We start from the raw sequence: 95,407 nt of genomic DNA on the forward strand, positions 1-95,407 counted from the left end.
GGGTGAGCCGGCCCGCGCGCCGGGTGAGCCGGCCCGCGCGCCGGGTCAGCCGCCGGCGAGCTGGGTGAGGAACGCCTTCGCGACCGGCGCCGCGACGCTGCCGCCGCTCTTGCCTCGCTCGACCAGCACCGCGAACGCCACGTCTCCCTGGTAGCCCACGAACCAGGCGTGGGTCTCGGGCGGGTTCTTGGTGCCGAACTCGGCGGTCCCCGTCTTGCCGCGGACCTGACCACCCGGGGTCCCGCGCAGGACGGTCGCGGTGCCCTGGCTGACCACCTCGCCCATGAGCGTGCGCAGCTGGCCCACGACGGTGGCGTCCAGGGGTTTGGGGGAGCGGTCCGCCCCGTCGGGCGCCGGCTTGGTCACGATGGCGGGCGCGATGGCCGAGCCCCGGGCGACGTTGGCGGCGAGCACCGCCATGGCCAGGGGTGAGGCGACGTCGCGACCCTGCCCGATGCTGGCGGCGGCCCTGTCGGTCTTGCCGTTGTTGGTGGGGATGTCGGCATCGGCAGCGTTCGCCACACCCAGCGTCTTGGCCCACCCTGTCAGCCCGAGCTCGTCGGCGGCCTTGTTGAGGTCGTCATCGGCGAGCTTCGTCGACAGGGCCACGAAGGCGGTGTTGCACGAGTGCGCGAAGTCCGTGGTGAAGTCGGGGCTGCCGAGTGACTCCCCCTCGTAGTTCTTGTACGAGCGGCCGTCCACCACGAACGTCTTGGGGCAGTCGACCGAGGTCCCCGGGGTGACCTTGCCGCCGGTGAGCAGGGCGTACGTGGTGGCGATCTTGAACGACGACCCCGGCGGGTAGCGACCCGTGAGCGCGCGGTCGAAGCCGAGGGCCGGCGAGTTGGCGGAGGCCAGGACGTCGCCGGTCTTCACGTCGACCGCGACGAGCGCCGAGGGCACGTCCTTGGTGCCCTTCAGCGCCGCCTCAGCGGCGTCCTGCACCTGCTCGTCGAGGGTGGTCGAGACGTCGGCGCCGTCCACCGCGGCCTTCTCGAAAAGGACCGTGTCGGGAGCGGCGCTCGAGGTGACCTTGACCCCGGGCGTGCCGCCGAGGACCGCGTCGTACTGGCCCTGGAGCCCGCTGACCCCGGCAAGGTCGCCCGCGGCATACCGGCCCTTGCTCTTGTCGACGAGCTCGGCGCTCACGGCGCCGTACGAGCCCAGCAGCGGCTGGGCGAACGTGCGCGACTTGGCCAGCGGCTGTTCGCGCACCGGGTAGATGACCCCGGTCAGCGCGTCCAGTGCGGACTGGCGCTCGTCGAAGTCGGCCTGGCGGTACGTGATGACGGGGATGGGCGCCTTGCTGCCGGCCTTCGTGGCGGCCTCGAGCTTCTTCACGAGAGACCCGGCCGGCTCGTCTGTGAGCTTCTCGAGCTTCGTGACCGAGTCCTTGGTTGCCCGGGCAGGGTCGATCTGCACGGGGTAGACCTTGCCGATCGGTGCGAGCGGCTTGCCGTCGCCGTCGAGCAGCTCGCCACGGTCGCCCCACGTGCGGGACGCGACGAGGCGGTCGTTCGCGCCGATCGAAGGGCTCCACCACGTGCCCTTGGCGGGGGGCGAGATCGCCCACCCTTGCGCAGCCTTGGTGGCGGAGACCGTGACGTCGTAGCTCCAGGGGACACCGCCAGCGAGGTTCCACGTCACGTGGACGGTGCCGGTGGCGCGGTCCCCGGTGCGCCGTATGCCGTCGGCCTCGGCCGTGACCGGACCGGAGCCGAGGCCGGACGTGGCGGTCGTGAACGCCTTGCCGACGGCCTCGGGCGTGCTCCCGGCGAAGCGCAGCCCGGGTGTCGTGAACGTGCGCGTGGACCACGCCGTGGCGAACGAGGTGAGCTGCGCGCTGGCGGCCCTGTCGGCTTCGCGCTCGGCCGACGTGTGTCGCCACCACAGTCCGCCCCCGGCAGCCGCCGCCACCAGGACCCCGGCCGTCACCGCCCCCACCACCGCACGTCTCCGCATTGCTCCATCAAACCCCACGGCGCTCGCGCCCGGCTTGGGAGGTTTGTCATGGTGCCCAGCCGTTGCGAGCGGAACACGGTGCGTCCCGGGGACAACCGGATCGGTCCGTGGGGCGTCGGTGGAGGAGGAGCGCAACCCCCGGCCGTACAGGCTGCGCCCGTACACTCAGCCCGGCGACGTCGTCGCGACAGCCTTCGTGGCGCCCAGCCCAGCGGTGCCACGGACGCTCAGATCTGGATCAGTGAGGTGCATGTGAGCGAGCCCACCAACGGCTCCGCGGATGATGGTCGTGATGACCAGTCCGCGTCGGACTCCACTCGGGGTGACGCGCAGAGTCGCTCCGAGCGACGGGCAAACCGGCAGGGTGCTGGGACACACCGCCACCCGTGGGTGCGGCGGGCCGTCATCGGGGTCTGCGCCCTGCTGGTGGTGGCCCTGGTCCTCGGGATCGGCGCCTACCTCAAGCTGACCGGCAACATCAACCGGCTCGACATCTCCGGTGCGCTGGGCAACCGGCCGCAGCAGGCCGCGACCACCGACGCCCAGACCAACCTGACGCCGCTCAACATCATGGTGATGGGCTCGGACTCGCGCGAGGGCACCAAGCTCGGCCAGGGCCAGACCGAGTACGGCATGACCGGCAACCGGTCCGACACCAACCTGATCGTGCACCTGTCGGCGGACCGCAAGTCGGCGATCGTGGTCTCGATCCCGCGCGACTCGATGACGAAGGCGCCGCGGAACTGCCAGAACAAGGCCGACACGGTCGACAACGGCGTCATCCGCCAGTGGAACCAGAACTTCACGCTGGGCGGGCCCGCCTGCACCATCAAGGCGTTCGAGGGCCTGACCGACATCTACATCGACCACTTCGTCGTCATCGACTTCCGCGGCTTCCAGTCCATGGTCGACGCCCTGGGTGGCGTCACGGTCTGCACCCCCGTGGCGATCAACGACAAGGACAGCCACCTGGTCCTGAAGGCCGGTAAGACCAGGGTCAACGGCAGGCAGGCGCTGGGCTACGTCCGCGTCCGCAAGACCGTCGGTGACGGGTCGGACCTCGGCCGCATCGACCGGCAGCAGGCGTTCCTGTCGTCGGTCATCCAGGAGGCCACCAAGTCCTCCCTGCTGCTGCGGCCCGATCGGCTGTTCCGGTTCCTCAACGCCGCCACGTCCGCGATGACGACGGACAAGAACCTCGACGTCGGCGAGATGCGTGACATCGCCCAGAGCGTGGCGCGGATCGGCACCGACCAGATCCGGTTCGTCAAGCTGCCGACCGAGACCTACCCGGCCGACCCGAACCRCGTGCAGTGGACGCCGGCGGCCGAGACGATCTGGAAGGCCCTCCGCACGGACAAGCCGCTCCCGGGCACCAAGGTCCCCTCGGGGACCACCAGCTCCACGCCGTCGCCGTCGTCCACCACGGAGCCGCCGCTGACCGTCAGCCCCGGCGACATCCAGGTCCGCGTGTCGAACGACTCGGGAGTGCCGGGCCTGGCCAGGCAGGCGGCGACCGACCTCGAGGTCCAGGGCTTCCGGATCGCCTCCTACGTCACCGGCACCGGCAAGACGAGCGAGGGCGTCGTCGTGCGTTACGGACCCGGCATGGAGCAGGCGGCTCGCACCGTCGCGGCCGTGTTCCCCGGAGCCCAGGCGCGCGAGGACAAGCTGCTCGGGTCCGTGATCGAGCTCAGCATGGGCACCAACTCGCCGCAGGCGGTCGAGATCCCCAACCGCCTCGGCACGACCCCGCTGCCCAAGCCGTCCGTCACCGCGACCGCCCCGGCCAGCGGCTCGACGGCGACGGTCGAGGCCCGGGCGGCGTCCGAGGACATCTGCAGCTGATCGCCCCCGCGCCAGGTGGGTGCGGGGCGATTTTGCTCGGGCGTATGGGGTGCGGATACCCTGTGCGGGCTCGGTTCGCCGGGCGTGGAGGCGTCGCCTAGTCCGGTCTATGGCGCCGCACTGCTAATGCGGTTTGGGTTTATCGCCCATCGAGGGTTCAAATCCCTCCGCCTCCGCCACGCGAAGAAGGACCCGACAGCTTTTCGTCGGGTCCTTCTTCGCGTGGTCTCGGCGACGTGCGGGATGAGCCCAGCCCACCGGAGTACGCCTGACCCACGACGTTTCGTGGGCCAGGCGCACACAAGTCGGCCGGGCGCGGACCAGCCCTGGCGCGCGCAGCCGGCTCCCCGTCATACGAAATGGCCATAGGCGTCCCTTCCATGGGGCGCGTTCCCAGCACGGTGGCGATTTGCGATCCTGGAACCCAAGAAGCCGGGGGAGTCGTGGCGTCTAGGACAAGTGAGGGCGCGCTCTGGGTTCCCGGGGCGGTCGTGCCCCTGGAGCCGGTCAGCAGCCGGTGGGCCTGCACCACCACGATCCGATGGGTCGCGCACGCGAACGGCAAGGTGGGAGAGCCCGGCCACGACGTCGAGCTCGGGGCGATGCACGGGCCCGCGCGGGTACTGGTGGTCGCGGGGTCACGAGTGGCCTACCCGGCGCTCGGGGACCAGAGGCAGCGAGCCACGCAGCTGCTCACGTCCCTCCCAGGCCTGCAGCACCGGTCCCCTCGTGAACTGCGGAGCCTCCATGACGCGTGGCAGGACCCCTCTGCCTGGGATGCCCGTGAAATCGTGGTCGACGGGGACCTCGTCGAGGCCAGTCACTGGGCGTCGCCCAGCGGCGAATGGTGCGCTGTCGCCCGAACGGGGGAGCACCGGGTGCACCTCGCCGTGGCCGGCATCGCGCTGGAGGACCTCCAGGTGGGCGCGGTGCAGGAGTGGGCCCGTATGGCGTGAACCTTGGCCAGCCTCAGTTCGCCTCCACCATCGGCCGACTGGCTGCGAAGGTCCTCCCTGCGTGGGAGGCCTACGACATCGGCACCTGACTGCTGCGCAACCCACTCGAGTGCGCTGGTGACTCGGGGGAGCTCGTCCTCACCGAATGCTGAGCGTCGGGGCGGAACATCCAGGACCGCATCGCGACGAACCGGACCACGGTGGAGGCCGCGGTGGCCACGCCGACCACTGCGGTCGCGACGGCGGTGGCCGGGTCCGGCGAGACGAGGTGCAGCAGGCCGAGGGCCCCGGCCGTCATGAGCCAGGTGAGTCCGAACACCGCCAGCCCTTGGGCCTGGTGCCGGGCCGCACCGACGCCCTGGACGCCGAAGGTCCACCGGCGGTTGAGGGCGGTGTTGAAGAACGTCGCGAGCAGCAGCGCCGTCGCGTTGGCCAGCTGCGAGGACCCGGTGGCAGCGGTCAGCGTCGCGAAGAGCCCGAGGTGGACGGCAGTGCTGGCCACCCCGACGGCAGCGAACCGGCGCAGCTGTCGCCACGTCCCGGTGCCGGGTTCGGTGCGCCCGATGCGTGCCGCGAGTTCGGCCACCGGCAGCCGGCCGCTCGACAGCCCGCGCCGGAGCCGGTGGACGCCGCGCAGGTCGTCGAGGGCGGTGCTGACGACGTCGACCCGTGAGTCGGGGTCGTCGAACCAGTCGACGGGCACCTCGTGGATCCGCAGTCCGGAGCGCTCGGCCAGCACGAGCAGCTCGGTGTCGAAGAACCACGTCGGGTCCTCGACGAGCGGCAGGAGCTCGGCGGCGACGTCAGCCCGGATCGCCTTGAAGCCGCACTGCGCGTCGCTGAACCGGGCGCCGAGCGCTCCGCGCAGGATGAGGTTGTAGCCGCGCGAGATGACCTCGCGCCTGGCTCCCCGCACGACCCGCGACCCGTGCGCCAGCCGGGAGCCGATCGCGAGGTCGGAGTGACCCGACATCAGCGGTGCCACGAGCGGCCAGAGGGCGTCGAGGTCGGTGGACAGGTCCACGTCCATGTAGGCCAGGATCGGGGCGTCCGAGGCGAGCCAGACGGCCTTGAGCGCCCGACCTCGACCCTTCTGCGCGAGCTCCACCAGCTCCACGCCGGCGAGCTCGGCGACCAGCCCCGACGCGACCACGGTGGTCGCGTCGGTGCTGGCGTTGTCGGCCACGGTGATGCGGAACGGGTAGGGGAACGTCGCCACGAGGTGCTGGTGCAGCCGGCGGACGCAGGCGGCGACCGTGTGCTCCTCGTTGTGGACCGGGATGACGACGTCGAGCACCGGGCTGGTCATCACTGCCTCCTCAGGTGGTCTGGGTGGTGGCGTCGGTGGAGCTCTCTGCCGTTGCGCCGCTCAGGGGCTGCGTGAGGTCGTAGAACGTGGAACCGCCGATCGTCACCGAGGTGAAGTTGGCCGCGACCCACGTCGCGATCTCGGACCCGGTGCCGCTGCCGCCCATGCCACCTCCGGGGCCGCCTCGGCCGGAGCCGCCGCTGGCCGCGAAGTAGTGGATCTGGCCGTCGGCGACGTACTGCTGGAACTGCGCCAGCGTCGGGGACGGGTCGCTGCCGTTGAACCCGCCGATCGCCATGACCGGCAGTCCGGTGCCGAGCTGGAGCCCGGCTGCGTTCTGCGACCCGACGGCCGCCGCCACCCAGCGGTAGCTGTCGGCGTCGGACGAGAGCGCGCTGACGACCTCGGTGCTCGGCGTCGAGGCGTCGAGCAGGCCACCCATTCCGCCTGCGGCGCGGCCCGTGCCCTGGGTGCCACCCTGCACTCCCTGCGGCGGGGCGCCGAGGCCACCACCCGGCATACCGCCACCGCCGGGGGTGCCGCCGCCGGGGCCACCACCGGCGGTGCTCGGGCCGGCGGTCACGATCGAGCCCGTGTGCGCCGTGCGCACGGTGTCGACGCTGTAGGCCGCGGGGCCGGCCAGCGCCGCGACGAGGGCGCCTGCGATGACGAGCGGGACCGCGCGCCGGTGCAGCTGCGTGACGATGAGCAGCAGGAGGGCGCTCGCGAGGCCGACGACCAGGACGCCGATACGCAGCACGCTGGTCCAGTCGGTGCGCGTGAGGAGGACGAACGACCAGGTCGCAGCGACCGCCGTCGCGACCGCCAGGGTGGTGCTGCCGACCGTCCGGGCGCGGTGCTCCCACGCCTCCGCGGCTCCCATCCCCACGAGGGCGGCGATCGCAGGAGCCAGTGCGACGGTGTAGTACTCGTGGAAGATCCCCGCCATCAGGGAGAACGTCACCAGCGTGACGAGGAGCCACCCGCCCCAGACCACGTATGCCGCGCGGCGGGCGTCCGGGCGCGGCGCACGACCGCGCAGGAAGAGGCCGACAGCTAGGAGGACCAGCGCCGAGGGGATCAGCCACGAGATCTGGCCGCCGATGGAGGAGCTGAACATCCGGCCCAGGCCGGTGGCGCCCCACCCGTTGCCGCCGCCGACCGAGCCGGTCTCGTTGCCGCTGATCCGACCGAGCCCGTTGTAGCCGAACGTGACGGACAGGAACGAGTTGTCCTGCGAACCGCCGATGTAGGGACGCATGCTGGCCGGGACGAGCTCGACGATGGCGACCCACCACCCGGCCGACAGCACCATGGCGGCCGTGCCGAGGAGTGCGCCCGTGATGCGGCGTCGGAGCGCCGTGTCGGCGAAGAGCAGGTACGCCAAGCCGAAGGCCGGCACCACGAGCAGGACCTGCAGCGCCTTGGTGAGGAAGCCGAGCCCGATGAGGACGCCGACGGTGGCGAACCACCTGGCCGAGCCCTGCTCGATCGACTTCATGGTGGCCCAGGCGCCGAGCGCCATGAGCAGGACGAGGAGCGCGTCGGGGTTGTTGAACCGGAACATCAGCACGGCCACGGGGGTCAGGGCCATCACCAGCCCACCGACCAGCCCGGCGGCCGCCCCGAAGTGGCGCTTCACCGTCGCGTAGACGACCCCGACCGTTGCGACGCCCATCAGCACCTCGGGCAGAAGGATCGCGAACGAGCTGAGACCCAGGATGCGGACCGACAGTGCCATCGCCCAGAGCGAGGCCGGCGGCTTGTCGACGGTGATCGAGTTGCCAGCGTCCGAGGAGCCGAAGAAGAAGGCCTTCCAGCTCTCGCTGCCCGCCTGCACGGCGGCGGAGTAGAACGAGTTCGCGTAGCCGTTGGCGGTCAGGTTGTAGAGGTAGAACGCAGCAGTGGCAAGGAGCAGGCCGAGCAGGGCCGGTCGCGCCCAGGACGGGTCGCCCTCAGGTCCGCGCCACCAGCGCTGGACCAGGCCCGGAGAGGCGGTGCTGGCGGTCGCCGGGCTCGCCGGTGCGGTCGTCGTGTCGCGCGGCGCGGCAGCGGATCCCGAGGGGCCGGATGCGGAGTCGCGGTGCAGGGTCATGGTGTCCATGGGCTCCACCGTGGGGCCGGTCCCTGTGCAGTCCCTGTGGTGCCCCTGAGCCCCTGTGATGAGGGAGAACCGTCAGCGCAACGTGTGGAGGGCTGAACGCAGGTCGGTCTGCGACGTCGACAGCGGCGCGAAGCGCATGACCACCCCCTCGGTGCTGACCAGGGCGATCAGGCCGCCGTCGTCGAGGGCGGTCTCCACCTCCGCCACGTTGCTGGCCGCGTCGAAGAACCACACAGCGGACAGGGGGACCGAGGTGTAGCCGACGGGGGCTCCGAGGGAGGTCAGGCTCTGCGCCATCGTGGTGGGCGGCGGCGCGAACTTGTCTGCGCTCATGTCCCACGCGAGTCCCATGACACCGACCGGCTCCTTGCTGTCGGCGCCGCGACCTGCCGACGTCGCGGCCTGGACGAGACGTGGGAGCTCGCGCTCGACGACTTCGGGGTTGCCGACCACCAGGGCGAGCGGCTGGGGCTTTCTTGTCGACCATGTGAACTGGCCGCCGTCCACGAGCGTCACGGTGAAGTCGGGGACCAGGCGGTTGGGGTCGGAGGCGTCAGCCGGCGTCGAGGGTGTGTAGGGCTGCTCGGTGGGCTCGACCACGTCACCCGGCTTGGCGCCGCATGCGGTGTCCAGCCACGCCACGACGTCTGATGGCGGCGGCGTGAGGTCCGCGGGCTGCGTGGAGCCGAACCGGCGCACGGTGGCGAGGAGCGCGAGCTCCCGCTCCTGGTCGCGGTCGTCCGCGTAGTCCAGCACCGAGACCTGTTGTCTCCCGGTGAACAGCGACACGTCGCCGTCGAGGACGGCGGTGGGCACCCCGAGCACGGACTCGAGGCGGCCGCACCATCCCTCCCCGCCGCGTGGTTGCACCGACACCGTCCTCGTGGACACGACCACGGGGCTCGTGCAGGTGTCGTCGGACATCACGCACGGCCCGTAGTACACCTCGAACGGCGCCAGGTCCGGGCCGGCGGGGTCGGGGGGTGGGACCTCCCACAGGGGGTAGGCGCCCGCGGTGGGCCCGAGGTAGAACACGTCCTTGCCGTGGGCGGCGGCGTCCGCCAGGGCGCTGGTCGCGGCAGCGGGGCTACCCGACTGGGAGCCGCAGGCGGCGGCACCGAGCAGCACGCCGGCAGCTGTCGCTGCGGACGCGATCCGGGGTAGCCACCCAGGAGGGCGCATGGTCGCTCCTTCGACCCCCACATCGTCCGCCCCTGGGACGGGGCAGCGCCATGGCCAATCCGAGCCCCGGCGTGGCCTGCACCTCGGCCCGAGGTCGGACTAGGCAGGCAGGACGACGGTGAACCTGGTGTCTCCGGGCGCGCTCGAGAGCTCGACGCGGCCGCCGTGCGAAGCGGTGACGGCGTCGACGATCGACAGGCCCAGGCCGGTCGAGCCAGCTGCCCGGTTGCGCGCACCGTCGCCTCGGGTGAAGCGCTGGAAGACGTTGCGCTGCAAGGCCTCCGGGATGCCGGGGCCGTCGTCTCGGACCGACACGCGCACCCAGCCGCCATCGGGCTCGATGGACGTGACGACCCGCGTGCCGGCCGGTGTGTGGGTGCGGGCGTTCGCGAGCAGGTTGGCCACCACCTGGTGCAACCTGGCCTGGTCGCCGGTCACCTCGACCGGCTCGTCGGGCAGATCCAGCTCCCAGCGGTGGTCGGGCGCGGCGGCGTGCGCGTCGCTGACGGCATCCATCGCCAGCAGCGAGAGGTCGACAGGTTCGCGGTCCAGTGGACGCCCCGCGTCGATGCGGGCCAGGAGCAGGAGGTCCTCGACGAGCCCCTGCATCCGCAGCGCCTCCGACTCGACGCGCGTGAGCGCGTGGGTGACCGACGCGGGCACGGGATCGCGCTCGCGACGGGACAGCTCGGCATACCCCCGGATCGAGGCGAGCGGCGTGCGCAGCTCGTGCGAGGCGTCGGCGACGAACTGGCGCACCCGCTGTTCGCTCTCGTGGCGGGCCTGGAGTGCGCCCTCGACGTTGTCGAGCATGTTGTTGAGCGCCAGACCGACCTGACCCACCTCGGTGCGCGGGTCGGTGTCGGGCTCTGGGATGCGCTCGGCCAGCGCGACCGCGCCGGAGTCGAGCTTGAGGTTCGAGACCTTGGTGGCCATGTGGGCCACGCGTTGCAGCGGCGCCAGGTTGCGACGGACCAGCCACAGGCCACCCGCCGACACGATGACGAACCCGACGATGGTCCCGCCGGCCACGAGGGTCACCATCGTGGCGACGGTCTGGTTCATCCCCGCCACCGGCAGCCCGCTGATGACGGTGTCACCGTCGACGGACTGACCGGCCGCGACGCGGTAGTCGCCGAGCCCGGGCACCTCGACGGTCTTGGGGCTCGACCCGATGCTGGCCGCGTTCAGGGCCGCGATCTGCGCCGCAGTGAGGGTGTCGGTGGTGCGGTCGTGCTCCACCCGGCTCTGCGTCGCCACCCCGTTGCTGATCCGCAGGAAGAGGGACTCACCACCGGCGCCGGGTGGCCCACCCGGGCCGTCTCCGTCGCCGGGTCGGCCGCGGTCAGGTCCGCCGGCCCGAACGAGGCTGGCGGTGACGCCCTGGTCGAGCTGGCGCTGGAGGCTCTGGTGGAGCAGGAAGACGGTGAGGGCGCCGGATGCCAGCGTGACGGCGAGGAAGAGCCCGACCACGGTGGCGACGAGCTTGGTGCTCAGCGACCACGCGGCCGGGTGCAGCCGCGAGCGGGCTGCTCCGGCGACGGCGCTGGGGCTCATGCCGCGGGCTTGAGGACGTACCCGACGCCGCGCATCGTGTGGATCATCGGCTCGCGGCCGGCATCGATCTTCTTGCGCAGGTAGGAGATGTAGAGCTCGACGACGTTGGCCTGGCCACCGAAGTCGTAGTTCCACACCCGGTCGAGGATCTGGGCCTTAGACAGCACGCGCTTGGGGTTGCGCATGAGGTAGCGCAGCAGCTCGAACTCCGTTGCGGTCAGCTGGATCTGGTCGCCTGACCGGGTCACCTCGTGGGAGTCCTCGTCCATCGTGAGGTCGCCGACGACGATGACCGACGAGGACTCGTCGGCGACGACGGCGGTGCGCCGCATCAGCGCCCGCAGCCGCGCCACGACTTCCTCGAGGCTGAACGGCTTGGTCACGTAGTCGTCGCCACCAGCGGTCAGGCCAGCCACCCGGTCCTCGACGGCGTCCTTGGCCGTGAGGAACAGCACGGGCACGGTGGGGTTGTCGCCGCGCATCCGGCGCAGCACCTCCAGCCCGTCGAAGTCGGGGAGCATCATGTCGAGCGCCACCGCGTCCGGCTGGAACTCCCGGGCGGCGCGCACCGCGGCGACGCCGGTGGCGGCGGTCCGGACCTCCCAGCCCTCGTACCGCAGGGCCATGCTGAGCAGCTCGGTGAGGTTGCTCTCGTCGTCGACGACGAGGACGCGGACGGGGGAGCCGTCGAGCCGCTGGAGCCGGGCGGAGGCGGACTGCTGCGTGTTCATGTCCCCAAGGAAACCACCGGAACCTTGTGTGCCGCCCCCGCGCAGGCTGTGTGGATCCTGTGAGCCCTCTGTGCCCGATGCTCAGCGCCCCGACACGTCGCGCACAGGGCTCGCACAGCCACCGGGACCAGCGTGGTCGCCATGACCCACGAACACCCAGAGACGCCGGAGGACACCTCCACCCGCACCGACGACACCGCCCCCCTCGGGTGGGCGGTCACCCAGTCCATGCCGTATGCCGGGCCGGCACCGACCGCACCGACCGCACCGACCGAGGCGCCGGCTGCGCCCGTGGCGCCACCCGCCGCACCCGCCACGGGCGAGGGCGAGCCCGAAGGCTCGGGGAGCGCACCCCATACGGCCCCTGCGCTCGACCCGCCCACGTGGACCGGGCGCAAGACGGCCATCGCCGCGGCCCTCGCCATCGGCATCTCCTCCGTGGGCGCGGTCGGTGCCGCGGCCGCGCTGCCGGCAGGGACGGTGCTCGGTGACAGCGGCCAGGTACAGCGGGGCGGCCTCGGACCCGGCGGACAGGGCGGACCCGGCGGCCGAGGCGGTCAGGGTGGCCCGAGTGGGTTCGGCGGGCAGGCGCCCGCGGCACCCGGTGCGAGCACGACATGAGTGTGCTCGGGGCGCTGCCCCACCTCCCGCTGTTCGGCCGACGGCCGCGTGCCCGGCTCCAGCCGCGAAACCCGTTGCCGGGCAAGGACCTCAGCGCCTTCCCCGTCTGCGGGTCGGTGCGCCCCTCGGCCTCGCAACGCGCGCTCTCGGGATGACGGTCAGGGACGGATCTCGCCCGACCCCCGGATGACGAGCTCCGGCTGGAGCACGATGTGCTGGGGCACCGAGACGTCGCCGTCGATCCGCGCGAAGAGCCGGCGGGCCACCTCGAAGCCGATGGCCCGCACGTTCTGGCGGATCACGGTGAGCGGCGGGTCCACGATGTCCGCGAGCGGGAAGTCGTCGAAGCCGACGAGGGCGACCTTCCCGGCCACACCCCGGTGGTGCAGCGCCCGGATCGCTCCCGTTGCCAACGAGTTCCGTGCCGCGAAGACTGCGGTCGGCGGGTCGTCGGAGTCCAGGAGCGCGACCGTGGCACGGAGGGCGTCGTCCGGGGAGCGCACGTCCATGGACACCAGCTTCGGGTCCATCGGGATGCCCGCCTCGGCATGGGCGGCGTAGTACCCCTCGAGGCGCGTCGCGGCCGTGTGGATCGAGGTCAGGTCACCGAGGATCGCGATCCGCCTGTGGCCGTGGCCGATGAGGTGATCGACAGCGAGCCGCGCGCCGAGGACGTTGTCGACCGTGACCGAGTCGGCGTCGACCCCCTGCGGGGTGCGGTCGACGAACACGACGGGCAGCCCGTTGCGGATCTCCTCGGCGAGGTAGTCCTGGCGCTCGGTCGCCGGCATGAGCAGCAGGCCGTCGACACGTCGACGGACCAGTCCCTCGACGAGCAGGCGCTCGCGGTCGGGCTCCTCGTCGAGGCTGGAGGCGACGATGACGACGTCACGGGAGCGCGCCTCGTCCTCTAGGCTGCGCAGCAGGCTCGACGAGAAGCTGTTGCTCACGTCCTGGAGCAGCGCGCCGACCATCGCGGTGCGGCCGTGGGACCGCCGCAGGTTGCTGGCGGCGAGGTTGTGGCGGTAGCCGAGTTGACCCACGGCTTTCTCGACGCGGACCTTGACCTCGGGGGACACGCCCAGCTCGCGGTTCACGACGCGAGAGACCGTCTTCAGGCTCACGCCGGCGAGGGCGGCGACGTCGCGCATGGTGGCGCGGGGGCGGCGTCCGGTATCTGACATCGATGTCAAGATCGGGTCTTCCTTCGCTCTGAAGCATTGACTTTGGGCTCAAGGGCGACTACACACTGTCTTGACAACGTTGTCAAGAGCGGCACAGCCGCAAGAGAGGGGATCATTCCCATGACCCGTACGACCCTCAGCCCACTGGCTCGCCGCACGCTCGCCGTGACCCTGGCCGCCTCCACCGCCCTCGCGCTCGGCGCCTGCAACCGCGAGAGCCCGTCGGCCTCGAGCAGCGGCGGCGAGGCGCCCGTGGGAGTCACCCTCATCACGAAGGACTCGACCAACCCGTTCTTCGTCGCCATGCAGAAGGGCGCCAAGGCCGACGCCGCCAAGAACAACGTCAAGCTGACCGTCGCCTCCGGCAAGCAGGAGGGTGACGACCAGGGCCAGATCACGGCCATCGAGGACGCCATCGCACGCGGCGACAAGGGCATCCTCATCACGCCGATGAGCACCGGCGTCAACGCGGCCATCAAGAAGGCTCGCGACGCGAAGCTCTTCGTCATCGCGCTCGACACGCCGCCCGACCCGGCTGACACCGTCGACATCACGTTCGCCACGGACAACCGCAACGCCGGCAAGCTCGACGGCCAGTGGGCGGCAGCCCAGCTCGACGGCAAGCCGGCCGTCATCGCCCTGCTCGACCTGTTCACCGACAAGATCGTCTCGGTCGACTACAACCGCGACCAGGGCTTCCTCGAGGGCATGGGCATCGACGTCGCCGACGGCAAGAAGAACGCCGACGAGGCCAAGACCGGCAAGTACACCGCCGGCAAGGGCGGCGACTACACGATCGTCTGCAACGAGGCCAGCAACGGAGCCGAGGACGGTGGCCGCACGGCCATGGAGAAGTGCCTGGCGAAGAACCCCAACATCAACCTCGTCTACACGATCAACGAGCCCGCGGCCGTCGGCGCCAACGCTGCGCTCAAGGCAGCCAACAAGACCGCCACGATCGTCTCGGTCGACGGTGGCTGCGCCGGCGTCTCGAACGTCAAGAGCGGGGTCATCGGGGCCACGGCCCAGCAGTACCCGCTGAAGATGGCGACGCTCGGCATGGAGGCCATCGCCAAGATCGCCCGAGGCGGGGAGAAGCCCAAGGTCACCGAGGGCCTCGACTTCTTCGACACCGGCGTCGCGCTGGTGACCGACAAGAAGACCGACGGCATCGACAGCATCTCCTCCGACGAGGGTGCCAAGATCTGCTGGGGCAACTGACCATGAGCACCGAGGTCACCAGTGCGGCCGCCGAGTTCGCTCGGCGGCAGCACTCCCCCGTGCAGAGGATCCAGCACCAGCTCCACGGGAAGCCGTGGCTGAGCCCGCTGTTCCTGCTGCTGGTCGCGGTCGTCGCCTTCTTCATCGCGACACCGACGTTCCTCACCGCGAACTCGATGGGCATCCTGCTCCAGCAGACCGCGGTGGTGGCGGCCCTCGCGGTGGGTCAGACCCTGGTCATCCTCACGGCCGGCATCGACCTGTCGGTCGGCGCCGTCATGGTCCTGTCGATGATGGTGATGGCCTCGCTGGCCCGCGACGACGGCATGCCGGGCATCCTGGCGCTGCTCATCGGCGTCGCCCTGGCCACCGTTGCCGGCCTGCTCAACGGGCTGCTGGTCACGCGGATCAACCTCCCACCGTTCATCGTCACCCTGGGCACGCTCAGCATCTTCACCGCGATCGCGCTGCTCTACTCCGGCGGTGAGAGCATCCAAGCCGACCACCTGCCCCGGCTGCTGAACTTCCTCGGTGAGGGGTTCGGGATCGGAGGCGTCCGGCTGACGTGGGGCATCGTCGTGGTCATCCTGATCTACGTCGTGATGGGGTTCGTCCTGTCCCAGACCGCCTGGGGCCGCTACGTCTACGCGGTCGGTGACGACGCCGAGTCGGCCCGCCTGTCGGGTGTGCCGAGCAAGCGGATCCTGCTGGCCGTCTACACGGTGGCCGGCCTCATCTACGGCATCGCTGCCTGGATCCTCATCGGGCGAGCGGGAGCAGCCACGCCCAACGCGGCGCCGGACGCCAACCTCGCCAGCATCACCGCCGTCGTCATCGGCGGGACCAGCCTCTTCGGGGGCCGGGGTCGGCTCGTCGGCACCCTCATCGGGGCGCTCATCGTGCAGACCTTCGCGTTCGGGCTCTCCCAGCTCGGCGTCGACCAGCAGTGGCGCGTCCTCGCCACCGGCATCCTGGTCATCGTGGCCGTTGCCATCGACCAGTGGATCAGGAAGGTAAAGGCATGAACATCACCCCACGACGTTCTCCGCTCGTCCCTCGCTCCGATACCTCGAGGGGACCCCGATGAGCACCACGGACCTCGAAGTCGCCGTCGGCGGCGTCCCCACGGGCAAGGAGTCCATCTACGCCCAGGACCCCGTGATGTCGGCCCGCAAGCTCGTCATCACCTTCGGTCGCGTCGTCGGCCTCGACGGCGTCGACCTCGACCTCTATCCGGGTGAGGTGCTGGCGGTCATCGGTGACAACGGCGCCGGGAAGTCGACCCTCATCAAGTGCCTCACCGGGGCCTATGTCCCCGACTCGGGCGAGATCACGATGGGTGGTCAACCGGTCAGCTTCAAGAAGCCCCAGGACGCCCGCGATGCGGGGATCGAGACGGTCTACCAGCAGCTGGCGGTGATCCCGGCACTCGACATCGCGAGCAACCTCTACCTCGCTCGTGAGGAGCGTCGCAAGGGACCGCTCGGCTCCGTGCTGCGCATGCTCGACAAGAGCGGCATGGAGAAGCGGGCGGGCCAGTCGGTCCAGGACCTCGGCATCCAGACGATCCAGAACATGGGTCAGGCCGTCGAGACCCTGTCGGGTGGCCAGCGCCAGGCTGTCGCCGTGGCCCGTGCGGCTGCGTTCGGGAGCAAGGTCGTCGTCCTCGACGAGCCGACCGCCGCCTTGGGCGTCAAGGAGTCGGGCATGGTGCTCGACATGGTCAAGCAGCTGCGCGAAAAGGGGCTGTCGATCATCCTCATCAGCCACAACATGCCGCACGTGTGGGAGGTCGCGGACCGCATCCACATCCAGCGGCTCGGTGGCCGGGCCGGTGTCATCACGCCGCAGACCCATGACATGGGCGAGGGCGTGGCGATCATGACGGGAGCCAAGAAGCTGGAGTCCGCGGCATGAGCGGGACCATCGTCGTCGGTTACATCCCCACTCCCGAGGGGGTCGCGGCCTTCGAGCGAGCCAAGGCTGAGGCGCTCCTGGTCGGGGCCTCGTTGGTGGTGGTCAACACCGGACAGAGCGGGAACTTCGCCTCCACGTCCTTCGCGACGCCCCAGGACATCGACGCCATCGAGGCCGAGCTGACCGAGGCCGGCATCGAGCACGAGGTGACCCAGTCGACCGGTGCGCTGGCGCCGGCCGAGGAGATCCTGCGGGTCGCCGCGGAGAAGTCGGCGGACCTCATCGTCATCGGGGTCCGTAAGCGGACGCCGGTCGGCAAGCTCTTCCTGGGCAGCACCTCCCAGCAGGTCCTGCTCGATGCCAACTGTCCGGTGCTCGCGGTCAAGGCGACAACCTGACTCCGCAGGACGCGGTCCCATCCGACGGAGCACCCGGTCAGCAGGCCGGGTGCTCCGTCGATGCGGCCGCGGGATCCCCAGCCCCGGTCGCGCACTTCGCCCCGCAGCGCAACTGGCTCAACGACCCCAACGGATTGCTCTACGCCGACGGGGTCTTCCACCTGTTCTTCCAGCACAACCCCGAGGGCGACCGGTGGGGGAACATGAGCTGGGGCCATGCCACCAGCCCGGACCTGGTGACGTGGACCGAGCAGCCCGTCGCCATCCCCCACGATGCCCACGAGGGCGTCTACTCCGGCAGCGCCGTCCTCGACGACCACAACACATCGGGCTTCGGCACCGCAGACACCCCGCCCATGGTGGCTGTCTACACCAGCGCCTCCACGTCAGCCGCAGGTCGCGAGGGCGTCCAGGCGCAGTCGCTGGCCTACTCCACCGACCGCGGCCGGACCTGGTCCAAGTACGCGGGCAACCCCGTGCTGGATCGCGACGCGCGTGACTTCCGCGACCCCAAGGTCTTCTGGTTCGAGCCGGACCGGTCCTGGCGCATGGTGGTCGTCTGGCCGACCGAGCACCGGGTCAGCATCTACGGCTCGCCCAACCTGCGGGACTGGACCCACCTCAGCGACGTCGGCGGCCGTGGAGCCCGGTCGGGCGTCTGGGAGTGCCCGGACCTGTTCCCCCTCGCCGTCGACGGCGATCCCTCGCGGGTGCTCTGGGCGCTGCTGGTGAGCCTCACCCCGGGCACGCTCCCGGGTCCGTCCGGGACGCAGTACTTCGTCGGTCACTTCGACGGCACGACCTTCACCCCCGTCGGCGACGAAGAGGTCGCCTGGCTCGACCACGGCCGCGACAACTACGCGGGCGTCACCTACAACGGCCTGGCCGACGGGCGCCGGATCCTCCTCGGCTGGATGGGCAACTGGCAGTACGCCGAGGCGGTGCCGACCGTCGCGTGGCGGGGCCAGATGACGGCGCCCCGCGAGCTCACGCTCGTCTCGGGACCGCGTGGGCCGCGCCTGGCCCAGGCGCTCGTCGGGATCGCAAGACTCACCCGCGGCCAGCAGTCCCAGGTCGTGGGTGGCGGGAGGGTGGCCTCGCTGCCCGGCGGCGCGGCATACCTCGAGGTGGAGGTGGACGTGGGCCCGGCGGAGCAGGCGGGGCTCGAGCTGCGGGGCTCCGACGGAGCCCTCACCAGCATCGTCGTCGCGGCCGACCCGCCCCGGCTCGTGGTCGACCGGACCCGGTCCGGGGCGGCCGTGCACGAGCTCTTCCCCAGTGTCGAGAGCGCGCCGCTCGATCCCGGCGAGACCGTGCTGCGGGTCCTGGTCGATCGCTACTCGGTCGAGGTGCTGGCCCAGGACGGCACCGTGTCGATCACCGACCTGGTGTTCCCCGCCGGGGGCTACACCAGCGTGGCGCTGGTCAGCAGTGGCGGTGCGCCGCGCACGCTGCGGGCCACGGTCACCCCGATCTCACCGTGAGGTGCCGTCAGCGTGAGGTGCGTCATCCTCAGGTGCGGGCCGAACCGAGCCCGAGCACCACGGCGAGCCCGAGCGCGCTGCGGGGTTCGTATGCCGTGCGCCAGAGACCTCCGTGCACCGCGCCGGTCGCCTCCTCGCGCCACGGCGTGGTCGGCTGCGCCGCCGCCGTGCGCAGGTCGTGGACCAGGAGGGCCGCCATGAGCGTGTTGCTCGTCGCAGGCTCGAAGACCTCGATCCCGAACCGGTGGGCGCCCGCGTAGGCGCTGGCCAGCGCGCGGTTCTTGACGACCGAGCGGGTGCGGGTCGGCGGTGCCACGTTGAGCGACACGGCCACGCCGTCACGCCGGGCCACGGTCGCGCGCCAGCGCTGGAGGCGCTTGGCGAGGGCGTAGTTCGGTCCCTGTTGCGGCACGAGGCTGTCGTTGATGCCGGGGTCGGTCCCCGGCGCGTAGTTGCGCCGCAGCAGCCGTCCCCCGCTCAGGGTGCGCAGGGCCGGCCGGACGAGCCGCATCGGCCGGCTGGGCGACCGGTAGCTGCGGGTCGAGTGCTCGACGGCAGCTGCGGGGACCGCGAAGACGTCGGTCGGGGTGGCCAGGAAGGCCAGCGCCACGTCGCTGCGGCGACGCAGGAGCTCCAGGCTCAGCGCGTCGACCGCGGTGGAGACGCGGACGTTCGTGGCGCCGTCGGCATACACGTAGTTGCCCAGGACGAGCGGACCCTTCGTGGCACCCAGCCAGTCCGCGATCGCGGGGAGGCCGTGCAGCAGGTCGGCCCCGGCGTGGGCTGCCAGGTCGTGCGAGGACCATCGGGCACCCTGCTGAACCGGGACGTGCAGCGTGCCGGCCGAGCTCCCGGCGACCTCGAGGAGCCGGGTCCAGATCTCGGGCCGGGGCAGGTCGACGCCCACGACCTCGCCACCCCACGACAGGATCGAGCGCAGCGGGCCCATCTCGGCGCCGGCGCCCAGGACGACGACGCGCTGGTCGCTGAGGTCGAGCCAGTCGGGGTTGGCCAGGACGGCGCGCACCGCGTCGGCCGCCGACGGCTCGAGGATGCCTCGCGCCGACCAGTCGTCGAGCTGGCGGCGCAGCGCGTCACCACGCAACCGCTGGCCGTGCAGCGGGAGGCTGAGCTCCGTGGTCCGCTCACCCGTGCCGCGCACGGTGGCCGTGTCGAGCGCCGGCGACGTGGCCGCGAAGACCTCGTCCAGCGGCACCTCACCGGCCAGGGTCGTGGCGCGCATCCGATCGTGCAGCGAGGCCAGCCCCGCGCGGGCCACGTCGACCGCGGCCTCGCCGTCCCGGAGCAGGCCTGCCTCGACCATCCGCCGGAAGTGCGCGAGATATCCCTGACGCCAGTTGGTCTCGCGCTCGGCCGCTTGCGCTCCGACCTGGTCGACCGGGCGCAGCGCGTCGGCGACCACCGCTCGGCCGAGCGCCGAGGTGCTGCGCTTGCCGTTGACCTCGGGGAAGACCACTCCGGTGTGAGCCATGCTCGCGAGTATGCCGGGCCGAGCCCTCCACGGGTCTGTCGGGTGCGGGCCCGCTGGGCCCCTGTGCCCGATATCGTCCTTGGTGGGGACGGGCGAAGGGATCGCAGGGTGCTGGTCTTGTCGGCAGGTCAGGTGGAGCGGCTCGTGGCCGTCCTGCGCCTGTTCGGCCTGGTGGCCGGGCTGGTCCTGATCGAGCTGACCGACTTCCCCAACGCTGCGCTGGCAGCCTTCGCCTGGTCGACCATGGCGATGCTCACCCTGGCCTGCGTGCCGCTGTGGTTCTGGGGGCGCCGGACCGGGTGGTCGAGCAAGGCCCTGCTGCACGTCGGCTTCGTCGTCGACCTCCTGCTCATCGTCGGGTATGCCGTCGGGTTCGCCCACCTCCAGCCGAACGTCTCGTGGTGTGTGGCGTTCACGGTGGTCGCCGACGCGACGATGCGGTACGGCCAGCGCGGTGTCGCCCTGGGTTTCGCACTGTCGGTCGGGGTCGTCGCCCTGCAGGCGTGGGTCCATGAGCTGATCACCGGTGAGCAGACCGCCCTGGTCAACTACGCCTTCGTGGTCAGCACGCTGGTGGGGGTGGCGGGGGTGCTGTGGGTGTTCAGCCGCCTCTTCGTCCGGCGCTCGACCGAGCACCGCGACCAGTCTCTGGCGCTGGCCGACGCACTGGAGCTGCAGGAGCGCGGGATCGCCGCGGTCGCCCACGAGTTCCGTGGTGCGCTCGCCGTCATCGTCGGCTCGGCCCGCACCGCCCGCCAGAAGCGTGACCGGCTCGACGACGAGCACCTCGACACCCTGCTCGAGGACATCGAGAGCCAGGGTCAACGCGTCGAGGAGCTGGTCGACGGGTTGCTGTCGCACCACTCCGACCGGCCGGGCGCGCTCGCGGTGCGCCCGCGCCACGACGACGTGGCGCTCACCGTGGCGCGCGCCCTCGACGCGTCGTCCCGGCACCGCCGCAACCACGACCTGCAGCTGGACCTGCCGTCCACCGTCTGCACCCTCGACCACGAGCGCCTCCAGCAGGTCGTGCGCAACCTCGTCGACAACGCCTTCCAGCACACGCGTCACGGAGGGCTGGTGTCGGTCGCGATCCGCAGGCTCGGCGTCACCGTCGAGGTCCGGGTGGCCGACCACGGCGACGGGATCGAGCCCACCCGGCTGCAGCGGGCCCTGGCACCGTTCCGCCGCGGCGTCGGCACCGGCGACGACGAGGCCGTCGGCCTGGGGCTCTACCTCGTCCACCAGATCGTCGCGGCGATGGGCGGCACCGTCGAGATCCGCACCTCCGACGCGGGCACCGACGTCGCGGTGCGGGTGCCCGCGAGCCACTTCGCCCACGACCGGGAGCAGGCCGGCTGAACCCGCCACGTGCGCGAAAGGCCCGGAACCGCAAGCGGTTCCGGGCCTTTCGACGTATGCCGCGCGGGCGGCATACGGGCTAGCTCACCTCGGTCACTCGACGCCGAGGCGGGCCTTCAGGCCGTCGAGCTCGACCTGGAGCTGGGTGGGCAGGTTGTCACCGAACTTGGCGAACCACTCCTCGATCTGCGGGATCTCGGCCTTCCACTCCTCGGGGTCGACCGCGAGCGCCTGCTCGAGCTCGGCCGCGGTCATGTCGAGACCGTCTGTGTCGAGCGACTCGGGTGTCGGCACGTGGCCGATGGGGGTCTCGACCGCTGCGGCCTTGCCCTCAATGCGCTCGATGGCCCACTTGAGTACGCGGCTGTTCTCGCCGAAGCCCGGCCACAGGAAGCCGCCGTCCTCGTCACGCCGGAACCAGTTGACGTAGAAGATCTTCGGGAGCTTGGACGCGTCGGCGTCCTTGCCCAGGTTGATCCAGTGCTGGAAGTAGTCGCCGGCGTTGTAGCCGATGAACGGCAACATCGCCATCGGGTCGCGGCGGACCACGCCGACAGCCCCGGTCGCGGCCGCGGTCGTCTCGGACGAGAGCGTGGCCCCCATGAAGGTGCCATGGGTCCAGTCCCGCGACTCGGTCACGAGGGGCACCGTGGTCTTGCGGCGGCCCCCGAAGAAGATCGCCGAGATCGGCACACCCTTGGGGTCGTAGTACTCGTCGGCCAGGATGTCGCACTGCTCGATGGGGGTGCAGTAGCGGCTGTTGGCGTGGCTGGACAGCTCGTCGGAGTCAGGGGTCCAGTCCTCGCCCTTCCAGCTGGTGGCGTGCGCGGGGGTGTTCTCGAGGCCCTCCCACCAGATGTCGCCGTCGTCGGTGAGGGCGACGTTGGTGAAGACCGAGTTGCCCTTGTTGATGGTCTTCATCGCGTTCGGGTTGGTGTGCTCGTTGGTGCCGGGGGCGACGCCGAAGAAGCCGAACTCGGGGTTCACGGCATACAGCCGGCCGTCCTCACCGAAGCGCATCCAGGCGATGTCGTCGCCGAGGGTCTCGACCTTCCAGCCCTGGATGGTCGGGGCGAGCATCGCGAGGTTGGTCTTGCCACAGGCGCTCGGGAAGGCAGCGGCGATGTAGTAGACCTGCTGCTCGGGGGAGACGAGCTTGAGGATGAGCATGTGCTCGGCCAGCCAGCCCTCGTCGCGGGCCATCACCGAGGCGATGCGCAGCGAGTAGCACTTCTTGCCGAGCAGGGCGTTGCCGCCGTAGCCGGAGCCGAACGACCAGATCATCCGCTCCTCGGGGAACTGGACGATGTACTTCTCCGGGTTGCAGGGCCACTTGACGTCCTGCTGGCCGGGCTCGAGCGGGGCGCCGACGGAGTGCAGCGCGGGGACGTACTTGGCCTTGTCGCCGAGCTCCTCGATGCGGCGGAGCACGTTGACACCGCAGCGGGCCATGACGCGCATCGACACCACGACGTACTCGGAGTCGGTGATCTCGACGCCGAACATCGGGTTCTCGGCCTCGACGTGGCCCATGACGAACGGGATGACGTACATCGTGCGGCCCTTCATGCAGCCGGCGTAGAGCCCGCGCATGAGGTCCTTCATCTCGTTCGGGTCCATCCAGTTGTTGGTGGGCCCGGCGTCCTTCTCGTCCACGGAGCAGATGTAGGTGCGGTCCTCGACCCGGGCGACGTCGGTCGGGTCGGAGGCTGCATAGAAGCTGTTCGGCTTCTTCTCCTCGTCGAGCTGCACGAACGTGCCGGCCGCGACGAGCTTGTCGGTGAGGCGGGTCCACTCGGCGTCGGAGCCGGTGACCCACTCGATGTGGTCGGGGGTGGTCATGGCTGCCACCTCGTCGACCCAGGCCTGCAGGCGGGCGTGCGTGGTGCCCCCTGCGCGCTGGTCGGTCTTCGTCGCCTCGGTCGTCATCTGATCGGCCGTCCCTTTCGCCCGGGGAGAACTGGGGTCCCGGATGTGAGGTGGAGCGTCCACGCGACATCGATCTCGATGTCCACATGGTGAACGCTGCTGATCTGGCCACCGTACGCCGCGGCCCACAGTGGTCGGTACCACGGAGGGCGGAGATCGCTCGTGAATCCGCTCACAACCTGCCGGTAGGCCATCCGACGTTGCCGTCTTCTTGCAAGCCTTGCAAGAAGACGGCCGAATCTCGTTGAATTCCTTGCGGATTCGCTGTTCGGGGGTCGGGACGGAACTCGTCGCCTGAGGTCTGTCGCGCGGGTCGCGTCCTCGAGTGAGCGCGATGTGCGCAACCCCGGCCCGGGTGACGCACATCGTGCTCACTCGAGGTGCCGGCGTGCGATTTCGTGGACGTGGGGGTGACCCGGTAGTCTTTCCCGTCGTTGCTCCGGCAGTCCCACAAGGATCCTCCGGGGCGACATTCGCGCCCGTAGCTCAACGGATAGAGCATCTGACTACGGATCAGAAGGTTAGGGGTTCGAATCCCTTCGGGCGCACTCTGTGTTGAGACAGAATCCGCAACAGCCCCGCGCCGATCCACACGGCCGGGGCTGTTGCTCTGCCCGGGGCAGGTTCGGGGCCGCTGGCGCCCCGCCGTCGATCGCGCGCCAGGCTCGTCACAGGGTGGACTTGGGCCCGGCAATGTTGCTCGTGCCGGTGTTGCCCGAGAGGTCGACCTGCGTGGCGCGTGCGTAGAGCGCGAGGTTGATGCCGAGGTCTCCGGACGTGATGGTCCACGCCCCGGTGGCGGGGTTGACGCTGGCGGTGAGGGTGGCCTTGGTCAGCAGCGCCGTGCACGGGTACGCGTTGGTGGTGCACAGGACCACGGTGACCGATGCGGCGTCACCGGGGTTGGTGCCTCCCGTTCCGGTGATGGTGGCGATCCGTCCCGCGGTCGTGAAGGCGGTGATGCTCACGGTGGGCGCGGTCGTGTCGGTGTAGTCCACGATCCGGGTGGGGCCCCCACCGGTCGACATCATGCTGAGGTTGCCGGCCAGGTCCTGTGCCGCGTTGGCATTGACCCCGGCCATGACGGCGCCACTGTGGGTCATGCCGCTGACGGCGACGTTGTAGGTGGTTCCACTGCCGGTCACGGTGGCAGTGCTGGGATCTGCGCTCTGCCCACCACTGTTCAGGGTCACCCCGCTGCCGGTGAACCCGGTGACGGCCTCGCTGAAGACGGCTGTGAAGTTGATGGGCGAGGTGCTCGTCGGGTCCGCCTGGGTGGCGGCCTGGGTGATGTTGACGGTAGGTCGCGTGATGTCGACGACGACGGTCGTGGCCGCCGAGGCAGGTCCTTGGTTGCCGGCCTGGTCGGTGGCCTTCGCGGTGATGGTGTGGGTTCCGGCAACGAGCGCCAGGCTCGTGATCGAGTAGGTGCCGCCGGTGGCCGTCCCGGTGCCGATCGAGGTGGTGCCGTCGTACACGGTGACGGTGGCCCCGGCCTCGGCCGTGCCGGTGAGGGTGGGCGCGGTGACCTTGGTGATGCCGTCGGTCGACGAGGGCCCGGTGTCGCTCGCTGCGGTCAGGGTGGGGGCCGCGGGGGCGGCAGGTGCGGTCGCGTCGCGGGTGACGGTGTTGTCGGTGCTGGTGGAGGCCGTGTTGCCGTTGCCGGCATCGTCCTGCGCCCCGGCGGCGCCGATGGTGGCCCGCACCGTGCCGTCGCCGACCATGCCGCTGACCGCCACGGAATAGGTGGTCCCGCTGCCTGTCACCGTCGCCGTCGTGGCGGCTGCAGTGCCGGTCAGCGACACGTCCGAGCCCGCGAAACCGGTGACGGTCTCGCTGAAGACGACCGTGAAGGTGATCGGTGAGCTCGCCGTGGGGTCCGGCTGGGTCGTGGCCTGGTTGATGGTCACCGACGGGGCCGTGGTGTCGATCGTCACGGGCTGGGTCTGGGTCGGGCTGCTCACGCCGGCGAGGTTGGTGGCGTAGTAGGACACCGTGTGGGCGCCGTCGCCGGTCACGTGCGCGGCCGTGGTGACAGCGTTCACCGTGGTGTGAGCCTCTGCGTCGACCCAGGAGGTGATCGACACGACCGGGGAGCCCCCCGGGTTGGTGGCCACCAGGGTGACGGTGACGGGGCTGGAGTTGTTGAGCCCGTTGAGGTTGGGGGACGGTGAGATCGAGGTCACGGCGACGGTCGGCGGCGAGGTGTCGTGGGAGACGGTCGCGGTGTTGCTCGCACTGCTGACGGCGGTCCAGCTGTAGTGCACGGCCGTGACGACGTACCGGTAGGCCCCATCCGGGACGGCGCTGTCGGTGCAAGCCAGGGCCGTGGTCGGGGTCGTCGTCGAGGTGCCGCACGCGAGGGTGCTCGCCCCGTCCCCGTTGCGGACCCGGGTCACGTAGTAGCCCTGGGCCGGCTCCCCGGTGGACAGCTGCGCGGCGCTCCAGGCCACGTCGACCGTGTCGCTGCCCGGCGGTGAGGTGGCAGTCACCTGCGTCGCAGCGGTCAGGCTGGCCACGGCGGCGGTCCCGGCCCCGGCAGCCGACGTGGTCCAGAACGCCCAGGCGTGTCCACCCACCGCCAAGGCACCGGCGGTGGCCAGCGTGATGAGCCAGACGCGCAGCCTCATCAGGTTCACCTGGTCCTCGAGGGGTGTCCAGCGGGCCACCGGCCTCAAGTGCAGGAGCACACGGTTCGGTCGCGGTGGGGCCGCCGGTCAGGCAGGGGGAGCGGGCCCGGGAGGCGCGTTTGCCGCACCTCCCGGGAAAGCCCTAGCTCGTCGAGTAGCTGATGCTCACGGTGGCGCCCTTGCAGGCGTCCTGGTTCGCGGCCGGCTTGTTGTTGAACGCGATGGTCAGACCGGACCAGGAGCCCACGCCATTGCCAGCGGCAACCTGGGCGTTCACCGTCGCCGTGCCGGCGACGGTGTAGTCGGTGGCGTCGCAGCCGACCTTGTCCGTGCCGGTGACCAGGGCCGACACCGCGCCGATGTAGACGGGGCCGGAGTTCGGGTTGTCGAAGTTGCCGCTCAGGGCCTGGGCCGTTCCGCCCGGCCGCAGACCGGTGACGGTGCTGGTCTGGTTGACGGTGACCGCCACGGTGGTGCCGGTGGCGGCCTCACCTGTGCCATCGCCTGTGGTGGTCCAGTAGGCGAAGGCTGCGCCGCCGATGCCGACCATGGCGGCCGCCAGGACGACGACCTTCTTCTTCCTGCTGACTGCTCGCATGACTGCTCCAAGGCTTCGGGGTCCAGCGGACGTCAAGCAAAGGATTTGCGGGTATCCACCGGCTGATCACTGCTGTCATGAGGAAACTACGTCAATCACTTTGCGAACCAAACTAGTTGGCGCGTAAACGACCTGACAGGCCATGGGTCAGTAGTCCGTTCGGTCAGCCGGTACGCTCACGGATTTGGCGGGCAGGAGCGGTCGGCCATGATGCGCTTGGGGATCCACAGGTGACCTCCACACGACGATTCGGAGCAGGATGATGCAGGCGGACGAGGCGGCCCGGCTCCTGGGGGCCGAGCTACGCCATGTCGTCTTCGCGACCGACCGGATGCGCAGTGCGATCGCCTCGCGGCTTCACCTGGGGACGACCGAGCTGACTGCCCTGGCTCACCTGGTCGAGGCCGGTGAGCTGACCCCCAAGGAGCTGGCGGGCAGGCTCGGCATCACCCCGGGGTCGGTGACCGGCGTCGCGGACCGACTGGTCGAGGCGGGTCTCTTGGCGCGGGTGCCCCACCCCAGCGACCGGCGCAGCCTGCTCCTGCGTCCCACGCCGACGGGGATCCGCCAGCGCGAGTGGGCGAACGGCCAGTGGGAGGCTGTTCTCGGTCAGACGTTGGACGATCGCCTCGCAGCCCTTGCCCCCGAGATGTCGGGGTGGCTCGCGCAGGCGGCCGACCTGATCCTGGGCGCCGCCCTCGATGCGGACCACGTCGCGGCCGAGGAGTCGCCCGACGATGCGACCCGGCGCTGTCCCCCCAAGGAGTAGGCGCACCGCCGCTCGCCTGAGCTGGGGTCCGCGTCAGGGCTGGCGGCGGCCGCGGCCGGCGCTGATCGCGACGACCAGGCCGATGAGGGCGACGAAGGGGCCGATCGCGGCCCAGAGCTTGACGCCGCTCATCGAGCTGCCCTCCACGATCCCGAGGCCCTGCAGGGTCCAGAGGACTCCGACGGCGAACAGGATCCCCCCGATGGCAAGGGACAGGCGGCGGCTCATGTCCCCATCATGTCGGTTCGGGCATGGGTATGCCGGGTGGCCGGCCCCCTGCGGTGACCACCCGGCATACCTGCTTGTGGGGGTCGGTCAGAACTCGTCGTCGAACCCGACGGACCCACTCACCCCGACCTGGTACGCCGAGACGCGCCGCTCGAAGAAGTTCGACAGCTCCTGCACGTCCTGCAGCTCCATGAACGCCAGCGGGTTCTTCGAGCGGTACTCCGGCTCGAGCCCGAGCTGCTGCAGCCGCCGGTCGGCCACGTTCTCGAGGTACAGCCGCATGTCGCCGGTCGAGAGCCCGGCGACCCCGCCGCCCAGCAGGTCCTGGGCAAACTGCGCCTCGGCGTCGACCGCGTCGCGCAGCATCTGGCGGACGTCCGCCGCCATCTGGTCGTCGAACAGGTCGGGCTCCTCGGCGCGCACCGTCTCGACCACCTCGAACGCGAACGACATGTGCATCGACTCGTCGCGGAACACCCAGTTGGTGCCCGACGCGAGGCCGTTGAGCAGCCCGCGGGAACGCAGGAAGTACACGTACGCGAAGGCGCCGTAGAAGAAGAGCCCCTCGATGCAGGCGGCGAAGCAGATCAGGTTGAGCAGGAACGCCTTGCGGTGCTCCCGGGTCTCGAGCGCGTCGAGCTCGAAGACCGAGTCGATCCACCGGAAGCAGAAGTCGGCCTTGTGCTTGATCGACGGGATGTTGTCGACCGCGGCGAACGCCTCTGCGCGCTGCTGCTCGTCGGGCACGTACGTGTCGAGCAGGGTCAGGTAGAACTGCACGTGCACCGCCTCCTCGAACAGCTGACGGCTCAGGTACAGCCGGCCCTCCGGGGAGTTGATGTGCTGGTACAGGTTGAGCACGAGGTTGTTGGCCACGATGGTGTCGCCCGTGGCGAAGAAGGCCACGAGCCGGCTGACCAGGTGCCGCTCGGCCTCGGTCAGCTTCTTCAAGTCCGCCAGGTCGGAGTGCAGGTCGACCTCCTCGACGGTCCACGTGTTCTTGATGGCGTCGCGGTACTTCTCGTAGAAGTGCGGGTAGCGCATCGGCCGCAGCGTGAGGTTCATGCCGGGGTCGAGCAGCATCCGGGTCCTGGAAGGGGTGTCGGACTGGGTGGTGGCGTGTGTGGTGGTCATTCGCAGGCCTCGCAGGTCTCGGGGTTCTCGAGGGAGCACGCGATGGCTTCCTCGTCGGTGAAGGGGGTGGGCGTGGTGGGAGCGATGGCCGCCGCCGGAGCGGTCGGCGCGACGACCGCCGCGGCTGCGAGGGGTGCGGTGCCCACCGGCGCGGGCAAGGCGGGCGCAGTCCCCACCGGCACGGAGGCAGCCCTGGCGCCGACGGACACCGTCGCCTGCTGGATGCGGGTCGCCGGACGCGAGCGCAGGTAGTACGTCGTCTTGAGGCCGGCCTTCCACGCGAACAGGTACATCGAGCTGAGCTTGCCGATGGTGGGCGAGGCCAGGAACAGGTTGAGCGACTGGCTCTGGTCGATGTACGGCTGACGCGCGGCCGCGAGCTCGATCAGCGACTTCTGGGGCAGCTCCCAGGCGGTGCGGAACAGCAGCCGCACGTCCTCGGGCAGGTCGAGGATCCCCTGGACCGAACCCTCGCTGCGCTTGATCGCCTCGCGCACCTCGGGGGTCCACAGGCCGCGGGCCTTGAGCTCGCGCACCAACGCCGTGTTGACCTGGAGGAACTCACCGGAGAGCGTCTCTCGCTTGAACAGGTTGCTCACCTGCGGCTCGATGCACTCGTACGCGCCGGTGATCGACGCGATGGTCGCCGTGGGCGCGATCGCGACGAGCAGGCTGTTGCGCAGGCCGTGCTCGGCGATCGCCGCCCGCACCGCGCCCCAGCGCTCGGTCTGGGTCGGGGTCACCCCCCAGAGATCGGGCTGGAGGTCGCCCCGCGCAGCCCTCGTCTGGTCGTATGCCGGGTGCGCACCGTGCTCCGCCGCCAGCTCGGCGGACCGCTCCAGGGCGGAGAGGTAGACCTCCTCGGAGATCCGGGTCGACAGCTCCTTCGCCTCGGCGGAGTCGAACGGCAGCCGGAGCGCGAAGAAGACGTCCTGCAGCCCCATCATGCCGAGGCCGACCGGACGCCAGCGCGGGTTGGAGGCCGCGGACTCGGTGCTCGGGTAGTAGTTGATGTCGATGACCCGGTCGAGGTAGGTGACCGCGGTGCGGACGGTGGATCGCAGTGTCTCCCAGTCGATTCCGTCACGCTGCGCCGTCAGGTGCCGGGCGAGGTTGACCGAGCCGAGGTTGCAGACGGCCGTCTCGTCGTTGCTCGATACCTCGATGATCTCGGTGCACAGGTTGGACAGGTGCACGACGTTGCCGGGCTCGGCGGTCTGGTTGCACGTGCGGTTGGAGGCGTCCTTGAACGTCATCCAGCCGTTCCCCGTCTGCGCCAGGGTCCGCATCATCTTGCCGTAGAGCTCACGCGCACTCACGGTGCGCACGACGCGCCCGTCGCGCTCCGCGGCGGCATACGCGTCCTCGAAGTCCTTGCCCCACAGGTCGGGGAGCTCGGGCACGGCGTTCGGGTCGACGAGGCTCCACTGCTCGTCGGCCTCGACCCGCCGCATGAACTCGTCGGGGATCCAGTTGGCCAGGTTGAGGTTGTGTGCCCGACGGGCGTCCTCGCCGGTGTTGTCGCGCAGCTCGAGGAACTCCTCGATGTCGGGGTGCCACGGCTCGAGGTAGACGCAGGCGGCGCCCTTGCGACGCCCGCCCTGGTTGACCGCCGCGACCGACGAGTCGAGGGTGCGCAGCCACGGGACGATGCCGTTGGAGTGGCCGTTCGTGCCGCGGATCAGCGCGCCGCGCGAGCGAACCCGCGACCACGAGATCCCGATGCCACCGGCGAACTTCGACAGCTTGGCCACCTGGGAGTACCGGTCGTAGATCGAGTCGAGCGAGTCCTGCGGGCTGTCGACGAGGTAGCAGGACGACATCTGGGTGTGCTGCGTGCCGGAGTTGAACAGGGTCGGCGAACTCGGCAGGTACGACAGCGACGACATCAGGAGGTAGAAGTCGATCGCCTCCCTGGCGGTGCGGGCCAGGCCGCAGGCCACGCGCAGCAGCCAGTACTGGGGCGTCTCGATGACGTCGCGGGTCTGGGGGTGGCGCAGCAGGTAGCGGTCGTAGACGGTGCGCAGGCCGAAGTACTCGAACCGGCGGTCGGCGTCGAGGTCGATGGCGTGGTCGAGCTTGCGCGCGTTGCGCTCGACGAACTCCGCGGTCTCGTCGCCGATCAGGCCCTCGAGGTGCCCGAGTCGCACGGCCTGGCTGAACGAGGCGATCTGGTGGCCCCGCACCTCCTTGTCGATGTAGTTCGACAGGAGCCGGGCCGCGAGCCGCGAGTACTCCGGCTCCGCCGAGGTCATCTCGGCCGCGGTCTGGATCGAGAGCCGGTCCAGCTCGGCCGTGGTCGCCCCGTCGTACAACCCGCTGATCGTGCGGGTGGCGATCGCCATGGGGTCGACCTCGGCAAGGTCGTCGCACCAGCGCTCGACGGCCCGGACGATCTTCATGACGTCGACGGGTTCGGTGTCTCCGTTGCGCTTGCGCACCTGCATCTGGGTACGCCGGGTGGGGGCGACCGGGTCCTGCACCTCGTCGGGTGCAGCGGGGGTCAGGGTCATCTGCTCTCTCCTCGCGAGCGGTTCCGATGGGCCGGGACCGCGGAGGAGGCGACGACGCGAGGCGACCGCCCGGCGGTGCCGAGGTCGCTGCTGCGCTGTCGATGGACCCGCCCTCGAGGTCACGACCACACCGCGCACGGTGTGCGCGGTTGCTGGCAGGTCTTCGGACTCGTGGACGGCTGTCGGCAGGTGCCGACGGGGCCTACTGGCCGTCGCTTCCCAGACTCGCGTCCAGTGCTTGGTGACGGCGTTCGTTTCCACTTACCGCTGCGGGGCAGTCCCGGACTCGCACCGGGTTCCCTCTTGCCCCGAAGCCGTTGGATCACGGCTTCGGACCAGCTGTCGCCACCATATAGGGGGCCACCTCCCAAACCGTGGCACCAGATGTTGTGCCCGCGTGTCCCGGCGTGTCGGGTGGGCGACCCGGGCCTTTGGCTGTGTTGTACGTCGTTTGGTCGATGTCAGGTACGTCTTGCGAGGACAGGCTGAGCTTGCGCCTCATCGGCGTCAAGAACCTGCAGACGAGGGGCCATCACGATGCCTGAGCAGTTCTTCGAGGACATGGGCCGCAAGGCGGAGTGGTTCCGCCAGGTCCACGGCAGCAACGACCACGTCGAGCTCGACCGGGTGCGCGACGCCGCCGTGGCCCACGTCGAGGTGATGCGCGAGGCCAGGGTCGAGCGGCTCGACCCCGGCGGTGGCCCGATCGACGAGGCCATCGTGCTGCTGGGTCGCGGGGGACGGGCCAAGGCCGAGGCCACCGACCCGCCCGGCCATGCCGACCGCGAGGTCTTCCTCACCCGTGCGGTGTCCGTGACCGCCACCAGCGACGAACTGTCCCGGACGCTCAAGCTCCGCCCCCGTCGCGGTGTCGCAGCCCTCGACCCGCGCACCGCGAGGCTGATGCGCTACGACCCCGAGCGCGAGGCGTGGGCCCTCGTCGACGCCTCGGGCTGGAACCCGCAGGACCGTTATGTGTGGGGGCGCGTGGACCGCCCCGGCACTTATGCCGCCGTGGCGCTTCCCAAGGAGCCTGACACCCTGCGACGGGTCGGGCTCGAGATGTTCCTGCGCCGCACCGTCGCCGACGCCGTGGCCACGGGGCACATCGCGTCCGTGTCCGACGTCGCGGACCGCGCCGCGTTCCGCGACTACTTCGCCACTCGGCACCACACCGACCAGGCCGGCGAGGAGGGACGACGCCGGCTCGACCAGGCTGTCGCCGCGCACCGTGCCGCGGTGCGCGAGCTCGGTCGCTCGCTGCCGCCTGCGCCCCTCGGAGGCAACCCGCAGTGGTCGGTGCTCGACGACATCCTCGTGCGCCTCGGCGACCTGCGCGACGTCATCGGGGTCGACCGGCTCTGGCCGTACTGGCCCATCCTGGCCCGGGTGGCCAACCGGGTGGGACCGTGGTTCCCGTTGGGCCCCACCAACATCAACGGCCGCGTCAAGTCGATCGCCATGCACCGTTCGGACAGCAACGTCCTGCTCGCCGGCGCGGCGAACGGTGGGGTGTGGAAGTCGACCAACGGCGGCGACACCTGGCGGGCGACCTGGAAGTTCGAGGAGAGCCTCGCGATCGGTGGCGTGGCGATGGCCCCGAGCAACGGCAACGTCGCCTACGCAGGCACCGGTGAGGACACCCCCGGCTGGAGCCCGTCGTACGGCGGCGTGGGGGTCTTCAAGTCCTCGGACGCCGGGTCGACGTGGCGGCAGATCGGCACGGCCGCGCAGGTCGGCGCCCGCACCAACAAGGTCGTGGTGCACCCGACGACGAGCAGCATCGTCTACCTGGCCACGGATGCCGGCGTCTACCGAGGCAGGCCCGGTCTCGCAGTGACCCTGGGCGGGGTCCCTGCCTACACCTGGGACCAGCTGCTCCCGGGCCGCGCCACGGACCTCGTCATCAAGCACGACAACCCTCTGGTGATGCTGGCCGGCATCCACGACGACGCGGTCTACAAGACGCTGGACGGCGGAGCCCACTGGACCCGGCTCACGGGTCCGAGGGTCAAGGTGTTCGCGATCATCTTCGGCTTCACGGAGCAGATGCCCACCGGGTCGGACGTCGGGTGGATCAAGCTCGCGATCGGGCGCTCGGGTGAGGGCGGGTCCAACTTCGTCGTGGCCAAGCTCGGGAAGAACTCCGCGACGACCCTGATCAGTGGGGACCTCGGCGAGGAGTGGCTCAAGACGCCGGGCAGCGTGGGCACGAAGTACGACGAGTGGTGCAGCCTCGTCGCCGTGCACCCGCGTCAGCGACGGCACATCTACCTCGCGAGCGTGGACATGAAGCACTCGTTCGACGCGTGGACCTACGTCGCGTCGCCGGGCACCCACTCGGACCACCACCAGATGGTCTTCCACCGTTCGGACGACGACGTGGCCTACGTCTGCTGCGACGGAGGGGTCTATCGCACGACCGACAACGGCTCGAGCTGGTCGCTGCGCAGCTCGAACCTGGTCGCCACCCAGCTGATGAGCCTGGGCATCTCGGGCACCGGGTCCTTCCTCGTCGGCTCTGCGACCCAGGACCAGGGCATCATCCAGACGAACGGGTCGTCGGTGTGGGCCGACCACGGTGGCGGCAACGAGTGGGGCATGTTCGTCATCGATCCCAACGACTCCAACCACGTCTTCGTCTCGCCGGGTGACGGCCAGCTGCGCCGCAGCACCAACGGCGGGGTCGGGTGGAGCAACCCCACGGGCGGGCTGACCGACTGGTGGGCCTCGCAGAACCGGAACACCAAGGCGGCGTCCTTCGCGCATGTCGCGGTGAAGCCGGGTGACGGGTCCATCGTCGTCGGTGCCGCCACCGTGTCCGACGAGGTGAAGGACGCGAACGACGTGGTGACGGCCAGCTACGCCGCACGACACCGGATCTACCGCAGCACCAACGCCGGCGTCGACTGGACGTCGGTCTTCACCCTGCCGCACCGGGGTTCGAAGGTCGCCTTTGCCAGCACCGACGCCCGCCGGGTCTACGTCGTCACCTCCGAGGGGCGCGTCTACCGCAGCAGTGACTCGGGTGCCTCGTGGACCGAGCCTGCGACCGCGGCCAACCGGCTGCCGGCCGTCTACGCCACGGCGATCACGGTCGACCCGTTCGACAAGAACCGGGTGTACGTCACGTTCGGCGCCACCGACCCGCACATCTTCCGGTCCACCGACGGTGGCGCCACGTGGGCAGCGTGCAACGGCACGACCGCGGCCATGCGGCTGCCGAACATCGCGCTGCTCGACGTCGTGGTCGACACCGAGAACCCTGACGTGCTGTACGTCGGCTCGGACATCGGCGTCTTCCGCAGCAACGACCGGGGGTCCACCTGGTACTGGGCCAACGACAGCTTCGGGGAGTACGACCTGCCTCGAGTGCCGGTCACCGGGCTGGGCATCCACCCGGCGACGCACCGGCTCTATGCCTCGACCATGGGACGCGGGCTGTACTACACCCAGGCCACGGGGATCGTGTCGATGCGTGCGACCCATGTGCGGCTCGCGCACGAGTACCCCTACCCGTCCGGGATCCTCAAGCTGCGGCTCACGGACGGGGCGACGACCTACACGATGACCCGTCAGGAGGTGATCCGCCGGATCCAGGCGGGCACCGAGGTCTACACCGTCGGCCCCGATGGCACCAGGGCCCGGGTGCGCACGCTCGAGCCGGACCAGCAGCATCCCCTGGAGTACCTCTCGACGGCTGCTGACGCGACCACGACCAACAACCTGCTGTCGCTACCCCGCTTCTACGGATAGGAGAAGGCCGTGAGCCTGAGAACCCGCATGTGGACCGAGCTGGTCCTGGCCGCAGTGGCCCTCGTCCTGACGGTCGTGACGGCGATCTGGCCGACCTGGATCGAGTCGCTGTTCGAGGCCTCGCCGGACGGTGGCGACGGGTCGGCCGAGCGGCTGTTCGCGCTGGGGTGGCTCGCGGTGGCGGTGCTGTTCTCGGTGCTCGCGCGGCGTGACCGGAGGCGGCTCGTCTCAGCCGGCGAGGTGGGCGCGTAGGGCGACGTAGACCTTGCGCACACCGATGGCCCGCTGCAGGTCGTGCTCGATGCGGGAGAAGAACTCGCGCCGGTAGTTCTGGTCGATGACAGCCTGGACGGTGAAGTAGAGCCCGGCGAAGCCCGACAGGAAGATCGCGACGGAGAACAGCTCGTCGCTGACGAGGTGGAACGGTCCGGTGTAGCGCGGCGCCGTCCCCACCCACGCCTCGATGACGCTGGGGCGGATGGCGATCGAGCCGAACACGACGAAGAACGCGAACACGATCAGGGCCAGCGACAGCATCTGGATCGCCTGGGCGATGAAGAGCATGAGCATGAGGTTGCGTCGCTGCAGCGGGGGCAGCCGGATGCCGGCGACCTCGCTGGCCAGGTGGGGCTCGGCGAGGATCTCGCGCGCGGCCGACGCGACCGGCGTGCCCTCACAGGTGGCGGCGAGCTGCTCACCCTCGACCTCGGCGCCCACTCGCTCGATCTCGCTGCGGAACGAGGGTGCGAGGAACGCCACGGCCAGCAGCGCGAAGATGCCGACGCAGGACCACAACAGGTGCCGTGGCAGTGCCGACGACACCTGCCACACCTCGGTGTTGATGAACAGGAAGGTGATGAACAGCAACAGGAACGGCAGGGCGCGGGTCGCCAGTGGCCCGATCAGGGAGCGGTTCTCCCACGCGTGGGCCAGCGCCCAGCGACCGATCCGCCCGACCCGGAACACCCGCACCGCTCGGCCGAGCGCCACGACCGCCGCGGTCAGCAGCCCGAGCGCAACGGCCTCGCCGGCGCTCGCGCCCAGGTTCAGGGCGACGATGGTGACGGCCACCGCCGGCACCGCCGCGAACGCCGCCCACAGCCCGACGATGCGCGGGGCCAGCGCTCGCTGGATCGCCTCGTGGCCGGACTCCACGAAGTAGGGCAGGCCGTGGTCGACGAACCACTGCTCGCACTTCGCCACGTCGTTGGTCGTCAGCACGGCGACAGCCTCTCAGGTGTCGGCGCCGACCCCGTCACACCACGCAGAACTCGTTGCCCTCAGGGTCGCGCAGGGTCATCGCGAAGTAGTCGGCTCCCTCGGGGGCGTTGACGTAGGCCACGCTCGCGCCGAGAGCGACCAACCGCTCAGCCTCGGCCTCGACGGCGGCGCGCCGCTCGGCATACGGCATCGCCTCGCGACCGGGCGTGAACCGGAGGTCGAGGTGCAGGCGGTTCTTGACCGCCTTGGGCTCCGGCACCTCCTGGAACCAGATCCGCGGTCGGACGCCCTCGGGGTCGACGATCGCGCCACTGCCGGCCTCGGCGCCCTCGAGCTCGGACTGGGGTATGCCGCCGGCACGCCAGTAGTCGAGCCAGCTGGCCCAGCCGGGGGGCGCGGGCTCGGGGACGTAGTCGAGGGCCTCGCACCAGAACGTCACGAGCCGGGCGGTGTCGGTGCAGTCGACGGTCAGCTGCCAGGTGGTGGACATGGTCCCAGTGTCCCAGCGAGGTCAGACAGCGGCGGTGAACCGGGCCGACCAGTCCGCCAGGGCCGCCCGCAGCTCGGCGGTGCCCTCCTCGAGGGTGAACGGCGCACCGATCACGCCCAGGCCGAAGGCCGCCCAGCGCGGGTCCACGGCGTCCATCTCGATCCGGCAGGTGCGCTCGTCGACGACGCTCAGCCGCCCCCAGCGGCCCGTCCGAGGCTCGACCTCCTCGAGCGGGGCGTGCACCAGGGCCCGGACCACGAGGCCGGACTCGTTGCGGGACAGTCCCTTTCGCACGTATGCCGCCGCGTCGCCGCCGGGGATCTCGCGTGGCCGGAACCGGGCTCGGGTGCCTTGCGGCTCGCTGAGCCGGTCGAGCCGGAAGGACCGCCAGTCCTGCCGGTCGAGGTCGTACCCGAGCAGGTACCAGCGACGGCCGACGGTGACGAGGCGGTGGGGCTCGACGTGCCGGCGCACGTCCGTGCCCGCACCCTGGCCGCCGCGCGCGTGGTAGGTGAAGCGCACCCGCTCGGTGTCCCTGGTGGTCTGGGCGACCGCTGCGAGGACCTCGGCGCTCACGGCCGGGGCCTCGGCGAACGGCGAGTCCTCGGTGACCGCCCGCAGGGCCTCCGCCCGGCGCCGCAGCTTGGGCGGCAGGACCTGGACGACCTTCGACAGTGCCCGCACGGACGCCTCCGACAGCTCGCCGCTGGTCAGCTGCGCCGCGCCGTTGAGGGCGACGACCATCGCGATCGCCTCGTCCTCGTCGACGGTCAGCGGTGGCATCGTCGCCCCTGCGCCGAGCTGGTAGCCGCCGTCGACGCCCCGGACCGAGTCGACCGGGTAGCCGAGCTCGCGCAGCCGGTCGATGTCCCGCCGCAGGGTCCGGTCGGAGACCTCGAGCCGGTCCGCGAGCTCGCCACCGGGCCAGAACCGGTGGGTCTGCAGGAGCGACAGGAGTCGCAGGGTGCGCGAGCTGGTGTTGGCCATGGATCCAGAGTGCCTCACCAAGCGGTCAGAAAGTGACCGGAAGCCTCCCTAACGTCGGACGTGACAGCAGGACGACCGGACGAGAACGAGGAGAAGGACATGACCAGCACGATCCTGGCGGCTCACGGCGACGGCGAGCACTCGGCATCCGCGCAGCCGCAGACCCAGCCACCCCGTGAGGCGGTGGTCATGCGGGGTGCGCTGCCGCTCGGGCGGGCGCGGACCATCGCGCTGCTCAGCCTGTTCCTCGCCTCGACGATGGAGCTGCTCGACACGACGATCGTCAACGTCGCGCTGCCGACCATCGAGGCGGGGCTGCGGGCGAGTGCCGCACAGCTGCAGTGGATGGTCGCGGCCTACCCGCTGGCGTTCGCGGTCGGTCTGATCACCGGCTCGCGGCTCGGTGACCTGGTCGGGCGCAAGCGGGTGTTCGTCGGCGGTCTGGTCGGCTTCACCCTGATGTCGGCCGCGTGCGGGTTCGCGCCGAACGCCGAGCTGCTCGTGGCCTTCCGTGCCCTGCAGGGAGTAGCGGCCGCGGCGATGATCCCGCAGGTGCTCTCGAGCCTGCAGGTGATGTACGCGCCGCACGAGCGGGCCAGGGCGATGGGCATGTTCACCGGGCTCGCCGGCCTGTCCGCGGTGCTCGGGCCGGTCATCGGTGCGGTGCTGACCGAGGCGGACCTCGGTGGCCTCGGCTGGCGCTCGATCTTCCTCGTCAACGTGCCGTTCGGGTTGCTCGCCATCGCGGCCGCCCTGCGCTGGGTGCCGGAGTCGGTGGCGACGCGTCGTCCCCGGATCGACCTGCGCGGCGTCGCCACGCTCGCGACGGGCCTGCTCGCCGTGCTCTACCCGCTCACCCTCGGGCGCGAGCTCGGCTGGCCGCTGTGGGTGTATGCCGTCATGACCGCCGGGGTCGCCGTCCTCGTCGGGTTCGCGCGCAACCAGTGGCGGTCCGAGCGTGAGGGACGTGAGCCGCTGGTGGCGCTCAGCCTCTACTCAGGTCGTGGGTTCGCAGCCGGGTCCGGGCTGAATGCGTTGCTGTTCATGGCCATGAGCTCGTACTTCCTCTGCCAGACGATCTACTTCCAGGCCGGGCTGGGCTGGTCGGTGCTCAAGGCCGGGCTCACCGGGGTGCCGTTCTCGCTCATGACGACGGTGACGGCCGGGCTCGCGGTGGCAGTGCTCGCGCCACGGATCGGCCGGCGGGTCCTGCAGATCGGGGCGCTGACGTGGGCCCTCGGCGCGGTCGTCCTCGGCGTGACGGTCCACTCGGCTGATGCCGCGACGTCGGTGTGGGCGTTCATGCCGGGCCTGCTGGTCGCTGGTGCCGGGTTCGGGCTGATGGTGTCGCCGATCGGGGTGTTCACGCTCGCGGACGTGCCGGTCGACCAGGCAGGCTCGGCCTCGGGGCTGTTCGCCACGACAGGTCAGCTCTCCGGCGCCGCCGGGGTGGCCGTCGTCGGGTCGCTGTTCTTCTCGGTGGTGGATGCGCACGCGTCGGTGGTGCCTGCCGAGATGTTCCGGCCGGCCATCGAGGTGGCCCTCGCCGTGCTCGTCGGGCTGATGCTGTTGGCTGCCGTCGTGGCCCGTGCCCTGCCCGAGCACCTGCCGGCCGAGGCACTGGAGGGCGGCGCGGGCCACTGAGTGGTGCGCCGAGTGAGCGCGATGTGCTCGTCCCCGGCTGGGGAGACGCACCTCGCGCTCACTCGCCTGTCAGAGGGCGAAGCCGAGCCAGAGGGCCGGAAGTCCGAGCCCCAGCGAGAGCGCCAGGTTGCCGGCGAACGGCCGCCACGCCCGCTCCTCGAGGAACACCCACGTCTCGAAGGCCAGCGTCGAGAACGTCGTGAGCGCCCCGCAGAAACCGATGCCCACCAACGGCATCAGCCAGTCAGCCGGGTGGGAGACCCCCGCCACGACCCCCAGCACGAACGACCCGACCACGTTGACGATGAGCGTGCCGAGGATCGTGCCGGCACGGGTGTGTTCGCGGGCCCAGCGGTCGACGAGGAACCGCAAGGGTGCCCCGACTGCCGCGCCCGCCAGGACGATCAGCCACGTCACGGTCGCCGCCCGAACAACCGCTCGCCGAGCGTGACCCCGAGCCCCACCGCCACGAGCCCGGCCACCAGCGACCCCACGAGGTATGCCGCCGCGACCAGTCCGTGCCCCGCCTGCACCATCGCGTGGGTGTCCAGGGCGTACGACGAGAAGGTGGTCCACCCCCCGAGGACCCCGACCCCGAGGAAGGGTCGCAGCCACGGGTGCGGTCGGTCCATCGACAGGACCCAGACCACGAGGACACCCATGGCGAGCGACCCCGTGACGTTGACGAGGAACGTCGACCACGCGAAGGCCCCCGAGACGTGGGGGAGTGCCAGCCCCACGGCATACCGGGCGAGGGAGCCGACCACCCCACCCGCGGCGACCACCGCGAGCAGCCCGGCATCGCCCCGCCGCACGACAGCCATCAGGCGCGCTTGGTCTCCAGGAAGTCCGCGATCCGCCCGATCGCCTCGGTGAGCACGTCCACGTCGGGGAGCGTCACGAGGCGGAAGTGGTCGGGCTCGAACCAGTTGAACCCGGTGCCGTGGGTGACGAGGATCCGCTTGCTGCGCAACAGGTCGATGACGAAGGCCTGGTCGTCCTCGATCGCGTAGACCTCGGGGTCGAGCCGGGGGAAGCAGTAGAGCGCCCCGTGCGGCTCGACGCACGAGACCCCGGGGATCTCGTTGAGCAGGCGCCACGCCGTCTTGCTCTGCTCGTAGAACCTGCCGCCGGGGTGGATGTACTCCTCGATCGACTGGTAGCCACCGAGCGCGGTCTGGATCGCGTGCTGGCCGGGGACGTTGGCGCACATGCGCATGTTGGCCAGGAGGGTCAGGCCCTCGAGGAAGTCGGTCGCCAGCTCCTTGGGCCCGGACACCATGACCCAGCCCGCACGGTAGCCGCACACGCGGTAGGCCTTGGACAGCCCGCTGAAGGTCAGGCACAGCACGTCGTCGCCGGCGAAGGTCGCCGTGTGGTGGTGCACCGGCTGGCTGGCCTCGTCGGCGAACAGGATCTTCTCGTAGATCTCGTCGGACATCAGGACGAGGTTGTGCCGGCGTGCGATGTCGGCCATGCCGCGCACGATCTCGTCGCTGTAGACCGCACCCGTCGGGTTGTTGGGGTTGATGACGACGAGGGCGTGGGTGTTGTCGGTGATCTTGGACTCGATGTCGGCGAGGTCGGGGTTCCACCCGTTGGACTCGTCGCAGCGGTAGTGCACCGGGGTGCCGCCGGCCAGCGTCACGGCGCCGGTCCACAGTGGGTAGTCCGGCGCCGGGATGAGGATCTCATTGCCGTCGTCGACGAAGGCGGTCAGCACCATCGAGATCAGCTCGGAGACGCCGTTGCCGATGTAGATGTCGTCGACGTGGGTGTCGGTCAGCCCGCGCGACTGGTAGTAGTGCGCGACGGCGGTGCGGGCGGAGTAGATGCCGCGGGAGTCGCTGTAGCCCTGGGAGTTGGGCAGGTGGTGGACCATGTCCTGCAGGATCGCCTCGGGGGCCTCGAAGCCGAACGGCGCGGGGTTGCCGATGTTGAGCTTGAGGATCTTGTGTCCCTCGGCCTCGAGGCGCTGGGCCTCCTCGAGGATCGGCCCGCGGACGTCGTAGCGGACCTGGTGGAGCTTGCGGGACTGGGTGACTCTGCGCACGGGCTCAGTGTTCCAGCACTTCGACCGTCGTCACGACGGTGGTCACGCCCGGGCGAGTCGGCGTCGACGAGAACCCGAACCGGCACGGCGGCTCGACGGGCGCGAGGTCGCCCAGCGCGACACCCCGCCAGGTGCCCGACAGGGTCGACACGGCACGCAGGTCGGTGGCGCCGTACCACTCGCGTCGACCCTCGAGCGCGGTGCCGCGGGTGCGGACGCCGCGCAGCGCGACCCGGGCGAGCGGGTCGACGGCGGTGGCCCACCCCGTGCTGGTCGCCACGGGTGCCGGGACGGCGCGCAGCAGCCAGCCGAGCGGCTGGCGCCCCCCGAGCGTGAGGTATGCGGTGAGCTCGCCTCCGGCGCGCACGTCCCACCCGTGGCGGGTCGCCGCCACGTCGACCGGGCAGATGCTGACCTCGTCGAACGCGTAGGTCTCCTGGACGAAGTCGGCGACCGCGGCGCTCGGGGCCAGCAGGGTGCGGTGCCCGAGGGCGTCCTCGACCATCACGTCCGCGAAGGCGCCGAGAGGTGAGTCGTCCCACCGCCCGACGACGAGGCGGACACCGCTGCTCGAGCCCACCCCGGCGATGGCGCCCGTGAACCGAAGACGTCGCACGGGCGCCACCTTGTCAGTGGTGGGTCGGCTTGGTGAAGGCCAGGGCGGCGGCGAACCCGACGAGCAGGACGGCGGCCGGCAGCAGCAGGGTCTGCGACATCGCGGTGGCGAAGCCGTCGGCGACCTGCGGCGGCAGCTTGACCCCTGCGGTGCGCTGCGACATGTCCTGCGGCAACCCCGGCAGATTGGCGCTGAGGCGCGCCTCGATGAGGGCTGCGATCGCCGCGGAGCCGAGGACGGCGCCGACCTGGCGGGTCGTGTTGTAGATCCCCGAGCCGGCGCCGGCCGACGACAGGGGGAGGTTGCGGGTGGCCGTCGCCGCCAGTGGCGCCCACATGAAGGCGTTGGCGACGCCCATCAACGCCATGGGCAGCAGCAGCACCCACGTCGCGCTCCCGACCGTCGTGACCGAGCTCAGCCAGAACAGCGCCGCCGAGCACAGGGCGAGGCCGAACGCCGTGATGGTCCGGGGGTGCACGCGGTCGGTCAGCTTGCCCGCGACAGGGGCCAGGGCGCCGGACAGCACTGCCATCGGCACGAGCAGCAGCGCCGACTTCGTCGGGGTCATGCCGCGCACGACCTGGGCATAGAGCATGAAGGGAAACGCCATACCGGTGATCGAGAAGCCGACCGAGCTGATGGCGATGTTGGACAGAGAGAAGTTGCGGTCGCGGAACAGGCCGAGCGGCACGAGCGGCTCGGTGCGGATCCGGCTCTGCCAGAAGATGAACAGCCCGAAGACGACCAGCCCTGTCGCGATGAGCAGCGGCACCGACAGGAACCCGTTGATCTGGCCCCAGTCGTAGGTCTCACCCTCCTGGATGCCGAACACCAGCAGGAACATCCCGACGGCCGACAGTGCCACCCCCACCCAGTCGAAGCTGTGGCTGTGCGTCTCGAGCTTCGGCACCAGGCGCATCGCCAGGACGAAGGCGACGATCCCGACCGGCACGTTGATGAAGAAGATCCACTCCCACCCGGGGCCGTCGACGAGCAGCCCGCCGAGCAGCGGCCCCACGAGGATCGCGACGCCGGCGGTGGCGCCCCACAGCGACATCGCCTGGCCGCGGGAGGCGGCCGGGAAGGTGCGCGTGATGACGGCCATCGTCTGGGGCGTCATCATCGAGGCGCCGAGGCCCTGCGCGACGCGGGCGATGATGAGCATCTCGATCGTGCCCGTGAGGCCGCACCACAGGGACGCGACGGTGAACAGCGCGAGCCCGGTGAGGTAGACGTACTTCGGCCCGATCCGGTCGCCGAGCCGGCCCGTGATCAGCAACGGCACCGCATACGCGAGCAGGTAGGCGGAGGTGACCCAGATGACGGCGTTCACGTCGGCATCGAGGCCCTGCATGATGGCGGGCGTCGCGACCGACACGATGGTCGAGTCGACGAGGATCATGAAGAAGCCGATCACCATGGCCCACAAGGCCGGCCACGGCTTGTAGTCGGCGGGGAGGTCGGTCCTCAGGGTTGTGAGTGCGGCCATGGCAGGTCGCCTCTCTCGAGTCGGTCGATGAACCCGCGGATCCAGTCCTGCTGGGCGAGGTTCATGTGCTTGATGTAGTCGGCGGTGACCCAGTAGGCCTCCGCCACCTCCTGGGCCTTCGCCTTGTCGACGAGGCAGTCGATGTCGGTGAGCTCGGCGTCGATGACCCGGAGGTGGTCTCGCAGGTCCGAGCAGACGGCGCTGGCCGGGGCGTTGTGCGCCTCGGCGAGCGCGAGGGCAAAGCTGGGGAACTCGTTGATCGGCGCGCGCAGGATCTCGCGGATGCGGGTGACCAGGGCGGTGCGACCCTCGGGCGTGATCGCGTAGGTCGTGCGCTCGGGCCGGTTGCCCTCGCGCTGCGTGCCGGTGGCCTGGGCGAACCCGTCGGCCGTGAGCCGCTCGACCGTGCGGTAGAGCGACCCGGGTGTGACGCGGACGATCCGGTCCTCGTGCCGCTCCAGGAGCAGCTGGTACATCTCGTAGGGGTGCATGGCGCGCTCGTTGAGCAGCGCCAGCGCCGAGATGGCCAGGGGGGTGAGCGTGGTGGTCATGACCCAATCGTTCCGCGTGGAATAGTCCACGCGGAATATAGGCAGCGGGCGACCGGCTCGTCAAACCTTCCGGGGGAGGGCCGGTCTCCCCGCCCGTAGGCTCTGGTCATGTCCCCCCGCACCCCGCTCGGCGAGCTCGAGGTCGAGTTGACCCGGCTGCTGCGCCGGGCGCGCAGCGCCCAGCAGCGCACCGCCGCCCAGGTGCACCCCGACCTCGACTCGGCTGGGTATGCGGTGCTCGTGACGGTTCGCGAGCTGTCGCAGGCCAGTGGGGGCGCTCGCGGCGGCGAGGTCTCCGACGCCCTCGGTCTGCACAAGTCGACGACCAGCCGGAACCTCACGACCCTCGAGGCCCTGGGGCTCGTCGAGCGCATCGCCGACCCGCAGGATGCGCGGGCCCGGCAGGTCCGGCTGACCGCCGAGGGGGCCGAGGCGCTCGAGCGGTCCTTCGCGGGCCGGCGAGAACGGCTCAGGACGCGGCTGGAGTCGTGGGACCAGGCCGACATCGCCACCCTCGCCGGGCTCCTGCGCCGGCTCAACGACTCCGCGTCCTGAGGCGTCCGCGCTCTGACGCGAGCCGTGGGCTGAGGCGTCCGCGTTCTGACGCGAGCCGTGGCTGAGGCGAGCCGTGGCTGAGGCGAGCCGTGGGCTGACGCGAGCCGCGGAGCCGCCGGCTGAGGCTGTGCGGCGGCGGAGGCGCCATACCTCCCAACAAGTTGCCTTCAGCAACCAACTGGAGTTAAGGTTGTGTTCTGCAACCAAAGGAGCACCTCGTGACCGCCACGACCCAGACGCCCGTCCCGCCCGTCGGCGCCGTCGACCACGCCGTCGAGGTCCTGTCCGCGCTCTCCGGGCTCATCCGCACCAGCAGGGCCGCGGGGCGCCGGCTCCAGGACGACCTCGGCGCGTCCAGCACGCCTCTGGCCGTCCTCAAGGCCGTCGCACGCGAGGACGGCAACGACCGGCCGGGCGAGCTGGCGGTGGCCACGGGGGTCGCCCCCTCGGTCGTCAGCCGGGTGCTGGCCCGTCTCGAGGACGAGGGGCTGGTGACGCGGCGTCGCGACGAGGTCGACGCCCGGGCCTGCCACATCGTCCTCACCGGCGCGGGCGAGGCGCACCTGCGCAGGGTCCAGCGGGAGACCGCCGCCGTGCTGCACGACGCCCTCGTCGACCTCCCGGCCGACGACCTGGCCCGGCTGCCCCGGCTGCTCACCGAGCTCGAGCGGGCGCTGGCCCACGCGACCGAGCGTCTCTCGCACTCCCGACGCGCCGCCCTGACCGACCCCGAACCCGACGAAAGCCGCTGATGTCCGCCTCCGCTCCCACCTCCCTCGAGACCGGCTCGACCGCCCCCGCCCCCGCCCCGCAACCGTCGCCCCAGACGACCGAGCAGACGACCGAGCAGACGGGCGAGATGACGCACCGCCAGATCCTCGAGGCGATGACCGGCCTGCTGGCCGGCCTGTTCGTCGCACTGCTCAGCAGCACGATCGTGTCGACGGCGCTCCCGACGATCATCGGTGACCTGCACGGGACCCAGCGGCAGTACACCTGGGTCATCACCGCGTCCCTCCTCGCCACGACCGTCAGCACCCCGATCTGGGGCAAGCTGTCCGACCTGTTCAGCAAGAAGCTGCTCGTCCAGCTCTCGTTGCTGGTCTTCGTCCTCGGGTCGGTCGCGGCCGGTGCCGCGCACTCGGTGGGCTTCCTCATCGCCTGCCGTGTGGTCCAGGGTCTCGGCATGGGAGGGCTCACCGCCCTCACCCAGTCGATCATGGGCGCGATGATCGCGCCCCGACAGCGTGGTCGGTATGCCGGCTACATGGGTGCCGTGATGGCCGTGTCCACCGTCAGTGGCCCGCTGCTCGGCGGGTTCATCGTCGACAGCGGCCTCGGCTGGCGCTGGACGTTCTACGTCTGCGTGCCGATCGCCGTCGTCGCCATGTTCATGCTGCAGTCGACCCTGCACATCACCACGCCGAAGCGGACCCCGAAGATCGACTACCTCGGGGCGGTCCTGATCGCCGTCACGTCGTCCCTGCCACTGCTGTGGGTCACGTTCGCCGGGCACGACTTCGGCTGGTGGTCGGTGCAGACCGCGCTCTACCTCGGCGGCACCCTGCTCGGGTTGGTGCTGACGGTCGTCGTCGAGCTGCGCGCCGCCGAGCCCGTCATCCCGATCCGGCTGCTGCGCAGCGTCAGCACGAGCCTGGTGATCGTCGCGAGCATCGCCGTCGGCGTCGCCATGTTCGGCGGCACGACGTTCCTGGCGCAGTACTTCCAGATCTCCCGTGGCTACAGCCCGACGCACGCCGGGCTGCTGACCATCCCGCTGATGGGTGCCCTGCTGGTCTCCTCGACGCTGGGTGGCCGGCTCGTCACCAACACCGGCCGATGGAAGGGCCTCATCGTCGGTGGCGCGGTCTTCCTCACCGCCGGGCTCGTCTGGCTCGGCCGGCTCGACCACGTCACCCCGCTGTGGCAGATCGGCACCGCGATGGCGCTGATGGGCTTCGGGATCGGCGCCATGATGCAGAACCTCGTCCTGGCCGTCCAGAACACCGTGGACGTCCGCAACATCGGCGCAGCCTCCGCCAGCATCGCCTTCTTCCGCACCCTCGGTGGTGCCATGGGCGTCTCGGTGCTCGGCGCCATACTGGCCAACGGCGTGCGCGACAACATCGTGACGGGGCTGCGCGCACTCGGCCCCAAGGCAGTTGCGGCGGCCCAGGCCGGTGGGGGCACGGGCACGCTCGACCTCAAGGACATGCCACCGGCCGTCGCGCAGGTCGTTCGAGCCGCGTACGGCGACGCGACCGGCCACATCTTCATGGTCGCGGCCGCCTTCGGCCTGGTCGCGCTCCTCGCCGTGCTCTTCGTCAAGGAGGTGCCCCTGCGCACCACCGTGGGGACCAGTGACGAGGTCGCCGACTCAGAGGTCCTGGAGCCGGTCGCCGGCTGAGCGGTCCAGCGGGTCGCTCGGCCCGCCCGGGCCGAAGGCGACGACGGCCCGCACGCCTGGCGACGCATCGTCGAGCCACACGCGAGCACCGTTGCGCCGCAACAGCTCTCGCGTGATGGCGAGTCCGAGCCCGCTGCCCCCGCTGTCGCGGTCGCGGGCCTCGTCGAGCCGGGCGAACCGGTCGAAGACGCGTTCGCGGTCGGCCTCGGCGATGCCGTGACCGTCGTCGGTCACGACGAGCCACACGGCGTCGCCGTGACGTTCCCAGGACAGCGTGACGCGACTGGAGGCGTGGCGAACGGCGTTGTCGACCAGGTTGCCGACGGCCCGCGTGAGGTCGTCAGGTCGAGCCCTCACCATCACGTCCGCAGCACCGCCCGAAGGCCGGACCTGGACTGGCACGCGAGCGCTGGCATTGCGGTGCTGGGTGTCGGCCACCAGCTGGGCAACCGACACGTTCCGTGGCGTGGCCAGCGAGCCGTCGACGCCCGAACGGGCCAGCACCAGCAGGTCCTCGACGACGGATGACAAGCGGTCCACTTCGGGCAGCAGGTCGTCGGGCAGCGCGCCACCCTCGCCGACCCGGGCGGCCACCTCGAGCTGGGTGCGCATGCTCGCCAGCGGACTGCGCAGCTCGTGCGCCGCATCGGCGACGAAGCTGCGCTGCTGGGCGCCGGCCGAGGCGAGGCGGGCGAGCATGTCGTTGAGCGTCGTCGCCAGGGCGCTCACCTCGTCCCGCGTGTCGGGGACGGGGAGCCGCTCCGTCGGGTCTGCGGCCGCGCCGATCCGCTGGGCGCCCTGGCGCAGGGACTCCACCGGCCGGAGGGCCGACCCGATGACCCGCCAGGCGACGATGCCCAGCAGGGCGAGGAACAGGGGGAGGAGCACCAGCATGAGGGTGCGCAACACCCGGCGGCTGTTGTCGAGGTCGGCCGTCGGCACCGCTGCCACGACGAGCACCCGAGCAGTGGTGGGGCCGGCCTCGACACCCGCCACCTGGAGCTCACCCGACAGGCCGGCGCGAGAGCCCGGCACCCGCAGGCCCGAGCCCCGCGCCACGAGTCGGCGCTCGGCAGCGTCCACCAGGGGGGTCAGCCGGTCGGCGGCCACGGAGCCACCCACAACGCGGTTCTGTGCGTCGAGCACCTGCACCAGCTGGGCCCCGCTCGCGGGCACCGGCTCGGGCAGCCTCCCCTCGTCCACGAGGACGGCCACGTCGTTCGCACTGGCCCTGGCCTCAGCGGTCGTGGCACGGTCCAGGGCCGCGCCCATGGCGGCATACAGCACGATCCCGCCCACGAGCAGCGCCCCCGCGACGCCCGCCAGGCCAACCACCATGAGCCGCGAACGCAGGCTGCGCCGACCGAACCACCGGGTCATGGGCGCAACCGGTACCCGACGCCACGCACGGTCTCGATGCGCTCGCGGCCCAGCTTGCGCCGCAGGTAGCCGATGTAGACCTCGACCACGTTGGGGTCCACCCTCTCGGCCCCCCAGACGTTGTCGAGCAGGGACTCCTTCGTCGACACGGTGGGGTGGGCGCGCAGCAGGTGCTCGAGCACGAGGTACTCGCGTCGCGACAGGGCCACGACCTCACCAGCGAGCTCGACCCGGCGCGAGGCGGGGTCGAGGACGATCCCTGCGGCGCTGAGGGTGGTGGCGCGCGGCACCGGGTCACGGCGCACCATGGCCCGCAGCCGGGCGAGCAGCACGACGAACGAGAACGGCTTGGTGAGGTAGTCGTCGGCGCCGTAGTCGAGCCCGTCGGCCTGGTCGTACTCACCGTCCTTGGCTGACAGGAGCATGACCGGCACCCAGTTCTCCTCGGCCCGCAGCGTCCGGACCACCGTGTAGCCGGACATGCGCGGCAGCATGATGTCGAGCAGGACGGCGTCGTACGCGCCGTAGCGGGCGGCGTCCAGGCCGCTCGGTCCGTCCGTCGCGGTGTCGACCACGAACCCTTCTGCCGCAAGGCCCTTCGCCAGGGCAGCGGCCATCCGGGGCTCGTCCTCGACCACCAGCACCCGCATGCCGCCACTGTGGCACGGGTGCCGCGGTGGCGTCTGCCGACCACCGCGAAGGACCGCCCGGGGCGGTGGCGACCGCCGCGCAACGCCGACCGACCTGGCCGACCTCAGAAAAGTCACAGGTGCCGGGCGGCACCATGGACCCATGAGCCTGTTCACGGACCACCCGATCGCTCGCTGGGCCGCGCCGGCTGCCGCGTGCGCGGTCATCGGCGTCGTCGCCCTCACGGCCAACCACGTCGCCGGCGCCGACCCGGGCCTGCCGCCGAGGTCCGCCGCACAGCTGCTCGTCGATGTGCAGCAGGCCAACCTCAAGGGGCTGTCCGGCACGGTCGTGCAGACCTCCAACCTCGGCCTCCCGCAGATCAGCCTGGGCGGGTCGTCGGAGGGTGGTTCGTCCTCGCTGACCTCGCTGGTGTCGGGCACCCACACGTGGCGGGTCTGGCTCGCGGGTCCGCAGCAGCAGCGGCTCGCCCTCGTCGGGAGCCTCGGGGAGTCCGACGTGATCCGCAACGGCCGCGACCTGTGGGTGTGGTCCAGCAAGGACAAGACAGCCACCCACACGACGCTGCCGGCCGAGGCCGCCACGCCGCGCGAGAAGGCTCCCACCCCCGACCAGCTACCCAGGACACCGCAGGAAGCCGCCCAGCTGGCCCTCGCCGCCGTCGAACCCACCACGAGTGTCGCCACCTCGGGGGCGTCGGTCGTGGCGGGACGGCAGGCCTACGACCTCGTCCTCAGGCCGAAGGACTCCGCGAGCCTTGTCGCGTCCGTGCGGATCTCGCTCGACGCCGTCCACCACGTGCCCCTGCGCGTGCAGGTGTACTCGACCAAGACGGCCAGCCCGGCCTTCCAGGTCGGCTTCACGCAGGTGGACTTCGGCACGCCGGCCGCGCGACAGTTCGCCTTCAACCCGCCGCCCGGCACCAAGGTCTCGCAGTCGACGCTCGGCTCGGACCGGGCCGGCTCGGGCGCGGGTGCCGCGGGTGCTGCGGGTGCCAAGCCGGGAGCTGGTCCCGAGGGCTCCCAGCCGAAGGTCGTCGGCACCGGGTGGGCCGCCGTGGCGGTTGCGAGGTTGCCCAAGGCACCCGCGGACGCCACCACGCCAGGTGGCGCCGGGGGCACTGCAGCCGATCTCGCCGGCCAGCTGCAGCGGGTCCTGAGCCTGCTGCCGAAGGCGTCGGGGTCGTGGGGCTCGGGTCGCGTGCTCCAAGGCACCCTCTTCACGGTGGTGGTCACCGATGACGGCCGCGTCGCGGTCGGTGCCGTCGCCCCCGATCGGGTGTATGCCGCGCTGGCGGCGAAATGACCCAGCTCACCACGGCGGGTGAGCAGGTCGAGCCGTCGGGCCGGCGCGCCGACACCCTTGCGGCGGCCAGGTCCACGCACGGTCCGGCCGCGTCGCCCGAGACCGGGCTCGCGATCTCGACCCGAGGACTCACCAAGCGATTCGGGTCGCAGCTCGCCGTCGACGACGTCGACCTGCGCGTCCCCCGAGGCGCGGTCTACGGCTTCCTGGGCCCGAACGGGTCCGGCAAGACGACGACGATCCGGATGCTCCTCGGACTGGTCGAGCCGACGGCCGGCACCCGGAGCCTGCTCGGCATGGCCATCCCCCAACAGGCCACCGTCGCCCTGCACCGGGTCGGTTCGCTCGTCGAGGGCCCGGCGTTCCATCCCTACCTGTCGGGGTGGGCCAACCTCGCGAGGCTCGACGCCGCGGACGTCCTCGCCGATCCCCGCACGACCCGGGCTCGCATCGGCACCGCCCTCGAGCGGGTGGGCTTGAGCGCGGCCGCCGGCAAGCGGTACCGCGCCTACTCGCTCGGCATGCGCCAGCGGCTGTCGATCGCCGCCGCCCTCCTCGCACCTCGCGACCTCCTGGTGCTCGACGAGCCCACCAACGGACTCGACCCCCAGGGCACCCGCGAGGTGCGTTCGCTCATCGGGTCCCTCGCCTCCGACGGCACGACGGTCTTCGTCTCCAGCCACCTCCTGGCCGAGGTCGAGCAGATCTGCAGCCACCTGGGCGTCATGCGTGAGGGGCGGCTGGTCGCGCAGGGCACCGCGTCGGAGGTGCGCGCTGGAGGCACAGTGTCCCTGCACCTGGTGACCGCCCAGCCGGACGAGGCAGCGGCGGTGCTGACCGCCCTCGGGGTCCGGTCGGTCACGAGCCACGCGGGTGAGGTGCGCGGCATACCGGGCGAGCTCGAACCCGAGGCGATCGTCGCTGCGCTGGTCCGTGCCGGCGTCGGCGTCCGCTCGTTCACCGCGAGCTCGCCGAGCCTCGAGGACCTGTTCGTGTCGCTCACGGGGGAGGGCTTCGATGTCAGCGGCTGAGGTGGGGGTGTCGGGCGCCGGTTCGGCGCCGGGTGTCGTGAGCCGCCCGAGGGGCCGACGCCTGTCAACGCGGCTGCTTCGCTCGGAGCTGCGCATCATTGCCGGCCGCCGGCGCAACCAGGCCGGCCTCCTGGTCCTCGCCGCGGTGCCCATCGTGATGGCGATCGCCGTCAAGGTGTCGACGCCACGTGCCGGGGAGGGGCCCGACTTCCTGTCGTCGATCACCTCGAACGGCCTGTTCGTCCCCCTGGCGGCGCTCAGTGTCGAGATGGGGATGTTCCTGCCGCTGGCGATGTCGATGCTGGCCGGGGACGCGATCGCCGGCGAGGCCAACCTCGGCACCCTGCGCTACCTCCTCACCGTCCCGGTCAACCGCACCCGCCTGCTCCTGGTGAAGTACGCCTCGTTGTGCATCGGCGCGCTGTGGGGCATCGCCGCGGTGGCCCTGCCCGGGGCGGTCATCGGCATCGCGCTGTTCGGCACCGGTCCGCTGACCACCCTGTCGGGAACCCAGATCGGCTTCGGGGCAGCGGTGTGGCGCGTGGTGCTGGTCATGCTCTACCTCGCCGCGGGGCTCGCCGGCCTCGCCGCCGTGGGGTTGTTCATCTCCACCCTGACCGAGGTGCCGATCGCCGCGGCGATCGCGTTGATGGTGTTCACGATCGTGTCGTGGATCCTCGATGCGGTGCCACAGCTGGGCTGGCTGCACCCGTGGCTGCTCGTCGACCACTGGCTGGCATTCGGGGACTTGCTGCGCGACCCGATGGCCGGTGCCGAGATCGGGCGTGGCCTGTTCACCGCCGCCGGGTATGCCGTGGTGTTCTGGCTCGCGGCCTGGGCGCGGTTCGCGGGCAAGGACATCACGAGCTAGCGGTCCCCACAGCCCGGACGGCTGCGGGCGGGGTGACGAGGGCCACGGGCGCTCCGGGTTCCGCGGCTACCGGACGGTAACTAGGCTCGCTGACCATGACGACGCTGTCCGGCAAGACCATCATCATGTCCGGCGGGAGCCGTGGCATCGGCCTCGCGATCGCGGTCCGTGCCGCGCGGGACGGTGCCAACGTGGCGCTCATCGCCAAGACCGACCAGCCGGACCCCCGGCTCGCCGGAACGATCCACACCGCCGCCGCGGCGATCGAGGCGGCAGGTGGCCACGCACTGCCGATCGTGGGCGACGTCCGCGACGACGACCTCATCGCGGCCGCGGTCGACAAGACCGCGGCGCAGTTCGGCGGGATCGACATCGTCGTCAACAACGCGAGCGTCCTGAACCTCAGCCCCACCGCCCAGCTCGAGCCCAAGCGCTACGACCTCATGCAGGACATCAACGTCCGCGGAACCTTCATGCTGACCCGGGCGACGATCCCGCACCTGCTGGCCAGCCCTGACCCCAAGGTGCTCACCCTCTCGCCGCCCATCAACCTGGACCCGCGCTGGTTCGCCGGGCACCCGGCCTACACGATGGCGAAGTATGGGATGACGTTGGCAGCACTGGGGTTTGCGCACGAGCTCGGCCAGAAGGGCGTCTCGTCGACCTGCCTGTGGCCGGCGACCCTCGTCGCCACCGACGCGATCGGCAACCTGCCCGGCGGCGACCAGATGGTCAAGGTCAGCCGCAAGCCCGAGATCGTCGCGGACGCGGCCTACGAGGTGCTCACCACGGACGGGCAGTCGCTGAACGGACAGACCGTGATCGACGAGGACCTGCTTCGCTCGCGGGGCGTGGCCGACTTCGCGCCGTACTCGATGACGGGCAAGGACGAGGGCCTCGCGCCCGACATCTTCCTGTCCTGACCGACTGACGTCAGGACTCGGTCACGCGGCCGGCCTCGACGTGCCAGTGGCGGGTGGCGTGGACGTCGGCCAGCATCCGGCGGTCGTGGGTGACGAGCAGCACCGTGCCACCGAAGGAGTCGAGCGCCTGCTCGAGCTGCTCGATGGCCGGCAGGTCGAGGTGGTTGGTCGGCTCGTCGAGCACGAGCAGGTTGACCTCGCGGGCCTGGAGCAGCGCCAGCGCCGCACGGGTGCGCTCGCCCGGGGACAGGGACTCCGCCGGGCGGTGGACGTGCTCGGCGCCCAGGCCGAACTTGGCGAGCAGGGTCCGGACCTCGGCGTCGGGCCAGTCAGGGAGGGCCTCGCCGAAGGCCCGGGCGAGTGACTGTGGGCCGAGGAACAGCCCGCGGGCCTGGTCGACCTCGCCCAGGCGCACCGACGACCCCAGCCCTGCGCTCCCCTCGTCGGCGGTCAGGGTGCCGAGCAGCAGACCCAGCAGCGTCGTCTTGCCGGAGCCGTTGGCGCCGGTGATGACCACACGGTCGGCCCAGTCGACCTGGACGTCGACCGGACCCAGGGTGAAGTCGCCGCGCCGCACCACCGCTCGTGAGGCGCTCGCCACGACCGATCCCGAGCGCGGAGCGGCCGCGATGGTCATCCGCAGCTCCCACTCCTTGCGCGGCTCCTCGACCACCTCGAGGCGCTCGATCATCCGCTCGGTCTGGCGCGCCTTGGCGGCCTGCTTCTCGGCGGACTCCGCGCGGAACGCCGGGATGAACTTGTCGTTGTCGGTCTTCTTGCGCCGGGCGTTGCGCACCCCGACGGTCATCCAGTTGCGCTGCGTCACCGCGCGCTGCTCGAGGCGCTCCCGCGTGTCGGCGTAGTCCTCGTAGGCCTCGCGCGCGTGCCGCCGGGCCACCTCGCGCTCAGCGAGGTAGCTGTCGTAACCGCCCTCGTAGACGCCGACCTGCTGCTGGGCCAGGTCGAGCTCGACGACGCGTGTGACGGTGCGGGCCAGGAACTCCCTGTCGTGGCTGATGATGACCGCAGGGCTGCGCAGGCCGCCGACGAACTGCTCCAGCCGCTCGAGCCCGTCGAGGTCGAGGTCGTTGGTCGGCTCGTCCAGCAGCAGCACGTCGTAGCGGGACAGCAGCAGCGCCGCCAAACCGGCCCGCGCTGCCTGACCGCCGGAGAGGCTGGTCATCGGGGTGTCGAGGTCGACCCCCAGCCCGAGCGAGGCCACCGTGGCCGCGCTGCGCTCCTCGAGGTCTGCCCCGCCGAGGGCGAGCCACGTCTCCAGGGCCGCGGCATACCGGTCGTCTGCACCGGCCGCGGCGTCGGCCAGGGCGTGTGCGGCATCCTCCATGGCGACCTCGGCGGCCGCCACCCCGGTGCGTCGGGCGACGAAGCCGGCCACGGTCTCGCCGAGCCGCCGCTCGGGTTCCTGCGGCAGGTGGCCGACCGAGGCGGTCGCCGGGCTCAGCGTGACCGAGCCGGCCTCGGGTTCCTGCTCGCCCGCGAGGAGGCGCAGGAGGGTGGACTTGCCGGCGCCGTTCGCCCCGACGAGGCCGATGACGTCACCGGGTCCCACGACGAGGTCGAGGTCGGCGAACAGGGCCCGCGCACCGTGGCCGGCGGCGAGGCCGGAGGCCTTGAGGGTTGCGCTCATGTCGCGGCCGACGCTACCGGCCTCGCCCCGAGGGGCGACAGCGGATTCCCATCGCGGGCGCGGCGGCCCTGACGGGTGGCCCTCGGGCCCACCATCCGCCCTCCGCTTCGCTCCGGCCTCCCGCCAGGCCCGCCACGGCCCTGCGGGCCACCCGTCAGACCCGCCACGCGGGGTTGTGGGATGTCGGTGGGCGCGATGGGATGGCTGGCATGACACTGCTGTCGCACACCGTGGGTGAGACCGACGTCCCGCTGCTCGAGCAGACCATCCCCGACAACCTCGACGCGACGGTGGCCCGCTTCGGTGACCGCGAGGCGCTGGTCGACGTCCAGCAAGGCATCCGGTGGACGTATGCCGAGTTCGCCGGTGAGGTGGACCGGCTCGCCCGTGCGCTGCTCGCGGTGGGGGTCGAGACCGGCGAGCGCGTGGGGGTGTGGGCGCCGAACTGCGCCGAGTGGACCGTCGTGCAGTACGCGACCGCGAAGATCGGCGCGATCCTCGTCAACATCAACCCGAGCTACCGCACCCACGAGCTCGAGTACGTGCTGAAGCAGGCCGGGGTCTCGTGGCTGTTCCTCGCGGAGTCGTTCAAGACGAGTGACTACGTGGCGATGTTCGAGGAGGTGCGCGAGAGCTGTCCCGGCGTCAGGGGCGCGTACGTCCTCGGCCGGGACTCGTGGACCTCCTTGTTGGGGCGTGCGGACGAGGTCGGCCCGGAGCGGGTCGCCGCCGTGCAGGCCGGGCTCGACCCGCACGACCCCATCAACATCCAGTACACGTCCGGCACGACGGGGTTCCCGAAGGGCGCCACCCTCAGCCACCGCAACATCCTCAACAACGGCTACTTCGTCGGCGAGATCTGCGGCTACACCGAGGTCGACCGGGTCTGCATCCCGGTGCCCTTCTACCACTGCTTCGGGATGGTCATGGGAAACCTCGCCTGCACCACGCACGGCGCCGTGATGGTGATCCCCGCGCCGGGTTTCGACCCGGCCGCGACGCTGCGGGCCACGGCGGACGAGCAGTGCACGAGCCTCTACGGAGTCCCCACGATGTTCATTGCCGAGTGGGCGCTCGCCGACCACGCGGCATACGACCTCTCCTCGGTGCGGACCGGCATCATGGCCGGATCCCCTTGTCCTGCAACGATGATGCAGAAGCTGATCGACGCCGGGATCGGTGAGGTGACGATCTGCTACGGCATGACCGAGACGTCGCCCGTGTCGACCCAGACGCGCAGGGACGACTCGTTCGAGCAGAAGGTCGGCACGGTCGGGCGGGTCATGCCGCACCTCGAGATCAAGGTGGTCGACCCGCTGGGCGGCGAGACGCTGCCGAGGGGGGAGGCCGGCGAGTTCTGCACCAAGGGGTACTCCGTGATGCTCGGGTACTGGGAGCAGCAGGACAAGACCGACGAGGTGCTGGTCGACGGCTGGATGCACACCGGCGACATCGCCGTCATGGACGACGACGGGTACGTCCAGATCACCGGCCGGATCAAGGACATGGTCATCCGCGGCGGGGAGAACGTGTACCCCCGCGAGATCGAGGAGTTCCTCTACACGCACCCGGACATCCTCGACGCCCAGGTGGTCGGGGTGCCCGACGCGAAGTACGGCGAGGAGCTGTGCGCGTGGATCCGGATGAAGGAGGGCGCCGAGCCGCTCGACGCCGACGGGGTGCGCGCGTTCGCGACGGGAAAGCTGGCGCACTACAAGATCCCGCGCTACGTGATGGTCGTGGACGAGTTCCCGATGACGGTCACGGGCAAGGTCCGCAAGGTCGAGATGCGGGAGAAGTCAGTGGCCGACCTGGGCCTCGGCTGAGACCAGCTCGTCGTCGTGCGTCGTGACTCGCCCACGGGTCGGGTGGCTGGGCCACCAGAAGCGTTCGCCGAGGAGGCTCACGACGGCGGGCACCAGCACTGACCGGACGAGGAGCGTGTCGAGCAGCACGCCGAACCCGACGATGACCCCGATCTGCGCAAGCTGCACCAGGGGGAGCACGCCGAGGACCGCGAAGACCGCAGCCAGCAGGACTCCGGCGCTCGTGATCACCCCGCCGGTGACTGCCAGGGCAGAGACGATCGACTCGCGTGCGGGTACGCCGGCCGAGGCCTCCTCGCGGGCCCGCGTGGCCAGGAAGATGTTGTAGTCGACCCCGAGCGCCACGAGGAACAGGAACGCGAGCAGCGGTGTGCTCACGTCGAGGGGCGGAAAGCCGAGCACGTGCTGGAAGGCGAACCAGCTCGCCCCCATGCTCGCCACGTAGGTGGCCACCACGGTGGCGACGAGGACCACGGCCGCCACGACGGAGCGCAGCAGGGTCAGCAGGACGACGAGGACGATGCCGAGGATGAGCGGGAACAGGAGCAGCCGGTCGCCCGCTGTCGTCGTCCGGGCGTCGAGCGCCTCGGCGTCGGACCCGCCGACGAGGGCGTCGGCCCCGGGGACGCCGTGCACCGCCGTGCGCAGCGCTCGTACCTGCTCGAACGCCGCCGTGGTGCCCGGGTCGGCGGTCAGGACCACGTCGAGCTGGACCAGCCGGTCATCGCCGCCGGTCCTGCGGACGTCCTGGACCCCCGGGACCGCACGGGCGGCGGCGGTGACGGCCTCGGTCGCGGAGGCGGCAGCCACGACGGTGGCGGGTTCGCTCGTGCCGGCCGGGAAGGCCCGGGCCAGCTGCTCCTGGCCCACCACAGCCTCGGGCTTGGCGAGGAACTGCTCCTGCGGGGACTGCCCGACCAACAGGCCCAGGCCGCCGAGGGCCAACGTCGCGAGGACAACGAGGGACGCCAGGCCCACGACGAGCGGTCGACGGGTCACCGCCTCGCCGAGCCGTCGCCACACACCGGCGTGGCTGGGGTCGATCGACCCCACGGGCGGGATGAACGGCCAGAAGATCCGGCGTCCGAACAACACCATGGTCGCCGGGAGGGCGAGCAGCGCGTAGGCGAGGGCAACGGCGATGCCCACCCCACCGGCATACCCCAAGGACCTGGCGAACGGGTCGTCGGCGAGGCCGAGGCTGAGCAGGGCGAGGACCACCGTGCCTCCGCTGGCCAGGATCGCGGGCGCGGCGGACAGCAACGCGGCACGCATGGCCTCGTGCCGGTCCTCGGTGCGACGCAGCTCCTCGCGGTAGCGGGCGATCAGCAGCAGTGCGTAGTTGGTCCCGGCGCCGAAGACGAGCACGGAGGTGATCCCCGTGACGGCACCGTCGGCGCGCAGGTCGGTGGTCCGGCTGAGCAGGGCCAGGGCCTTGCCAGCCACCTGGTCGCCGGTGCCGACCACCGTCAGCGGCACGAGCCACAGCCAGGGGCTTCGGTACGTGAGCAGCAGCAGGAGGGCGACGACGCCAGCCGTCGCGCCCAGCAGGCGGATGTCCGCCCCGTCGAACACCGCGCCGATGTCGGCCGAGAAGGCGGGTCCCCCGGTGACCGTCGCGCGGAGCCCGTCGGGCAGGTTGCCCCTCACGGCTGACCGCAGCGTGGCGACAGCCTGCGAGACCTCGTCGTCGGCGAGGTCGGCCCGCAGGGGCACGACCGCCAGAGCGGTGGAACGGTCCTCCGACAGCTGCGGCGGGATCGGTGCGCTTGTCCCGGGAGCCCAGCGGCCGACGGCGGCGACGGCTCGGTCGCGGGACTGCTGCACCGCGCGGACGTCCGCGTCGCCGAGGCTGCCGCTGCTGCTCGTGTAGACGACGATGGCCGGTGAGACCCCGCTGTCCGGCAGGGTCTCGCGCAGGGCTGCGGCCCGAGCGGCCTCGACGCTGGCGGGCAAGGACGCCGCAGTGGTCGAGACCGGCGCCGGGTCTCCCGCGAACGCGAAGGCCGCCCCGGACACCAGCAGGGTGAGCACGACGACGACCCACTTGGACCGTGGTGTCGCCAAGGTCCCGAGCACGCGACCGAGGGCGGTGAACGGGCCGTGGTCCGCGGGTGGTCGTCCCTCTCGTCGACTGTGGAATAATTCCATGATGGAAACACTACACTGGCTCCATGACGACGGGCAATGCTGCGGACCACGACGCCCCTGAGCAGCGGGCTGGTGGCGCAGCGGCGGGGGCGGCTGCCGCGCGGGGTGGTGCCGGTGACCCGGTCTCGGCCGCCATCGTCGATGCCCTCCGGGCCTTCACGACGGCGATGGACCGCTACATCGACGTCCACGGGGGTGCCGTCGGGATGCACCGAACCGATCTGGTCGCCCTCGGGCACGTCATGGACGCGGGTCGGCAGGGCGACCACCTGACGCCCACGGAGCTGGCCTCCGCGCTCAACCTCAGTGCGCCTGCGACCTCGGCACTCCTCAGCCGCCTCGAGGCGGTCGGGCACGTCCAGCGGACCCACGCGAGCAGCGACCGCCGCCGCGTCTCGATCGAGATGACCGACGACGCGATGGCGGTCGGCCGACAGGTCTTCGGCCCGCTGGCCGTGGAGATGGCTGGGGCCATCGACGCGTATGGCCCAGAGGAGCGCGAGCTGGTCCTGCGTTTCCTCACGGACGTGCTCGCGGCCACCGCCCGGGCCACGGACGGAGCCGGCACGCGCCGCTGACCTGCGGCGATGCGCGGCGCCGGGCTGGTCGCAGCCCTCTTGCTGGTCTAGGTTCGAGATGTCCGGCACACCGGACGTCGACGACCCCAGGAGGGCGCATGGACGGCATGACCATCGTCTGGATCATCATCGCGATCATCGTGGTGCTTGCTCTGTTCGCACTGTTCGTCTCCCAGTCGCGCAAGCGGCAGGCCGAGGCCCACCGCGAGGAAGCCGCTGACCTGCGCGCCACCGCTGCAGAGCACGACCGCGAACACCGCGAGCGCGAGGCCGCGGCCGCCGAGGCGCAGGCCCAGGCGGACAAGGCGCGCGCGGAGGCCCAGGAGCAGCAGGCCAGGGCCCAGCGTCTCGAGGCGGAGGCGGAGCGCCGCGGCGAGGCGGCCGCGGAGGCGCGGGACACCCGGGACGAACACCTGCGCCAGGCGGACGTGACCGACCCCGACGTCGACGCCGACGAGCGGGACCCGTGGGACGGCACCGGCGAACGCCTCGCCGACGAGCGCGACGGGACCGACAGGGTCGACGCGACCGACCGGGTCGACGGGACCGACCGGGTCGACGCGACCGACCGGGGCGACGGGACCGACCGGGTCGACGAGGTCGACGACGCGACGGCACGCCGGGACGAGGGTCGCAACTCACCCGACCGGGCCTGACGCCCGGGAGCGCCAGCGAGACACCGACAGCCGGTGGGCCAAGTGGCCCACCGGCTGTCGTGTGCCCGGGAATGCCTTGACTGGCCGGCCGGTTCTAGGAGATAGTTGAATTTCGAACTAGATCGGAGAGCTCGATGCCTGCCGTGACCGTGAGTGACCTGACCGTCCTGCCCCGCGTGCCAGCCCCCGCTGCCACTGCGACGCCCCGGGCCGTGCGCTCCATCTCGACCGCGCCCAGCGGCATCGAGGGGGAGGGGTTCCCGGTCAAGCGCGCCTTCGCGGGGGTCGACCTGCGCGACCTCGACCCGTTCATCCACATGGACGAGATGGGCGCCGTCGAGTACGCGCCCGGTGAGCCCAAGGGCACGCCCTGGCACCCGCACCGCGGCTTCGAGACCGTGACCTACATCATCGACGGGATCTTCGACCACCAGGACTCGTTCGGAGGTGGCGGCACGATCACCAACGGCGACACCCAGTGGATGACGGCCGGCGCCGGGATCCTGCACATCGAGGCCCCGCCGGAGCACCTCGTCATGAGCGGCGGCCTGTTCCACGGGTTCCAGCTGTGGGTCAACCTGCCCAAGGTCGACAAGCTCAAGGCCCCTCACTACCAGGACCTGCGCTCCGGCGAGGTCGGCTTGGCCACGTCGGCGGACGGCGGGTCGCTGTTGCGCGTCATCGCCGGTGAGGTCGGCGGCGTGACCGGTCCCGGGTCCACCCACACCCCGATGGCGATGGTCCACGCGACCGTGTCGCCCGGTGGCGAGCTCGTCGTGCCGTGGCGCCGCGAGTTCAACGCCCTGGTCTACGTCATGAGCGGCGACGGGTTCGTCGGTCCCGACCAGACGCCGGTCGGGCCGGGCCAGCTCGCCGTGTTCGGCCCCGGGGACACCATCACCCTCTCCTCTGCACGCACCCAGCAGGAACGGTATGCCGCGGGGCTCGACGTCGTCATCCTCGGCGGCCTGCCCATCCGGGAGCCGGTCGCGTGGGCCGGGCCGTTCGTGATGAACACCCGGGCCGAGCTCGTGCAGGCCTTCCAGGACCACGAGGCCGGCCGGCTGGGCCAGCCCGTGCCCCACGGCGACGTGGGCGGCAGCACCGCCTGAGCCCCTCTGGCGGCGCGGGCGCGCGTCTTCGATGGGTTGACCACGCCAGGGTGTGGCCGATCCATCAAAGACTGCATTGGCGCCGCCTCAGGAGATACGATACGGTGCGTAGCGTATTGAAAGGAGCCGAGTTGATGACCACTCGCACCCGCGCCACCGTGCGCGCCACCCAGTACGACCGGCGGGCCCGCCACCGCGCGCAGGGCTACCCCCACGACTACCTGCACGAGAACCGCCCCTACGCGCAGACCCAGGCCGACATCGGCGGCGGCCTGCTCCTCGGCGGCATCACGCTCGTCGTGCTGATGGCCCTCCTCGTGCTCGGCCTGGTCTGACCGGACCGCCTGCCGACCGCACCGTCGCGCCCGTCGTCCACCCGCTGGACGGCGGGCGCGACTGTCCTCACATTGCGACGCCATTGCAGCGGCTCACCCCCTAGGTTGGGCGAGGTCACGGCCTTCCAGCGACGGGAGCAAGAGTGCGCATCGGTGTTCCAGCAGAGTCCAGGCCGGGGGAGACCCGGGTCGCCGCCACGCCCAAGACGGTGGGCCAGCTCATCGGCCTGGGCTACGAGGTGGCGGTCGAACGTGCCGCTGGCGCGCGTGCCTCCTTCTCCGACGAAGCGTATGCCGCGGCGGGCGCCGCCGTCGTCGACGGCACCGAGGCATGGGCGTCGGACGTCGTCCTCAAGATCAACGCACCGACCGAGGACGAGATCGCCCGACTGCGGCGGGGGACGGTCCTGGCCTCGCTGATCTCCCCAGCGCTCAACCCCGAGCTGGTCGACCGCCTGACCGCCGCCGGCGTCACGGCGCTGGCCATGGACGCGGTCCCGCGCATCTCGCGGGCGCAGTCCCTCGACGTGCTCTCCTCGATGGCCAACATCGGTGGTTACCGAGCCGTGATCGAGGCGGCCCACGAGTTCGGCTCGCTGTTCACGGGCCAGGTCACCGCCGCCGGCAAGGTCCCCCCGGCCAAGGTCCTCGTGGTCGGCGCCGGTGTGGCCGGGCTCGCCGCCATCGGCACCGCCAGCAGCCTGGGCGCGATCGTCCGGGCGTTCGACGCGCGGTCCGAGGTGGGCGAGCAGGTCGAGTCGATGGGCGCCGAGTTCCTGCGCATCGCGGTCGAGGACGAGGGTCCCTCGGCCACCGGCTACGCCAAGGAGATGGGCGAGGACTTCAACCGCAAGGCCGCCGAGCTGTATGCCGAGCAGGCCAAGGACGTCGACATCATCATCACGACGGCACTCATCCCGGGCCGCCCGGCGCCCCGGCTGATCACCGAGGAGATGGTGGCCTCGATGAAGCCGGGATCGGTCGTGGTCGACATGGCTGCGTCCAACGGCGGCAACGTCGCCGGGACGGTCGCCGACCAAGCCGTCACCTCGGCGAACGGCGTGAAGCTGTTGGGGTACACCGACCTGCCGGGCCGCCTGCCGACCCAGGCGAGCCAGCTGTTCGGCACCAACCTCGTCAACCTGCTCAAGCTGCTGACCCCGGGCAAGGACGGCCAGCTGGTGCTCGACCTCGACGACGTCGTGCAGCGCGGGATGACGGTGTGCCGCGACGGCGAGACCCTGTGGCCGCCACCGGCCGTGCAGGTCAGCGCCGCACCGGCTGCGACCGCGGCGCCGGCCGCACCTGAGCCCGCAGCGCCGAAGAAGCCGCGAGACCCCAAGCTCCGGTACCTCTGGATGGCGATCGCCGCTTTGGTGTTCGCCCTCGTGGCGTCGCAGTCGCCGGCGATCTTCCTGGGCCACTTCACCGTGTTCGCGCTCGCCGTCATCGTCGGGTTCTACGTCATCTCCAACGTGGCCCACGCGTTGCACACTCCCCTGATGTCAGAGACCAACGCGATCAGCGGCATCATCCTGGTCGGCGGTCTCCTGCAGATCGACAGCGACGACGCCGTGGTCAAGACGTTGGCGTTCCTCGCGATCATGGTGGCGACCATCAACATCTTCGGTGGTTTCGCCGTCACCGGTCGCATGCTCCAGATGTTCCGGAAGGACTGAGCCGGTATGAGCGGCAACGTGACCAACAACCTCGTCCAAGCGGCATACATCCTCGCGGCCGTCCTCTTCGTGCTGTCGCTCGCCGGGCTCTCGAAGCACGAGAAGGCCAAGGAGGGCAACGCCTTCGGCGTGCTGGGGATGACCATCGCCCTCGTCGCGACGGTCTGGGGGGTCCTTGCCAGCTCACCTCACGCGCTGAGCACGCTGCTGTTCATCGTCGTGGCTATGGCGATCGGTGCGTCGGTCGGCCTCTGGCGGGCGCGCGTCGTCGAGATGACCCAGATGCCCGAGCTGGTCGCGATGCTGCACAGCTTCGTCGGCCTCGCGGCGGTGCTGGTCGGGTTCAACTCGCACCTGACCGTGGGTGATGCCTCCGACACGATCCACAGCGTCGAGGTCTTCCTCGGGGTGTTCATCGGCGCGGTCACGTTCACCGGGTCGATCGTCGCGTTCCTCAAGCTCAGCGCGCGCATCAAGTCCTCGCCGCTGATGCTGCCCGCCCGGCACTGGCTGAACCTGCTGGCGCTGGTGGTGTCCGCCGGGCTGCTCGTGTGGTTCGTCCAGTCGCACTCGGTCGTCCCGCTGCTGGTGATGACCGCCATCGCCCTGGCGTTCGGGTGGCACCTCGTCGCTTCGATCGGCGGCGGCGACATGCCCGTCGTGGTGTCGATGCTCAACAGCTACTCGGGCTGGGCTGCGGCTGCTGCGGGCTTCATGCTCGGCAACGACCTGCTCATCGTCACCGGGGCGCTGGTCGGCTCCTCCGGTGCGATCCTGTCCTACATCATGTGCAAGGCCATGAACCGGTCCTTCTTCTCAGTCATCGCCGGTGGGTTCGGCCAGGAGGTCTCGGTCGGTGACGACAAGGACTACGGCGAGCACCGCGAGACCATCGCCGCCGACGTAGCCGAGCTGCTGCGCGACGCCTCGACCGTCGTCATCACGCCCGGCTACGGCATGGCCGTGGCGCAGGCGCAGTACCCCGTCGCCGAGCTGACCAGCCAGCTGCGCAAGAAGGGCGTCAACGTCCGGTTCGGCATCCACCCCGTCGCCGGTCGCCTGCCCGGCCACATGAACGTGCTGCTGGCCGAGGCGAAGGTGCCCTACGACATCGTGCTCGAGATGGACGAGATCAACGGCGACCTCTCCGACACCGACGTGGTGCTCGTCATCGGCGCCAACGACACCGTCAACCCCTCGGCCGCCGAGGACCCGACCAGCCCCATCGCGGGGATGCCGGTGCTCGAGGTCTGGAAGGCGCGCCACGTCGTGGTGTTCAAGCGATCCATGGCGACCGGCTATGCAGGTGTGCAGAACCCGTTGTTCTTCAAGGACAACAGCCAGATGCTCTTCGGCGACGCCAAGGAACGCGTCGAGGACATCATCAAGGCCCTCTGAGACCCAGCGCTCAGGACCTTGCAGGCGTCGGCCGGCGGCGGTACGTCACCCCCGAAGCGATTCCCCGGTGCCAAGCAACCGTCCTCTCATGCCGATGAGCGCGCACAAGGCGGCGACGTCCTGAGAGCATCTTCACGTGACCGACGACTCGACCCTGCCGGAGACCCTGACGCTCGATGAGGCGTATCGGGCTGCCTTCTTCATGACGGACTTGTATGTGGGCATGGAGACCAGCCCCGACAAAGGCTTGGTTCTGTTCCACCAATACCTGCAGACGGACCCGGCGCGCTGGGAGGACTGGAAAGAGTCGATCCGTGCTGCCCTTCGGTCCGACGCGAGCCCTGATCCGCTGGTCGAGAACCTCAGTCGCGACTGAACGGAAAACGCACTCTCTTGCCGTGGACAGTTCGATCGGACTACCGACGAGCGGTCGTCTGCTTCTGCCCTACCTCAAGGGCTCGTCGTGCCAGAACGAGCGTTCCAATCGTGCTCGGCCAGGTCATCCACAGTGGCAAGGCGTGATGGTCCGGTCAGCTGCCTTGCGGCGGGGGGTGGCCGGGGTCGGCGACGACGCAGAACTCGTTGCCCTCAGGGTCCGCCATCACCTGCCACCAACTGTCGATGGCCTCCAGCAGGTCGGTCACGGGCTCGCCGATCCGCCTGCCTCCCAACGCTTCCAGCCGTTCGACCAGGGCCGGGACGCCGAGCTCGAGCGGCGGGTGCACGTCCACATGCATGCGGTTCTTGCCGACCTTCTCCTCGGGCACCCGTTGCAGGATGAACACCGGCCCGGGGGGCTCGCCCTCTCGCGGGCGCAGCACCTCGAACTCGGGCAGCGAGAACACCGCGTCGTAGCCCAACGCCGCGCACCAGAAGGGCACGAGCACCGACAGGTCACGTCCGTCGAGGACGACACTGAGCCGCATACCCCCACCATGCCGTATGGGGTGCGGCACCGACCCGAGGTCGCCCGCTTTGGGGGTGCAAGGGTGAGGAATGCGTCACTCCTGCACCCCCAAAGCGGGGGAAGGCCGGGGGTCAGGTGCTCGTCAGGCTGGGGATCTCGCCCTCCTTGGGGTTCCCGGAGAGCCGGCTGCTGCGGTAGCCGTACGCGAAGTAGATGACGAATCCCAACGCCATCCAGATGACGAAGCGGATCCACGTCTCGACGGGCAGCGTGAGCATGAGGTAGCCGCAGATGGCCGCGGACACCCACGGGACCACAGGCGAGAACGGCACTCGGAATGGCCGTTGCAGGTCTGGGCGGCGCCGGCGCAGCACCGGGACCGCGAGCGAGACGAGGAAGAAGGCCGACAACGTCCCGATGTTGATCATGAACTCGAGCTTGCCGACCGGCGTGAGCGCCGCGACCAGTGCCACGACCACGCCGACGATGACGGTGATGCGCAACGGTGTGCCGGTGCGGTGGTTGGTCTTGCCCAGCCACGGCGGCAGCAACCAGTCGCGCGACATCGCGAAGACCACTCGGGACGTCCCGATCAACAGTGTCATGACGACCGTGGTGAGGCCTGCCACGGCGCCTGCGGAGATGAGGGTGGCGTAACCGGACTTCCCGACGCTCTCGAAGGCGGTGGCCAGGGAGGCTTCGGTCGAGAGCTTGTCGAAGCGGACCATGCCGGTGAGGACGACCGCCACCGCGCAGTAGAGGACGGTGCAGATGACGAGGGAGGCGATGATGCCGATCGGCAGGTCGCGCTTGGGGTTCTTGGCCTCCTCGGCCGTGGTCGCGACGACGTCGAAGCCGATGTACGCGAAGAACACCAGGGACGCCGCGGCGAGGATGCCGGGGATCCCGAAGTGCGACGGGGCGAAGCCGAACGCCCACTCGATCAGCGGCGACTCGAGCGAGGACTTGGCATTGGCGGGCTGGCTGGGCGGGATGAAGGGCGTGTAGTTGGCCGACTTGATGAAGCCGATGCCGGCGACGATGACGAACAGCACGATGAAGACCTTCAGGGCCACCAGCACCAGGTTGACGCGCAAGGACTCCTTGATGCCGATGCTCACGAGGATGCTGAGCACGATGACGAGCACGAACGCGGGCAGGTCGAACCGCGAGCCGTAGGCCACGGACTCCGGGATCGTGAACCCGAGGTGGTCGAGGAACACCCCGAGATAGGCCGACCACCCCTGGGCCACCACGCTGGCGCCCAGCATGAGCTCGAGGAGCAGGTCCCAGCCGATGATCCAGGCGACGATCTCACCGAGGCTGGCGTACGAGAACGTGTAGGCGGAGCCACTGATGGGGATCGACGACGCGAACTCGGCGTAGCACAGCGCGGCCAGACCGCAGCAGACCGCGGCGGCCACGAAGGACAGCACGACCGACGGCCCCGCCAGCTCCTTGGCCGCCCGTCCCGCGACGGTGAAGATGCCGGCGCCGATGACGACGCCGACACCGAAGACGGTGAGGTCGAGGGCGGTGAGTCGCTTCTTGAGCTGGTACTCGGGCTCGTCGCCGTCGCGCATGGACTGCTCGACGGACTTGGTGCGGAACATGGACATCGGCGCGGCCTCCCGATCTCGGTGCGAGCCGCAGCACCGCGACCCGAATTGCAGCCAACCTAGCGTCGGTGAGGGGGCTGCGCTCTCCGGCGATCCGGCATACGAAACGTCCGGGCCGGCCCGCAGGGGCCGACCCGGACGTCGTGGTGTGGTGGGTCAGACGAGGTCGTAGCGGTCGAGCTCCATGACCTTGACCCAGGCGGCGACGAAGTCCGCGACGAACTTGTCCTTGGCGTCGTCGCTCGCGTAGACCTCGGCCAGCGCCCGCAGCTCGGAGTTCGACCCGAACACCAGGTCGGCCCGCGTGCCGGTCCACTTCACCTGCCCGTCGCCGTCCACCGCCTCGTATGACGTGGAGTCCGGTCCGGTGGCCCGCCAGGCCGTGTCCATGGCGAGCAGGTTGACGAAGAAGTCGTTCGTCAGCGTGCCGGGTCGGTCGGTGAGGACACCAGCCGTGGACTGCTGGTGGTTGGCGCCCAGCACCCGCAGGCCACCCACGAGCACCGTCATCTCGGGTGCGCTGAGGGTGAGCAGGTTGGCCCGGTCGACGAGCAGGAACTCGGCGGGGAGCCGCTGGCCCTTGCCGTCGTAGTTGCGGAACCCGTCGGCCCGCGGCTCCATCTCGGCGAACGACTCGACGTCGGTCTGGTCCTGCGTCGCGTCCGTGCGACCCGGGGTGAAGGGGACCTCGATGTCACGCCCGGCGGCCTTGGCGGCCAGCTCGACGCCGACACCACCGGCGAGCACGATCAGGTCGGCCAGGGAGATCCGCGTGCCACCTGACTGGGCTGCGTTGAACGACTCCTGGATGCCCTCCAGCGTCCGCAGGACCGTGGCGAGCCGGGCCGGGTCGTTGACGTCCCAGCCGTTCTGCGGCTCGAGGCGGATGCGCGCACCGTTGGCGCCACCGCGCTTGTCGCCACCGCGGAACGTGGAGGCCGAGGCCCAGGCCGTGGACACGAGGTCGGCGACGGACAGGCCCGAGGCCGCGATCTGCTCCTTGAGGGAGGCGACATCGGCCGCGTCGACCAGGTCGAAGTCGACCGCCGGGACCGGGTCCTGCCAGATCAGGACCTCGCTGGGCACCTCGGGCCCGAGGTAGCGCACGACGGGTCCCATGTCGCGGTGGGTCAGCTTGAACCACGCGCGGGCGAAGGCGTCGGCGAACTCCTGGGGGTTCTCGAGGAACCGCCGGGAGATCTGCTCGTAGACGGGGTCGACCCGCAACGCCAGGTCGGTCGTGAGCATGTTGGGGGCGATCCGCGTGGTCGAGTCGTGGGCGGCGGGGACCGTGCCCTCGCCGCCGCCGTCCTTGGGCTTCCACTGGTGGGCGCCGGCCGGGCTCTTGGTCAGCTCCCACTCGAAGCCGAAGAGGTTCTCGAAGAAGTGGTTGCTCCACTGGGTGGGCGTCTGGGTCCAGGTGACCTCGAGCCCGCTGGTGATGGTGTCGGCGCCCTTGCCGGTGCCGTACGAGCTGCGCCACCCGAGGCCCTGCTCGGCGAGCTCCGCGCCCTCCGGCTCGTCGCCGACGTGCTGCTGCGGGTCGGCGGCACCGTGGGTCTTGCCGAAGGTGTGGCCACCGGCGATGAGGGCCACCGTCTCCTCGTCGTTCATCGCCATCCGGCGGAACGTCTCGCGGATGTCGCGCGCAGCGGCCAGGGGGTCCGGCGTGCCGTTGGGGCCTTCCGGGTTGACGTAGATGAGGCCCATCTGGACGGCGGCGAGGGGGTTCTCCAGCTGGCGGTCACCGGTGTAGCGCTCGTCGCCGAGCCACTCGGTCTCGGGGCCCCAGTAGACGTCCTCGTCCGGCTCCCACACGTCGACGCGACCGCCACCGAACCCGAAGGTCTGGAAGCCCATGGTCTCGAGGGCGACGTTGCCGGTGAGGATCATCAGGTCGGCCCAGGAGAGGTTCTGGCCGTACTTCTGCTTCACCGGCCAGAGGAGCCGGCGGGCCTTGTCGAGGTTGGCGTTGTCGGGCCAGCTGTTGAGCGGGGCGAACCGCTGCTGGCCGGCGCCGGCTCCACCGCGGCCGTCACGGATCCGGTAGGTGCCGGCGCTGTGCCAGGACATGCGGATCATGAAGGGGCCGTAGTTGCCGAAGTCCGCCGGCCACCAGTCCTGCGAGGTGCTCAGCACGTCGGCAATGTCACGCTTGACGTCGTCGAGGTCGAGGCTGTTGAAGGCCGCCGCGTAGTCGAAGTCCGACCCGAGCGGGTTGGCCACGGCCGGGTTCTTGGCGAGGATCCGCAGGTTGAGCCGGTCGGGCCACCAGCCCCGGTTGCTGCCGCCGCCCTGCGTGGGGTGCGGGGTGCTGTGGGCGACCGGGCACTTGCCCTTTGAGGCGGTGCCGTCGGTCACCCCGTCGGCCTGGGGGTTCGTCTCGGCGGTCAGGGGCTGGTCCGGGTCCCACCCCGCTGCGTTGGCCTCGTCGGCTCGCTGGGTGGGGCTCAGGGGCTGGTCGGTGTCCGACATGTGGGTTCCTTCCACGGGGGTCGAGGGCGGGGCGGTGGTCTGGTCTGGGCGGGGCGGTGGTCTGGCCTGGATCGTCGTCAGCCGGTGGCGGCGACGGGGTCGTGGGCGGCGCACTCGGGGCACAGGCCCCAGTAGACGACCTCCGCCTCCTCGATGACGAAGCCGTGGTCGTCGGCCGCCGTGAGGCACGGGATCTGGCCGACAGCGCAGTCGACGTCGGCGATGGTGCCGCACCCCCGGCAGACGACGTGGTGGTGGTTGTCGTCGACCCGGGACTCGTAGCGCGCCACCGAGCCGGCCGGCTGGATCCGGCGCAGCAGTCCGGCCGTCGTGAGCACGCGCAGCACGTCGTAGACGGCCTGGTGCGACACGTCGCCGAGCTCGCCACGCACGACCCGGATGACGGTGTCGGTGTCGGCGTGCGGGTGCTCGCGCACCGCTGTCAGCACGGCCACCCGGGGCCGGGTCACCCGCAACGAGGCGGCGCGCAGCAGCTGCTCGAGCTCGGGAGTGCTGGCCACGCCCCGAGCCTGTCCCATTGTCTTGAATGAGTCAAGAACAGGATCAGCAGTCGGACGGCCTAGTCGTCGTCCCAGCGCTGGACGCCGGGCCGCGGGCGCAGGGGGATGGGACCGGTGTCGGCACTGCGGTCGCGGGCCCGCAGGTCGGGGCTGCGGTAGAGCGAGTCGGCCCGCTCGTCATACGGGTCGCGCGGGTCGTGCGTGTCGCGCGGGTGGACCGGGGAGTGCCGTGGGTCGTCCCACCCGGCATACGGGTCGGGTGCGCCGGCGGGGCCGGCCGCCCGGGAGGCCCACCCGGCGTCCCAGTCGTCCTCGAACCGGTCGTCGTGGCCGTCGGCCGGCAGGTCCCGCTCGCGGTCGCCGACCCCGAAGATCTCCGCACAGATGGCGCGGTAGTGGTGGTCGGGCTGGGGGACCCAGTTGACCTCGCGCAGGGCCTGGTCCTGGCCCGCCGACTCCATCACGAACCTGCCGTAGCCGAACAGCCGTCCCGGCACCGACCGCTCGAACGACATGTCGGTGACCTTCATCAGCGGCATCATCGAGACCTTGCGGGTGATGAAGCCGTAGAAGAGCAGCAGTCGCTTGTCGGTGGCGACGAACCAGTCGTGGCGCCACTCGGCGACCTTGAAGAGCATCCGGCCGACGAGGGCGAACCAGGCCCACCACAGGACCGTCGACACGAGGCCGAGCGCGGGGTCGATGGTCGAGTCGACCCACAGGGCCACGACCGCGCCCACGACTGCCGAGCCGACGGGCTCGGCGACCTTGCCCCAGTGCTGGTGGACGGCCGTGACGAGGCGCTCGCCGTCAAGGAGGTAGCGGTCGAGCTCCTCGTGGCGCCCCTCACGGCCGGGCACGGCCTACCTGCTGAGGAGTGCGTCGAAGAAGGTGCCGATGCTCTTGGCGCCGTCAGCGAGCATCGAGCCGGACGTCTTGAGGATGTCGGCGGCACGGTCGGGGGAGGTGAAGACCGCGTACGCGGCGAACGCGACGAGGACCCAGAGCAGGACCTTCTTCACGCGCTGCATGTCGTCTCCTAGGGCATCTGGGGGGCTTCGGGCAGACAAGTGGCGTGCCGTGCAGGGCAAACCTCAACGACCCACGTTGCCAGATCTTCCCCGTGCCACGGGTGAGGCGCGCCGCGACCGGACCCGGCGGCACGGCATACCCCGGACCGGGCCCGCCGACCCCGGACCGGTCCGCGACGGCGCTCGCGGACCCCGCGCGGGTCAGACGACGCCGTAGAGGCGGTCGCCCGCGTCCCCGAGCCCGGGCACGATGTAGCCCTTGTCGTTGAGCTTCTCGTCGAKGGCGCCGGTGACGATGGTGATCGGGATCTCGAGGTCCGCCAGGGCCTCCTCGACGTGCTTGATGCCCTCGGGGGCGGCGAGCAGGGTGACGGCCGTGATGTCGTCGGCGCCGCGGTCGGCGAGGTAGCGGATGGCGTCGACGAGGGTGCCGCCGGTCGCGAGCATCGGGTCGACCACGTAGCACTGGCGGCCCTTGAGGTCGTCGGGCAACCGGTTCGCGTAGGTGATGGCCTCGAGCGTCTCCTCGTTGCGCTGCATCCCGAGGAAGCCCACCTCGGCGCTCGGCAGCAGCCGCACCATGCCCTCGAGCATGCCCAGGCCCGCGCGCAGGATCGGCACGATGAGCGGCTTGGGGTTGGACAGCTTGATGCCTGTCGTCGGGGCCACGGGCGTCTCGATGTCGAACGGCTCGACCCGCACGTCGCGCGTGGCCTCGTAGGCCAGCAGCGTCACCAGCTCCTCGGCCAGCCGCCGGAAGGTCGGGCTGTCCGTGCGCTTGTCGCGCAGGTAGGTCAGCTTGTGCGTGATGAGCGGGTGGTCGGCAACGTGGACGCGCATAGGCGAAACTTAGCGCGTGACCCCACCACGCGGACCCTCGGTCGACGAGCGGTATGCCGCGTGGATGGGGCTCGCGCTCGACCTCGCCTCCGACGCGGCGGTGGGGGGCGACGTACCCGTGGGTGCCGTGGTCGTGTCTCCCGACGGCGAGGTGATCGGGCGCGGGCGGAACCTGCGCGAGGTCCTCGGCGACCCGACGGCGCACGCCGAGGTGGTGGCCCTGCGCGAGGCGGCCCAGCACGTGGGCGAGTGGCGGCTCGAGGGGTGCACGCTCGTCGTGACCCTGGAGCCCTGCCCGATGTGCGCCGGGGCCCTGCTGCTGTCGCGGGTGTCGCGGCTCGTGATCGGGGCCTGGGACCCGAAGCTGGGGGCGACCGGCTCGGTCTGGGACATCGTGCGCGACCGGCACGCCAACCACTTCGTCGAGGTCATCGGTGGGGTGCGCTCCTCAGAGTGCTCTCAGCTGTTGCTGTCATTCTTCGAGCGGCACCGCACGAGCGGGGCGCAGGACGGGCAGGACGACGGGCAGCTCGACGGGCGGATCGACGGGCAGGGGCAGCACGCGTGAGTGGTGTCGTCGACGGGCTCGTCCACACCGTGCTCGGGGCTCCGCCCTGGCTGGTCTACGTCATCGTCGGCCTGGTGGTCCTGGCGGAGGACGCGCTGTTCGTGGGGTTCGTGCTGCCCGGCGAGACGCTGGCGATCATCGGTGGCGTGACCGCCAGCATCGGCCACACGTCGCTGAGCGTGGTCCTGCTGGTCGTCGTGCTGGCGGCCGTGGTCGGCGACTCGATCGGGTACGAGATCGGCCGGCTCTTCGGGCCGCGGATCATCGGGCACCGGTTCTTCGACAAGCGCCGCGCGAGACTCGACTCGGCCCAGGACTTCCTGCGTCGACGGGGCGGCTCGGCGGTCTTCCTCGGTCGGTGGACGGCGTTCTTCCGGGCGGTCATGCCGGCGCTCGCCGGGCTGTCGGGCATGCGGTACCGCGTCTTCCTGCCGTGGAACGCCGTCGGTGGCATCGCCTGGGGTGGCGCAGCCGTGACCGCCGGCTACTTCGCGGGCGAGTCGTACCAGCGCGTCGAGACGTGGCTGGGGCAGGGCGCCGCAGTGGTCGTCGGCCTGGTCGTCCTCGTCGCGCTGGCGGTCTGGGCCGTCCGCCGCCACCGTCGCGAGGCTGCGGGTTAGGAGTCGGGCCCGGCGGCGGGTGGGGCGGGGGGTTCGGCGCCCCGGCGGGCGATTTCGTGAGCACTCCACCGCTCTAGTAACCTGCTCCGCGGTGGCGTGTCCGAGCGGCCTAAGGAGAACGCCTCGAAAGCGTTTGTGGGTGAAAGTCCACCGAGGGTTCAAATCCCTCCGCCACCGCCAGAACGCAGAAGGACCCGACGAGCTTGTCGTCGGGTCCTTCTGCGTTTCCCGGGCCTCGGCACGTTGCCGCGCCGACTGCACGTTGCCGCGAGCGCACCCGCGGCAACGTGCAGCACCCGCGGCAACGTGGGCCGGCCACGGGAGATCGGCTCGCGGACGTGGACCCGATTGGGGAATGCGGGGCACCACCGATAGCCTTGACCCAGATGGCGAGCACCGATGCCCGCCTCAGGTCGTCTGCTTCGCGCCCCAACTCTGGTTGGCGCCGTCAGCTCACAGTTCGCGTGAGTGGTCCAGCAACTGCGGCCACCCCCACTGCTGACGAAAGTTCTGTCGTGTCTGACACCCGTTCCACCGTGCCCTTCGCCGACCTCGGCGTCCCCTCGCGCCTCGTGCGCGCCCTCTCCGACGGCGGCATCCTCGAGCCGTTCCCGATCCAGGCCGCGACCCTGCCCGACTCGCTCGCCGGCCGCGACGTCCTCGGTCGTGGCCGCACGGGCAGCGGCAAGACGATCGCCTTCGCGCTGCCCACGATCGCCGCCCTCGCGAAGTCCGGCCGTCGCCGTAACCCCGGCCAGCCCCGCGCGCTCGTCCTCGTGCCGACCCGTGAGCTCGCGAACCAGGTGGCAGAGACCATCACCCCGCTCGCGACAGCCATGGACATGCGGACCATGACGATCTTCGGTGGCGTCGGCCAGAACCCCCAGGTCGCCACCCTGCGCAGGGGCGTCGACGTCGTCATCGCGACGCCGGGCCGCCTCGAGGACCTCATCGGCCAGGGCCACGTGCGGCTCGACGCCGTCGAGGTCTCGGTGCTCGACGAGGCCGACCACATGGCCGACCTGGGCTTCCTTCCCGCGGTCAAGCGCCTGCTCGACGCGACCCCGCGCGACACCCAGCGCCTCCTCTTCTCCGCGACGCTGGACAACGGCATCGACCAGCTGGTCCGCCGCTACCTCCACTCCCCGGTCACCCACTCGGTCGACAGCGCCGCGTCCCCGGTGCCGGCGATGGCGCACCACCTGTTCCACGTGAGCAGCGCCGACAAGGCCGACATCGTGCGCCAGCTGGTCGCCGGTCAGGGCCGCACCCTCGCGTTCACCCGCACCAAGCACGGCGCCAAGAAGCTCGCGAAGCAGCTGACCGCCTCGGGGATCCCCGCGGTCGAGCTGCACGGCAACCTGTCCCAGGGCGCTCGCCAGCGCAACCTCGCCGCCTTCGGTGAGGGCACGACCCGCGTCCTGGTCGCCACCGACATCGCGGCTCGCGGCATCCACGTCGACGACGTCTCGCTCGTCGTCCACGTCGACCCGCCGGCCGAGCACAAGGCCTACCTCCACCGTTCCGGGCGCACCGCGCGCGCCGGCGCCGAGGGCACGGTCGTCACCGTGAGCACCCCCGAGCAGCGTGGCGACACCCGCACGTTGATGCGCCAGGCCGGGATCAAGCCGACCACCGTCGACGTGACCCCCGGACACCCCGCCATCGGCGCGCTCACCGGCCCCGCCRCCGAGCTCGTCACCCCGGCACCCGTCCAGGCCCCGCAGCAGGGTCGCGGCGGTCAGGGTGGTGCCCGTCGTGGCGCCGCAGATCAGGGTGGCGGCCAGGGTGGCCGCGGCCAGCGTCGTACCCGCGACGAGAGCGGCTCCGCGGGCAGCCGCAGCCGTCGCGGCGGGTCGCAGTCGACCCGCGGCGAGTCGGCCCGGCCGCAGGAGTCGCGCCACCAGGGCGGCCGTTCGACCGGTTCGCCGCGCAGCTCGTCCGCTCGCCAGGGCGGCGCCACGCAGGGCACCTCACGCTCCGGCGGCATCGCCGGGTTCTCCTCGGGTCGCCGCGGCCGCTGAGCCGCGGCCGCTGAGCCGCGGCCGCTGAGCCGCGGCCGCTGAGCCACGGCCGCTGAGGCGCGGGCGCTGACGCGCACCCCTGGGTCGCGGGCGCTGAGCCGCCGCAGCGAAGGCGCCCCACGCCATACCGGTGGGGCCCCTGAGTCGCACACCGCCCAACCGCACGCAAGGCTGGGCCCATGCACGACGACACCGCGCTCACGGTCGGGCGGGTCACCCGCGTCCTGACCGAACGGGTCTGGCCGGCCGTCCACGCGCGGTCCGTGCCCTTCGAGGTCGCCGCCCACGTCCTTCCCGGAGAGCCGGTGCCCCCGCAGCAGGGCCTCGCCCTCGACTACGAGCCGTATGCCGTGGGGTCGCCGTGGGGCCGCGCGTGGGGGACCACGTGGTTCCGGCTCGTCGCGCAGGTGCCGCCCGAGTGGGCGGGGCTGCGGGTCGAGGCCGTCGTCGACCTCGGGTTCGACCCTGCGGAGCCGGGCTTCCAGTGCGAGGGGCTGGTCTACCGTCCTGACGGCACCCCGGTGAAGGCCGTCAACCCGCGCAACCACTGGGCGCTGGTGTCGTCGAGGGCCGAGGCTGGGGACCGCATCGAGCTCTACGTCGAGGCGGCGTCCAACCCCGTGGTGCTGGGGCCCGACAGGTTCCGGCCGACGGTCCAGGGCGACCTGCGGACCGCGACGGCCGGCCTGCTGTACACGACGCGGCGGTTCGACCTGGCGGTGTTCGACGAGGAGGTCCACGCCCTGGCGCTCGACCTCGACGTGCTGCTGGGGTTGCAGGCCGAGCTCGCCGACGGGCAGAGGCGGATGCGGATCCTGCAGGCCCTCGACGACGCGCTCGACGCGCTCGACCTGGGCGACGTGTCCGGTTCGGCGCTCGCCGCACGCCGGGTCCTCGCTTCCGTTCTGGCGAGCCCGGCGGCCCACAGCAGCCACGTCGTGTCGGCTGTCGGGCACGCGCACATCGACTCCGCGTGGCTCTGGCCCACGCGTGAGACGGTGCGCAAGGTCGCCCGGACGACGGCCTCGATGACCGCCCTCATCGACGAGACGGACGACTTCGTGTTCGGCATGTCGAGCGCCCAGCAGTACGCCTGGGTCAAGGAGCACCGGCCGGAGGTGTGGTCGCGGGTCGTCGAGGCAGTCCGCGCCGGCCGCTTCCTGCCGCTGGGTGGCATGTGGGTCGAGAGCGACACCGTGATGCCGTCCGGCGAGTCGATGGTGCGGCAGTTCCTGTACGGGCAGGAGTTCTTCGAGACCGAGTTCGGCCAGCGGTGCCACGGGGTGTGGCTGCCCGACAGCTTCGGGTACTCGCCGGCCCTGCCCCAGCTGGTGCGCCGGGCCGGGTTCGACTGGTTCTTCACCCAGAAGATCTCCTGGAACCAGGTCAACACCTTCCCGCACCACACCTTCCTCTGGGAGGGCATCGACGGGTCGCGGGTCCTCACCCACTTCCCGCCGATGGACACCTACAACTCAGACCTGTCCGGTCGCGAGCTGGCGCTGGCCGAGAGGCAGTTCCGCGAGCACCGCATCGCCGGCGGGTCGGTCGCGCCGATCGGCTGGGGTGACGGCGGCGGCGGCACGACCCGCGAGATGACCGGGCGTGCCGAGCGGCTCGCCGACCTCGAGGGCAGCCCCCGGGTGCGGTGGGAGCACCCTGACGAGTTCTTTGGTCGCACCCGGCACGAGCTCGTCGACGGCGAGGGCAGGGCGCGCCCCGGGACGCCGGTGTGGGTCGGGGAGCTGTACCTCGAGCTGCACCGCGCCACGCTCACGTCGCAGCACCGCACCAAGCAGGGCAACCGGCGCTGCGAGCACCTGCTGGTCGAGGCCGAGCTCTGGGCGGCCACGGCAGCGGTGAGGACCGGTGCGGACTACCCCCACGACGAGCTCGACGCGTTGTGGAAGCAGGTGCTGCTCCAGCAGTTCCACGACATCCTCCCGGGGACGTCGATCGCGTGGGTGCACCGCGAGGCGGCCGAGGAGTACGCCCGCGTCGAGCGTGAGGCGCTGGCCCTGGTCGAGCGGTCGCTGGCCGCCCTCGTCGGTGGCGAGGGCGCAGGGCCGGCGCGGGTCGTCGTGAACGGAGCGGGCTGTGCGGCCGACGGCGTCGCCCCCGGCGCGGGGTCCCTGGTGGCCGACGCGACGACCGCCGATCCCGTGCTGGTCGAGCAGAGCGGCGGCGACGTGCTGCTCGACAACGGCGTCGTCCGGGTCGTGCTGTCCGCCCAGGGTCTCGTGACCTCCGCCGTCGACCTCGCGACCGGCCGGGAGGCGATCGCCCCAGGGGCTGCGGCGGGGCTGCTGCAGCTGCACCCCGACCTGCCCAACAAGTGGGACGCCTGGGACGTCGACCGGTTCTACCGCAACCGGGTCCGTGACGTCCGTGGAGTCGACGGCCTTGAGGCGACCGTGGATGACGACGGGGTCGCGACCGTCGTCGTGACGCGGACGATCTCGCCGAGTTCGACTGTGCGACAGGCGTTCTCGCTGGCCCCGGGGTCGAGGACGGTCCACGTCGAGCAGACCACTGACTGGCACGAGGTCGAGACCTTCCTCAAGGTAGCCTTCCCTCTCGACGTCCGCGCCGAGCACTCGGTTGCCGAGACGCAGTTCGGTCACCACCGGCGCCCGACCCACGTCAACACGAGCTGGGAGGCTGCCAAGTTCGAGACGTCCATGCACCGCTTCGTCCACGTCGGGGAGCCGGGCTTCGGGGTCGGGCTCGTCAACGACTCCACCTACGGCTACGACGTGGCGCGTGACTGGGCGGAGGACGGTGGGACGACGACGGTGCGGCTCTCCCTGCTGCGGGCACCCCGGTTCCCCGACCCGGAGACCGACCACGGCGAGCACAGCCACCGGTACGCCCTCGTGGTCGGCACCGACGTCGCCGGCGCCGCCGAGGAGGGAGTCAGGCTCAACACCCCAGTCCGGGTGGTGCCTGGCGACCACGGCTTCTCCCCGCTGGTCGGTGTCGACGGCGACGGCTTGACCCTCTCGAGCGTGAAGCTCGCCGCCGACCGGTCCGGGGATCTCGTGGTGCGGGTGCACGAGGCCCTCGGCGGACGCGCCAGCGGAGTGGTCCGCGTCGACTGCCCGGTGGCGTCGGTTGCCGAGGCGAGCCTCCTCGAGGAGCCCTTGGCGTCGGTCGAGCTCTCGCCCGCGGAGCCGGGAGCGGTGGAGGTGGCCCTCGGACCGTTCGAGGTGCGCACCCTGCGGTTCACCCGCCCCACCGGGTGAGCGTCGCGGGCACGCCCAGGGAGGGCCACGGGCAGGGCTGCGTGACCGGGCGGCATACGCCCGGGGGAGTATGCCGGGCTGCCCCCGGCGGGTGACGCCGTCGCCGACCGCGGCTGCCTAGGCTGGCGTCCATGCGACGTGCGGACGACCAGGCCTGGGGACCCCCGCCGTGGGTCGGGGAGCGTCGCGGCTGGGGGGCCGCCGGACCGCCGCTGGCGTTCCGCGTGGCCCTGTCGGTGTTCGTCGCCGTCATCCAGGTCGGCGGGACGTATGGCGCGTCGCACGGGCAGCCCGACCGTCGCCCCGTGGACGGGCTCGCCATCGCGCTGCTCCTCGTCGCGCCCGTCGCCCTGCTGGCGGTCCGGCGCTGGACCGTCCCCGCCGTCGCCGCGATCGGCGCCGCCGCGCTGGCCTTCGTCACGCTCGGCTACGCCTACGGCCCAGCCTTCCTCGGGCTGGCCATCGGGCTGGTCTCCGCGGTGGTCCGGGGCCACCGGATCGCCGCGTGGGCGGTGGCGCTGGCCGTGGTCGTCGGTGACGCGGCGGGCAAGCTGGTGTTCGACACAGCGCCGTGGTCGTGGGGCACGCAAGGAGCCATGGTCGCGTGGATGCTGGTCATCCTCTCGGTGGCCGAGGCCCTGAGGGCGGGGCGTGAGCGTGCGGCCGGCTACCGCGCCGCGGCCCGCGAGACCCGCCGCCGGCAGGCGGGCGAGGAGCGGCTGCGGATCGCCCAGGAGCTGCACGACGTCGTGGCGCACCACATGTCCCTGATCAACGTGCAGGCCGGGGTCGCGCTCCACCTCGCAGACCGCCGGCCCGAGAACGTCGAGCCCGCGCTGCGCGCCATCAAGGACGCCAGCCGCGAGGCCCTCACCGAGCTCCGCTCGCTCATCGACCTGCTGCGGGACGAGGAGAGCCCCGCTCCCCGGGCTCCCGCACCGACGCTCGCGAGCATCGACGACATCGTCGAGCGTTCGGCCCACGCGGGTCTGCGGGTGACGAAAACCATTGAGGGACAGGCTCGTCCGCTGCCAGCCGCGGTTGAGCTGGCGGCATACCGAATCGTCCAGGAAGCCATCACCAACGTCGTCCGGCACGCGCACGCGACGCGGGCCGACGTCACGCTGGGCTACGGTGCGCAGGTGCTCACGGTCGAGGTCGTCGATGACGGAGTGGGTGCCGACGCCCCGGTGCCGGGTAACGGGCTGCGCGGCATGCAGGAGCGGGCCCAGGCGCTGGGAGGGACGTTCGCCGTCGATCCGGCGGCGACCCGCGGGCTGCGCGTCGTGGCCACCCTCCCGGTGCGGAGCGCATCGTGATCACCGTCGTGCTGGCTGACGACCAGGCGCTGCTGCGCGCAGGCATCAGGGCGCTGCTGGATGCCGAGGACGGGATCCAGGTCGTGGGTGAGGCGGCTGACGGGGGCGAGGCGGTGCGGCTGGTCCGGGACCTGCGTCCCGACGTGGTGCTGATGGACATCCGGATGCCCGGCACCGACGGCCTCCAGGCCACGCGCGACATCGTGGCCGACCCGTCTCTGGCCGGGACCAAGGTGGTCATCCTCACGACCTTCGACCTCGACGAGTACGTCTTCGAGGCGGTGCGCATCGGCGCGAGCGGCTTCCTCGTCAAGGACACCGAGCCGGCCGAGCTGCTGCGCGGAGTCCGTGCAGTGGCCGGTGGCGACGCCCTGCTGAGTCCCGGCGTCACTCGTCGGCTGATCGGTGAGTTCGCCACCCGCAGCCGTGCCACCGCCGTACCTGCGGCAGACCGACTGGGTGGGCTGACCGAGCGTGAACGCGAGATCGTCGGCCTGGTCGGCGAGGGGCTGTCCAACGACGAGATCGCCGCGCGCCTGTTCCTCAGCCCGGCCACGGCCAAGACGCACGTGAGCCGCGCCATGGTCAAGCTGCACGTCCGGGACCGGGCCCAGCTCGTCGTCCTGGCGTACGAGAGCGGCCTCGTGACCCCGGGCTGGTCGCAGGGCTGACGCGCGGGGCGCACCCGGTTGCACCCGGCATACCTCCTGCGGCGCAGGTGAGGTGTCGCCGCTGGTGGGATTCGCGAAGGGCGCTGGTTTCCAAGGATGGAGGAGTCACAACCGATCCATCCAAGGAGTCACCATGACCACGCTTCTGACCGCCGCAGCCGCCACCGACCACTGGGACGGCCCCGGCGCCTGGTGGCCGATCCTCCCGCTGCTCTGGTTCCTGTTCATCGTCGCGCTGTTCGCGACCTTCGGCTTCTTCGGCCGTCGTCGCTGGGGTCGCATGCACGCCATGTCCGGTCAGCGAGCCGGAGAGGCGCGGCTGGCCGAGCGCTACGCCGCCGGCGAGATCGACGAGCAGGAGTACGAGCGCCGGCTGAGCACCCTCAAGCGCCTGGGCTCGGCATGACGGCACAGGACCCCGTCGTCGAGATCTCGGGTCTGACCAAGAGGTATGGCGACATCGCCGCGGTGGACGGTGTGGACCTCACCGTCCACCGCGGGGAGGTCTTCGGCTTCCTCGGCCCGAACGGCGCGGGCAAGACCACGACGCTGCGGGTGCTGCTCGGCCTGATCCGGCCCACTGCCGGCTCGGTCACGGTCCTCGGTCGCGGCGCGGGGGACCCGGATGCGTTGCGCCGCATCGGTGCGCTCATCGAGGGACCCGGGTTCTACCCCTACCTCACCGGACGCACCAACCTGCGCACGATGGCCAGGTATGCCGGTGTGCCGGCTTCCCGGGTCGACGAGGCGCTGTCGCTGGTCGGGCTCGCCGACCGGCGTGACGACAGGTACGCGGCGTACTCCCTCGGCATGAAGCAGCGCCTCGGAGTGGCTGCCGCGCTGCTGAAGGACCCCGAGCTGGTCGTCCTCGACGAGCCGACGAACGGCCTTGACCCGCAAGGGATGCGGGACATGCGCGCGCTCATCGCCGACCTGGGGCGACAGGGGCGGACCGTCATCCTGTCCAGCCACCTGCTCGCCGAGGTGCAACAGGTGTGTGGGCGGGTGGCCGTCATCGACCGCGGGCGGATCGTCCGCGAAGGCACCGTCGAGCAGCTGCGTGGCGAGGCCGAGCTGGAGGTCGTGGCCACCCCGTCCGACACCGCGGTGCGGGTGCTCACCGCGATGCCCTTCGTGGAGACGGTGCGGCGCGGTGAGGGGCAGATCCTGGTCAAGGCGCCCGCGGGTCACACCGCCGAGATCACGCGCGCGTTGGTCGAGGCCGGCGTCTCCGTCACGGGGCTGCAGCGCCGCGAACGCCAGCTCGAGGACGTCTTCCTCGACCTCACCACCCACCCCACCGACTCCCTGGAGGTCTCCCATGCCTGACGTCCTCGACGTCACCCGCGCCGAGCTCGGCAAGCTCGCACGTCGTCCGGCCGCCTGGTCGCTGCTGGCCACCGCCGTGGTGCTCAGCCAGGTCTTCGGCTACCTCATCCCGTACCTGTCGTCGCTCGACGGGACCGGTGGTGACTTCACCGACGGCGCGCCCCGCGCGCAGATCCTCGCGGGGATGGCACCCGCCCAGCTCGTCACCAACACCACCGCCGCCTTTCCCGTGTTCATCGGGGCGCTGGCCCTCGTGCTGGGCGCCCTCGTCGCGGGCGGTGAGTACACCGGGGGCACCCTCAAGACGCTCCTCACCCAAGGGCCTCGACGGGGCTCGGTCCTCGCCGGCCAGCTCGCGGCGCTGGCTGTCGCGGTGGGCCTCGGGGTCGTGGTCCTCGCGCTGACCGGGGCGGTGACCTCGCTCGGGATCGCGCTGTCCGAGGACACGCCCGTGGCGTGGCCGTCCGTCGCCGATCTCGCCACCGGCCTGGGGTCGGGGTGGGCCGTCGTGACCATGTGGGCGGTGCTCGGCGCTGTCCTGGCCGTGCTCCTGCGGTCGGTCGCGCTGCCGATCGGCCTCGGCGTCGTGTGGATCCTGGGCATCGAGAACCTGGTCTCAGCCGTCGCCGGCTCGACGCTCACCGCGCTGCAGGGCCTGCGGGATGTCCTGCCGGGAGTCAGCTCGGGCTCCCTGATCGTGTCGGTACTGCCGCCGACGTTCGGCGACCTCCCACCCGGGGTGTCGGCCGTCGTCAGCGGTCAGCGCGGTCTCGTGACCGTCGTGGCGTACCTGCTCCTGTCGGTCGTCGCGGGGCTGCTCGTCACTCGACGTCGCGATGTGGCGGCCTGACGTGACATGGTTCCCCCGTGACGACGGACCACGACACGAGGCTGGCCTGGCTGGCTGCGGAGGCTGACCGGCTGGTCGACTTCGCCCGGCGCGCGCACGATCCCCGAGGTGGCTTCGGCTGGCTCGGGGATCGCGGTGAGCTGACCGCGGGCACTCCGGTGCAGACCTGGGTCACTGCCCGGATGACCCACGTCTTCGCCCTGACCGCGCTGCGGGGCGATGCCACGGCCCGGCCGGAGGTCGACCACGGGGTGCGGGCCCTGCGCACCGGCCTGCGCGACGCCCGGCACGGCGGCTGGCTGTCCGAGTGGCCGGGCAGGGCTGCGTCACGGCCCAAGGAGGCCTACACGCACACCTTCGTGGTGCTGGCTGCCGCATCGGCCGCGGCCGCGGGTCACCCCGAGGCAGACGACCTGCTGACCGAGGCGCTCGACGTCGTGCAGACGCACTTCTGGGACGAGTCCGCCGGGCTGCTCGTCGACGAGTGCAGCTCCGACTGGTCGGTCCGCGACCCGTACCGCGGAGCCAACGCCAACATGCACGGTGTCGAGGCGTTCCTCGCGGCGGCCGACGTCACCGGTGACCCTCAGTGGCTGGAGCACGCGACGCGGATCACGACCCGCATGGTCGACGGCTTCGCCAGGGACCACGACTGGCTGCTCCCCGAGCACTTCGACGAGTCGTGGAACCCGTTGCTGGACTTCAACATCGACGAGCCAAGCCACCCGTTCCGCCCCTATGGCGCGACCATCGGGCACCTGCTGGAGTGGTCGCGGTTGTGCCTCCACCTCGGGGTCGCCCTGGGGGAGCAGGCGCCCAGCTGGCTGGCCCCCGCCGCGCGTGAGCTGTATGCCGCGGGGTTGCGTCACGGGTGGGCGGTGGACGGTGCGGACGGCTTCGTCTACACGGTCGGGTTCGACGGCCGTCCGGTGGTCCGTGAGCGGATGCACTGGGTCGCCGCCGAGGCCACCGCGACCGCGTGGAGCCTCTGGCTGCACACCGGAAACCCTTCGTACCGCAAGGATTTCCACCGGTTCTGGGACTTCATCGAGGCGCACCACGTCGACCGCGAGGGCGGGTCGTGGTGGCACGAGCTGGACCCGTCGAACCGGCCGTCGAGCCGCACGTGGTCGGGCAAGCCGGATGTCTACCACGCGTACCAGGCCGCCCTGCTCCCTCAGCTGCCCGCTGCCGCGAGCTTCGTCGCCGCGGTCCGAGACCCCTCCTGACCAGACCCCGAGGGGCCAGAGGCGGGCCCTGACACGAGTCCGACTCCACCGGGTGGACGATTGTCAGAACCGTTGGGAGGGAAGACAATCAAGGTGTTCGGCCCGCCTCGGATCGACGGACCGCCTTCAAGGAAAGGTGGTTGTGACCACCATGAAGCGATGGAACCATCCACAGGATCTCATTGCTCTGATCGCCGGCGCCTACGCAGCCCTCTCGCCGTGGTGGACCACCACGACTGACCGGGCGACCATGACCATGGTCGTGCTGGGTGCCGTCACTGCCGTCCTGGCTCTCATCGAGCTGGTCAGGCCGGACATGATGTCCATCGAGGGGCTGACCGCCCTGATGGGCGTCCTCATGATCGCGGCTCCGTGGGTCATGGGGTTCAGCGGTACCAGGCCGATGGCGTGGACCGCCTGGATCGCCGGGGCCGTCGTCCTGCTGGTGGGCGCAGCCGACCTCCAGGTCACGCGGTCGCACCACAGGGGAAAGATGGCGACCTCCCACTAGGCGCGCTCAGACGAGGCTGAGCAACGCCAGCGCATAGGCGCACTCGGGGTCGGGATGACTGAACGTGTCCCGGCCCCCTTCGCCGTCCACCTGCACGAGCCAGTCCTCGGCCTCCCGCTGCAGACCCGCGAACCGGTCGCCCAGCATCTCGCGCAGCTGGTCCTCACGCGGCAGCCACAGGGCGGTGTCGAGGGTGACCGAGTCGAGCGCCCACTCCGTCGTCCCGTTGAAGCCGAGCAGCGGCTGGCCGTGGAACGTGTGCACGTCGATCGTCAGGTGGCTGATCCAGAACACCTCACCCAGGACGTTCGGCTGGTCGATGGTGAACCGGTCGCCGGGCGCCGGCTGCCACAGGACACCGCCAGTGGCGAGGCTTCGGGCGAGCTCCACGGTGATCACGTCCCGAGCCTACGTCCCGGCGCGCGGGCATGCCGGACCAGACGGGCGGGCCCGCCGGACCAGACGGGCGAGGTATGCCCGACCAGACGGGCGAGGTATGCCGCGCGGCCAGCCGCACACGCGGCATACCTCCGTCCTCGGGCACCTCAGAGCAGGTCGAAGGCGCGCAGCTCGTCCTCGGTCATCAGGCGGGACCGGATGAGGAAGCGCACTCCCTCGGGGGCCTCGACCGAGAAGCCGCTGCCGCGCCCCGGCACGACGTCAACCGTGAGGTGGGTGTGCTTCCAGTACTCGTACTGGGAGACCGACATCCAGAACTCGATCGGGTCCAGCAGGCCGCCCACGGGCAGGTCGGCCAGGTGCACGTCCGCATCCCCGGTGATGAACTCCCCTGCCGGGTAACACATCGGGGCGCTGCCGTCACAACACCCGCCGGACTGGTGGAACATCAGCGGACCGTGCTTCACGGTGAGGCGGCGGAGCAGGTCCGCCGCCTCGGCCGTGAAGTCGACCCTGGACTGCTGGGTCGTGTCGGGCATCGGCTCAGAAGAACCCGAGCGCGTCGGGCGAGTAGGACACCAGCAGGTTCTTGGTCTGCTGGTAGTGGTCGAGCATCATCTTGTGGTTCTCGCGGCCGATGCCCGACTGCTTGTAGCCACCGAAGGCGGAGTGCGCCGGGTACTGGTGGTAGCAGTTGGTCCAGACGCGACCGGCCTTGATGCCGCGACCCATCCGGTAGGCGCGCGAGCCATCCCGCGTCCACACGCCGGCGCCGAGCCCGTAGAGCGTGTCGTTGGCGATCTCGAGCGCCTGCGCCTCGTCGGAGAAGCTGGTCAGGGACACGACCGGCCCGAAGATCTCCTCCTGGAAGATGCGCATCGAGTTGGTGCCCTCGAAGACGGTGGGGGTGACGTAGTAGCCGCCGGCGAGCTCGCCGTCGAGGACGTTGCGCTCACCACCCGTGAGGACCTTGGCACCCTCCTGACGGCCGATGTCGATGTAGGACAGGATCTTCTCGAGCTGGTCGTTGCTGGCCTGCGCGCCGATCATGGTGTCGGTGTCGAGCGGGTTGCCCTGCGTGACCTTCTCGACGCGCTCGATGGCGTCGGGCACGAAGTCGCTGTAGATCGACTGCTGAACCAGCGCCCTCGACGGGCAGGTGCAGACCTCGCCCTGGTTGAGGGCGAACATCGTGAAGCCCTCGAGGGCCTTGTCGTAGAAGGCGTCCGACGTGGCAGCGACGTCCTCGAAGAAGATGTTCGGGCTCTTGCCGCCGAGCTCGAGCGTCACCGGGATGATGTTCTGCGACGCGTACTGCATGATCAGGCGCCCGGTCGTGGTCTCGCCGGTGAAGGCGACCTTGGCGACGCGGGGGCTCGACGCGAGCGGCTTGCCGGCCTCGACCCCGAACCCGTTGACCACGTTGAGGACGCCTGCCGGCAGAAGGTCGCCGATGAGCTCCATGACCTTGAGGATCGACCAGGGCGTCTGCTCGGCGGGCTTGAGGACGACGGCGTTGCCCGCGGCCAGCGCGGGGGCGAGCTTCCACGTGGCCATGAGGATCGGGAAGTTCCACGGGATGATCTGCGCGACCACGCCCAGCGGCTCGTGGAAGTGGTAGGCGACGGTGTTCTCGTCGATCTCGGAGCTGCTGCCCTCCTGTCCGCGCAGGACCCCTGCGAAGTAGCGGAAGTGGTCCACGGCGAGGGGGAGGTCGGCGGCCAGGGTCTCGCGGACCGGCTTGCCGTTGTCCCACGTCTCGGCGATGGCCAGGGCCTCGAGGTTCTCCTCGATGCGGTCGGCGATCCGGTTGAGGATCAGCGAACGCTCGCCGAGAGAGGTCTTGCCCCAGGCGGGGGCTGCCGCGTGGGCCGCGTCGAGGGCGGCGTCGATGTCCTCGGCGGTGCCGCGCCCCACCTCGGTGAACGGTCGGCCGGTGACGGGCGAGATGTTCTCGAAGTACTCGCCCTTCTTGGGCTCGACCCAGTTGCCGCCGATGAAGTGCCCGTAGCGGGGCTCGACCGTGACCTTCGAGCCCTCGGTCCCGGGCGGTGCGTAGATCGTCATCGCTGTTCTCCCAACGTCCTTGGTGGTGCCCCGCTGTGGGGATGCCGTGACGGTAGTCAGCACAACGTTGCGACCACGTTGCACGCAGTGGAGACGGAGGTGTGCCGTGCCCTCGGCCGACGGCCGCGAGCGGGCGGGTCAGGCGGTGCCGAGCTCGTGGTCGAGCCGGGACAGCTGTCCCGTGACCAGCGGCCGCAGCGGGGACGTGGCGCCCAGGCAGCTGAGCTGGGCCTGCCACATCTCGTAGTCGTCGGCGCCCCACGCCGATCGGGTCCACGTCGACATGAGGTCGGGCTCCCGGCTGACCAGGACGGCGCGGCGCAGCTGGCCCTCCACGCTGCCGCGCAGCCGGGTCACGCCGGGAGCCGTCGAGCGTGGCAGCAGGGGGCCGCGGTACGCACGCAGGGCGTCGTCGACGGAGCCGGCAGCCAGGTGGGCCTCGACCGCCAGCCAGTCCGCGGTGATGTCGGCGCCCAGGCGGTACGGCCTCGACGCCAGCAGGTCGTCGCCGAGCAGTGACCGCAGCCGGTTGAGCTCGGCTCGCAGCGTCGAGGTGGTGACGTCCTCCTCGTAGAGCAGCACGGCCAGCTCGTCTCCGGACAGGCCTCGCGGCGCCGCGGCGAGGAGCAGCACGATCTCACTGTGTCGGGGGCTGAGCCGGATGGTGGTGCGCGCACCGCGCCCGTCGTCCACCGACAGCAGCGCGTCGTCGCGACCCAGGCAGTGCAGCCCGAGCGAGAGGCCCGCGCCGGGGGCTCGCATCGGCTCCTGCTGCCGCCGGCTGAGCAGCTCGCGGGCGAGCTCGGCCTCGGCCATGCGGGCAGCCGCGCGCACCATCGCCATCGTCTGCGGCACGACGATCTGCTCACCGCCGGTGATGTCGAGCACCCCGAGGAGGGCAGCGTTGGCAGGGTCGTGGATCGGCGTCGCTGCACAGCTCCAGTGCTGCACCGACCTGCGGAAGTGCTCGGCGCCGATGATGTTGACCGGCTGGTCGAGCGCCAGGGCCATGCCGGGGGCGTTGGTGCCGGCGAGCCGCTCGTCCCAGTTGCTCCCCTCGACGAACCCGATGCTCTCCGCGCGGCGCAGGACGCCCGGGGTGCCGCAGACCCAGAGCAACTGGCCGGCCGCATCCGAGACCGCCATGATCGCGTCGCACTCGCGAGCCGCCCGACCCAGCACGTCGTCGAGGAGCGGGAAGACCTGCGCGAGCGGGTGCGCCTGCCGGGCGTCGCGCAGGACGTCCTGGGCGAGGGTGATCGGCGCGTCGACCCGGTCCGCCTCGACGCCGGCCGCGGCAGAGCGGACCCACGAGTCCGCCACCTGGGCGCGTACGGCCGTCATCGGTCTCACCCGGACAGTCTCCGGGCCGGGCCGCGACTTGTCACCGGTCGTGCGGACGGAGGGGGGCGAACGGGCGGTCCGGGCCGGTGGACGGTCGGGGGGCCTCAGCAGCCGGACGCGGACGGGGTCGCCGTGGTGCCGGCGGGCATCGTGGCACCGGGCTTCGCCCCAGCCGTCGTCGCGGCCGGTTTGGAGGCGGCAGGTTTGGACGCGGCGGGTTTGGACGTGGCTGGTTTGGAGGCGGCTTTGGCGGTGGGTTTCGGGGCCGCGGCCAGGGCCGTGAACTTCTCGCCGAGGACGAGGTCGACCGAGCCGTCGACGCGCGCGTCCTGCACGCCCTTGGCTCCCTTGACGAGGGCGATCACCAGCTTGCCCGCGGGGGCGCCGGTCTTGCCGTAACGGACCTCGGCCGTCCCCACGACCTGCCGGGCGAGCGGGTCGTTCGACACCGTCGACACCTTGAAGCCTCGCTTGCGCACCTCGGTCGCGGTCCTGGCGGCCAGCCCGCTGCGCTCGGTCGCGTTGTAGACGTTGACCGTGATCTTGCCCGGCGCGGGTGCCGTGGCCGTCGTGGTGCACGACGTGACCGGGGTGGCCCGGGGCCCACCCGAGGTGCGGTAGTACGAGTAGGCGTACCAGAAGGCGAAGAACAGCATGAGCGCCACGACCGCGAGAGTGATGAGCGCGCGACGACGGCGAGCGCGGCGCGACGACGACGCCCCCGACTCCACCACGTAGCTCACGGCCCACCTCCGGTCAGCGCTGGACGGACCACCATCGGGTCCAGCGGTGCTGGGGGTCAGTCAAGCACGAGCACGCGCGCATGCAGGGTAGGTCGCTGCTGAAGGGCGGCACGCAGTGCACGGTGCAGGCCGTCCTCGAGGTAGAGCGTCCCCTGCCACTCCACGACGTGCGCGAACAGGTCGCCGTAGAACGTCGAGTCCTCGGACAGCAGCAGGTGCAGGTCGAGGTTGCGCTTGGTCGTGACCAGCTCGTCGAGGCGCACCAGCCGCGGGGGCACGTCGGCCCAGTCGCGAGGAGACTCCTTGCCGTGCTCCGGATACGGGCGTCCCTCGCCCACCTTCTTGAAGATCACCCAGCCACCATAGGGGTATGCCGGGTGCCCGGCGACGCACACTTCGCACCTGCCCCGGCGGTGGGGACCCGCACTAGAGTGCCGATCGTGACCGAGAACGCGACGCCAGCGCAGCCCGACCAGCCCGCCGCCGCGAAGGATGCCCCACCGCCGGCATCCAACGCCCAGGTCGACGAGATCCGCGCGGGCTATGCCTTCGAGGGGGGCGCCCTCCACTTCGGGGCCGCGGTCGTCGACGGCACGGCATACCCCGATGCGCCAGTGCGCATCCCGCTCTCGACCCTCAACCGGCACGGTCTGGTGGCGGGGGCCACGGGCACGGGCAAGACCAAGACGCTGCAGCTCATGGCCGAGCAGCTGTCCGGACAGGGCGTCCCGGTGTTCCTCGCGGACATCAAGGGGGACCTGTCCGGGCTGGCCACGGCCGGCCAGCCGAACGACCGGGTGACCACACGCGCGGCCGACGTGGGCCAGCAGTGGGTCGGTACGGCATACCCCACCGAGTTCCTCTCGCTCGGCGGGCTCGGCCACGGCATCCCGATCCGCGCGACGATCACGTCCTTCGGGCCCACGTTGCTCGCAAAGGTGCTGGGGCTCAACGAGACCCAGGAGTCCAGCCTCGGGCTCGTCTTCCACTACGCCGACAAGAACGGCCTCGCACTGCTTGACATCAAGGACCTGCGTGAGGTCATCGCGTTCCTCACGTCCGACGAGGGCAAGGCCGACCTCAAGGGCCTCGGGGGTCTGTCCTCTGCCACTGCCGGGGTGATCCTGCGCGAGCTCATCGCGTTCTCCGACCAGGGCGCCGAGGCGTTCTTCGGGGAGCCGGAGTTCGACACCCAGGACCTGCTGCGCACCGCCGCCGACGGCAAGGGCCTGGTCACCTGCCTCGAGCTGCCTGCCGTGCAGGACCGGCCCGCGCTGTTCTCGACCTTCCTCATGTGGATGCTGGCCGACCTGTTCCACGACCTGCCCGAGGTCGGCGACGTCGACAAGCCCAAGCTGGTCTTCTTCTTCGACGAGGCCCACCTGCTGTTCAACGACGCCAGCAAGGCGTTCCAGGACGCCATCGAGCAGACCGTGCGGCTCATCAGGTCCAAGGGGGTCGGCGTCTTCTTCGTGACGCAGTCGCCCAAGGACGTTCCGGGCGACGTGCTCGCCCAGCTCGGCAACCGGGTCCAGCACGCCCTGCGCGCGTTCACCCCGGACGACGCCAAGGCGCTCAAGGCGGCCGTGTCGACCTACCCGCACAGCGGCTATGACCTGGCCAAGCTGCTGACGTCGCTCGGCACCGGTGAGGCCGTGGTCACCGTGCTCTCCGAGAGGGGGGCGCCGACCCCGGTGGCCTGGACCCGGATGATCGCGCCGCAGTCACTGATGGCACCGTCCGACGACGCCACCGTCTCGCAGGTGATCGCGGCGTCCGCGCTCGGCTCGAAGTACGCCGAGATGGTCGACCGCGAGTCGGCCTACGAGAAGCTGCAGGCGCGGCTCAAGGCGGCTCCCACCCCGGAGGAGGCCCCTGCCCCGGCACCCCGGGCCGAGGCACCCCGGGCGGAGGCGCCGGCCCGCGCCCCGAGGGCGGCCAAGGAGGAGCCGAGCATGGTCGAGCAGGTCGTGAAGTCGACCGCCTTCAAGTCGATGATCCGCTCGGCCGGCACCGTCATCGGGCGCGAGATCACCCGCTCGATCTTCGGCACCGCCCGCCGCTCCCGCTAGCGAGCACGCTCACGTCACGTCTGTGCGCCTGGCCCACGAAACGTCGCGGGTCAGGCGCACTGTCGTGGGCCAGCCGGGGCGGGGGCGTCAGCCCAGGAGCCAGGCCACCAGGACGATCACGGGCACTGCGCCGACCGTCGTGATGAGGATCGTGTCGCGGGCGAGCACCGTCGCGCGGTTGTAGCGGGTGGCGTGCACGAAGATGTTCTGCGCCGTCGGCAGGGCCGAGGTGACCACGATTGCCAGCAGCGCGTGACCGTCGACCCCGAGCAGCACGCTCGCGACGAACCACGCGACGACCGGCTGGGCCGCGAGCTTGAGCGCCGAGATGGTGGCCAGCTCCGTCACCGAGCCGGCGCGGCCGAGACCGGGTCCGAGCCGCAGCGCGATCCCGTAGGCCACCAGCATGCAGGGGACCGCCATGTCTCCCAGCAGCCCCAGGGGAGCGGCGACGACCGTGGGCAGCGTCCACCCGGTGAGCGACAGGGCGACCCCGAGCAGCGACCCGACGGTGAGTGGGTTCCGCAGCGGCCGCGACAGCAGGTCCCACCAGCGCGCTGCCCCTCCCCGCGCGTCGGCGTCGAGGAAGCCGAGCGCCAGCGGTTGGAGCACGAGCAGCTGCACCAGCAGGGTCGGCGCCACGAAGGCCGCGTCCCCGAGGACATAGCTCGCCACCGGGATGCCCAGGTTGCCGGCGTTGACGTATGACGCGGACAGGGCGCCGATCGTGGTGTGGCCCAGGGAGCGGTGCCAGACGACCCGCGCCAGGGCGATGTAGACACCGGCGGCGACCACGACACCGGCGAGCGAGGCGATCAGGTTGGCCGACAGCACCTGGTGGACGTCCGCGCGGGAGAGCGTGATGACCATGAGGGCAGGGCTCGCCACGAAGAAGGCGATCCGCGAGAGCACCTGCTGTGCACCGAGGTCGACGACCTTGAGGTGGGCCAGCAGCGCGCCCACGGCGATGACGATGCCGATCGTCGCGAACCCGTTGAGAACTCCCTGCACGCCGACAGGCTAGGCGGGTGGCGACAGCACCGGGGCCAGGGTCTCGAGGACTGAGGCGTCCTCGATCGTGCCCGGCACGACGGGTGTCCGGCCGTCGGCCAGCTCGCGCATGGTCTTGCGCAGGATCTTGCCGGACCGGGTCTTGGGCAGGGCGGCGACCACGTCGACCCGTTGGAGTGAGGCGATGGCCCCGACCTCGGAACGCACGCGCGCCTTGAGCTCCTCGGCGATCCGGGCACCGTCAGCGGCGGCGTCCACGCCGGCCTTGAGCACGACCAGCGCGCGCGGCACCTGGCCCTTGAGCTCGTCGGCGACCCCGATGACGGCGCACTCCGCGACGGCCGGGTGGCCCGCGAGCGCTGCCTCGATCGAGCCGGTCGACAGCCGGTGGCCGGCGACGTTGAGCACGTCGTCGGTCCGCCCCATGACGTACAGGTAGCCGTCGTCGTCGAGCAGGCCACCGTCACCCGTCAGGTAGTAGCCGTCGAACGCGGACAGGTAGCCGGCGACGTACCGCTCGTCGTCGCCCCACAGGGTCGGCAGGGTGCCGGGCGGGAGCGGGAGCCTGATGCAGATCGCGCCCTCCTGGCCCGCGGGCAAAGGTGCACCGTTCTCACCGAGCACCTCCACGGCATACCCGGGCACGGGCACCGTCGGGGAGCCCGCCTTGATCGGCATCGGCTCGAGCCCCCGCAGGTTCGCGGCGATCGGCCACCCGGTCTCGGTCTGCCACCAGTTGTCGACGACGGGGACGCCGAGCCGCGCGGTCGCCCACCCGTAGGTGTCCGGGTCGAGCCGCTCCCCGGCGAGGAACACGGTCTCGAGCGACGAGAGGTCGTGGTCGCGGACGAGGGTGCCTTCGGGGTCCTCCCGCTTGATGGCGCGGTATGCCGTGGGGGCGGTGAACATCGCCTTGACGCCGTAGTCGGCGATGACCCGCCAGAAGGCCCCAGCGTCCGGGGTGCCGACCGGCTTGCCCTCGTAGAGCACCGTGGTCGCGCCCGTCAGCAGGGGCGCGTAGACGATGTAGGAGTGGCCGACCACCCAGCCGACGTCGCTGGCGGTGAACCAGGTGTCGCCCGGGCCGATGCCGTAGACGTTGCCCATCGACCAGCGCAGGGCGACGGCGTGGCCGCCGTTGTCGCGCACGATGCCCTTGGGCCGGCCGGTGGTCCCTGAGGTGTAGAGGATGTAGAGCGGGTCGGTGGCGGCCACCTCGACGCAGTCGGCCGGCTCGGCGTCGGCCACGAGCTCCGCCCAGTCGAGCTCCTCCCAGTCGGTGTCGCGCTCGCCCACCGCCGCCCGCGCCTGGGGACGCTGCAGGACGATGACGCTCTCGGGCTTGTGGCTGCTGCGGTCCAGGGCGGCGTCGAGCAGCGGCTTGTACTCGATGACCCGAGTGGTCTCCACGCCGCAGCTCGCCGTGACGACCACGGTCGGCTTGGCGTCGTCGATCCGGGCCGCGAGCTCGCCCGCGGCGAAGCCCCCGAAGACGACGGAGTGGATGGCCCCCAGCCGAGCGCAGGCCAGCATCGCGACGACGGCCTCCGGCACCATCGGCATGTAGATGACGACCCGGTCTCCCTTGTCCACCCCGATGGACGACAGCGCCCCGGCGAACGTCGCCACCTCGTCGAGGAGCTCGGCGTACGTCAGCGTCCGCTGGGTCCCTGTCACGGGGCTGTCGTAGTGCAGCGCCGGCTGCGCTCCCCGGCCTGCGGCGACGTGCCGGTCGAGGGCGTTGAAGCAGGTGTTCAGCGTGCCGTCAGGGAACCAGCGGTAGAACGGCGGGCGGTCGTCGTCGAGGATGCGGCGTGGTGGGGTGACCCAGTCGATGGCCTCGGCGGCCACGCGCCAGAACCCCTCGGGGTCGGTGATGCTCTGCTCGTATGCCGCCTGGTACGCGCCGTCGCCCATGTCGCCATCGTGCGGCTTGGCGCGGGCCACCGCCAGTGCGGCGGGCCGGTCGCGCGGTGGACGACCACGGCCGGGCGGCGAGCGGCGAGCTGCGAACGGCGGACCGTCAGTCCTCGGGGGTGGTCTGGAACGTGATGTAGGCGCTGGAGTCCCGGTGCCACAGCCTGACCAGGGCCCAGGCGCCGATGAACAGCTGCGCCAGGGCGAGGGCCCGCGCGAACGGGCCCGCCGTGGCCAGCAGGCCCCCGGCGAAGACCCCGAACGACAGGGCCCACAACAGGCACGCGATCCACCGCCCCCACCGCGAGCCGCGCAGCGTGACCCGTGACATCACGACCCAGAGGACGGCGCCGATGATGCCGGCGATGGTGGAGGTGGTGAGGCTCACGGAGACGACGCGGTCGAGGTCGGCGCCGGTGACGTCGATCCCCTGGGCGGTGGCCTCACGGGCGAACGCGGCACGCAGGTCCGCGCGGGTGGCGAAGGCGCGGACCACCTCGACCACGCTGAGCAGCGCCCCGAACTGCATGAGCCGCGCCGCCTCGAGGATCGAGCGCGGGGGGACCAGCGGCGTGGTCGGGCGCCACAGCGTCGGGTCCGGTCTGCCGTCGCCCGGGCCGTCGGGGCTCAGGACCCCGCGCCAGCGAATCGTCCGTGCCATGTGGGTCACCCGGTCCCTTCGGTCCTGCTCGTTCACGCGCCGTCTTCTGCAGAGTCTGTCGCAGGTCGGCGCCTCCCCCGTGCCGCACCCGGAATGTGGTCCCTCGACTGTCGGGCCACGGGGCAGCCGCAAACCCCTGCGAACCCGGTGACGTCCGACCCCGTCAGGTGCCGACGGGGTCGGGCAGGTTCAGCTGCGCCAGGACTGCCGTGCTCCCCAGCCGCAGCTGCGCGGTGTACCAGCGCTCGTCGGTGAACCTGCCGCAGAGCTGGGCGGTCGCGGCGAGGCCGGGGCACTGGAGGTTGTGGACGTCGCCGCCCTTGACCTCCACGATGACGGGCAACGACCCCAGCCCCGTGCGCGTGCTGATGGGCGGGAGGAGCACGAGCACCCTGCCGGGCACTGACGGGACGCTGCGGATGGTCGCCCCCTCGAGGCGGTAGCGCATCGCCACGGCCCGGGTGTCCGAGGGGAGGACGATGGTCGTGGCCCGCGAGAGCGTGGCCGGTCCGCTGCTCACGACGTTGTCGTCCGCCACCACCTGGAGGCCTGTGACCTTCACGCCCTCGGGCGCCACCGAGGAGGGCATCCCCTTGGTCGTCGGGGGAGCCAGGGTCAGGGCGGGGGCGATGTCCTCGAACCGCACGCGCTCGACGACCTCGAGGCTTCCCGACGGGTCAGCAGCCACCTGCACGAGCACGCCGGGCGTCGTGAGGCCGGGGCCGGTGTCTCCCCCGGGCGTGTAGCCGGTGCCCGCCGTCGTGGGGGCCGTGGTCGGGGCCGAGGGGGCTGAGGTCGGGAGCCCGTTGGTGGGACGCACGGGCCCGACGGTCGCGGTCGTGCCCGGGGGCGTGTCCGCGGCGACTCCCTCGAGGGCGGCCCGACCGCCGAGGAAGACCCCGACGAGACACAGCAGCACCAGGGCAGCCAGCGCCGGCAGCTGCCAGCCCGGGCGCGAGCCGTCCGGCGGCCCAGCGGGCGCGACGTATGGC

85 protein-coding genes, 3 tRNA genes and 1 riboswitch are annotated in these 95,407 nt (G+C 71.1%); of the genes, 44 read left to right on the forward strand and 44 right to left on the reverse strand.

The genetic code is table 11. The features are described from left to right. Positions 1 to 45: 45 nt before the first annotated feature. Complete coding sequence (locus AC1DV7_RS07505) at positions 46 to 1,962, reverse strand: penicillin-binding transpeptidase domain-containing protein (protein ID WP_477596144.1); 1,917 nt, start codon at positions 1,960 to 1,962, stop codon at positions 46 to 48. Positions 1,963 to 2,352: 390 nt separating this feature from the next. Between AC1DV7_RS07505 and AC1DV7_RS07510 the strand changes: the two genes are divergently transcribed. From AC1DV7_RS07510 to AC1DV7_RS07520, 3 genes are all read left to right on the forward strand, one after another. Next, on the forward strand, positions 2,353 to 3,810 hold the full coding sequence (locus AC1DV7_RS07510) for an LCP family protein (protein ID WP_477596146.1): 1,458 nt from the start codon (positions 2,353 to 2,355) through the stop codon (positions 3,808 to 3,810). An 86-nt stretch (positions 3,811 to 3,896) separates the two neighbouring features. Further along, positions 3,897 to 3,989: transfer RNA gene (locus tag AC1DV7_RS07515), tRNA-Ser, on the forward strand. A gap of 264 nt (positions 3,990 to 4,253) precedes the next feature. Next, positions 4,254 to 4,766, forward strand: coding sequence for a hypothetical protein (locus AC1DV7_RS07520; RefSeq protein WP_477596148.1), 513 nt, complete (start codon positions 4,254 to 4,256; stop codon positions 4,764 to 4,766). Positions 4,767 to 4,836: 70 nt separating this feature from the next. Here the strand turns inward: AC1DV7_RS07520 and AC1DV7_RS07525 are convergent, their stop codons facing one another. The 5 genes from AC1DV7_RS07525 to AC1DV7_RS07545 form a co-directional block, all read right to left on the reverse strand. Next, the gene (locus tag AC1DV7_RS07525; RefSeq protein ID WP_477596150.1) at positions 4,837 to 6,075 is read right to left on the reverse strand and encodes a bifunctional glycosyltransferase family 2/GtrA family protein; all 1,239 of its coding nucleotides are present in this window, start codon (positions 6,073 to 6,075) and stop codon (positions 4,837 to 4,839) included. A 10-nt stretch (positions 6,076 to 6,085) separates the two neighbouring features. Continuing rightward, on the reverse strand, positions 6,086 to 8,179 hold the full coding sequence (locus tag AC1DV7_RS07530) for an ArnT family glycosyltransferase (RefSeq protein WP_477596152.1): 2,094 nt from the start codon (positions 8,177 to 8,179) through the stop codon (positions 6,086 to 6,088). Between the two features lie 72 nt (positions 8,180 to 8,251). Next, entirely contained in the window at positions 8,252 to 9,361 is a 1,110-nt protein-coding gene (locus AC1DV7_RS07535; protein WP_477596154.1) for a hypothetical protein, read from the reverse strand. A gap of 99 nt (positions 9,362 to 9,460) precedes the next feature. Next, positions 9,461 to 10,918 (reverse strand): sensor histidine kinase, encoded by a 1,458-nt coding sequence (locus AC1DV7_RS07540; RefSeq protein ID WP_477596156.1) that lies wholly within the window; start codon positions 10,916 to 10,918, stop codon positions 9,461 to 9,463. Continuing rightward, positions 10,915 to 11,649, reverse strand: coding sequence for a response regulator transcription factor (locus AC1DV7_RS07545; protein ID WP_477596158.1), 735 nt, complete (start codon positions 11,647 to 11,649; stop codon positions 10,915 to 10,917). The genes AC1DV7_RS07540 and AC1DV7_RS07545 overlap by 4 nt, the downstream gene beginning before the upstream one ends. A 141-nt stretch (positions 11,650 to 11,790) precedes the next feature. On the opposite strand from AC1DV7_RS07545, the gene AC1DV7_RS07550 reads away from it, so the two are divergent. Both AC1DV7_RS07550 and AC1DV7_RS07555 read left to right on the forward strand, forming a co-directional pair. After that, positions 11,791 to 12,270, forward strand: coding sequence for a hypothetical protein (locus AC1DV7_RS07550; RefSeq protein ID WP_477596160.1), 480 nt, complete (start codon positions 11,791 to 11,793; stop codon positions 12,268 to 12,270). Beyond that, positions 12,267 to 12,425, forward strand: coding sequence for a hypothetical protein (locus tag AC1DV7_RS07555; protein WP_477596162.1), 159 nt, complete (start codon positions 12,267 to 12,269; stop codon positions 12,423 to 12,425). The genes AC1DV7_RS07550 and AC1DV7_RS07555 overlap by 4 nt, the downstream gene beginning before the upstream one ends. Positions 12,426 to 12,428: 3 nt before the next feature. On the opposite strand, the gene AC1DV7_RS07560 is transcribed toward AC1DV7_RS07555, so the two are convergent. Next, the gene (locus AC1DV7_RS07560) at positions 12,429 to 13,454 is read right to left on the reverse strand and encodes a LacI family DNA-binding transcriptional regulator (protein ID WP_477596164.1); all 1,026 of its coding nucleotides are present in this window, start codon (positions 13,452 to 13,454) and stop codon (positions 12,429 to 12,431) included. 120 nt (positions 13,455 to 13,574) lie between these two features. Here AC1DV7_RS07560 and AC1DV7_RS07565 point away from each other — a divergent pair, with 120 nt between their 5' ends. The 5 genes from AC1DV7_RS07565 to AC1DV7_RS07585 are packed head-to-tail and all read left to right on the forward strand — an operon-like array spanning position 13,575 to position 18,474. Beyond that, the gene (locus AC1DV7_RS07565; RefSeq protein ID WP_477596166.1) at positions 13,575 to 14,675 is read left to right on the forward strand and encodes a substrate-binding domain-containing protein; all 1,101 of its coding nucleotides are present in this window, start codon (positions 13,575 to 13,577) and stop codon (positions 14,673 to 14,675) included. Positions 14,676 to 14,677: 2 nt separating this feature from the next. Further along, positions 14,678 to 15,700 (forward strand): ABC transporter permease, encoded by a 1,023-nt coding sequence (locus AC1DV7_RS07570; RefSeq protein ID WP_477596167.1) that lies wholly within the window; start codon positions 14,678 to 14,680, stop codon positions 15,698 to 15,700. Positions 15,701 to 15,758: 58 nt separating this feature from the next. Continuing rightward, positions 15,759 to 16,592, forward strand: a complete 834-nt coding sequence (locus tag AC1DV7_RS07575; protein ID WP_477596169.1) for an ATP-binding cassette domain-containing protein — start codon at positions 15,759 to 15,761, stop codon at positions 16,590 to 16,592. Beyond that, positions 16,589 to 16,990 carry a universal stress protein gene (locus tag AC1DV7_RS07580; protein WP_477596171.1) on the forward strand — a complete coding sequence of 134 codons (402 nt, stop codon included), beginning with the start codon at positions 16,589 to 16,591 and terminating at the stop codon, positions 16,988 to 16,990. Before AC1DV7_RS07575 ends, AC1DV7_RS07580 begins: the two co-directional genes overlap by 4 nt. Next, positions 16,987 to 18,474 (forward strand): glycoside hydrolase family 32 protein, encoded by a 1,488-nt coding sequence (locus tag AC1DV7_RS07585; RefSeq protein ID WP_477596298.1) that lies wholly within the window; start codon positions 16,987 to 16,989, stop codon positions 18,472 to 18,474. Before AC1DV7_RS07580 ends, AC1DV7_RS07585 begins: the two co-directional genes overlap by 4 nt. 28 nt (positions 18,475 to 18,502) lie before the next feature. Here AC1DV7_RS07585 and AC1DV7_RS07590 read toward each other — a convergent pair whose 3' ends face one another. Further along, positions 18,503 to 19,966: a hypothetical protein gene (locus tag AC1DV7_RS07590; protein ID WP_477596173.1), complete on the reverse strand. Its 1,464-nt coding sequence runs from the start codon at positions 19,964 to 19,966 to the stop codon at positions 18,503 to 18,505. A gap of 108 nt (positions 19,967 to 20,074) precedes the next feature. Here AC1DV7_RS07590 and AC1DV7_RS07595 point away from each other — a divergent pair, with 108 nt between their 5' ends. After that, entirely contained in the window at positions 20,075 to 21,328 is a 1,254-nt protein-coding gene (locus AC1DV7_RS07595) for a sensor histidine kinase (protein ID WP_477596174.1), read from the forward strand. A gap of 93 nt (positions 21,329 to 21,421) precedes the next feature. Here the strand turns inward: AC1DV7_RS07595 and AC1DV7_RS07600 are convergent, their stop codons facing one another. Then, the gene (locus AC1DV7_RS07600) at positions 21,422 to 23,257 is read right to left on the reverse strand and encodes a phosphoenolpyruvate carboxykinase (GTP) (RefSeq protein WP_477596176.1); all 1,836 of its coding nucleotides are present in this window, start codon (positions 23,255 to 23,257) and stop codon (positions 21,422 to 21,424) included. 475 nt (positions 23,258 to 23,732) lie between these two features. On the opposite strand from AC1DV7_RS07600, the gene AC1DV7_RS07605 reads away from it, so the two are divergent. Continuing rightward, a tRNA-Arg gene (locus AC1DV7_RS07605) sits at positions 23,733 to 23,805 on the forward strand. Positions 23,806 to 23,925: 120 nt separating this feature from the next. On the opposite strand, the gene AC1DV7_RS07610 is transcribed toward AC1DV7_RS07605, so the two are convergent. Together AC1DV7_RS07610 and AC1DV7_RS07615 are read right to left on the reverse strand one after the other, a co-directional pair. Next, positions 23,926 to 25,887, reverse strand: a complete 1,962-nt coding sequence (locus tag AC1DV7_RS07610; RefSeq protein WP_477596178.1) for a beta strand repeat-containing protein — start codon at positions 25,885 to 25,887, stop codon at positions 23,926 to 23,928. A 142-nt stretch (positions 25,888 to 26,029) separates the two neighbouring features. Beyond that, the gene (locus tag AC1DV7_RS07615) at positions 26,030 to 26,485 is read right to left on the reverse strand and encodes a hypothetical protein (RefSeq protein ID WP_477596180.1); all 456 of its coding nucleotides are present in this window, start codon (positions 26,483 to 26,485) and stop codon (positions 26,030 to 26,032) included. Between the two features lie 259 nt (positions 26,486 to 26,744). Between AC1DV7_RS07615 and AC1DV7_RS07620 the strand changes: the two genes are divergently transcribed. Continuing rightward, positions 26,745 to 27,254, forward strand: a complete 510-nt coding sequence (locus tag AC1DV7_RS07620) for a MarR family winged helix-turn-helix transcriptional regulator (RefSeq protein ID WP_477596182.1) — start codon at positions 26,745 to 26,747, stop codon at positions 27,252 to 27,254. A gap of 33 nt (positions 27,255 to 27,287) precedes the next feature. On the opposite strand, the gene AC1DV7_RS07625 is transcribed toward AC1DV7_RS07620, so the two are convergent. From AC1DV7_RS07625 to AC1DV7_RS07635, 3 genes are all read right to left on the reverse strand, one after another. Beyond that, a complete protein-coding gene (locus AC1DV7_RS07625; protein ID WP_477596184.1) occupies positions 27,288 to 27,482 on the reverse strand; it encodes a hypothetical protein in 195 nt (64 codons plus the stop codon). Positions 27,483 to 27,569: 87 nt separating this feature from the next. Beyond that, positions 27,570 to 28,616, reverse strand: coding sequence for a ribonucleotide-diphosphate reductase subunit beta (locus tag AC1DV7_RS07630; protein ID WP_477596186.1), 1,047 nt, complete (start codon positions 28,614 to 28,616; stop codon positions 27,570 to 27,572). After that, positions 28,613 to 31,129 carry a ribonucleoside-diphosphate reductase subunit alpha gene (locus AC1DV7_RS07635; protein WP_477596188.1) on the reverse strand — a complete coding sequence of 839 codons (2,517 nt, stop codon included), beginning with the start codon at positions 31,127 to 31,129 and terminating at the stop codon, positions 28,613 to 28,615. Before AC1DV7_RS07635 ends, AC1DV7_RS07630 begins: the two co-directional genes overlap by 4 nt. A 137-nt stretch (positions 31,130 to 31,266) precedes the next feature. Continuing rightward, positions 31,267 to 31,484: riboswitch (cobalamin riboswitch) on the reverse strand. Between the two features lie 182 nt (positions 31,485 to 31,666). Here AC1DV7_RS07635 and AC1DV7_RS07640 point away from each other — a divergent pair. Then, positions 31,667 to 34,885 (forward strand): VPS10 domain-containing protein, encoded by a 3,219-nt coding sequence (locus AC1DV7_RS07640; RefSeq protein WP_477596190.1) that lies wholly within the window; start codon positions 31,667 to 31,669, stop codon positions 34,883 to 34,885. Positions 34,886 to 34,894: 9 nt separating this feature from the next. Then, positions 34,895 to 35,137 carry a hypothetical protein gene (locus AC1DV7_RS07645; protein ID WP_477596192.1) on the forward strand — a complete coding sequence of 81 codons (243 nt, stop codon included), beginning with the start codon at positions 34,895 to 34,897 and terminating at the stop codon, positions 35,135 to 35,137. Here AC1DV7_RS07645 and AC1DV7_RS07650 read toward each other — a convergent pair. The 3 genes from AC1DV7_RS07650 to AC1DV7_RS07660 are packed head-to-tail and all read right to left on the reverse strand — an operon-like array spanning position 35,114 to position 37,583. Continuing rightward, complete coding sequence (locus AC1DV7_RS07650; RefSeq protein WP_477596194.1) at positions 35,114 to 36,106, reverse strand: hypothetical protein; 993 nt, start codon at positions 36,104 to 36,106, stop codon at positions 35,114 to 35,116. The two genes, AC1DV7_RS07645 and AC1DV7_RS07650, sit on opposite strands and share 24 nt — an antisense overlap. Before the next feature lie 34 nt (positions 36,107 to 36,140). After that, positions 36,141 to 36,596 carry a VOC family protein gene (locus tag AC1DV7_RS07655; protein ID WP_477596196.1) on the reverse strand — a complete coding sequence of 152 codons (456 nt, stop codon included), beginning with the start codon at positions 36,594 to 36,596 and terminating at the stop codon, positions 36,141 to 36,143. Between the two features lie 21 nt (positions 36,597 to 36,617). Then, the gene (locus tag AC1DV7_RS07660; protein ID WP_477596198.1) at positions 36,618 to 37,583 is read right to left on the reverse strand and encodes a helix-turn-helix transcriptional regulator; all 966 of its coding nucleotides are present in this window, start codon (positions 37,581 to 37,583) and stop codon (positions 36,618 to 36,620) included. 99 nt (positions 37,584 to 37,682) lie between these two features. Between AC1DV7_RS07660 and AC1DV7_RS07665 the strand changes: the two genes are divergently transcribed. After that, positions 37,683 to 39,227 carry an MFS transporter gene (locus tag AC1DV7_RS07665; RefSeq protein WP_477596200.1) on the forward strand — a complete coding sequence of 515 codons (1,545 nt, stop codon included), beginning with the start codon at positions 37,683 to 37,685 and terminating at the stop codon, positions 39,225 to 39,227. Between the two features lie 69 nt (positions 39,228 to 39,296). On the opposite strand, the gene AC1DV7_RS07670 is transcribed toward AC1DV7_RS07665, so the two are convergent. The 6 genes from AC1DV7_RS07670 to AC1DV7_RS07695 are packed head-to-tail and all read right to left on the reverse strand — an operon-like array spanning position 39,297 to position 43,936. After that, entirely contained in the window at positions 39,297 to 39,644 is a 348-nt protein-coding gene (locus AC1DV7_RS07670) for a fluoride efflux transporter FluC (RefSeq protein ID WP_477596202.1), read from the reverse strand. Next, positions 39,641 to 40,051, reverse strand: a complete 411-nt coding sequence (locus AC1DV7_RS07675; RefSeq protein WP_477596204.1) for a fluoride efflux transporter FluC — start codon at positions 40,049 to 40,051, stop codon at positions 39,641 to 39,643. Before AC1DV7_RS07675 ends, AC1DV7_RS07670 begins: the two co-directional genes overlap by 4 nt. Continuing rightward, positions 40,051 to 41,280, reverse strand: a complete 1,230-nt coding sequence (locus tag AC1DV7_RS07680) for a pyridoxal phosphate-dependent aminotransferase (protein ID WP_477596206.1) — start codon at positions 41,278 to 41,280, stop codon at positions 40,051 to 40,053. Before AC1DV7_RS07680 ends, AC1DV7_RS07675 begins: the two co-directional genes overlap by 1 nt. A gap of 4 nt (positions 41,281 to 41,284) precedes the next feature. Next, entirely contained in the window at positions 41,285 to 41,896 is a 612-nt protein-coding gene (locus AC1DV7_RS07685; protein WP_477596208.1) for a hypothetical protein, read from the reverse strand. 13 nt (positions 41,897 to 41,909) lie between these two features. Further along, positions 41,910 to 43,385: a DHA2 family efflux MFS transporter permease subunit gene (locus tag AC1DV7_RS07690; protein ID WP_477596209.1), complete on the reverse strand. Its 1,476-nt coding sequence runs from the start codon at positions 43,383 to 43,385 to the stop codon at positions 41,910 to 41,912. Then, positions 43,364 to 43,936 carry a PadR family transcriptional regulator gene (locus AC1DV7_RS07695; RefSeq protein ID WP_477596211.1) on the reverse strand — a complete coding sequence of 191 codons (573 nt, stop codon included), beginning with the start codon at positions 43,934 to 43,936 and terminating at the stop codon, positions 43,364 to 43,366. Before AC1DV7_RS07695 ends, AC1DV7_RS07690 begins: the two co-directional genes overlap by 22 nt. A 108-nt stretch (positions 43,937 to 44,044) precedes the next feature. On the opposite strand from AC1DV7_RS07695, the gene AC1DV7_RS07700 reads away from it, so the two are divergent. From AC1DV7_RS07700 to AC1DV7_RS07710, 3 genes are all read left to right on the forward strand, one after another. Next, positions 44,045 to 44,491 carry a MarR family winged helix-turn-helix transcriptional regulator gene (locus tag AC1DV7_RS07700; RefSeq protein ID WP_477596213.1) on the forward strand — a complete coding sequence of 149 codons (447 nt, stop codon included), beginning with the start codon at positions 44,045 to 44,047 and terminating at the stop codon, positions 44,489 to 44,491. A 218-nt stretch (positions 44,492 to 44,709) separates the two neighbouring features. After that, on the forward strand, positions 44,710 to 45,243 hold the full coding sequence (locus tag AC1DV7_RS07705) for a MarR family winged helix-turn-helix transcriptional regulator (protein ID WP_477596215.1): 534 nt from the start codon (positions 44,710 to 44,712) through the stop codon (positions 45,241 to 45,243). After that, on the forward strand, positions 45,243 to 46,898 hold the full coding sequence (locus AC1DV7_RS07710) for an MDR family MFS transporter (RefSeq protein WP_477596217.1): 1,656 nt from the start codon (positions 45,243 to 45,245) through the stop codon (positions 46,896 to 46,898). The genes AC1DV7_RS07705 and AC1DV7_RS07710 overlap by 1 nt, the downstream gene beginning before the upstream one ends. Here AC1DV7_RS07710 and AC1DV7_RS07715 read toward each other — a convergent pair. Both AC1DV7_RS07715 and AC1DV7_RS07720 read right to left on the reverse strand, forming a co-directional pair. Continuing rightward, positions 46,869 to 48,278: a sensor histidine kinase gene (locus AC1DV7_RS07715; protein WP_477596219.1), complete on the reverse strand. Its 1,410-nt coding sequence runs from the start codon at positions 48,276 to 48,278 to the stop codon at positions 46,869 to 46,871. The genes AC1DV7_RS07710 and AC1DV7_RS07715 overlap by 30 nt on opposite strands. Further along, a complete protein-coding gene (locus AC1DV7_RS07720; RefSeq protein ID WP_477596221.1) occupies positions 48,275 to 48,928 on the reverse strand; it encodes a response regulator transcription factor in 654 nt (217 codons plus the stop codon). The genes AC1DV7_RS07715 and AC1DV7_RS07720 overlap by 4 nt, the downstream gene beginning before the upstream one ends. 142 nt (positions 48,929 to 49,070) lie before the next feature. Here AC1DV7_RS07720 and AC1DV7_RS07725 point away from each other — a divergent pair, with 142 nt between their 5' ends. The 4 genes from AC1DV7_RS07725 (at position 49,071) to AC1DV7_RS07740 (ending at position 53,059) form a co-directional block, all read left to right on the forward strand. Beyond that, complete coding sequence (locus AC1DV7_RS07725) at positions 49,071 to 50,234, forward strand: LolA family protein (protein ID WP_477596223.1); 1,164 nt, start codon at positions 49,071 to 49,073, stop codon at positions 50,232 to 50,234. Beyond that, on the forward strand, positions 50,231 to 51,265 hold the full coding sequence (locus AC1DV7_RS07730) for an ABC transporter ATP-binding protein (protein ID WP_477596225.1): 1,035 nt from the start codon (positions 50,231 to 50,233) through the stop codon (positions 51,263 to 51,265). Before AC1DV7_RS07725 ends, AC1DV7_RS07730 begins: the two co-directional genes overlap by 4 nt. Beyond that, positions 51,252 to 52,136 (forward strand): ABC transporter permease, encoded by an 885-nt coding sequence (locus AC1DV7_RS07735; protein WP_477596227.1) that lies wholly within the window; start codon positions 51,252 to 51,254, stop codon positions 52,134 to 52,136. The genes AC1DV7_RS07730 and AC1DV7_RS07735 overlap by 14 nt, the downstream gene beginning before the upstream one ends. 95 nt (positions 52,137 to 52,231) lie before the next feature. Continuing rightward, entirely contained in the window at positions 52,232 to 53,059 is an 828-nt protein-coding gene (locus AC1DV7_RS07740) for an SDR family oxidoreductase (RefSeq protein WP_477596229.1), read from the forward strand. Positions 53,060 to 53,069: 10 nt separating this feature from the next. On the opposite strand, the gene AC1DV7_RS07745 is transcribed toward AC1DV7_RS07740, so the two are convergent. After that, positions 53,070 to 54,707 carry an ABC-F family ATP-binding cassette domain-containing protein gene (locus AC1DV7_RS07745; RefSeq protein WP_477596231.1) on the reverse strand — a complete coding sequence of 546 codons (1,638 nt, stop codon included), beginning with the start codon at positions 54,705 to 54,707 and terminating at the stop codon, positions 53,070 to 53,072. A gap of 200 nt (positions 54,708 to 54,907) precedes the next feature. Here AC1DV7_RS07745 and AC1DV7_RS07750 point away from each other — a divergent pair, with 200 nt between their 5' ends. After that, the gene (locus AC1DV7_RS07750; RefSeq protein WP_477596233.1) at positions 54,908 to 56,533 is read left to right on the forward strand and encodes an AMP-binding protein; all 1,626 of its coding nucleotides are present in this window, start codon (positions 54,908 to 54,910) and stop codon (positions 56,531 to 56,533) included. Here AC1DV7_RS07750 and AC1DV7_RS07755 read toward each other — a convergent pair. Next, positions 56,507 to 58,684, reverse strand: coding sequence for an MMPL family transporter (locus tag AC1DV7_RS07755; protein ID WP_477596235.1), 2,178 nt, complete (start codon positions 58,682 to 58,684; stop codon positions 56,507 to 56,509). The genes AC1DV7_RS07750 and AC1DV7_RS07755 overlap by 27 nt on opposite strands. A 23-nt stretch (positions 58,685 to 58,707) precedes the next feature. Between AC1DV7_RS07755 and AC1DV7_RS07760 the strand changes: the two genes are divergently transcribed. The 7 genes from AC1DV7_RS07760 (at position 58,708) to AC1DV7_RS07790 (ending at position 64,818) form a co-directional block, all read left to right on the forward strand. Then, complete coding sequence (locus AC1DV7_RS07760) at positions 58,708 to 59,262, forward strand: MarR family winged helix-turn-helix transcriptional regulator (RefSeq protein ID WP_477596237.1); 555 nt, start codon at positions 58,708 to 58,710, stop codon at positions 59,260 to 59,262. Positions 59,263 to 59,360: 98 nt separating this feature from the next. Continuing rightward, positions 59,361 to 59,918, forward strand: a complete 558-nt coding sequence (locus tag AC1DV7_RS07765; RefSeq protein ID WP_477596239.1) for a hypothetical protein — start codon at positions 59,361 to 59,363, stop codon at positions 59,916 to 59,918. A 134-nt stretch (positions 59,919 to 60,052) separates the two neighbouring features. Next, the gene (locus AC1DV7_RS07770; RefSeq protein WP_477596241.1) at positions 60,053 to 61,030 is read left to right on the forward strand and encodes a pirin family protein; all 978 of its coding nucleotides are present in this window, start codon (positions 60,053 to 60,055) and stop codon (positions 61,028 to 61,030) included. A gap of 134 nt (positions 61,031 to 61,164) precedes the next feature. Then, positions 61,165 to 61,365, forward strand: a complete 201-nt coding sequence (locus AC1DV7_RS07775; RefSeq protein WP_477596242.1) for a hypothetical protein — start codon at positions 61,165 to 61,167, stop codon at positions 61,363 to 61,365. A 143-nt stretch (positions 61,366 to 61,508) separates the two neighbouring features. Next, positions 61,509 to 63,044 carry a Re/Si-specific NAD(P)(+) transhydrogenase subunit alpha gene (locus tag AC1DV7_RS07780; protein WP_477596244.1) on the forward strand — a complete coding sequence of 512 codons (1,536 nt, stop codon included), beginning with the start codon at positions 61,509 to 61,511 and terminating at the stop codon, positions 63,042 to 63,044. Positions 63,045 to 63,050: 6 nt separating this feature from the next. Beyond that, complete coding sequence (pntB, locus tag AC1DV7_RS07785) at positions 63,051 to 64,442, forward strand: Re/Si-specific NAD(P)(+) transhydrogenase subunit beta (protein WP_477596246.1); 1,392 nt, start codon at positions 63,051 to 63,053, stop codon at positions 64,440 to 64,442. Between the two features lie 136 nt (positions 64,443 to 64,578). Next, positions 64,579 to 64,818, forward strand: a complete 240-nt coding sequence (locus AC1DV7_RS07790; protein WP_477596248.1) for a hypothetical protein — start codon at positions 64,579 to 64,581, stop codon at positions 64,816 to 64,818. 154 nt (positions 64,819 to 64,972) lie between these two features. On the opposite strand, the gene AC1DV7_RS07795 is transcribed toward AC1DV7_RS07790, so the two are convergent. The 7 genes from AC1DV7_RS07795 to upp form a co-directional block, all read right to left on the reverse strand. Then, positions 64,973 to 65,368 (reverse strand): VOC family protein, encoded by a 396-nt coding sequence (locus AC1DV7_RS07795; RefSeq protein WP_477596249.1) that lies wholly within the window; start codon positions 65,366 to 65,368, stop codon positions 64,973 to 64,975. A gap of 112 nt (positions 65,369 to 65,480) precedes the next feature. Continuing rightward, positions 65,481 to 66,968: an amino acid permease gene (locus AC1DV7_RS07800; protein WP_477596251.1), complete on the reverse strand. Its 1,488-nt coding sequence runs from the start codon at positions 66,966 to 66,968 to the stop codon at positions 65,481 to 65,483. A 156-nt stretch (positions 66,969 to 67,124) separates the two neighbouring features. Next, positions 67,125 to 69,443 (reverse strand): catalase/peroxidase HPI, encoded by a 2,319-nt coding sequence (gene katG / locus AC1DV7_RS07805; protein WP_477596253.1) that lies wholly within the window; start codon positions 69,441 to 69,443, stop codon positions 67,125 to 67,127. Positions 69,444 to 69,520: 77 nt separating this feature from the next. Next, on the reverse strand, positions 69,521 to 69,964 hold the full coding sequence (locus AC1DV7_RS07810; protein ID WP_477596255.1) for a Fur family transcriptional regulator: 444 nt from the start codon (positions 69,962 to 69,964) through the stop codon (positions 69,521 to 69,523). Positions 69,965 to 70,023: 59 nt separating this feature from the next. Then, a complete protein-coding gene (locus tag AC1DV7_RS07815; protein ID WP_477596257.1) occupies positions 70,024 to 70,824 on the reverse strand; it encodes a PH domain-containing protein in 801 nt (266 codons plus the stop codon). Between the two features lie 3 nt (positions 70,825 to 70,827). Next, positions 70,828 to 70,995: a hypothetical protein gene (locus tag AC1DV7_RS07820; RefSeq protein ID WP_477596259.1), complete on the reverse strand. Its 168-nt coding sequence runs from the start codon at positions 70,993 to 70,995 to the stop codon at positions 70,828 to 70,830. Between the two features lie 201 nt (positions 70,996 to 71,196). Then, positions 71,197 to 71,835 carry a uracil phosphoribosyltransferase gene (upp, locus tag AC1DV7_RS07825; protein WP_477596261.1) on the reverse strand — a complete coding sequence of 213 codons (639 nt, stop codon included), beginning with the start codon at positions 71,833 to 71,835 and terminating at the stop codon, positions 71,197 to 71,199. A 64-nt stretch (positions 71,836 to 71,899) separates the two neighbouring features. On the opposite strand from upp, the gene AC1DV7_RS07830 reads away from it, so the two are divergent. From AC1DV7_RS07830 to AC1DV7_RS07885, 12 genes are all read left to right on the forward strand, one after another. Next, positions 71,900 to 72,403, forward strand: a complete 504-nt coding sequence (locus tag AC1DV7_RS07830; protein WP_477596300.1) for a nucleoside deaminase — start codon at positions 71,900 to 71,902, stop codon at positions 72,401 to 72,403. Further along, the gene (locus tag AC1DV7_RS07835; protein WP_477596263.1) at positions 72,400 to 73,023 is read left to right on the forward strand and encodes a DedA family protein; all 624 of its coding nucleotides are present in this window, start codon (positions 72,400 to 72,402) and stop codon (positions 73,021 to 73,023) included. The genes AC1DV7_RS07830 and AC1DV7_RS07835 overlap by 4 nt, the downstream gene beginning before the upstream one ends. 90 nt (positions 73,024 to 73,113) lie before the next feature. Next, positions 73,114 to 73,203: transfer RNA gene (locus tag AC1DV7_RS07840), tRNA-Ser, on the forward strand. Between the two features lie 335 nt (positions 73,204 to 73,538). Further along, complete coding sequence (locus tag AC1DV7_RS07845) at positions 73,539 to 75,047, forward strand: DEAD/DEAH box helicase (RefSeq protein ID WP_477596265.1); 1,509 nt, start codon at positions 73,539 to 73,541, stop codon at positions 75,045 to 75,047. Positions 75,048 to 75,226: 179 nt separating this feature from the next. After that, complete coding sequence (locus AC1DV7_RS07850; RefSeq protein ID WP_477596267.1) at positions 75,227 to 78,292, forward strand: alpha-mannosidase; 3,066 nt, start codon at positions 75,227 to 75,229, stop codon at positions 78,290 to 78,292. 131 nt (positions 78,293 to 78,423) lie between these two features. Then, positions 78,424 to 79,611 (forward strand): sensor histidine kinase, encoded by a 1,188-nt coding sequence (locus AC1DV7_RS07855; RefSeq protein WP_477596269.1) that lies wholly within the window; start codon positions 78,424 to 78,426, stop codon positions 79,609 to 79,611. Continuing rightward, positions 79,608 to 80,282, forward strand: coding sequence for a response regulator (locus AC1DV7_RS07860; protein ID WP_477596271.1), 675 nt, complete (start codon positions 79,608 to 79,610; stop codon positions 80,280 to 80,282). The genes AC1DV7_RS07855 and AC1DV7_RS07860 overlap by 4 nt, the downstream gene beginning before the upstream one ends. Before the next feature lie 133 nt (positions 80,283 to 80,415). Then, on the forward strand, positions 80,416 to 80,688 hold the full coding sequence (locus tag AC1DV7_RS07865; RefSeq protein WP_477596272.1) for an SHOCT domain-containing protein: 273 nt from the start codon (positions 80,416 to 80,418) through the stop codon (positions 80,686 to 80,688). Next, positions 80,685 to 81,611 (forward strand): ABC transporter ATP-binding protein, encoded by a 927-nt coding sequence (locus tag AC1DV7_RS07870; RefSeq protein WP_477596274.1) that lies wholly within the window; start codon positions 80,685 to 80,687, stop codon positions 81,609 to 81,611. The genes AC1DV7_RS07865 and AC1DV7_RS07870 overlap by 4 nt, the downstream gene beginning before the upstream one ends. Beyond that, positions 81,604 to 82,461: an ABC transporter permease subunit gene (locus AC1DV7_RS07875; protein ID WP_477596276.1), complete on the forward strand. Its 858-nt coding sequence runs from the start codon at positions 81,604 to 81,606 to the stop codon at positions 82,459 to 82,461. The genes AC1DV7_RS07870 and AC1DV7_RS07875 overlap by 8 nt, the downstream gene beginning before the upstream one ends. A gap of 17 nt (positions 82,462 to 82,478) precedes the next feature. Continuing rightward, positions 82,479 to 83,690 (forward strand): AGE family epimerase/isomerase, encoded by a 1,212-nt coding sequence (locus AC1DV7_RS07880; protein WP_477596278.1) that lies wholly within the window; start codon positions 82,479 to 82,481, stop codon positions 83,688 to 83,690. A gap of 151 nt (positions 83,691 to 83,841) precedes the next feature. Further along, positions 83,842 to 84,201 (forward strand): SPW repeat protein, encoded by a 360-nt coding sequence (locus tag AC1DV7_RS07885; protein ID WP_477596302.1) that lies wholly within the window; start codon positions 83,842 to 83,844, stop codon positions 84,199 to 84,201. Positions 84,202 to 84,207: 6 nt separating this feature from the next. Here the strand turns inward: AC1DV7_RS07885 and AC1DV7_RS07890 are convergent, their stop codons facing one another. The 6 genes from AC1DV7_RS07890 to AC1DV7_RS07915 all read right to left on the reverse strand — a co-directional run bounded on the left by AC1DV7_RS07890 (position 84,208) and on the right by AC1DV7_RS07915 (position 89,107). Continuing rightward, on the reverse strand, positions 84,208 to 84,600 hold the full coding sequence (locus tag AC1DV7_RS07890; RefSeq protein ID WP_477596280.1) for a hypothetical protein: 393 nt from the start codon (positions 84,598 to 84,600) through the stop codon (positions 84,208 to 84,210). A 146-nt stretch (positions 84,601 to 84,746) separates the two neighbouring features. Then, on the reverse strand, positions 84,747 to 85,139 hold the full coding sequence (locus tag AC1DV7_RS07895; RefSeq protein ID WP_477596282.1) for a DUF779 domain-containing protein: 393 nt from the start codon (positions 85,137 to 85,139) through the stop codon (positions 84,747 to 84,749). Between the two features lie 4 nt (positions 85,140 to 85,143). Beyond that, positions 85,144 to 86,667: an acetaldehyde dehydrogenase ExaC gene (gene exaC, locus AC1DV7_RS07900; protein ID WP_477596284.1), complete on the reverse strand. Its 1,524-nt coding sequence runs from the start codon at positions 86,665 to 86,667 to the stop codon at positions 85,144 to 85,146. Between the two features lie 138 nt (positions 86,668 to 86,805). Beyond that, positions 86,806 to 88,011: a GAF domain-containing protein gene (locus tag AC1DV7_RS07905; protein ID WP_477596304.1), complete on the reverse strand. Its 1,206-nt coding sequence runs from the start codon at positions 88,009 to 88,011 to the stop codon at positions 86,806 to 86,808. Positions 88,012 to 88,115: 104 nt separating this feature from the next. Then, on the reverse strand, positions 88,116 to 88,754 hold the full coding sequence (locus AC1DV7_RS07910) for a LytR C-terminal domain-containing protein (protein WP_477596286.1): 639 nt from the start codon (positions 88,752 to 88,754) through the stop codon (positions 88,116 to 88,118). Between the two features lie 56 nt (positions 88,755 to 88,810). Beyond that, a complete protein-coding gene (locus AC1DV7_RS07915; RefSeq protein ID WP_477596287.1) occupies positions 88,811 to 89,107 on the reverse strand; it encodes a type II toxin-antitoxin system VapB family antitoxin in 297 nt (98 codons plus the stop codon). A gap of 87 nt (positions 89,108 to 89,194) precedes the next feature. Here AC1DV7_RS07915 and AC1DV7_RS07920 point away from each other — a divergent pair, with 87 nt between their 5' ends. Then, the gene (locus tag AC1DV7_RS07920; RefSeq protein WP_477596289.1) at positions 89,195 to 90,826 is read left to right on the forward strand and encodes a helicase HerA-like domain-containing protein; all 1,632 of its coding nucleotides are present in this window, start codon (positions 89,195 to 89,197) and stop codon (positions 90,824 to 90,826) included. Positions 90,827 to 90,913: 87 nt separating this feature from the next. Here AC1DV7_RS07920 and AC1DV7_RS07925 read toward each other — a convergent pair whose 3' ends face one another. The 4 genes from AC1DV7_RS07925 to AC1DV7_RS07940 all read right to left on the reverse strand — a co-directional run. Further along, positions 90,914 to 91,837, reverse strand: coding sequence for an AEC family transporter (locus tag AC1DV7_RS07925; protein ID WP_477596291.1), 924 nt, complete (start codon positions 91,835 to 91,837; stop codon positions 90,914 to 90,916). Positions 91,838 to 91,846: 9 nt separating this feature from the next. Continuing rightward, entirely contained in the window at positions 91,847 to 93,754 is a 1,908-nt protein-coding gene (locus tag AC1DV7_RS07930; RefSeq protein ID WP_477596293.1) for an acetate--CoA ligase, read from the reverse strand. A gap of 106 nt (positions 93,755 to 93,860) precedes the next feature. Next, complete coding sequence (locus tag AC1DV7_RS07935; RefSeq protein ID WP_477596295.1) at positions 93,861 to 94,415, reverse strand: hypothetical protein; 555 nt, start codon at positions 94,413 to 94,415, stop codon at positions 93,861 to 93,863. 163 nt (positions 94,416 to 94,578) lie between these two features. Then, on the reverse strand, positions 94,579 to 95,407 hold an 829-nt coding region (locus AC1DV7_RS07940), incomplete at its 5' end, for a hypothetical protein (protein ID WP_477596296.1).

The sequence above is a fragment of the Pedococcus sp. P2_E4 genome, assembly GCF_056403935.1.

Coding starts and splice junctions, on each gene's coding strand:
- AC1DV7_RS07540 (WP_477596156.1), bottom strand. CDS start 10,918: ATGAGCCCCAGCGCCGTCGCCGGAGCAGCCCGCTCGCGGCTGCACCCG.
- AC1DV7_RS07615 (WP_477596180.1), bottom strand. CDS start 26,485: ATGCGAGCAGTCAGCAGGAAGAAGAAGGTCGTCGTCCTGGCGGCCGCC.
- AC1DV7_RS07675 (WP_477596204.1), bottom strand. CDS start 40,051: ATGGCTGTCGTGCGGCGGGGCGATGCCGGGCTGCTCGCGGTGGTCGCC.
- AC1DV7_RS07895 (WP_477596282.1), bottom strand. CDS start 85,139: ATGCCCGACACGACCCAGCAGTCCAGGGTCGACTTCACGGCCGAGGCG.
- AC1DV7_RS07765 (WP_477596239.1), top strand. CDS start 59,361: ATGGACGGCATGACCATCGTCTGGATCATCATCGCGATCATCGTGGTG.
- AC1DV7_RS07850 (WP_477596267.1), top strand. CDS start 75,227: ATGCACGACGACACCGCGCTCACGGTCGGGCGGGTCACCCGCGTCCTG.
- AC1DV7_RS07745 (WP_477596231.1), bottom strand. CDS start 54,707: ATGAGCGCAACCCTCAAGGCCTCCGGCCTCGCCGCCGGCCACGGTGCG.
- AC1DV7_RS07905 (WP_477596304.1), bottom strand. CDS start 88,011: ATGACGGCCGTACGCGCCCAGGTGGCGGACTCGTGGGTCCGCTCTGCC.
- AC1DV7_RS07730 (WP_477596225.1), top strand. CDS start 50,231: ATGACCCAGCTCACCACGGCGGGTGAGCAGGTCGAGCCGTCGGGCCGG.
- AC1DV7_RS07715 (WP_477596219.1), bottom strand. CDS start 48,278: ATGACCCGGTGGTTCGGTCGGCGCAGCCTGCGTTCGCGGCTCATGGTG.
- katG (WP_477596253.1), bottom strand. CDS start 69,443: ATGTCGGACACCGACCAGCCCCTGAGCCCCACCCAGCGAGCCGACGAG.
- AC1DV7_RS07820 (WP_477596259.1), bottom strand. CDS start 70,995: ATGCAGCGCGTGAAGAAGGTCCTGCTCTGGGTCCTCGTCGCGTTCGCC.
- AC1DV7_RS07625 (WP_477596184.1), bottom strand. CDS start 27,482: ATGAGCCGCCGCCTGTCCCTTGCCATCGGGGGGATCCTGTTCGCCGTC.
- AC1DV7_RS07655 (WP_477596196.1), bottom strand. CDS start 36,596: ATGTCCACCACCTGGCAGCTGACCGTCGACTGCACCGACACCGCCCGG.
- AC1DV7_RS07565 (WP_477596166.1), top strand. CDS start 13,575: ATGACCCGTACGACCCTCAGCCCACTGGCTCGCCGCACGCTCGCCGTG.
- AC1DV7_RS07935 (WP_477596295.1), bottom strand. CDS start 94,415: ATGGCACGGACGATTCGCTGGCGCGGGGTCCTGAGCCCCGACGGCCCG.
- exaC (WP_477596284.1), bottom strand. CDS start 86,667: ATGACGATCTACGCACCGCCCGGGACCGAGGGCTCGAAGGTCACGGTC.
- AC1DV7_RS07570 (WP_477596167.1), top strand. CDS start 14,678: ATGAGCACCGAGGTCACCAGTGCGGCCGCCGAGTTCGCTCGGCGGCAG.
- AC1DV7_RS07550 (WP_477596160.1), top strand. CDS start 11,791: ATGACCCACGAACACCCAGAGACGCCGGAGGACACCTCCACCCGCACC.
- AC1DV7_RS07855 (WP_477596269.1), top strand. CDS start 78,424: ATGCGACGTGCGGACGACCAGGCCTGGGGACCCCCGCCGTGGGTCGGG.
- AC1DV7_RS07665 (WP_477596200.1), top strand. CDS start 37,683: ATGACCAGCACGATCCTGGCGGCTCACGGCGACGGCGAGCACTCGGCA.
- AC1DV7_RS07525 (WP_477596150.1), bottom strand. CDS start 6,075: ATGACCAGCCCGGTGCTCGACGTCGTCATCCCGGTCCACAACGAGGAG.
- AC1DV7_RS07580 (WP_477596171.1), top strand. CDS start 16,589: ATGAGCGGGACCATCGTCGTCGGTTACATCCCCACTCCCGAGGGGGTC.
- AC1DV7_RS07635 (WP_477596188.1), bottom strand. CDS start 31,129: ATGACCCTGACCCCCGCTGCACCCGACGAGGTGCAGGACCCGGTCGCC.
- AC1DV7_RS07725 (WP_477596223.1), top strand. CDS start 49,071: ATGAGCCTGTTCACGGACCACCCGATCGCTCGCTGGGCCGCGCCGGCT.
- AC1DV7_RS07865 (WP_477596272.1), top strand. CDS start 80,416: ATGACCACGCTTCTGACCGCCGCAGCCGCCACCGACCACTGGGACGGC.
- AC1DV7_RS07610 (WP_477596178.1), bottom strand. CDS start 25,887: ATGAGGCTGCGCGTCTGGCTCATCACGCTGGCCACCGCCGGTGCCTTG.
- AC1DV7_RS07875 (WP_477596276.1), top strand. CDS start 81,604: ATGCCTGACGTCCTCGACGTCACCCGCGCCGAGCTCGGCAAGCTCGCA.
- AC1DV7_RS07560 (WP_477596164.1), bottom strand. CDS start 13,454: ATGTCAGATACCGGACGCCGCCCCCGCGCCACCATGCGCGACGTCGCC.
- AC1DV7_RS07620 (WP_477596182.1), top strand. CDS start 26,745: ATGATGCAGGCGGACGAGGCGGCCCGGCTCCTGGGGGCCGAGCTACGC.
- AC1DV7_RS07870 (WP_477596274.1), top strand. CDS start 80,685: ATGACGGCACAGGACCCCGTCGTCGAGATCTCGGGTCTGACCAAGAGG.
- AC1DV7_RS07700 (WP_477596213.1), top strand. CDS start 44,045: ATGTCCCCCCGCACCCCGCTCGGCGAGCTCGAGGTCGAGTTGACCCGG.
- AC1DV7_RS07535 (WP_477596154.1), bottom strand. CDS start 9,361: ATGCGCCCTCCTGGGTGGCTACCCCGGATCGCGTCCGCAGCGACAGCT.
- AC1DV7_RS07600 (WP_477596176.1), bottom strand. CDS start 23,257: ATGACGACCGAGGCGACGAAGACCGACCAGCGCGCAGGGGGCACCACG.
- pntB (WP_477596246.1), top strand. CDS start 63,051: ATGAGCGGCAACGTGACCAACAACCTCGTCCAAGCGGCATACATCCTC.
- AC1DV7_RS07750 (WP_477596233.1), top strand. CDS start 54,908: ATGGCTGGCATGACACTGCTGTCGCACACCGTGGGTGAGACCGACGTC.
- AC1DV7_RS07885 (WP_477596302.1), top strand. CDS start 83,842: ATGAAGCGATGGAACCATCCACAGGATCTCATTGCTCTGATCGCCGGC.
- AC1DV7_RS07760 (WP_477596237.1), top strand. CDS start 58,708: ATGACGACGGGCAATGCTGCGGACCACGACGCCCCTGAGCAGCGGGCT.
- AC1DV7_RS07545 (WP_477596158.1), bottom strand. CDS start 11,649: ATGAACACGCAGCAGTCCGCCTCCGCCCGGCTCCAGCGGCTCGACGGC.
- AC1DV7_RS07590 (WP_477596173.1), bottom strand. CDS start 19,966: ATGGCTCACACCGGAGTGGTCTTCCCCGAGGTCAACGGCAAGCGCAGC.
- AC1DV7_RS07770 (WP_477596241.1), top strand. CDS start 60,053: ATGCCTGCCGTGACCGTGAGTGACCTGACCGTCCTGCCCCGCGTGCCA.
- AC1DV7_RS07830 (WP_477596300.1), top strand. CDS start 71,900: ATGGGGCTCGCGCTCGACCTCGCCTCCGACGCGGCGGTGGGGGGCGAC.
- AC1DV7_RS07735 (WP_477596227.1), top strand. CDS start 51,252: ATGTCAGCGGCTGAGGTGGGGGTGTCGGGCGCCGGTTCGGCGCCGGGT.
- AC1DV7_RS07695 (WP_477596211.1), bottom strand. CDS start 43,936: ATGACCACCACGCTCACCCCCCTGGCCATCTCGGCGCTGGCGCTGCTC.
- AC1DV7_RS07930 (WP_477596293.1), bottom strand. CDS start 93,754: ATGGGCGACGGCGCGTACCAGGCGGCATACGAGCAGAGCATCACCGAC.
- AC1DV7_RS07630 (WP_477596186.1), bottom strand. CDS start 28,616: ATGACCACCACACACGCCACCACCCAGTCCGACACCCCTTCCAGGACC.
- AC1DV7_RS07660 (WP_477596198.1), bottom strand. CDS start 37,583: ATGGCCAACACCAGCTCGCGCACCCTGCGACTCCTGTCGCTCCTGCAG.
- AC1DV7_RS07640 (WP_477596190.1), top strand. CDS start 31,667: ATGCCTGAGCAGTTCTTCGAGGACATGGGCCGCAAGGCGGAGTGGTTC.
- AC1DV7_RS07800 (WP_477596251.1), bottom strand. CDS start 66,968: ATGTCCATGTTCCGCACCAAGTCCGTCGAGCAGTCCATGCGCGACGGC.
- AC1DV7_RS07755 (WP_477596235.1), bottom strand. CDS start 58,684: ATGGAATTATTCCACAGTCGACGAGAGGGACGACCACCCGCGGACCAC.
- AC1DV7_RS07575 (WP_477596169.1), top strand. CDS start 15,759: ATGAGCACCACGGACCTCGAAGTCGCCGTCGGCGGCGTCCCCACGGGC.
- AC1DV7_RS07555 (WP_477596162.1), top strand. CDS start 12,267: ATGAGTGTGCTCGGGGCGCTGCCCCACCTCCCGCTGTTCGGCCGACGG.
- AC1DV7_RS07795 (WP_477596249.1), bottom strand. CDS start 65,368: ATGCGGCTCAGTGTCGTCCTCGACGGACGTGACCTGTCGGTGCTCGTG.
- AC1DV7_RS07775 (WP_477596242.1), top strand. CDS start 61,165: ATGACCACTCGCACCCGCGCCACCGTGCGCGCCACCCAGTACGACCGG.
- AC1DV7_RS07505 (WP_477596144.1), bottom strand. CDS start 1,962: ATGCGGAGACGTGCGGTGGTGGGGGCGGTGACGGCCGGGGTCCTGGTG.
- AC1DV7_RS07530 (WP_477596152.1), bottom strand. CDS start 8,179: ATGGACACCATGACCCTGCACCGCGACTCCGCATCCGGCCCCTCGGGA.
- AC1DV7_RS07710 (WP_477596217.1), top strand. CDS start 45,243: ATGTCCGCCTCCGCTCCCACCTCCCTCGAGACCGGCTCGACCGCCCCC.
- AC1DV7_RS07720 (WP_477596221.1), bottom strand. CDS start 48,928: ATGCGGGTGCTGGTGGTCGAGGACGAGCCCCGGATGGCCGCTGCCCTG.
- AC1DV7_RS07690 (WP_477596209.1), bottom strand. CDS start 43,385: ATGGCCGCACTCACAACCCTGAGGACCGACCTCCCCGCCGACTACAAG.
- AC1DV7_RS07740 (WP_477596229.1), top strand. CDS start 52,232: ATGACGACGCTGTCCGGCAAGACCATCATCATGTCCGGCGGGAGCCGT.